The organism is Cytobacillus luteolus, assembly GCF_017873715.1.
GTDB lineage: Bacteria > Bacillota > Bacilli > Bacillales > Bacillaceae_L > Bacillus_BV > Bacillus_BV luteola.
The window spans coordinates 1-115,343 of the sequence record NZ_JAGGKM010000004.1 but is presented as its reverse complement, the minus strand read 5'-3'; the positions used below and the strand labels follow the sequence as shown (position 1 = coordinate 115,343).

The following is a 115,343-nucleotide window of genomic DNA, read 5'->3' as shown; positions in this document are numbered from 1 at the left end:
CTAATCGTTGTCTCTATTATCTTAATCGTTACCCTAAGTGTAGTAGATTTGAATGAAAAGCTGCTTAACCCCTACGGTAAAATTACGTATATAGATATTGGACAAGGAGATAGTATTCTAATTGAACTACCCTTTAATAAGGGTACTTATTTAATTGATACTGGTCCCAAAACACTGCACTTTGAGACTGAAGAATGGAAAAAAAAACGCAGGACGTTTGATACAGGAAAAGATATTCTACTCCCCTATTTAAAATCGGTTGGGATTAGAAAGATAGACAAACTAATTATTACACACGGTGACTTAGATCATATTGGTAATGCAGAACTGCTTATTCAAGAAATACCCGTGGAGGAGTTAATTTTTGGAGCTGGGCCTATTGAAAAAGAATTTGAGCAGCAATTAGTCAAGAAAGCTTATGAAATGGGTATACCGATATCAGAGGTTGCAACAGGAGACTTTTGGAAAAGCGGTGACTATACTTTTTATGTGTTAGCTCCGTATGGTGATGAACAAACATCAAATGACCGTTCAATCGTTATTTATTCAGAAATGGGAGGGCTTAAATGGCTATTTACAGGAGATTTAGGGAAAGTTGGAGAGAATAAGCTTATTGCTACCTTCCGCTCACTTCCAGTTGATGTGCTCAAAGTCGGACATCACGGTAGCAATTCATCAACCAGTGAGGAGTTCTTAGAGCATATTAAACCTAAAATATCAATTATTTCAGCAGGTGTGAACAATAGGTATAATCATCCAAATATTGATGTGTTGAATCGGTTGCTAGAAAAGGAAAGTATAATTCTAAGAACTGATCAACACGGAGCGATTCAATATAAATTTAGAGGCAGGAGCGGAACCTTTAGGTGGGTTCTTCCATACAATAAAACTATACTTAAACCAAACTGAAAAAGAGACTGCAGTTGCAGTCTCTGGTAGTGACAGTATGTACCTGTCGACTTAAGAACCGATAAGCTTAATTGCTGTTGCGATAATGAATAATGTTGCGAAAAATCCAAAAGAAACAATAAACCCAATACCTGAATCAATTAAGTCATTACGTTTACTTTGAACTTCTTTTTCGAATTGGTTCACTTTGTACCCCTCCTATTTCACCATATAGTATACGTTAAAATAATAAAAAAATCTACATCCTCTTTATTTGATTTCCTTACCTGACAACACTTGACACAAATAGTTCAATTTTTTAAGGAGAAGATAAAAACAAGATATTCTCGTTAACTTCTAAGTAACCTAGGGCTTGGATGTTAGCGTTCAACATAGATATAGGGGATTGTCATAATGGCAAATCCCCTTACTTATTTTTTAGAATGCTTGATAAAACATATTTTTCCCATTACGATAAGAGTAACTATATGTTAGGAAGTTGTATGGGAGAGCGATTATGACTGAAGTAATAAGGAAAAAAATAAAAAATAAGCAAATCAGTTCAATGTATTTATTTTATGGAACTGAAACGTTTTTAATAAACGAATTGAAAGAAATGCTAACAAGTGAATTATTGGAAGAACATGAAAAAGATTTCAACTATGCCATCTATGACTTAGAAGAAACCCCAATTGAAGTAGCGTTAGAAGATGCCGAAACCTTACCCTTTATGGGAGAAAAAAGAATGATTGTGTTAAAAAAACCCTACTTTTTAACTGCTGAAAAGGGCAAAGAAAAAGTTGAACATTCTCTTGAAAGATTAGAAAAATATATACTTCAACCTGCACCATATTCAGTTATTGTTTTTATAGCACCTTATGAAAAACTTGATGAGCGGAAAAAGATAACAAAGTTACTAAAACAACATGCAGAGGTTTTAGAGGTTAATGCATTAGAGGAAAAAGATCTAATAAAATGGATTGGTAACCGAGCAGCAATGTTTCAAGTTACATTTGAAGACCATGCTGCAAAACTACTCATGCAATTGACAGGCCCGAATTTAATGCTAATTTCAAAAGAAATAGATAAACTTTCTTTGTATGTAGGCCCAGAGGGTGATATTACACAAGAAACAGTGAACCTCCTCGTGGCAAGGACGCTTGAACAAAATATATTTGAATTGATAGATAAAGCAGTACATAGGAAATTAGAAGAGGCATTTCGGATTTTTTATGATTTACTAAAAAATAATGAGGAACCTATTAAAATTCTTTCTTTGTTGGCAACTCAATTCCGGATGATTTATCAGGTTAAAGAGTTGGTACGACAGGGTTATGGTCAGCAGCAAATTGCTGGCATGCTTAAAGTTCATCCTTATAGAGTGAAGTTAGCAGCAGGACAATCAAACCTTTTTAGCAATGAACATCTCATGGGTTTGGTTAATCATTTGGCAGAAATGGATTACGAAATAAAAAATGGAAAAATAGACAAGAAACTTGCAGTTGAATTATTCCTCATGAAATTAAACAATTAAAAAAGCGGCATTGCCGCTTTTTTTGTTTTGTAAAAAATAAAAGGTATCCGTTCAAGAGACCTCAAACAAATACCTTAAAGTAATTAAGCAGTAACTTCATTCAATTTTTTTGCTAAGCGTGATTTTTGGCGGCTAGCAACGTTTTTATGAATAAGTCCTTTACGAGCTGCTTTATCAAGTTTTTTAGCTGCTTCTAAGTAAGCTGCTTTTGCATTTTCAGCATCGTTGTTAGTAACAGTTGCTTCGAAGCTCTTAACAGCAGTACGCATTGCAGATTTGATTGTAGCGTTGTGAGCGCGACGCTCTTCACTAGTTTTTGCACGTTTAATCGCAGATTTAATGTTTGCCATGTACTTTCACCTCCTAGACGTATCGAGGTTATATGATCTCGATCTTTCAGTTACAATCATACTCATTTTTAGGGTCAAAATTCCACAAAGAAATTCTGATTGAACAAATGATATTCTATCAAACCATAGTAAAGATTGCAATACAATTCTTAGGATTTGACTTTTCACCTATTCATGAATGAATGACACTGCAAAAGGTAATGATAATAAATAAGTGGATAATAATAGGGAAAATATGCATGTTATATCAAAACTTACCATCAAACTATCATTTGTTTTTATTTAGGAGGTAATGGAAGTGGGAGAATCATTAGATCTTAGTATGTATTCGGTTCGTACCGATTTGGCAGTAGAAGCTCGTGAAATGGCGGTTGAAGAAAGAAACAAATCTAAAGAAGCTTCTAAACAAACCGTTTCTACAGATATTGAGGGTGTAATCATCAAAGAACGAGAAGATAATGGCATTAAAATTTCCTCTGTAGAAATAACTGAAGATGGCGCAAAATCAATAGGTAAGAAAAAAGGTAACTACTTAACTTTAGAGGTACAGGGTATTCGTCAACAGGATACAGAGTTACAAGAGAAAGTTCAAAAGGTCTTTGCCAAAGAGTTTAGTCAGTTTATGAAAAACTTATCTATTAAAGAAGACGCAAGTTGTCTTGTTGTGGGATTAGGTAACTGGAATGTAACACCGGATGCGCTTGGACCAATTGCAGTTGAAAATTTACTAGTTACAAGGCACTTATTCAGTCTTCAACCAGAAAATGTACAAGAAGGTTTTAGGTCTGTTAGTGCAATTGCCCCTGGAGTAATGGGACTAACCGGAATTGAAACAAGTGACATTATTCACGGAGTTATAGAGAAATCCAAGCCTGATTTTGTTATTGCTATTGATGCACTTGCTTCAAGGTCGATTGAACGTGTCAATTCTACCATTCAGATTTCTGATACGGGCATACATCCGGGTTCTGGTGTTGGTAATAAGAGAAAAGAACTTAGTCAAGAAACATTAGGCATTCCTGTAATTGCAATTGGAATCCCTACTGTAGTCGATGCTGTTAGTATTACTAGCGACACTATTGATTTTATCTTAAAGCATTTTGGTAGAGAAATGAGAGAAGGTGGAAGACCTTCAAGGGCGTTAACTCCTGCTGGACTGTCTTTTGGTGAAAAAAGGACCTTAACAGATGAGGACCTCCCGGCTGAAGAGGATCGAAAAACCTTTATGGGTATCATTGGTGGTTTAGAAGATGATGAAAAAAGAAGACTCATCCATGAAGTTCTTTCACCATTAGGTCATAACCTCATGGTAACCCCTAAAGAAGTAGATGTGTTCATAGAAGATATGGCCAATGTCATAGCGGGTGGCCTAAACGAAGCTCTCCACAACCAAGTAAACGATGACAACTACGGAGCTTACACCCATTAGTTTTGAGCTATGTAAAGAGCAGTGTTGATTGTCCTGTAACGAAAATTAACAACATAGTTTAGGGAGTCTAGTTTTTAAAATGTTGTTCTATTAATCCAAACTCTATCATACCCTCCTAGTAGACAAGCTATGGAGGGAAGATACGATGAGAAATACTAGAGCACACGGATTAATGGTAACAGTTCATGGGACAAGCATCAAAAAAGGAATTGTACTACTAATTATAGGATTAATGATGATGTTTTTACTTTCAGGTATTTTGACATCATTAAAACCACAATACCGCATAGCATCTTCTTCTATTAATGGAATTGCAACACATATATCTGGCGAATCGTTAATACATTTATTGGGCTACGAGAATCGCTATTTTACACAAGGGTTACCAGAGAATAGTGTCCAGCCTAACTATTCCTCGGTCCTGTTCCAGGCAACAACAAGCATTGACACAAATGATCCGAGAAGTCTCCTAGGGAGAGAACTTCCTGGTTTCTCCTTCTTCGACGGTGAAATTCTTGTTGCTGGCGAGGGAACAAATTATACAAACATGCCGATTGAGTCAGCTCCTCCATTAGAGGTTTTACTTGCTGAACGTGAGGCGGCTACTCAGAATTTAGGACAATTGGACAAGCCAACCCAAGAAAAGCCGGTTCCTCCACCTACATTAACGACAGGGGATAAAAAGGTAGCATTTATCTATCATACTCACTCTTATGAATCCTATTTTCCGCACTTAAAAGGTGTTGATACAAATAATGCCAATAATGCAACTCACTCTAAGGTAAATGTAACAAAAGTTGGAGAAATGCTGGGTGAAGAGTTAAAAACATTAGGAATAGGTTCAGAAGTAAACACAACGAATATGCCTGTATACCTAAAGGAAAATGGTTTTAAGTGGAGCCAATCCTATAAAGCATCAGGTCAAATTGTTAAGAGTGCTATGGCTAGTAATAGTCATTTAAACTACTTTATTGATATTCATCGTGATGCGAATCGTAGAGAAGATACGACGGTTACAATAAATGGTAACAATTATGCGAAAATTGCTTTTGTCATTGGTGATGATAATGCTAACTTTGAAAAGAACTTAAAGCTAGCAACAGAATTGCATAATCAATTAAAAAGCAAGTATCCAGGTTTAAGTCGAGGGATTTTAAAACAAGGTGGAAGTGGCTTTAACGGACGTTACAATCAAGAACTATCAGCGAATGCAATGTTAGTAGAATTTGGCGGAGTCGATAATAACTTTGATGAACTTAGAAGAACGGCAAAAGCATTTGCAGAGGTACTGGCAGAACACTATTGGCAGGCTGAAAAAGTCAATGCTTCAACAGACGAAGCGAAGAATAAACAATAGTAATAAACCTAACCTGAGGGGTAATTTCAATGATTAAATTCATGATGAAGTGTTTTTTTATTACAACAATTCTTTTATTCGGAGTCTTACTAGGAATGCAACAGGCTAATGATGGTATGAAGAAAATGAGGGGTCATAATGACCCTTCTCTTCAGGGAGCATTTCACTTTTCTGATGATGAGACAGGGGCGGTTGAAGCCTCGGTGTTGGGTAGAAAGGTAACAAGTCATGATATTGATGAAAAGCAGAGAAAATTAGAACAATCAGGAGCCTTTAACTTCTTTTCCACTTTAGGAAAGAAGTTAGCAGAAGGTGTAGGGTTAGTTTTCGAGAAAATTTTCCTTATTCTGTCTAGTGTTATAAGTGGAGTTCTAGAAAAAATATAATAGAGTAGAGAGCCTAGAGAATGAATGAGGTTCTCTTTTTTTTCTTGTAATTGAATAATAGGGTATCTATTGATATAATTTATGTCATGATATTTTAGGTTTTTTTCTAAGATAGCTCGCCTTAGAATAGTAGGAGTGAATAGAATGAACAGAGAAGATAGACTAAAACGACAAACTAAGATAAGAAACTTTTCAATTATTGCCCACATAGATCATGGAAAGTCTACACTGGCAGATCGGATATTAGAAAAAACATCCGCTCTTACTCAACGTGAGATGAAAGATCAGTTGTTAGATTCAATGGACCTTGAACGTGAAAGAGGAATCACCATTAAGCTAAATGCTGTTCAGCTGAAGTATAAAGCTAAGGACGGAGAAGAGTATATATTCCATTTAATCGATACACCAGGCCACGTAGACTTCACATATGAGGTTTCAAGAAGTCTTGCAGCATGTGAAGGGGCAGTCCTTGTTGTTGATGCTGCACAAGGAATTGAGGCACAGACGTTAGCAAACGTTTATTTGGCATTAGATAATGACTTAGAAATTTTACCAATCATTAATAAAATTGACTTACCAAGTGCTGATCCGGAACGTGTAAGACAAGAAATTGAGGATGTAATTGGGTTAGATGCGTCAGAAGCAGTCTTAACTTCTGCAAAAGCGGGGATCGGAATTGAAGAAATTCTAGAGCAGGTTGTCCAAAAAGTTCCTGCCCCACAAGGGGATCCGGGAGGACCATTAAAGGCGCTAATCTTTGATTCTCTTTACGATGCATATCGTGGGGTTGTTGCCTATATCCGTGTCGTCGAAGGAACTGTAAAGGTCGGCGATAAAATTAGAATGATGGCAACAGGAAAAGAATTCGAAGTGGCAGAGGTCGGTGTATTTACTCCGAAGGCTACAATGTTGAAGGAACTTACTGTTGGAGACGTAGGATTCCTTACTGCATCGATTAAGAATGTTGGAGATACGCGTGTTGGTGATACAATAACAAATGCAAAAAATGGCGCAACAGAAGCACTTCCGGGTTACCGCAAGTTGAATCCAATGGTATTCTGCGGCCTATATCCTATCGACACAGCCAAATATAATGATTTAAGAGAAGCACTTGAAAAACTAGAATTAAATGATGCTGCTCTTCAGTTTGAACCTGAAACATCCCAGGCATTAGGGTTTGGTTTCCGATGTGGCTTCCTAGGTCTACTTCACATGGAAATCATTCAGGAGCGTATTGAACGTGAATTCAAGATTGACTTAATTACAACTGCACCAAGTGTAATATATAATGTATTTTTAACAGATGGTTCGGATTTAAGAGTCGACAATCCTAATAATATGCCTGATCCGCAAAAAATTGATCGTGTTGAAGAACCATATGTAAAAGCAACAATGATGGTACCAAATGATTATGTTGGTGCTGTTATGGAATTGTGTCAAGGGAAACGTGGTAACTTTATTGATATGCAATATCTTGATGAAAACCGAGTGAGAATTGTTTACGAAATTCCATTAGCTGAAATAGTGTACGATTTCTTTGATCAATTAAAATCTAGTACAAAGGGTTATGCTTCCTTTGACTATGAACTAATTGGATATAAGGAGTCAAAACTTGTGAAGATGGATATTTTATTGAATGCTGAAAAAGTGGATGCTTTATCATTCATTGTTCACCGTGATTCTGCATATGAACGTGGGAAAATCATTGTTGAAAAACTCAAAGATTTAATTCCTCGTCAACAATTCGAAGTGCCAATTCAAGCTGCTGTTGGACAAAAGATTATTGCTCGTTCAACCATTAAAGCAATGCGTAAAAACGTATTAGCTAAATGTTATGGTGGAGATATTTCTCGTAAACGTAAACTACTTGATAAGCAAAAAGAAGGTAAAAAACGTATGAAACAAGTAGGTTCAGTAGAAGTACCTCAGGAAGCATTTATGGCGGTACTAAAAATGGACGATTCAAAATAAAAGTTTGTTTAAACAAGTACCGCAGAATTTCTGCGGTATTTGTGTTAATAATGAGTGTTCAAAAAGGGTAATAGAAAGTAGTGATATTGTGGCACAAGCAGCCTATTTACACATTCCATTTTGTGAACAAATTTGTCATTATTGTGATTTTAATAAGGTTTTTCTAAAGGGACAACCTGTCGAAGAGTACCTTCAATCAATGGCAATAGAAATGAAAAATACTCTAGAGACCCATCCTACAACTGGGCTGAATACAATCTTTGTAGGTGGCGGAACACCCACTGTTCTAGATATGAAGCAAATGGAATTATTTTTAAAAAGCATCCATACGCATCTAAAACCTGTAAATGATGCAATTGAATATACATTTGAAGCAAACCCGGGAGACTTATCAAAGGAAAAGCTGCAATTATTAAAAGATTTTGGTGTTAATCGGCTTAGTTTTGGAGTACAAACTTTTGATGATGAACTTCTGAAGAAGATTGGGAGAACTCATCGACATAAAGATGTTCTTCGTTCGATTGAATTAGCTAAAGAGGTTGGGTTTAAAAATATTAGTCTGGATTTAATTTACGCATTGCCTGGGCAAACAATTGAAAGTTTCTATCATACACTCGAAATAGCCTTTGGGTTAGAGGTGAATCATTTTTCTGCTTATTCACTAATTATTGAACCGAAGACCGTATTTTATAACTTGATGCAAAAAGGACGGTTAACACTACCTAGCCAAGAGAATGAGGCTGAAATGTATGAGTTATTAATGGATGAGATGGAAAAACACGGTTACGCTCAATATGAAATTAGTAACTTTTCAAAAAGAGGGTTTGAGAGTCAGCATAATCTTACCTACTGGAATAATGATGAATATTATGGCATTGGTGCTGGTGCCCATAGTTATATAGATGGACAAAGAGTAGCAAACGCAGGACCATTAAAAAAATACATGTCTCTTATAGAGGAATCCGGTTTTCCTTATCTCGAAACCCATCAAGTTAGTGTTAGTGAAAAGATGGAAGAAGAGCTTTTTCTTGGGTTAAGAAAAACAGCAGGGATATCTAAAAACAAGTTTGAAAAGAAATATGGAAAAAGTATCCATTCTATTTTCGGGCATCAAATTTCTGAACAAAAGGATAAGGGTTTACTAGAAGAGACAGAAGAAATGCTACGTTTAACTAGAGTTGGAAAGCTACTCGGAAATGAAGTATTTCAAGCATTTATAGGTGTAATCTAATCGTTGACATCGTGGTATGTATTTGGTAACTTATTATTAGAATTAGCACTCACTTATAAAGAGTGCTAACAGAGGTGATGTTCCTTGTTAACAGATCGTCAGCTATTAATCCTTCAGGTGATAATAGATGATTTTATACAATCTGCCCAACCAGTAGGTTCAAGATCATTGTCGAAAAAAGACGGGATCTCTTTTAGCTCTGCGACAATTCGTAATGAGATGGCTGACCTAGAAGAGTTAGGATTTATCGAGAAGACTCATAGTTCATCTGGAAGGGTACCTTCAGAGAAGGGTTACCGTTATTATGTAGATCATCTATTGTCACCGCAAAGTGTATCGAAACAAGATAAAGAAGAAATAAAATCGATTTTTGCTGAACGAATTTATGAGTTGGAAAAAGTGGTACAGAAGTCTGCTCAAATTTTATCAGACTTAACAAGCTATACTTCGATTGTTCTTGGCCCAGAAGTGAATGAGAATCGAGTGAAAAAACTGCAAATCATTCCTATTAATCGAGATACCGCAGTGGCAATCATCGTTACAGATACAGGTCATGTAGAAAATCGTACCATCACATTCCCAGGTTCAATTAATCCTAGTGAAATAGAAAAAATGGTGAACATTCTAAATGAGCGTCTTACTGGTGTTCCTCTCATTGAGTTAAACGATAAAATTTACAAAGAGGTAGCAACCATACTCAAATCTCATATTAATAACTATGACAGCTTATTGAATGTGTTGACAGGTACATTTAATCTACAAACATCTGAGAGAGTTTATTTTGGTGGCAAGACAAATATGTTAAGTCAGCCTGAATTCAACGACATTAAAAAGATACGTTCTTTATTAACGATGATTGAACAGGAAAAAGAGTTTTATGAGCTATTACGAACAAATCAAACAGGTATAAGTATAAAAATCGGCAGAGAAAATAGAGTTAGTGCAATGGAGAACTGTAGTTTAATTACTGCAACCTATACTGTCGGAACTGAACAATTAGGTTCAATTGCCATACTCGGCCCAACACGAATGGAATATTCACGTGTTGTAAGTTTGCTAAGCCTCTTGAGTACTGATTTGTCAAATGTCTTAACAAAACTGTATCAAAATGAATAACAGTGGCTATATTTGTAAGGGAGTAGGGGACTCTCCCTCACAACTACATAATCTACTAATTTGGACATCACTATAATACCTATTAAAACTTTTAAGGGAGGTGAAATAATTGGCTAACGAAAATACAATTAAAGAAGAAGTAACAAACCAAGAAGAAATGAATACAACCCAGGATACTACAATGGAATCAACTGAAACCTCAAATGAAACTATTGTAAATAATGAAGAACAAGATGAGCTTACGAAAGCCAATGAAAAAATCGCTGACCTTGAACAAAAAGTTCAAGAGTATGAAAATAAATTATATCGAGTGCAGGCTGATTTTGAGAATTATAAGCGTCGAGTTCGCTTAGATCAAGAGGCAGCTCAGAAATATCGTGCACAAAGCCTAATCTCAGATATGTTATCTTCAATTGATAACTTCGAAAGAGCAATGAAAATAGATGCTGAAGATGAAAAAACGAAAACCCTTCTGCAAGGTATGGATATGGTTTACCGTGGCTTAATCGAAGCCTTGAAGAATGAAGGTGTTGAAATCATTGATGCTGTTGGACAGCAATTTGATCCGCAATTACACCAGGCTGTAATGCAAGTTGAGGATTCAGAATATGAATCTGGAGTAGTTATTGAACAATTCCAAAAGGGCTATAAATTGAAGGATCGAGTGATTCGTCCATCAATGGTCAAGGTTAATCAATAATAGGTTTACATAACGTATTAAACTTTTTTCTTAAATAGGAGGTAATCAATAATGAGTAAAATTATTGGTATAGACTTAGGTACAACAAATTCATGTGTTGCCGTTATGGAAGGCGGAGAAGCAAAAGTTATTCCAAACCCTGAGGGGAATCGTACAACACCTTCCGTTATCGCATTTAAAAACGGTGAGCGTCAAGTTGGGGAAGTAGCAAAGCGCCAAGCGATTACAAACCCAAATACAATCATCTCGATCAAACGTCATATGGGTACAGATTACAAAGTAACTGTGGAAGATAAAGAATATACTCCACAAGAAATGTCAGCTGCGATTCTACAATACTTAAAATCATATGCTGAAGACTATTTAGGGGAAAAGGTTACAAAAGCTGTAATCACGGTACCTGCTTATTTTAACGATGCAGAGCGTCAAGCGACTAAGGACGCAGGTCGTATTGCAGGACTTGAAGTTGAGCGTATTATTAATGAGCCTACTGCTGCTGCGTTAGCATACGGATTAGATAAAACTGAAGAAGATCAAACAATCTTAGTTTATGACCTTGGTGGTGGTACGTTTGACGTATCTATCCTTGAACTAGGGGACGGCGTATTTGAAGTAAAAGCAACAGCTGGAGACAACCGCCTTGGTGGAGATGACTTTGACCAAGTAATCATCAATTATTTAGTTGAACAATTTAAGAAAGAAAATGGCATTGATCTTTCTAAAGATAAAATGGCAATGCAACGTCTAAAAGATGCTGCTGAGAAAGCAAAGAAAGATCTTTCAGGAGTAACTTCTACACAAATTTCATTACCATTCATCACTGCAGGAGAAGCAGGTCCACTTCACTTAGAAGTAAACATGACTCGTGCGAAGTTTGATGAGTTATCTGCTGGATTAGTTGAAAGAACAATGGGTCCTACTCGCCAAGCAATCAAAGATTCCGGTCTTTCAGCAAGTGAAATTGATAAAATTATTTTAGTTGGTGGTTCAACTCGTATTCCTGCAGTACAAGAAGCAATCAAAAAGGAAACAGGAAAAGAGCCACACAAAGGTGTAAATCCAGATGAGGTAGTAGCATTAGGTGCTGCGATTCAAGGTGGAGTTTTAACTGGAGACGTTAAAGACGTTGTATTACTTGACGTTACACCTTTATCATTAGGGATTGAAACAATGGGTGGAGTATTTACGAAGTTAATCGAACGTAATACGACAATCCCTACAAGTAAATCACAAGTGTTCTCAACTGCAGCTGACAACCAAACAGCAGTAGATATTCACGTGTTACAAGGTGAGCGTCCAATGGCAGCTGACAATAAGACATTAGGTCGCTTCCAATTATCAGACATTCCTCCAGCACCACGTGGAATCCCTCAAGTCGAGGTAAGTTTCGATATCGATAAAAATGGTATCGTAAATGTACGTGCAAAAGATTTAGGCACAAATAAAGAACAGGCAATCACAATCAAATCTTCAACAGGATTATCTGATGAGGAAGTTGAAAAAATGGTACGCGAAGCAGAAGAAAATGCTGAAGCGGACAAAAAACGTAAAGAAGAAGTTGAGCTTCGCAATGAGGCTGATCAGTTAGTCTTTACAACAGAAAAGACACTAAAAGACCTTGAGGGTAAGGTTGACGAAGCAGAAGTAACGAAAGCAAATGAAGCAAAAGATGCTTTAAAAGCTGCAATCGAAAAGAACGACCTTGAAGAAATGCGTACGAAGAAGGATGCACTCCAAGAAATCGTTCAACAGCTTTCTGTAAAGCTATACGAAGAAGCTGCTAAAGCTGCACAAGGTGCCGATGGTGCTGAAGGTGAAGCAACTGGTAAAAAAGCAGATGATATCGTAGATGCAGAATATGAAGAAGTAAAAGACGATAAATAAACTTTCCTAAATACATGAAGAAAAAAGTCGAAGTCAGGCATGCCTTGGCTTTGACTTTTTTCAGGTAGACTAGTATTACGCATAATAGTAAGTTGGCCAGTGTGCAATGTTCAGTTATTCGCTAGAATCCACGAGACTCCTGCGGGAGTAGCATGTCAACGGGAGACCCCACAGGCGCTTAGCGCCGAGGAGGCTCCCGGACTGCCCGCGGAAAGCGAGTGGATTCTAGCGAATAACATCCTATGTAGTTTTACAAACTTTTTTAGGGTAGAAATATTTGAATCTGAATGTCTAAAAGTCAAGGAACCATACAAAATATTGCCTTTTACTTTTGAGAAATGATAGAATAATCTTTATGTGAAAGGAAGCGGGAGTGGGTTTTAAATGAGTAAACGAGATTACTACGAAGTACTCGGGGTTAGCAAAAGTGCTTCAAAAGACGAGATAAAAAAAGCTTATAGAAAACTATCAAAACAATACCATCCTGATATTAACAAAGCTGAAGATGCTGCTGAGAAATTTAAGGAAGTCAAAGAGGCTTATGAGGTCTTAAGTGATGACCAAAAGCGTTCTCACTATGATCAATTTGGTCATACTGATCCGAACCAAGGGTTTGGCGGCTTTGGTGGCGGCGGAGATTTCGGTGGTGGCTTTGGCTTCGAAGATATCTTTAGCTCAATCTTTGGTGGCGGAGGTAGACGCCGTGATCCAAACGCACCAAGACAGGGTGCTGACTTACAATATACAATGACACTTAAATTCGAGGATGCGGTATTTGGTAAAGAAACCGACATCGAAATCCCAAGAGAAGAAACATGTGATACGTGTGACGGTTCAGGTGCAAAACCTGGTACAAAGGCAAGTACATGCTCACATTGTAATGGATCGGGTCAACTAAATGTAGAACAAAATACACCATTTGGTCGAATTGTAAATAGACGTGTATGTAATCACTGTAACGGTACTGGCAAATCAATACCGCATAAATGTTCAACTTGTAGCGGCACAGGTAAAGTGAAAAAGCGTAAGAAGATACACGTTAAGATACCTGCAGGAGTTGACGATGGTCAACAATTGCGTGTAGCAGGTCAAGGGGAGCCAGGGGTAAATGGTGGACCTCCAGGTGACCTTTACGTTGTCTTCCAGGTAAGAGGACATGAATTCTTCGAAAGAGACGGCGATGATATTTACTGTGAAATGCCATTAACCTTTGCACAAGCTGCTTTAGGGGATGAGGTTGAGGTACCAACTCTTCATGGGAAGGTAAAGCTTAAAATTCCTGCTGGAACACAAACTGGCACTAAATTCCGTTTGCGTGGTAAAGGTGTACAAAATGTAAGAGGATATGGCCAAGGAGATCAACATATTCAAATACGTGTTATTACACCTACTAAATTAACCGAAAAACAAAAACAATTATTACGTGAGTTTTCAGACCTCAGTGGTCATGAGGCACCTGACGAGCAGCATGATAGCTTCTTCGCAAAAGTTAAAAGAGCTTTTAAAGGTGAATAAATCTTAAATTAAAATTGGAGTTGGTAGACATGAAATGGTCGGAAATTAGTATTCATACTACACAGGAGGCTGTTGAACCTATTTCGAATATTTTACATGAAGCGGGAGCTAGTGGAGTAGTAATTGAAGATCCTTTCGAATTAACCAAAGAACGCGAACAAGTTTTTGGTGAAATCTACCAACTCAATCCTGATGATTACCCTGAAGAAGGTGTTGTTGTTAAGGCCTATTTACCTGTAAATAGCTTTTTATCAGAAACCGTTGAAGAAATAAAGGAAGCCATTAATGGTTTATTATTGTTTGGTATCGATATCGGACATAATAAAATTTCTTTAATTGAAGTCAATGAAGAAGAATGGGCGACTGCTTGGAAAAAGTATTACCACCCTGTAAAAATCTCTGAAAGATTTACGATCGTACCAACATGGGAAGACTATGAGCCTGTAAGTACGGACGAATTAATTATTGAACTAGACCCAGGAATGGCGTTTGGAACAGGAACTCATCCGACAACTGTACTATGTATACAAGCATTGGAAAGAACAGTGCAAACAGGAGATTCAGTAATCGATGTTGGAACAGGTTCAGGCGTACTAAGTATTGCAGCAGCAATGCTGGGTGCAAAAGAAATCAAAGCACTTGATTTGGATTCAGTTGCGGTGGAAAGTGCACTTGAAAATGTAAAGCTTAATAAGGTAGAGGATATCGTATCCGTTTCTCAAAATAATCTGTTAAACAATATTGAGGGTCCAGTCGATGTTGTCGTAGCCAATATTTTAGCTGAAATCATTTTATTATTTACAGAGGATGCAAATAAGATCTTGAAAAAAGGTGGTCTCTTTATCACCTCAGGAATTATTACAGCTAAAAAAGAAGAGGTAAAAGAAGGCTTATTGGCAGCAGGCTTTGCAATTGAAGAAACAGTTGTAATGGAAGACTGGGTTGCATTTATTGCTAGAAAAAATTAAGGCTACTAAATGTTGACTAAATAACCTTTATGTAAAGAATGGATGGTGTCACTCCGTGCAACGTTATTTTGTAGAAAAAATGGACGATAATCAATCGACAATTCTAGGGGAAGATGTTCACCATATTACAAGGGTCATGAGAATGAGCATTGGCGATCAGCTAATATGCTGCAATCCTAGTGGAAAAGCGGCAAGATGTACTATTACTGAAATTACCAATGAATCTGTCTTAGCCAATGTTGTAGAATGGATTGTGGACACTGTAGAATTACCGATAAATGTAATCATTGTGAGTGGGTTGCCTAAAGGGGACAAACTTGAATACGTTATACAAAAAGGGACCGAACTAGGGGCAAGTGAGTTTGTCCCTTTTATTGCGACTCGTTCAATTGTAAAATGGGATGAGAAAAAAAGCGGTAAAAAAGTTGAGAGATGGGAAAAGATTGCAAAAGAAGCAGCAGAACAGTCTCATCGTACAAAAATCCCAACTGTACAAGCCCCTCTAACACTTAAACAATTACTTTCATTAGGTGAAAGTTATCAATATAAATTAATTGCTTATGAGGAAGACGCTAAAAGTGGCGAAAAATCTAAGTTAGCCTCAACCTTAGAACAAATGAAACCAGGAGATTCTCTTCTAGTCGTGGTTGGTCCAGAAGGTGGCTTAGCCGATAAGGAAGTTGCCTCGTTAAGAGACGCTGGTTTTGTTTCATGCAGTTTTGGACCAAGAATTTTGCGGGCAGAAACAGCACCGTTATACTTGTTATCTGCTGTTTCGTATTATTTTGAATTAGCGAGGTGAAAAGGATGCCATCAGTAGCATTTCATACATTAGGTTGTAAAGTAAATCATTATGAAACAGAAGCAATTTGGCAACTTTTTAAAGAACAAGGCTATGACCGTACGGAGTTTGAAGGAATGGCCGATGTTTACGTGATAAATACGTGTACGGTAACAAATACTGGCGATAAGAAAAGTCGACAAGTAATACGACGTGCGATTCGGAAAAATCCTGACGGGGTTATTTGTGTAACAGGTTGTTATGCTCAAACCTCACCTGCGGAAATTATGGCGATTCCAGGAGTAGACATCGTAGTCGGTACACAGGATCGTGTTAAGATGTTGGACTATATTGACCAATATAAAAATGAAAGACAACCAATTAATGGTGTTGGTAATATTATGAAAGCGCGTGTTTATGAGGAGTTAGATGTTCCATCATTCACAGACCGAACACGTGCATCTTTAAAAATACAAGAAGGCTGTAATAATTTCTGTACCTTCTGTATCATTCCTTGGGCACGTGGACTCATGCGCTCTAGAGACCCAAAAGAGGTTATTACTCAGGCTCAAGCACTTGTAAATGCTGGTTATAAGGAAATTGTTCTTACTGGGATTCATACGGGTGGTTATGGTGAGGACATGAAAGACTATAACCTTGCGAAGCTTCTACAAGATTTAGATGATAAAGTAGTAGGATTAAAACGTATCCGTATTTCATCTATCGAGGCTAGTCAAATCACGGACGAAGTTATTGACGTACTAGATAAATCTGATAAAATTGTCCGTCATTTACACATTCCACTACAGTCAGGCTCTGACACTGTTCTAAAAAGAATGAGACGTAAGTATACAATGGAACACTTCGCAGACCGTTTAACTAGGCTAAAGGAAGCTTTACCAGGCTTAGCAATTACTTCTGATGTAATTGTTGGTTTTCCCGGTGAAACGGAAGAGGAGTTTATGGAGACCTACAATTTTATAAACGAGCATAAATTCTCAGAGTTGCACGTTTTCCCATACTCTAAACGTACTGGAACGCCTGCTGCACGGATGGACGATCAAGTTGATGAAGAAATTAAGAATGAAAGAGTACATCGCTTAATTTCATTATCTGACCAGCTTGCTAAAGAATACGCTTCACAGTTTGAAAATGAAGTATTAGAGGTTATCCCAGAAGAAGAGTTTAAAGAAGAAGGAAGCACAGGTCTTTATATGGGGTATACAGACAATTACCTAAAAGTAAAATTCCCTGCTTCTGAAGACATGATCGGCAAACTAGTAAAAGTTAAGATTACAAAAGCAGGTTACCCATATAACGAAGGACAATTTGTAAAAGTAGTCGACGATGAACTAGTAAAAACACTCGAATCCGTAAAATTGAGTTCTTAACCCAGTGAATTAGCTGGGTTTTGTTTTTTTTTTAGGGAGAAACCAGTATCTCAGTCGCTAAAAATTTTTCGAACAGCCTTTGGCGGACTCGGTCCGCTTAAATGCCGATGTTACACAAAAATACTCAGATTCCCTAATCTTTTTAAAAAGAATATTAGTTGAAAATGTTTTTATTGTTCATACTAAGATTATTCTCGTGTTTTTTAATCGGTAATGCTATTATAAATAAAGGTACGTACAACTAAGTTGTGAAGGAGTAATGATACATATGAATAACATTGCAAAACTGATTGATCATACTGCACTTAAGGCTGATACAACAAAGGAGCAAATCCTAAAATTATGTTCAGAAGCAAAGGAATATGTTTTTGCCTCTGTTTGTGTTAACCCAACTTGGGTCAAAACAGCTGCTGAACAACTAGCTGGAACTGAAGTGAAGGTTTGTACGGTTATTGGATTTCCATTAGGTGCAAACACACTAGAAACAAAGGCATTTGAAACGAAAAATGCAATTGAAAATGGTGCAACTGAAGTAGACATGGTTATAAATATTGGTGCCTTAAAAGACAAAAATGATGACCTAGTTGAACGTGATATCCGTGCAGTAGTTGAAGCAGCTAAGGGGAAAGCCCTTACTAAAGTAATCATTGAGACGAGTCTTTTAACAGAGGAAGAGAAAGTAAGAGCTTGTCAATTAGCTGTCAAAGCTGGTACTGACTTTGTTAAAACTTCAACTGGCTTCTCAACTGGAGGGGCTACAGTGGAGGATATTGCTTTGATGAGAAAAACAGTGGGACCAGATATTGGGGTAAAAGCATCTGGTGGTGTTCGTGATTTAAAAGGTGTTCAAGATATGGTTGAAGCAGGCGCAACACGTATTGGTGCCAGTGCAGGAGTAGAAATTGTTAAAGGTTTAACTAGTACTTCAGAATATTAATATACGACCAAGCCGCTATCAGGCTTGGTCTTTTTTTCGAGATTTATGCCCTTTTATGCATCCACAGAATGAATCCAGACAATAGTCCGACTAAAGGGAGGGCCACTATTGAGGTAAGAATATTAAAAATAACACTTACGTGTGCTAATTGCATATCGGGAAGTGCAGTCAAAGTGGATGCTAATGATCCAAGATAATTTATAAATGGGAAAAATAAAAGCACACCAAAAATGTTTAACCATATATGAGCATATGCAGTTAATTTAGCTTCATGACTTGCTCCGACACTTGCTAGAAAAGCAGTTATACAAGTACCTATATTTGCTCCAAGTACAATAGCAATTCCTGCATGAAGAGTAAGTAGCTCTTCATTAAGGAACCCCATTACGATCCCCGTTGTTGCAGTGCTTGATTGAATAATTGCAGTAAGTATTGTCCCTAATCCAATCCCTAACAACCCATTTTCATTTGTGTGTTCAAAGAATGCATGTACACCAGGTAATAGAGAAATTGGTCGTGATAAATGACCAAATCCTTGCATAGCAACAAATAAACAACCTAGACCAAATAGTATAGCTCCAATGCTAAACAGCTGCCTTTTACTTGAAAGTAAACATAAAAAGCCTATAATTAATAGGGGAACGACAGCATCATATATTTGAATTGATATAAGTTCGGTTGTAATAGTTGTACCAATATTAGTACCGAGGATTATTCCTAAAGATTGCTTAAAAGTCATATATCCTGCTGCAACTAAACCAACTACAATTACCATTACAGCAGAACTACTTTGGATAATCGCTGTAATGACAGTACCCACTAGTAATCCTTTGAAGGGGTTACCTGTAAAAGTAACTAGAAATTCAGTCATTTTATCGCCAGATAAATTATATAAACCAGTTCTCATAACAGTCATGCCAAAAAGGAATATGGCAATAAAAACTGCAAACAAAGATAGCAATTCAATCATAACCTTGTCTCACCTCTTAGAAACATTGTATGGACAAGGTAGAGTATAAATGACTTCTTTCTAAAAACAATTTTAAAGAGGAGGTTCAAAACGTCCGGGAAAAAAAGCTGTCGAATTTCTTCGTCACTCTGACTCTCTGGTCCTTGAGTCATTCGTTTCTCGAACTTCTCGGCTCTTTTTGTCCTCCTTTATGAACAAACTATTATAATGGCAGGTGTTATTAAATGTTAAAAGCAATGAATCAAACAGTAATGCATAGCTACCCAGGTATGGTAGCCCTAGTGACAGCGAAATACAACGACAAACAAAATATTATGGCTGCAGGGTGGCACAGTTACATTTCATATGAGCCTCCAATCTATGGAGTTTCGATTGCAAAGGAACGTTACACATATGACTTAATTGCGAATTCTAAGGAATTTGCTATTAATTTTGTCAGCGCAGAACATGTACATTACATCCAGCACTGTGGGATAACGAGTGGGAGAGATACCGACAAGTTTTCTGAGCTGGGAATTAAGATTCAGACTGGTAAGACCATCTCTGCGCCTATTTTAAGTGAAGCTTATGTAGCATACGAATGTCGTGTAACTAATATTATTCCTCTAGGCGATCATGATTGGATTGTAGGTAATATTACACAATTTTATAAAGATGAGAATAAATTTGCATCAAATGGGTTACCTGATTTCAGCGAAATTTCCATCCCTTTATATCTTGGTAGGTCTAAATACAAGCTTTTAAATAAACAAGATGACACTATTGATTTATATACTAAGGATTAATTAGGTAAAACCCTGTTTCGTAGAATACAGTTGACCTAATTTTAGGGATATATTATAATTGCAAAGTACATGTTTATCTTTTGTCTATTGGAGTATGCTATTTAAATTGTAAAGCAGAAACAAATGACGTAATTTTAACTTTAATTCTAAACATGTGAACATAATGTTTAGCTGTTGTTTTCGGAGGGAGGGATTTAGAATGTCAAAAACGGTCGTTCGTAAAAACGAATCGCTTGAAGATGCTCTTCGCCGCTTTAAACGTACTGTATCAAAATCAGGTACGATTCAAGAAGCAAGAAAGCGCGAATTCTATGAAAAGCCTAGCGTAAGACGTAAGAAAAAGTCTGAAGCTGCAAGAAAGCGCAAATTCTAAAAGAGGGTGTAGTTTATGAGTCTTCTCGAGCGTTTAAATGATGATATAAAACAAGCGATGAAGAATAGAGAAAAAGACAAAGTTACGACTCTAAGGATGATTAAATCCTCACTGCAAAATGAGGCTATTAAGCTTGGTACAGGCGAGTTATCTGAGGAGATTGAACTGACAGTCCTATCTCGAGAATTAAAACAACGTAAAGACTCCCTCCATGAATTTGAGAGCGCAGGTCGCGTTGACCTTGTTGATAAAATTCAATCTGAGATAAAGATTGTTGAAGTTTACATGCCTAAACAATTAGATGAAGAAGAAGTCACTGCTATTGTTAAACAAACAATCGAAGAAGTGAACGCTACTTCAAAAGCTGATATGGGTAAAGTAATGGGTGCCTTAATGCCAAAGGTTAAAGGTAAGGCTGACGGCTCACTCGTTAATAAAATTGTACAACAACAACTTTCATAAGGTTAAAAGCCTTTCAGAATAAAAAGATGGCATCTTACTTTAAGGTAAGATGCCATTTTTTTTATGAGTTAATTGAGATAATTCATACTTAAGGCAATACTATCAATATCATGGTGATTGAATATATGGGTTTCATTTTCCAAGTACACTTTGAGTCTATTTTAAAAAGTAGTGTTATTCGCTAGAATCCACGAGATTCCTGCTGGAGTAGCACGTCAACGGGAGACCCCGCAGAAGCGTAGCGACGAGGAGGCTCCCGGACTGCCCGCGGAAAGCGAGTGGATTCTAGCGAATAACACCTAAATATAAATTAATGATAAAATTCAGAGTGAAAATGAAACCTTCACCCATCTTATTCGTATTACTTTACATAAGTAGAAGAAAATACTATATATAGGGTAAGATGTTCAAATCAGAAAGGAGGGAGTACATGAAGAAATTCCGTTTACTGCTTTACGTAAGCTTAGTTGCATTAGCGATCGTCTTATCTATAAACCCAGCTAATATAAAGAGTAGTCCTGACGGTATAGTATATGTTATACCAGTTGAAGCTACAGTTGAAAAAGGATTATCTGCATTTATTAATCGATCAATAACTGAAGCTGAAGAATCTAGCGCTGACCTTATTGTTTTAGACATTTATACTCCTGGTGGTGTAGTAGCTGCTGCTGGAGATATTGCCAAAAGAATTGTAGCAACTGATATTCCTATAGTGGCTTTTATAAACAATCAGGCTTTATCTGCAGGGGCATATATTGCTCTCAATGCAGATAATATCTACATGACACCGGATGGAAAAATGGGCTCTGCAGGAATTATTACTCAGGATGGTAATGCAGCGGATTTGAAATCACAATCTGCTTGGTATGCCAATATGAAATCAGCAGCTGAACAAAATGGGAGAGATCCATTATATGCTTTAGCGATGGCTGACCCTGATATTGATCTACCAGAGTATGGTGCGGGTAAAGGTGAGTTTCTAACCTTAACAGCATCTCAAGCTGTAGAAGTAAAGTACTCAGAGGGTACTTTTGCAACCTTAAACGAATTATTACATCATCTTGGTTATAAGGATGCCCTGGTTGAGCGAGTAGAAGTTACCTTTGCTGAAAAACTTGCTAGGTTCATTACTGATCCCATCGTGGTCCCAATCTTACTTTCCATAGGAAGCTTAGGATTAGTTCTTGAACTTTATTCACCAGGATTTGGTATTCCAGGAATTATGGGAGCCTCAGCATTATTATTATTCTTTTACGGACATCTTGTAGCAGGCTTAGCAGGATTCGAGTCAATTATCCTCTTCATAATAGGTATTGTGCTAATACTTTTAGAGTTTGTTGTTCCAGGTGGTATTATAGGCCTAATTGGCTTTGGGGCAATTCTAACAAGTTTGTTCATTGCAACAGACGATGTCACACATATGGCAATATCATTATTAATCGCGATTGGGGTAACGACATTGACATCTATTATTCTATTTAAGGTGTTTGGTAAAAAAATGAATATATTTAAAAAGATTATTTTGAAAGACTCAACGAATACTGAAAGTGGTTATGTCTCTAATGTGAACCGAAAAGAATTAATCGGTTTGGAAGGAGTTGCTTTAACTTCGCTAAGACCTTCAGGAACTGCTATTATAAATAATGAAAGACTTGATGTAGTGACAGAGGGTGCCTATATTTTACAAGGCAAAAAAGTAGTAGTTGTAAAAACTGAAGGACATCGCATTGTTGTCCGGGAACAAGAAGAAAAATCAAATGAATAATTAGGAGGAAACAATGATGGAACCAGGTTCTCTTTTAGTATTACTCGCAATAGCTGTTGGAATTATCTTCTTAGCAATCCTTTTTACATTTGTTCCAGTTATGCTCTGGATTTCTGCATTAGCAGCGGGTGTTAGAGTAGGGATTTTCACTTTAATTGGAATGAGGTTACGACGTGTTATCCCAAGTCGTGTTATCAATCCACTTATTAAGGCAGTAAAAGCAGGACTAGATGTAAATACAAATCAGTTAGAGAGTCACTATTTAGCAGGTGGTAATGTAGACCGAGTGATCAATTCACTAATCGCTGCACAACGTGCAAATATTGAGTTAACCTTTGAACGCTCGGCTGCTATTGATTTAGCTGGCCGTGACGTACTAGAAGCAGTACAGATGAGTGTTAATCCCAAAGTTATTGAAACACCTTTTATCGCGGGTGTAGCGATGGATGGGATTGAAGTTAAAGCAAAAGCTAGAATTACAGTACGTGCTAACATTGAACGCTTAGTCGGTGGTGCTGGTGAAGAAACGATTATTGCTCGTGTAGGTGAAGGGATTGTAAGTACAATCGGTTCACAACATGATCACAAAAGAGTTCTTGAAAACCCAGATATGATATCACAAACAGTACTTTCAAAAGGCCTAGACGCAGGTACTGCATTTGAAATCCTCTCGATTGATATTGCGGATATTGATATCGGTAAAAACATTGGTGCTGCACTACAAATTGATCAAGCTGAAGCTGACAAAAATATTGCACAAGCTAAGGCAGAAGAACGTAGAGCAATGGCAGTTGCTCATGAACAAGAAATGCGTGCTCGTGTTGAGGAAATGCGTGCGAAGGTTGTTGAAGCAGAGGCTACTGTCCCATTAGCAATGGCTGAGGCTTTAAAAAGTGGTAAATTAGGTGTAATGGATTATATGAATATTCAAAATATCTCAGCTGATACAGATATGAGAGACTCTATCGGTAAGCTTTCAGATGAGGATGACACTAAAAAATAACGCCTACTTGGCAAAGAATAAGGAGGCAATCTCCTAATGGATATAATGATTCAACAACTAATGGGCGCTATCATTGAAAATATTATTCCTCTTATCTTCATCATTGGAATAATTGTAAATATCTTTAAACGCTTTAAAGAAGGTGGATCAGGCCAAAATCAGCCTCAACAACGTAAGCCGGTGGAACATGAAACGACTTATGAGGAAAATAATGATAGAAGGACTGAGAGAAACCCCTTCGAAACCATGTTCGAAGAACTGGATCGTAAAGGAAGAGAAATCTTTGAACAAATGGACAGAAAACAAGAGGAGCCAAAACCTGAAGTATCCAACCGATTGAATGAGGCTCTATCAAGAATTAACAATCAAGAAGCTTCAGCTCCACAAAGGACTGAAATAAAAAAGGTGGAAACGATTGTTCCGCCTAAACAGAAGAAATCCTCGTCAGGAGCTTTACAGGGGATTTCTAGAAAAAGAGCAGTGGAAGGTGTGATATGGGCAGAAATCCTAGGTCCGCCTAGGTCAAAACGTCCTCACTCTACCTATAGTAGATTAAATAGCAGAAAACAAATATAAATCCTTTACTTTTAGTAATTTGACCTCAGGTCACTTTACAAGTTCTAACCCCTTTTCATTTCTCATAAACATGAGATGAAAGGGGGTTCTTTTTTATGGGCAAAAAATGGCAAAACCGCATGAGAAATTGGATTACATCAAAGATGGAACTACCCCAAGATGTAATGATGGATCTTCCGAGAATTACGATGATTGGTCAAATACATATTTATATTGAAAATCATAGAGGACTTTTAACTTTTTCTGATAAAGAATTACGATTACTACTTAAGCAAGGACAATTGCTAATTAAAGGACAATCTTTTGTAATTAAGACGATACTTCCTGAAGAGATATTACTTGAAGGAAAGATTGACGAGGTTCTCTATATAGACAATTAGACTCTGAGGGGGAGCGAAATGAAGAATCAATGGATGAACTTTTTTTCTGGTAGTGTAAAAATTAAAGTGACAGGTAAAGGTATCGAGCGTTTTCTAAATGATTGTGTAAGAAATGGAATCCCAATATGGGATGTAAAGAAACCATATACTGATTCTTGCACTTGTCATATAAATCTAAGGGACATTTCTAAAATTCGTCCCTTAGTGAGGAAGAGTGACTGCAGGCTTCGTTTTATTGGCAAGAAAGGCTTGCCATTTTTATTTAGGAGAACATTACTAAACAGTGGTTTCTTAATTGGTGCGATATTATTTTTTTCGATTATTACCTTTTTATCTAATATGATCTGGGGGATACAGATTGAAGGGGCAAAACCTGAAACTGAACACCTTTTGCGTAAAGAATTAACAGAAATCGGTGTTCAGAAAGGGAAATTGCAATTCTTAGTAGCGGATGTTGAGTCAATTCAGCGTCAACTTTCAGATAACATTGACGCGATTACTTGGGTTGGTGTGGAGTTAAAGGGGACGACCTATCACTTTCAGGTGGTCGAGAAAAATCAACCTGAGAAGCCTGAATTTATTAGCCCGCGCCACCTAACAGCTAAGAAGAAAGCTGTTATAACAGATATGTTTGTTGAGGAAGGTATGCCTTTAGTTACGGTGAATGACCATGTAACGGAGGGGCAGGTCTTAGTATCGGGGATTATCGGAAAAGAGGGCCAAACGAAGATTGTACCTGCTCGCGCTAAAATTTTTGGCGAAACATGGTACAAGTCAGAGGTAATGGTAGAACTTACAACGAAATTTTATGTGTTTACTGGTAATTATAAAACTAAACATTATTTAAAGTTTTGGAATTGGTCTTTACCAATTTGGGGTTTCGGTAAGAATGAATTTAAAAGCTTTGAAACGGAAACACATGAGAAACCAATACGTTTTATTAAGTGGAACTTACCTATTGCTTATACTAAAATTACCAGCAGAGAAAACGAAGAAGTTGAAAGAACGTATACTGTGGAACAAGCAAAAGAAGTGGCAAAACAGTATGCAAAAAACAAATTAGAGGAAGAGTTAGATGAGGATGCAAAAATAAAAGGTGAAAAAGTTTTGCACCAATCTCATGAGAATGGTAAAGTAAGGTTATCAATACATTATCAGGTAATCGAAAATATTGTCACTTCAATACCATTAGTTCAAGGAGACTAAAGGATGTCAGAAGACTTAATCACAATAAATCAATTAGAGAACCCAAATGAAGCAATTGCTCTTTTTGGAACCAATGATGTAAACTTAAAGCGTATCGAGGAAGAGTTAGAAGTAACCATTGTAACAAGAGGTGAAGCTGTTAGCGTCTCTGGTGACTCTGACAAAACAAAGCTCGTCGAAGAGATCCTTAACTGCTTATTAGCGGTTATTCGTAAGGGCATTTCAATCACTGAACGTGATGTCTTATATGCCATTCAAATGGCTCAGGCTGAAAAGCTAGATTATTTCCAAGAACTATACCAAGAAGAAATAACTAAAAATGTTAAAGGTAAATCTATTCGTGTAAAAACCTTAGGTCAAAGACAATATGTTGGAGCTATTAAAAATAATGATCTAGTGTTTGGAATTGGTCCTGCAGGTACAGGTAAAACATACTTAGCAGTAGTCATGGCGGTTGCTGCATTAAAAAACAGCAACGTCAAAAAAATCATTTTAACTCGACCAGCTGTTGAAGCCGGTGAGAGTCTTGGATTCCTTCCTGGGGATTTAAAGGAAAAAGTAGATCCTTATTTAAGACCTTTATATGATGCTTTGCATGATGTATTAGGACAAGAGCATACACTTCGTCTACTTGAAAGAGGAACTATTGAAATTGCTCCACTTGCCTATATGAGAGGTAGGACACTCGATGATTCATTTGTTATATTAGATGAAGCGCAAAATACAACATCAGCACAAATGAAAATGTTTTTAACAAGACTTGGTTTTGGTTCAAAAATGGTGATCACTGGTGACATTTCTCAGGTTGACCTCCCTAAAGGAGTTAAATCTGGGCTAACGATAGCTAAGGATGTACTAAAAGGTGTAAATGGTGCTTCGTTTATCTTTCTAGAACAAACGGATGTTGTTCGTCATCCATTAGTTGCAAAAATTATTGACGCATATGATAAAGCTGAGAATTGACCGCTCGAGACCCATCTTCATGTATGGGTCTTTTTTTCCATAATGGATGAATATACATAGACGCTAGCTATAAGGAGGTATAAGAGAATGAGTAGTAAATACTTTAGCCATGTTCATCGAATAATAGATATACTTAAAAGATTTCGTTTCCTCCATATCGTCATATACTCTATACTTGCAACTGTCATGTACATTGCCATGTTTAGTAATGTAAAGCCCGAACAGCTAAATCTAGACCTGTTTACTGTTTCTGAAAATACAATACGTTCTCCTATTACGATTGAAGACAAAGTAAGCACTGAAAAGAAACAGAAAAAAGCTGCAGATGAAGTTGAGGATGTCTATACTTTAAAAAGGGAATATGCCCAAAATCGGATTGATTTAGTAAGATCGATCTTTTCATCTGTAGATGAAGTAAATGAGGAAATCATAGAAGAATATGAGCTGAAAAACAGTGAATTAGAAAAAGCTCAAGCTGGAGAAGAGGGTGGGCAAAATGATGTTAAGCCATTAGTTCCTACAACTTCTGAAAAGCTAGTTAGATTGAAATCAATACTCCCCTCAGATCTATCTAAGGATTTATCGGATGAGTTATTAATTACACTTTTAAATGCGAAACCAGAACATCTCGTTCGTGCAAAGGATGCTACAGTTACAGCTGTAAATAATATAATGAACAAATCAATACCTGCTAGCGGGGTTGAAAAAGCTAAAAATAGTGTAGAAACTGAATTACAATATACTAGTTTAGATAGTTCCCTAAAGAATTCGATGGTTGAGTTAGCAAAGTATGCTGTGATTCAAAATGTGTACTATGACCCTGTTGCAACTGAGGAAAAACGACAACAAGCCATTGATAGTATTGAGCCAGTTAAAATACTACAAGGCCAAATACTTGTAGAAGAAGGTCAATTGATTAGTAGAGAGATTTATAAACAACTTGAATTTGTAGGTTTAATTGATACAGAGAACTCGGTTCAACCTTTTTTAGGATTAGGACTTATAGTCACCCTTCTTATAGCGCTTATTATTTATTACTTTTTAGAAGGAATACCTAAAAATAGAAATAGAAATACTTATTTATTAATTTATGGTTTAATTTTTACACTGACAATCCTATTCATGAAGATGATAAGCTTATTTCAGCAAATCGAATATTCTGAGATAGGATATATTGTTCCCGTTGCAATGGGGCCATTGCTAGTAAAATTATTAATTAATGAGAGACTTGCTATTGTAACTAGCATTATTTTCGCAATATGTGGAAGTATTATTTTTAATGAAGGTATTACTGGTTCTTTAAATTTTTCAATTGGCTTATATTACTTATTCGCCGGACTTGCAGGCGTATTATTTTTGAGTCAGCATAATCGTAGGTCAAAGATATTACAAGCTGGTCTATTTATTTCACTTATTAACTTTGCTATATTGTCTGCAATTCTTCTAATGAAAAATAGTCATTATTCAAGTATGGAGGTAGGCTCATATATCGTAATGGCTATTGTTTCTGGTATTGTAGCTGCAGTTTTAACAATTGGGTTACTACCATTCTTTGAGGCCGGTTTTGGGATTCTTTCTACGATGAGATTAATTGAATTGTCAAATCCGAACCATCCGTTATTAAGGAAAATTTTAACTGAGGCACCTGGGACTTATCACCACAGTGTAATGGTTGCAAATTTAGCTGAAGCAGCTTGTGAAGCAATTGGGGCTAATGGCTTATTAGCTAGGGTAGCTTCGTATTATCATGATATTGGGAAAACGAGAAGACCTCATTTTTTCATTGAAAACCAGTTAAACATTGATAACCCTCATGATAAAATCGCACCACACTTGAGTAAAAGTATCATTATTGCTCATGCGACGGATGGTGCAGAGTATCTTAGGAATAATAAGATGCCAAAGGAATTTGTAGATATAGCATTGGAGCATCATGGAACTACGCTCTTAAAGTATTTTTATCATCAAGCAAAGCAAAAAGAAGAAGAAGTTCATGAGGAAGATTTTAGATATCCTGGACCTAAGGCTCAAACGAAAGAATCAGCTATTATTGGAATTGCTGATAGTGTAGAAGCTGCAGTTCGCTCATTATCAAATCCAACGTCAGAAAAAATTGAGTCATTGGCTAGAAGCATTATTACAGATAGACTTCAAGATGGACAACTAAATGAATGTGATTTAACACTAAAGGAATTAGATTTAGTATTACATTCTTTCTGTGAAACATTAAAGGGAATATTTCACTCAAGAATAGAATACCCAGAAGCTACGAATCAGAAGGTGAAGAAAGCATGAGATTAGAGATCGACTTTATTGATGAAACACAAGAAGTATCAGAAGAACATATTAATACCCTAACTGGATTATTGAATTCTGCAGCCGCAATTGAAGGGGTGGAAGAGGGTTCAGAGCTATCTATTACATTTGTGGATAACGAAAAAATTCAAGAAATCAATCGTGATTACAGAGATAAAGATCGTCCAACTGACGTGATTTCCTTTGCTCTTGAGGAATTGGGTGAAGGAGAGATTGAAATTGTCGGAGCAGATATGCCAAGAATACTTGGTGATATTATTATTTCGATACCAAAAACGAAAGAGCAAGCCGAGGAATATGGACATTCTTTCTTAAGAGAATTAGGTTTTTTAGCTGTCCATGGCTTTTTACACTTAGTTGGATATGATCATGAAGAGCAAGAAGAAGAGGAAATTATGTTTTCAAGACAAAGGGAAATTCTAGATGCCTATGGACTCAAAAGATAAACAAAAACCAGAATTTCATCGATTTGTGAAAAGCTTTTCTTTTGCAACAGAAGGTTTAATTCATGCAATTAAGAGGGAGAGAAACCTTCAAATCCATCTAGTTATATCTGTTTTTGTAGTTGGTTTGAGTTTTTACTTGAATATTACTAAAATGGAATGGAGCATTATTATTATTCTAATTGGTGGAATGCTCAGCTTGGAATTAATGAATACAGCGATGGAGCGGGTTGTGGATTTAGTGACAAAGGAGTACCACCCTTTAGCAAAAGCAGCAAAGGATGTTGCGGCGGCGGCTGTCTTAGTTTTTGCGCTTATATCAGTTGTTGTGGGGATCATTATATTTTCAGGCTATATTACAAGTTTGTAATAAAGTAGAAAAGAGTTAACTTTTAAATTACACTTCCTGCGATATAATGTAATCCTAGCTAGATGTGTGTAAAATAAAACGTACACCTCTCTTATATTATGAGAGGGAAAGGAAGTTGTACCATGGATAAAAATCAATTAATTCAAGAAGCAAAAGCTGCTATGGAAATGGCATATGTTCCTTATTCGAAGTTTCAGGTTGGTGCTGCCCTTTTAACAAAGGATGGTAAAGTATATAAAGGCTGTAACATTGAGAATGCAGCATACAGCATGACAAATTGTGCTGAGAGAACAGCGTTATTTAAGGCTGTTTCAGAAGGGGATAAAGAGTTTGCTGCTATCGCTGTTATTGCGGATACAAATCGACCAGTTCCACCCTGTGGAGCATGCAGACAGGTTATTTCCGAGCTTTGCGACCCAGAAATGAAAGTTTATTTAACAAACCTACAGGGGCAGGTTCAAGAGTTAACAGTTAAAGAATTATTACCAGGAGCTTTTTCACCGGAGGATTTACATGACAAATAATAACTTTAAGTCGGGTTTTGTATCTATTATCGGTAGACCAAATGTGGGCAAATCAACATTTCTAAACCACGTAATAGGGCAAAAGATAGCCATTATGAGTGATAAACCTCAAACGACCCGAAATAAAATACAAGGTGTATACACAGAGAATAATGCACAGGTAGTTTTCATTGATACACCAGGTATTCATAAACCAAAGCATAAGCTTGGTGACTTCATGATGAAAGTTGCCCAAAATACGTTAAAAGAAGTAGATATTGTATTATTTATGATTAATGCAGAGGAAGGATATGGTCGTGGAGATGAGTTTATCATCGAACGTTTACAGACTACCAACACACCAGTTTTCCTAGTCATAAATAAAATAGATCAAATTCACCCTGACCAACTTTTCTTACTAATCGACCAATATAAAAATCTATATGATTTTAAAGAAATTGTTCCAATCTCGGCCTTACAAGGAAATAATGTGGAAACGTTGCTTAAACAGATTAAAGCGTACTTGCCAGAAGGTCCACAATATTACCCTGCAGATCAGGTGACTGACCATCCTGAACGTTTTATCGTAACCGAATTAATTAGGGAAAAAGCACTGCACTTAACTAGAGAGGAAATTCCTCATTCAATTGCAGTTGTAATGGACTCTATGGAAAAACGAGGGGATGGCAATACAGTCTATATTGGAGCAACAATCATTGTAGAACGAGACTCTCAAAAAGGGATTATTATTGGGAAAAAAGGAAGTATGCTTAAAGAAATTGGTCAACGAGCAAGAGGTGACATTGAAGCGCTATTAGGATCAAAAGTATTTTTAGAACTGTGGGTTAAAGTTCAAAAAGACTGGAGAAACAGAATGACACAACTACGTGATTTTGGCTTTAATGAGGATGAATATTAAACATTCTACAAGTCCATAACAGGTCTAGTAAAAAAAATATCTGCCCAAAACCCTTTTTTAATGGGAAGTTACACATTTTAGCAAAATTTGTGTAACATGATTTATAAAGAAAAGGTCATGATAATGTTAAGGAATTGGATAGATATTGCTACTGTTAAATAACAGAAAGGTGGGGTTTTTATGTTAGATTTTACCTGGAAGGTGTTTAGCAATACAGGTAACATTGATACGTATCTTCTTTTTAAACAACTAGAACAGGAGAAGGAAGAAAGACCCGATATACAGGATGATGAACTAGCAGAAGCTGATTTTCCAATTTCGTGACTACATGCCTTTAAGAATAAAAACAAGCTATTAGAGCTTGTTGGATGGTGACTAGTTTGTTCCAAAAATGTGAAGGCATTGTCATTCGAACAACCGATTATGGTGAAAATAACAAAATTGTGACATTATATACCCGTGAATGGGGTAAGGTTGGTGTTATGGCTAGAGGAGCGAAAAAGCCGAGTAGCCGGCTCGCTTCTATTACCCAGCCTTTTACATACGGTTATTACTTAGTTCAAAGAAGTAATGGACTTGGTGGTTTGCAGCAAGGTGAAATTATTAAAACAATGAGAGGAATTCGAGAAGATATTTTTCTCACTGCACACGCCTCTTACATTGTTGAATTAACCGATAAAGCGACCGAAGATAAAAAGCCTAATCCCTACTTGTTTGAGCTGTTGTACCAAACATTACATTTTATGAACGAAGGTCTTGATTTAGACATACTTACCTTTATTTATGAAATGAAAATGCTGCAAGTCCTAGGATTACATCCTGTTTTAGACAGATGCTCAGCATGTGGAAGCACAGATGGCCAATTCTCTTTTTCAATCCGAGAAGGTGGCTTCCTCTGCCACAGATGCCTTCAAATTGACGCACACCATCTAAAAATATCCCAATCTACAGTAAAATTACTAAGAATCTTTTATTACTTTGACCTAAACAGACTGGGAAAAATAGATGTAAAAGAAGAAACAAAATCAGAAATAAAAAAAATTATTAGCACCTACTACGACGAATACTCTGGATTATCTCTAAAATCTAAACGATTCCTAAACCAAATGGACCATCTTCGTAATTCATTTTAAGTAAAAGCTTTTTTACTGAAGAGTGTTGTACCTATGTATTTACGGAGAGTGGATTGGAGCGGAAGGCATTGACTCCTGCGGGAGATAGAGGAAAGGTCGAGGAGGCTCGACTTCCTCCCCGATGGGAATTCGCTCTTGAAAAAGCCAGCAGTTGGGCTTTTTCATAATTCCCCGCGGAAAGCAAGTGCCTGCAGCGCAAAGAAACGGTGTAAGTTAAAAGTTTAGACATTTTTCAAGAAAAAGTTGACAACATACTCAAAAATGTTTTAAGCTATTTAAAAAATAAAACACGTAGAAGGAAAGTAGTACTTATTGCCGTCTATAAAAGCGAACCTAGGATAGTGTAAGCTAGGGTATAGACAAATAACGAAGGCGTTCTGGAGTGTTTACTCTTATAAAAGAGGCTTACCTTTTTAGGTGGCAAATAGGGTGGAACCGCGGGTAACTCTCGTCCCTATGTCTATTGCAGGCATAGAGCGAGAGTTTTTTATTTGTACATAAAAAGAATTTAAACTAGTTAACTACACTCGGAGGTGTACTGAAATGAATATTCAAGATATGATACTAACTCTTCAAAAGCACTGGTCAGATCAAGGTTGTATTCTAATGCAGGCATATGATGTGGAAAAAGGTGCGGGTACAATGAGTCCCTATACGTTTTTAAGAAGTCTAGGACCAGAGCCATGGAATGTAGCGTATGTAGAACCTTCTCGTCGACCAGCTGATGGCAGATATGGTGAAAATCCAAATCGTCTGTATCAGCATCACCAATTTCAAGTTATTATGAAACCGTCTCCTGATAATATTCAAGAACTATATCTTGATTCCCTAAAGGCTTTAGGTATTGATCCACTTCAACACGATATTCGATTTGTTGAAGATAACTGGGAAAACCCTTCATTAGGCTGTGCAGGTTTAGGTTGGGAAGTATGGTTAGACGGAATGGAGGTTACACAGTTTACCTATTTCCAACAAGTAGGAGGAATTGAATGTAAGCCAGTTTCAGTTGAAATTACGTATGGAGTAGAGAGGTTAGCTTCCTATATCCAAGATAAAGAGAATGTATTTGATTTAGAATGGACAAATGGTTTCACAGTTCGTGACATTTTCCTTCAACCGGAACACGAGCATTCGAAATATACGTTTGAGACATCTGATACTGAGATGCTTTTTAACTTATTTACGATTTACGAAAAAGAAGCACACCGTCAGATGGACGAAGGTCTTGTCCACCCTGCATATGATTATGTACTAAAATGTTCTCACACCTTTAACCAACTGGATGCCAAAGGTGCGATTTCAGTTACGGAGCGAACAGGATATATAGGTAGAGTAAGAAATTTAGCAAGAAAGGTTGCTCAAACCTTCTATCAAGAACGTGAAAAGCTTGGATTCCCAATGTTAAAAAACGAGGAGGGGAACACAAATGAATAACCGTGATTTGCTTTTAGAAATAGGATTAGAGGAAATGCCTGCTAGGTTTGTAACAGATGCAATGAATCAATTATCCTCTAAGTTAACAAATTGGTTTATGGAAAAGAATATTTCTTTTGACCAGGTGCATAGCTTTTCAACACCTAGAAGACTGGCAGTACTTGTAACTGGTGTTGCTGAAAAACAACAAGATGTTGATACTGAGGCAAAAGGACCGGCAAAAAAGATTGCTTTGGATGACAATGGAGAGTGGACAAAAGCTGCAATTGGATTTGCAAGGGGGCAAGGTGCTTCTGTTGAGGATATCTACTTTAAAGAAATAAATGGAGTAGAGTATGTGCATGTCAGAAAATTTGTTAAGGGTCTAGATACAAAAGATACGTTAAACGAGTTAGCTCAGCTTATTAGAGAGATGAGTTTCCCAAAGAATATGCGTTGGGGAAATGAAGATCTTAAGTTTGTAAGACCTATCAAATGGGTGGTAACTCTATTTGGTAATGAAATTATACCTTTGACAATTTCGACTGTTACAAGTGACCGTAAAACATGGGGACACCGATTCCTTGGTGAACAAATTGAGCTTCAGAACTCATCAGACTATGAAAAAGCGATGCTTTCACAGTATGTTATTGTAGATTCATTGGAAAGAAAAGAAGCAATTGTTAATCAAATTAAGAGCTTAGAGTTTGATAATAACTGGATTGTTCCAATTGATGAAGATTTACTTGAAGAGGTAAATAATTTAGTTGAATATCCAACAGCTTTATTTGGTAAATTTGAGGAGGAATTCTTAGGTTTGCCAGAAGAAGTGCTAATTACTTCAATGAAAGAACATCAACGTTATTTTCCAGTAAAAGATCAAAATGGTAAATTATTGCCGTATTTTATAACCATTCGAAACGGTGACCATAAGCACATTGAAACAGTTGCAAAGGGAAATGAAAAAGTTTTACGAGCAAGACTTTCTGATGCTGACTTCTTCTATAAAGAAGATCAAAAGTTAAAAATTGATGTTTTAGTTAAAAAGCTTGACTCAATTGTTTATCATGTGGAATTAGGCTCAATAGGTGATAAGGTACGTCGTGTAAAGGAGCTTTCAGTGACACTCTCTTCACTAGTAGGACTAAGTGATGATGAATTAAGTAAGGTAGAGAGAGCAGCTGAAATTTGTAAGTTTGACTTAGTTACTCATATGGTTTATGAATTTCCTGAGCTACAAGGCTTTATGGGAGAGAGATATGCAAAACTAAGTGGTGAAAATGATGAAGTAGCACTAGCTATTAACGAGCATTATATGCCACGTCACTCAGAAGATACAGTGCCGACTTCTCATACGGGTGCAATTGTAAGCATAGCAGATAAGTTAGATACGATTATTGGTTGCTTCTCCATCGGCTTAATTCCTACAGGCTCCCAGGATCCTTATGCACTTCGCAGACAGGCAGCTGGAATTGTTCAAATTCTGTTAGATAAGAATTGGGATATATCATTAGAAGTTCTATTACAAACAGCATTAGAACAATTTAATCAACAGCAAAAAGGCAAACGTGAAACAAATGAAGTCTATGAAGAGTTACTTCAATTCTTTAAGATGAGACTCAAAAATATTCTATCTGATAATATGATACGCTATGATATTACAGAGGCTGTTTTAGGAACAAACCTTGGAAACATCAGCTACTTTGTAAATAGAGCGAAGGTGTTAGAAAAAGAAAAAGAAACACCTTCATTTAAAGGGGCCATTGAGTCACTCAGTAGGGTCATAAATATCTCTAAGAAAGGCACTAAGCTAGAGATTAACCCTTCTCTATTTGCTTCAGAGCAAGAAAAAGAGTTATATGAGAAGTATAATCAAATTGCGAGCCAAGTTGAAACTGCTACGATTAAGAGAGATGCCAATGAGGCATTCGAACTTCTATGTTCACTACAACCTTATATTGATAATTACTTTGATCATACAATGGTAATGGCTGAAGATGAAGTTGTTAAAAATAACCGATTAGCACAAATGGTACATCTTGCTGATATCATTAAATTATTTGCAGATACAAATGCAATTCTTGTAAAATAAAATGAACAATAATGGAGCCTGCTATCAGGCTCCATTTATTTTTTTTGCAATTCAATGTATTCTTAAAAAAGTAATTAGTATATAATATTTATATATAGTATAGCCTTTTTAATGGAATTGAGCGGTACATATTAATTGTTATTGATCGGTGGTGATTACAATCGAACTAAATAAAAGGCAAGAGAAAATTTTACAGATAGTAAAGGATGATGGCCCTATTACGGGGGAACATATTGCCGATAGACTTAATTTAACGAGGGCCACCCTAAGACCGGATTTAGCTATCTTAACAATGGCCGGTTATTTAGATGCCAGACCGCGGGTAGGGTATTTTTATACAGGAAAAACAGGAGCTCAATTATTCTCAGATAAAATAAAAAAAATGGTTGTTAAGGATTATCAATCGATCCCTGTTGTTGTCAATGAGAGTGTATCAGTTTACGATGCTATTGTAACAATGTTTTTAGAGGATGTAGGAACGTTATTTGTAGTAGATGAAAATTCTGTTCTAGTGGGTGTTCTCTCTAGAAAGGATTTGTTACGTGCTAGTATAGGTAAGCAGGAGCTTTCATCCATTCCTGTAAACATCATCATGACAAGAATGCCAAATATTACAATGTGTGACCGAGAGGACCTTTTGGTAGATGTAGCTGAGAAATTAATCGAGAAACAAATAGATGCACTTCCAGTTATAAGAGAAACTGAGCATGGCTTTATGGTAGTAGGACGTATAACGAAAACGAATATTACAAAAGCATTCGTATCCTTAGCAGGAGAAGAAATAATATAACGATCTAAACTGCAAATGGGGGGATATCATGAATAGAATTATTTATGTTGTATCAGATTCAGTAGGAGAAACTGCCGAACTAGTTGTAAAGGCAGCAATTAGTCAATTTAATAATTCAGCCACTGAGATAAAAAGAGTACCGTATGTCGAAGATAAAGGGACGATCTCAGAAGTCATTTCGTTAGCTAAGATGAACAGCGCTATAATCGCTTTTACTCTCGTAGTCCCAGAGCTTCGTAACTTTTTAATCCAAGAAGCGAAGATAGCGGGAGTAACAGTATTTGACATAATTGGACCTTTAATTGACAATATGCAAGGTTTATATGGGTTAACTCCTAGGCATGAACCTGGATTGGTTAGAAAGCTTGACGAAGATTACTTTAAAAAAATTGAAGCTATTGAATTTGCAGTAAAATATGATGATGGACGAGACCCTCGAGGGATTTTACGAGCGGATATTATTTTAGTAGGAGTTTCTAGAACATCAAAAACACCTTTATCTCAATATTTAGCACATAAGCGATTAAAAGTAGCAAATGTTCCACTTGTTCCTGAGGTAGATCCTCCCGAAGAACTGTTTCTAGTTCCACCACATAAATGTATCGGATTGAAAATTAGCCCAGAGAAATTAAATGATATTAGAAGAGAACGCCTAAAGTCCCTAGGTTTGGATGATCAGGCAATCTATGCAAACATTGACCGGATTAAAGAAGAGTTAGACCACTTTGAGAGAGTCATAAATAAAATTGGCTGTGATGTCATTGATGTAACGAAAAAGGCCGTTGAAGAAACCGCCAATATTATTCTGCAACAGATAAATAAGAAAAATAGATAAGCACATATCCCCAGGATATGTGTTTTCTTTTATTAAAAAATGGGTAAAAAAATATAGTAGAAAACGATAGCGGTTTAGAGAAATATATATTATAATAAAAAATTGTGATTAAATGTATAATTTTAGGTTTAGACTAGGCATGTATCGAATAAACTATATATTGAAAGTTGTCAAGTGTTAAGGCTGAAAAAATATATTATATTAATATCTTTGTCTAAATCTGAAGGGGTTATATAGGATAATCCCTCAATTTCATGTTGTCGTTTGAATGGAGGTTAAATTCATAATAATTCTTTTACATGAAAAGAGGGAAACGCTGGAGTGATGTAGAATAGAGAATTATGACGAAAAAAAGCACAGTTTTTTGTCGATGCTGATGCATGTCCAGTAAAAACAGAGATACTTACGATTGCAAATACATATCAAATGGAAGTTATAATCTCATAAAGGTTCCTATGAAATTGGAGGAACATGTGTTTATGTAGTTGCAATAAAGGAAACTGTTGACTTATATATATTGAATCATGCTAAACACAAGACATTGAATTAAGGATATGGGTATGATCCTACATCTAAGATATTTGTCTGCTATGGAACGACGGACCGGAAACCATTTAAAGGTCCTAAGACATTTTCAGAAGATGATAGAAATCAGTTTATCATATCATTCGAAAAAAAAATGTCGAAATGTGCAGGAAATCAAGAATTAAAAAGAGAATACTTATTACGGAGATGTTTAATATGGGATATCGAATTCCTGAAGAAACTATCGAAAAAATTCGCCATTCTGTAGACATTGTTGACGTAATCAGTGAATATGTTCAATTGAAGAAACAAGGAAGAAACTATTTCGGTCTTTGTCCGTTTCATGGAGAAAGTACGCCGTCTTTCTCTGTCTCTCCAGATAAACAAATTTATCACTGTTTTGGCTGTGGAGCAGGAGGCAATGCATTATCTTTCATAATGGACATTGATGGGATAACTTTTACCGAAGCAGCCAAGCGCTTAGCTGACAGGGTAAATATAGAATTACCTAATCTAGAAACTGATCCTATTCATCCACAGAAACAACAGGACTCTACCATGATGATAGAGGCTCATGAACTTCTAAAGAAATTCTACCATCATTTATTGGTAAATACAAAAGAGGGTGAGCACGCACTTGATTACCTGCTTAATCGAGGATTTTCGATGGAGGAAATCGAAAAGTTCGAAATCGGTTTTGCATTAGACTCTTGGGACTTTGCATCTAAATTTCTTGTTCAAAGAGGTTTTAAGCAGGAGATGATGGAAAAGGCAGGATTAATTATTAAAAAAGAGTCAGACGGCTCTTACTTTGATCGTTTTCGAAATAGGATCATGTTTCCTATATGGGATCATCAAGGAAAAACAATTGCTTTTTCAGGTCGTGTCCTAGAAACAAATACAAGAGAACCTAAGTATTTAAACAGTCCTGAAACAATCATCTTTAATAAAAGTAAAACATTGTATAACTTTCATAATGCTAGGCCGTTTATGAGAAAGAATGAACAGGTTGTTCTTTTTGAAGGTTTTATGGATGTTATATCTGCTAATAGAGCTGATATACCATATTCAATTGCAACAATGGGTACTTCTTTAACAGAAGAGCAGGCCAAGATGATTCGAAGGAATGTTGAATCTGTAACGATTTGTTATGACGGTGACTCAGCCGGAATTGAAGCCACTGTTAGAGCAGCTGCCATTTTAAAAGATATAGGTTGTTATGTGAAAGTTGCTTCAATGCCTGAAGGATTAGACCCTGATGACTACGTCAAGAAGTATGGACCAGAGCACTTTAAAGGTGATGTAATAGGGGCAAGCCTAACTCTTATGGCATTCAAGATGAGATATTTTCGAAAAGGTAAGAACCTTCAAGATGAAGGAGAAAAAATTAAATATATCCAATTGGTCCTAAATGAAATTGGAAAACTTGACAATGCGGTTGAAAAAGACCACTACCTTAGAACACTATCGAATGAATTCTCAATCTCACTTGATGCTCTAAAAGAGCAACACGAACAAATTAATAAATCTTTGCAAAATAAAAAGGATAATGATGATAGGAACAGAAATAATATACCTAGAAAACCATTATTAGCGAAAAAGCTTTTACCTGCTTATCATAATGCAGAAAGATTATTAATTGCCCATATGTTAAGAGATAAAGACATTACTTATAAGGTTCATGATGCACTTCAAGGTGACTTCAATATTGAAGAGCACCGAGCAATTGTATTATACCTTTACGCATATTATGAAGAAGGTAATGATCCCGATATTGGAACATTTATTCAAAGATTGAATAATGAAAAGCTTAAGAGTGTAGTAACTGAAATTGCGATGCAATCTATTAATGAAGAAGTTTCTGAGCTAGAATTGACAGATTATATAAAACAGGTGTTGAAACATCAGAAATTGTCAATGATAAAAGAAAAAGAAGTTGCTCAACAAGAAGCCGAACGTCAGAGCGATTTCAAAAGAGCAGCAACTATTGCAATGGAAATTTTACAATTAAGAAGAACCATCAATAGCAGATGATTAAAGACCTCTATAAGCATATTAGTTTGGAAGGAGGGGAACTTATGGCTGAAAAATCAGCACGTTCAAAAGAAATGGATACTGAATATACAATTGAGCAAGTAAAAGACCAATTAACTGAGTTAGGTAAAAAACGTGGTGTATTAACATACGAAGAAATAGCTGAAAAAATGTCTGGGTTTGAAGTGGAATCAGATCAACTAGACGAATATTATGAGTTCCTAGGAGAACAGGGTGTTGAATTGTTAGGTGAAGGAACTGATGATGAGGATGAGGATGATCCAAAAATTCAGGATTTAGCAAAAGAGGAAGAATTTGACCTTAATGACCTAAGTGTTCCTCCTGGAGTGAAAATAAATGACCCTGTACGTATGTACCTAAAAGAGATTGGTCGTGTTGATTTATTATCAGGTGAGGAAGAAATTGTACTTGCTGAGCGAATTGAAAAAGGTGACGAGGAAGCTAAGCGACGTCTAGCTGAGGCCAACCTACGACTTGTAGTAAGTATTGCAAAACGCTATGTAGGTAGAGGTATGCTATTCCTAGACTTAATCCAAGAAGGTAACATGGGCTTAATTAAAGCAGTTGAAAAGTTCGATTATCGCAAGGGCTTTAAATTTAGTACCTATGCTACATGGTGGATTCGTCAGGCAATTACTCGTGCTATCGCTGACCAAGCAAGAACAATCCGTATCCCGGTTCATATGGTAGAAACCATTAATAAACTGATTCGTGTACAAAGACAGCTTCTTCAGGATTTAGGCCGTGAACCTTCTCCAGAAGAAATAGCTGAAGATATGGACTTAACTCCAGAAAAAGTAAGAGAAATTCTTAAGATTGCTCAGGAGCCTGTATCATTAGAAACACCAATTGGTGAAGAAGATGACTCTCATTTAGGTGACTTTATTGAAGACCAAGATGCAACTTCTCCTTCTGAACATGCTGCTTACGAGTTATTAAAAGAGCAATTAGAAGATGTACTTGATACGTTAACAGACCGTGAAGAAAATGTCCTTCGTTTACGCTTTGGGTTAGATGACGGCAGAACACGAACTCTTGAAGAAGTAGGAAAAGTATTCGGAGTTACAAGAGAACGTATACGACAAATTGAAGCTAAAGCACTTCGTAAACTACGTCATCCAAGTCGAAGCAAAAGACTTAAAGACTTTTTAGAATAATCCTAAAAAATTAATTTACAATTTAAAGTTTACTTCATACAATTGAGGTAAACTTTTTTGTCTTTTGAGGAGAAAACATGGACCATAATCGAAAAGAAATAATTGTAAAAGAAATCAAGCTCTGGAAACAAAGTAAGTTATTACCCGAACACTACTGTGATTTCTTATTAACTTTATATACTGAAGGTGAGGAAGAAATTAAGAAGAGTAAGGTCACTACAAATTTTAAGGATATACTCATGGCCCTTTTACTCATCTCTTTATTACCTGTAACACTTCTTGTCATTTATTTTACTGAAATGTATTTCGTTTTGCAAATGCCTATTTTCATTATTTTTATAATAATCTGTCTAATTAGTGCTTTTTTCTTAAAAAATAACTTTTTAAAACAACTATCTTACATAATCTTTGCATTACTTTTTTTAATAACAACGATTGAAATAGGTGGATATTACTTTAAAGAAAACGTAGTTGTGTTAAGTATCATCATCGTTTTCAATTGCCTTTTATGGTTGTTAACAGGACTTAAAATGAAACAAAAGTACTTTATAATTGCAGGAGTAATTGGTTTGATTTTACTAATTGTAGCATTTTTCATATAAAAATGCATTTTTAAAATGTTGTGAATATTGTTCAATTAACGATATAATAGATATTGTAAACGGATACATATCGTTAGGGGGATTAAAATGAACTTTGATTTAACAACAGAACAAAAGCTAATTTTGCGCACAATTCGTGAGTTTGCTGATGCAGAAGTTGCTCCTGAAGCAGAGTCACGTGATAGAGAAAAAAGGTTTCCTAAGGAAATATTCACCCAATTATCTGAGTTAGGAATGATGGGATTACCGTTTCCAGAGGAATATGGTGGAGCGGGTGCAGATACAGTCAGCTTTGCAATTGTTGTTGAGGAGCTAAGCAGAGCTTGTGGATCCACAGGTATCACCTATTCAGCACATATTTCACTAGGTGGAGCACCTATTCATATGTTTGGTACAGAAGAACAAAAGCAAAAGTATTTAACTCCAATTTGTACGGGTGAATCTTTTGGTGCTTTTGGACTTACTGAACCCAATGCTGGGTCTGACGCTGGTGGCACACAAACAGAAGCAATAGAAGATGGAACTGATTTTGTGATAAACGGTAATAAATGTTTTATTACAAACGCAAGTTATGCAAATCATTTAGCATTGACAGCGATCACTGGTCGTGATGGTGATAAAAAAGAAATTAGTGCGATTATTGTTCCAACCGATGCTAAAGGTTTTTCAATCATCGATAATTATGAAAAGATGGGACTCCACTCCTCCAATACAACTGAACTTGTTTTAGAGGATGTAAGAGTTCCACAAGAGAACCTTTTAGGTGCTCGAGGAGAAGGATTTAAACAGTTCCTTAAAACTCTCGATGGAGGAAGAATAGGTATCGGTGCAATGGGTGTGGGTATTGCTCAGGCAGCGTATGAAAAAGCACTAGCCTATGCAAAAGAAAGAAGACAATTTGGTCGTTCTCTTTCAAATTTCCAAGCGATTCAATTTAAATTAGCAGATATGGCAATGAAAATTGAGCTAGCTCGTACTATGGTTTATAAAGCTGCATGGTTAAAGGACCAAGGCAGACCATTCGGTAAAGAAGCTGCAATGTGTAAGCTATATGCGTCTGAAATTTGTATGGAGGTTACAAGTCAAGCTATACAAATTCATGGTGGATACGGCTACATGAGAGAATATCAAGTTGAGAGATTTATGCGTGATGCAAAACTTCTTGAAATAGGAGAAGGCACGTCCGAAGTTCAACGAATGGTAATCGCTCGTTCCCTAGGCTGCTAGACTATCCTTAGCAAGATATGGTTATAATAAAATAGAAAAGAGTAAAAAGCTTCTTCTTCTTTGGACGAAGCTTTTTCTTATTTATGCTAAAACATATTATTAATATTGTATTACTGTATTGATTTCAGCGGAAGGCACGAGACTCCTGCGGGATATCCGGAGCGTCAAAGTGAGACCCCACAGGCGCAAAGCGCCGAGGAGGCTCACGGACCGCCCGCGGAAAGCGAGTGCTTTCCGCTGAAATCAACAGGTGTATTTAGAAACTGTTTTTGACGAAAATGTGAATTATTTATAAATAAAGAAGATTGAAACTTTTATTTTACGTATAACTTGTACATTTAGGTCTAGCACTTCTTACAGTTTTGGAGTAAAATAGTTATTGTTTGGATTAAATAATTAACGATATATCTACAAGCATTTTTACATAAGGGAGGTTATTTATTATGAATCGTAATCCATTAATTCCTTTCGCGTTAATTGGAATTTTAGGTCTTGGACTTATGTTTGTTCTATCTTTTGTTGGATTAAATAACATGGACGAAATTGCAAGTGATGGTGAAGAGGCTCCTCAATCCGAAACAGCTGCAGCATCTCCTGAAGAAATTTACCAACAGCAATGCTTAGCATGTCATGGTGCCGATTTTAATGGTGGAGTTGGTCCTGCACTTTTAGGTGTTGGTGATAGACTATCTAGCGAAGAAATTCAAGATATCATAAAAAATGGTAAAGGAATCATGCAAGGTGGTTTAGTACCAAATGATAAGCTTGAAGAATTTACTGCTTGGTTAATGGAAGTAAAATAATAACTGATAGAGTCCTTTGCCTATGTAAAGGACTCTTTTTTTTGCCCATATAAATTTGCATATACTATAATTGTTTGTAATGATATGTAGTAGAAGATTATGGAGAGAAGTGGTGTTTCAATGAATGAATTAAGATTATCAAAAAGGCTGGAGACAGTAGCTAACTATATTCCTAAAAATTCAATTTTGGCTGATATAGGTTCAGACCATGCATACTTGCCTTGTTTTGCCTCTCTGAGAGGCTCTATTAAAAAGGGAATAGCTGGAGAAATCACCGAAGGTCCACTACAATCTGCAAAAGAGCAAGTAGCTAAGTCTGGTCTCTCAGAAATGATTGATGTTAGAAAAGGAGACGGCCTAGAGGTTATTGAACCAAATGAAGTAACTTGTATAACGATTGCAGGAATGGGAGGAACCTTAATTAGAAGTATTCTCGAAAAAGGGAAAGCAAAGTTAACGGGTGTCGAAAGGCTTATCCTTCAGCCAAATATTGGTGCACACAGAATAAGAGAATGGCTTTTAGATAATGGCTGGGAACTAACGGCAGAAGAAATTCTAGAAGAAGATGGAAAGATCTATGAAATTTTAGTCTCAGATAAAGGGAATCCGAAAACACCTTATGATTCAATAGAAGCAGGAGTTCTTCTAGGGCCATTTTTGATGAAAGAAAAAAATGAAGTATTTATTAAAAAATGGATAAACGAATTAAATCACTGGGAAAAAATTATCTCCCAGTTAGAACATGCTGAAAAAACTGAAGAAAATAACAAAAGAAAAGAAGAGTTAATACATAACAGTAACATCGTAAGGGAGGTATTAAAGTGAGTAAAATACCTAATGGATTTGAAATCATTCAGTTGTTTGAGAAGTATTCACCTAAGGCATATGCAGTAGAAGGAGATAAAATTGGCCTGCAAATTGGGACATTAAATAAACCTATTCGTAATATCATGATTGCTTTAGATGTACTAGAGAATGTGATTGATGAAGCAATTGAAAAGAATGTAGATCTCATCATTGCACATCATCCACCTATTTTTCGTCCTTTAAAGTCAGTGATCACTGACCAACCAGCAGGAAAAATTGTTGAAATGTGCATAAAACATGATATCGCTGTGTATGCTGCACATACAAATCTAGATGTAGCGAATGGTGGAGTCAATGATATGTTGGCAGAAGCACTAAATTTACAAGATGTTGAAGTGTTATCTCCAACCTATGAGGACTCATTAAAGAAGTTAGTTGTGTATGTTCCAGAAACTGATGCTGATACGGTTCGAGAAGCTATTGGTAATGCTGGTGCAGGGGCTATCGGTAATTATAGCTATTGTACTTTTAATACATCCGGAACAGGAACTTTTTTACCTAATGGATCTGCGAATCCAGTTATTGGCCAAATCGGTAAATTAGAACAAGTAAACGAGGTTAAAATCGAAACGATTATTCCTGCTTCCCTTCAAAGAAAAGTAATTTCTGCCATGATAAAGGCCCATCCTTACGAGGAAGTGGCATATGATATTTACCCTCTTGATAATAAGGGCGTTGAATTAGGCTTAGGTCGAGTGGGGAAAATCAAACAGGAACAAACCATCGCAGAGTTTGCAGACTTTGTAAAAGAAGCATTAGATGTTGATGGTGTTCGCATAGTAGGGAACTTGGATGCAAAGGTAAAAAAGGTAGCAGTCCTTGGCGGAGATGGTAATAAATACATAACGAGTGCGAAGTTCAAAGGTGCCGATGTATATGTGACTGGTGATATCTACTACCATGTCGCCCATGACGCAATGGCCATGGGATTAAACATCATCGATGCAGGACATTATATCGAAAAGATTATGAAGCAAGGGGTAACAAAGGTCTTAGGAACTCTTTGTGATGAAAATAAATACAAAGTTAACATTTTCCCTTCTGCAGCGGATACGAACCCTTTTACATTTAGGTAAAAAGTGTCGGCTACAGTACATCTTGATTTATGCTGTAGGCACCCGCTTTCCGCGGGGAATCATGAAAAAGCCCAATTTCCGGCTTATTCAACATCGGATTCTCATCGGGCGGTCCATGAGCTCGCATTCGCTCCTGAGGGATCTCACATTGACGTGTATTTTCAAAAGTTACATAAACAAAAATCAGTTTATGTGCCCTCAAGCAAGCAAAATAGCCAAAGAGAGGTCACTTAAATTAGTATATGAGCCCTCAAGCGAGCAAAAAAGCCAAAGAGAGGTCTCATTAATTAGTATATGAGCCCTCAAGCGAGCAAAAAAGCCAAAGAGAGGTCTCATTAATTAGTATATGAGCCCTCAAACGAGCAAAAAAGCCAAAGAGAGGTCACATAAACCAGTTTATGTGACCTTGAGCGAGCAAAAAAGCCAAAGAGAGGTCACATAAACCAGTTTATGAGCCCTTAAGCAAGCAAAAAAGCCAAAGAGAGGTCACATAAATCAGTTTATGAGCCCTCGAGCGAGCAAAATAACCAAGAGAGGTCACATAAACCAGTTTATGAGCCCTCAAGTAAGTAAAAAAGCCAAATAGAGGTCACATAAATCAGTTTATGAGCCCTCAAGCAAGCAATTAAAAAAGAGCATTTCCCATAGAAGAGGTGAATGCTCTTTTGAAATTTATTGTGTTTACGACTTTACTTTAGGCAAAATCTTATGAAGCGGAACCTTTCTCTCAAGTTCCCATTCCTTTTCATCACTTGGATCATATTGCTCTAAAAACGTAATAACCTCTTTTGTTATCGGGGTAGGCGTAGAAGCACCTGCAGTAACAGCTACTGTTTTTGCCCCTTTTAACCACTCAAGCTTTAGCTCACTTAAATCTGCAATACGATAAGCTTTCGTTCCAGCAATCTCTTCAGAAACTTGGGCCAATCGATTTGAGTTATTACTCTTAGGATCCCCAACTACAATTGTTACATCTGCTTCACCAGCTTGCTCTGCTACTGCTTCTTGTCGCACCTGTGTAGCCATACAGATTTCACGATGCACTTCAGTTTGTGGATACTTCTCTTTTACCTTTTGCATTACATCTGCAACATCCCATTGGCTCATAGTCGTTTGGTTAGTAACGACAATTTTGTCACTATCTAACGATAATTGATTAACGTCTTCTTCCGTTTCAACAAGATGAACATGGGTCGGAGCAACTCCGACAGCACCCTCTGGCTCAGGATGTCCCTTCTTGCCAATATAAATAATTTGGAAGCCCTCAGCAACCTTTTCTTTAATTAAGTCATGTGTGCGAGTAACATCTGGACACGTTGCATCAATCGTAACCAAACCTTTATCTCTCGCTAGTTTCTTTACTTCTGGAGACACACCGTGCGCTGTAAAGATAACTGTACCTTCCGTAACCTGGTCCAGAATTTCTAATCGGTTTGCACCATCTAATGTGATAATACCTTCATCTATAAATGCATCAGTAACATGCTTATTGTGAACAATCATTCCTAATATATAAATGGGCCTAGGCAAATTTTTATCTAAAGCAGCATTTTTTGCAATAACCATTGCATCTACAACACCATAACAATAACCTCGTGGTGCGATTTTAATGACATCCATGTATTCTCCTCCTTTAGACTAATGGTAAAGGAACGATTAACTTTTGTTCGACCCGTTCTTTCGCCAAAATAATCTTCTAATCTCTTATTATTATATCGGAGTAAGGAGAATAATACAAAGCATGATATACTATTGTTATGACAACTTAAACATAGAGCTTAGGTAACGAAGCTTTCTGTTCAGTTGATTTTCTTTTAGTGGTTGTGGCTTCCTTCTCTTTAGGAACTTCCCTTTCCTTAACTTCTTTTTTTCTAATTGAAGCTTCTACATCTTTGCCTTCTTCAGCATTAACAGTTTCTGAATCATTATTATTAAGTTCCTTATAAATCTTATACATTGCGGGAATATTTCTAACTAAAGGACCGTACTGCTGTACCATTGGTCCAACCGTTTCAGCCATTTTTAAAGCCTTTTGAACGTTACCTAACATACCACTAAGGTTTGCAGGATTTGCAAGACCTTGAATAGTCGAGGGATTAAACATTCCTTGAGCAGCTGAAGGGTTCGCTACTCCTTGCATAGGTGAAGAAGAAGCACCTGAAAATAGTCTTTTTAACAGACCACCTGCACCACGACTAGCCATTTGCTGTGGTTGAAAGCCACCGCCGAATGGGTTTTGCATAGGAAATCCTTGCATTGGAGGTATTTGTCTTCCTGGAAACATATTTTTCCTCCTTTCATTGTTAATGACATAAGTAAAAAGTATCAAAATAATTACAGATACCCTCTTAGTTACAATATGCTAATGTGTAGTAGAATGTTTAAAATCAGGAAATATTAGGCTCGGTTTATGGTTTTTTGGAAAAAAATCATTTATAATGAGAAATTAGGTTTAATTGTTCGTATATGTCGAAAAATAACTAATAATAAATAATTGATAAATGAGGTTACTACTATTATGGAAAATAATCAATTTGAGCGTTTTGAATTTCAACCTTTTATTATGGAGGCACTGGCGGAACTAAAATTTACAAAACCAACAGATATACAGGAGCGTCTTATTCCTTCTATTCAACGTGGTGAAAGTGCAATTGGTCAATCGCAAACAGGTACTGGTAAAACTCACGCATACCTTCTGCCTTTGCTAAACAAAATTAATCCTTCTTTACAAGAAGTACAAGCAGTGATTACAGCTCCGACTAGAGAATTAGCTACCCAAATCTATCAGGAAGTTCTTAAGGTTATTAAAAATTGCTCACCAGATGAACAGATCACAGCGAAAAATTTTGTTGGTGGAACGGATAAACAAAGGGCGATTGATAAATTAAAAACACAGCCACACATTGTTGTTGGAACTCCAGGAAGAATCAACGATCTTACTAAAGAAAATGCATTGTTAGTACATACAGCAACAACGATTGTAATTGACGAGGCTGATTTAATGCTCGATATGGGCTTTATAGAGGATGTAGACCAAGTTGCAGCAAAAATGCCTGAGAAGATTCAAATTCTTGTTTTCTCAGCAACAATTCCAGAAAAACTTAAGCCTTTCTTAAAAAAGTACCTTGATAATCCTAAATATACACACGTGGCACCAAAGCAAGCGACAGCAGCAAAAGTGGAGCATGTGTTAGTTCCATTAAGACACCGTAACAAACTTAAACTTTTACATGATATGCTCAAAGCATATAACCCTTATTTAGCAATTGTTTTTACAAATACAAAAAAAATGGCTGATGAAGTGGCAGATGGTTTACTTGAAAAAGGTCTTAAAGTAGGGAGAATTCATGGAGGATTGTCTCCGCGTGACCGTAAGAAAGTAATGAAGCAAATAAGTGATTTAGAGTTTCAATATGTTGTAGCTACAGACCTTGCGGCAAGGGGAATTGACATTGAAGGTGTAAGTCACGTAATCAACTATGAGTTACCTTCTGATTTAGATTTTTATATCCATCGAGTAGGTCGAACTGCAAGAGCGGGTTATTCTGGTATAGCTGCCACGATATATGAACTATCAGATGAGGATGCCTTAAATAAACTAGAAAAATTAGGAATCACATTTACAAATCTTGACCTAGAGAAAAATGAATGGGTCAAACTTGGTGAAAGAAATAAACGTAAAAATAGACAAAAACAAGATGATGAAGTAGAAAGACAAGCAAGAAGTGCTGTTAGAAGACCGAGTAAAGTAAAACCTGGTTATAAGAAAAAAATGACGAGGGAAATGGAACAATTTAAAAAGCGCCAAAGAAGAGTGAAAAGAAAATAGAACGTTGATGGGATTGGAGTGTTTCGAATGATAAAGCTTGGCTCACATGTATCAATGAGTGGGAAAGATATGCTATTGGCAGCAAGTACTGAGGCTGTTTCATATGGAGCAAATACCTTTATGATTTATACAGGTGCACCTCAAAATACTAGAAGAAAAAAAATAGAAGACCTTAACATAGATGCTGGATTAGCACACATGAAGGAAAATGGAATTGACGAGATTATCGTTCATGCTCCTTATATTATTAATATTGGAAACTCAACTAATCCTTCAACTTTTGAGCTTGGAGTAAACTTTCTGCGTTCGGAAATAGAGCGTACATACGCGCTAGGTGCTAGACAAATTGTACTTCATCCTGGTGCTCACGTAGGTGCAGGTGCTGAATGTGGGATTCAGAAAATCATTGAGGGATTAAATGAAGTTGTTACTTCAGATCAAGAAGTACAAATTGCTTTAGAGACGATGGCGGGGAAAGGGTCTGAATGTGGAAGTTCATTTGAGGAAATTGCCAAAATTATTGATGGTGTGAAACATAATGAAAAAATCTCGGTATGTTTTGATACGTGTCACACACACGATGCAGGCTATGACATTGTGGAAGATTTTGACGGTGTATTAAATGAGTTTGATAAGTTGATTGGAATAGATCGACTTAAGGTTCTACACATTAATGATAGCAAAAATGAACGTGGGGCAAGAAAAGATAGACATGAAAACATCGGTTTCGGTAACATTGGCTTTTCTGCACTTAGCTACATCGTTCATCATCCACAGTTAACGAGTGTTCCCAAAATTTTAGAAACTCCATTTGTTGGGGAAGACAAAAACAATAAAAAAGCACCATACAAATTTGAAATTGAGATGTTAAAGGGAAAAGAATTTGACTCTGAACTTTTAACAAAAATCAGTAACTCATAAAAGTATAATGTAATTGAACAATAAAAACTGTCAAGTTAAATATCTTGACAGTTTTTGTTTCATTTCATATGGATTACAATAATTGATTGAATAAAGTATTCAACTGTCTTGCTACCTCAGGACTAGTAATTCGGGCAACCTGCTTTAGGAGCCTATGTCGTTCGTTATCATCAAATAGATTTATGTTTTTTCCGCGGATCAATTTAACAATTTCTTTTGCCTGATTTCGATTTATAGCGACTTGATATTGCTGACTATAAGATAAAAGTTCGTCTACAGTAATAGAATTCATTTTTTTATTAATAATGTTTTTAAATAAACTCATCCCTTATTCTCACCTCTATGTTTACATTATGAGATAGTCTTAAAATATGTGAGAAAAAATTAGAGAAGAGTTTGTAATTATCCTCAAAGGAAAAGGTATTGTATAATATATGTTAATGAAATAGGAACGAGTAGGGGGATTTATGGCGCACAAACAACATAAAAAAGAAGGATTAGTTAGTATTGTATATAGAATTATCATGATTATTTTTGGTGCTGGTCTAGCTGCAGTATCAATTGAATTATTTTTAGTACCTAACAAGATCATTGATGGCGGAGTAATCGGAATTTCTCTTATCTTAGACTATTTAACACCTTCATACATAAGCTTCGCACTATTAATTATCGTACTAAATTTACCCTTTATGTATTACGGTTATAAATTCATCGGAAAAACCTTTATGTGGTCTTCCTTATTAGCAATTGGCGCTTTGGCAATAATCGAAACAATCTTACACCATGTAGAACCATTTACGAATGAGCCCATTTTAGCTACCGTTTTTGGGGGCTTAATCCTTGGAGTGGGAGTAGGCTTAGTCATTCGACACGGTGGGGCAATGGACGGTACCGAAATACTAGGGATTTTATTGACTAAAAAGCTACCATTCTCCGTCGGTGAGTTTATTATGTTTATTAATATTTTTATCTTTTTATGGGCAGCCTTCGTATTTGGTCCAGAACAAGCGATGTACTCTGTTATGACCTACTACATTGCCTTTAAAACTATCGATACAGTAATTCAGGGATTAGATGAAACGAAGGCAGCATTTATTGTTTCTGATGAGTATGATGAGATATCTGATGCAATACTAGACCGACTAGGGAGAGGGACAACAAAGTTGAAAGGTAAAGGTGGCTTTACTGACAAGGACAAGGATGTAATTTATGTTGTTATCACTCGTTTAGAGGTAACTAAACTTAAATCACTAATTCATGAGGTCGATCCAAATGCCTTTATCACAATAATGGACACCCATGAAGTAAAGGGTGGAAAATTTAAATCAGCTATTCATTAACAACTAGCCCCTTTCTTTACAAAAGGTTGAGTGTCATGTATACTTGTAAATCGGAATGATTCTTAAAAACTGAAAAGGTGATTTCATGCAAGACCATAACCTAATATTAGAAATCGATCATCTGTATTATCGATATGAAAAGCAAAATGTGCTTGAAGATATACATTTAACTGTACCAAAAGGTGCTTTTTTAGGTTTAGTAGGACCAAATGGTTCTGGAAAATCAACGTTGTTAAAGTGCTTACTAGGACTTTTAAAGCCACAAAAAGGCACGATAAAGCTATTTGGTACAGATATTCACTCGTTTAAGAACTGGCACAAAATTGGATTTGTCTCACAAAAAGCAAATAGTTTTAACTCAGGCTTTCCTGCTACAGTTTTCGAAGTTGTAGCTAGTGGTTTAACATCAAAACTTGGATTATTTAAATTCTTAGGTAAAGAAAATAAGCAATTGGTGACAGAGGCAATTGCTTCTGTAGGTATGACTGAGTTCGTTCATAGAAACATTGGCGAATTATCAGGAGGACAACAGCAAAGAGTGTTTATAGCAAGAGCACTTGTAAGTCAACCAGAGTTATTGATTCTTGATGAACCAACAGTTGGAATTGATGCGCAAACAGTGCAAAATTTCTATAATATGCTAGATGATTTAAACAAACGATTAGGAATTACATTAATCTTAGTTACGCATGACGTTGGTACAATTACCGATAAAGTTACTCACGTTGCTTGTTTAAATAAGCATTTACATTTTCACGGGAGTGCAAAGGATTTCGATGAATTACAAGAAAAAGATTTTTCACAGTTTTATGGCCATCACCTTCATGTATTAACACATGATCATAGTCATAATCATGGAGGACACAACCATGCTTGAAGGACTCTTACAGTATGAATTTTTACAAAATGCCTTTATTGCAGGGGTATTGATAGGCTTTATAGCACCATTACTTGGAGTGTTTGTAGTTGTTAGACGTTTATCCTTGATTGCTGATGCGCTTAGTCACGTTACTCTTGCTGGAATAGCAGCTAGTTTGTTTATAGAGAAACGCTTTGGCCTTGTAGGGATTAACCCTCTTTATATGGGAATGGCTTTCTCCGTTACAGGTTCCTTATTTATCGAAAAATTAAGAGGTATCTATAAACATTATCAGGAGCTTGCAATACCTATCATTTTATCCGGAGGAATCGGATTAAGTGTTATATTTATTTCTCTTGCCGATGGATTTAATACGGACTTATTTAATTACTTATTCGGAAGTGTTAGTGCAGTAAGTAGAAGTGATATGTGGGCTGTTGTAGGAATCTCAGGTTTTGTTGTAGTTATTATTATTTTATTTTATAAAGAATTATTTCTTTTATCGTTCGATGAAGAACATGCGATTGCATCTGGAATAAATTCTAAGTTAATACACTTCATTTTTATCATAACAGTTGCTCTTGTAATTGCTGCCTCGATGAGAATTGTAGGGATTTTATTAGTTTCCTCGTTAATGACAATTCCAGTCGCAGCAAGTATCCGAATAGCCAATGGTTTTAAACAAACCATCTTTTTCTCAGTGTTATTTGGGGAAATCTCTGTAATTGTCGGATTAATTTTATCCTATCATTTAGACTTAGCTCCTGGTGGAACAATTGTTGTGCTAGCAGTTTTCATCTTGATTAGTGCAATCAGTTGGAAAAAGTGGCGGAGAGGAAGATCGTTTAAAAATGAAAGTAACTGAAGCGTTAGAATTAATGAAAGAAAAAGGGTTTAAACATACGGGTAAAAGAGAAGATATGCTGGAGTTATTTTCAAAATCCAATAAATATCTAACAGCTAAGGATGTATTAGATCATATGAAAGATGATTACCCAGGCTTAAGTTTTGATACAATATATCGCAATCTTTCTACCTTTGTAGAGTTAGGTATTTTAGAAACCACTGAGTTATCTGGGGAAAAGCATTTCCGATTTACTTGCAGTACAAAGCACCATCACCATCATTTTATTTGCATGGAATGTGGAAAGACAAAAGAGATTGACCTATGTCCAATGGAAGTATTATCTGACAATCTCAAGGGGTATGAGGTTACTGGTCATAAATTCGAAATTTACGGTACATGTCCTGAGTGTTAAATTAAACCAAACTTGGATGAAAAGGTAAAAGGTGTCCCCTTACTAATAAATGGGGACACCTTTACTTATTTTAGGTTTGTTCTTTAATATACTTGTCCACCCAATTTCGTGCCTCTACCCAATCATTTACCCTAATTACGTTTTGGGGGATAGGATCTTGATTGTATGGTGTATTAAAAAGGATTACAGGAATCTTACATTCTTCACTGATATCACATGCATTGTCATGTTTATCTTCAAAGAACAAGTCAATTTTATGCCTCTTTACAGCCTCTAATTTGTCATGACTTCCAACTAAATCAATTTTATGATAGTGCATTTGATTATCCTTAAACCATTCATGAGTAACAGGTACGTATTGATCTCTTCTAGCACTAATATAAATTAATTCATGGTGATCTTTCCAAATATCCAAGACAGACTTTGCATCTTTTGCCAAAGGTGCATTTTTATAGATGGTTGGTTCTACTTTGTTCATCCATTCCCAAAACTGTTCGTCATTAACTTTTAATAATGGACGCAAATCGTATTCAGTCATATCGTTAAGCGTTATATTCATATGAAATGATTCATTAATATAAGGAACAAATGTTGTTGGACATGTTATCGTTCCATCAATATCGATACCAAGTTTCTTATTCATTTTTTACAGCATCTCCTTGAATAACATTAATAGCATGATTTACAGAATAGTTATAGTTTAACATACTATACTTCTTTCCATTAGAAGAAAACATTAACAACATAATTAGACGTCATTGGTTCAATAATATAAATGCTCCTTACTCTTAAGGAAAGCGAGGGATTAAGCAATGGCAGAAGATCAAAACAATAACCGTGAACGAGGAATTGCTCATGATTATGATGAGAATCATTTTGTCGATCCAAACCTAGGTTCAAATATCTATTCGGACTATTCCGAGGAGACTGCAGCTGAGGTTGCACCTCCACTAGGTACAAATTACAACAGGGAAACTGTAGAGGAAACAAATAATGATACAGTTACAGGTGGAACTGGTATGGGATGGTTGGCATTAGCGTTATCAATCATTTCATTATTTGTAATGCCAGTACTTATGGGAGCTGCTGGGATTATTATTGGCTTTATCGCACGCAGAAGAGGTGCTACAGGATTAGGAGCATGGGCAATAGGGATTGGTGCCATTTCAATTATCGTAGGCATATTTATCCTCCCATTTTTTTAAGGTAGCGTAGTGTAGAACGATAATAAAGCTCGGTACATTTCTGTACCGAGCTTTAATTTAAGCTAAGGTAAGGGTGTTTTGAATGGATCAAAAAAACAATTCTGACAATGCAAATTTAAAAATTAATCAATACTTAGACGACATGCCGAGTCAAAGTACATTAGCTAGTGAAAATGTAAGTAAAACAGAAGAAGCCAATCTGAAAATTAACAATCAATTTTATAAGGATCACGATCGTGAGGTCCACCCAAATGACCTTCCGCCAACCTATATCTATAATAATACACCTGCAATCCAAATTAATAATGATGATGACTAAAAAGGCTGAAGAATACCCTCAGCCTTTTTAACAATTAATTTATACTTGCTCCTGAGCCTTTTTTGCGAAATACTCCTCAGCAATTGCATCAATTTCTTTTTTTAATTCTTCTACCATTGTTTCTTCTGGTACTTTACGGACAATTTTACCGTGTCTAAATAATAACCCCTCACCACGAGCACCGGCAATACCGATATCAGCTTCTCTCGCTTCACCAGGACCGTTTACAGCACATCCTAATACTGCAACTTTTATTGGTGCTTTAATCGTTGAGATATAATCTTCAACTTCATTTGCAATGCTAATTAAGTCAATTTCAATTCGGCCACAAGTAGGGCATGAAATGAGTGTAGCTGCATTAGACGATAACCCGAATGCTTTTAATAACTCTCTTGCTACTTTCACTTCTTCAACAGGATCCGCACTCAATGAAATTCTTACTGTATTACCAATTCCTTTACTTAAAATCGCACCTAATCCAGCTGCACTCTTTACAGTTCCTGAAAAAAGTGTACCTGATTCAGTAATTCCTAAGTGGAGCGGGTAATCAAAGGCTTTTGCAGCTTTCTCATATGCCTCAATCGCTAAATTTACATCAGATGCTTTCATTGAAACGATAATATTATAAAACTCAAGGTCTTCTAGTATTTTAATATGATGTAAAGCACTTTCAACCATACCATCTGCTGTAGGGTACCCATACTTATCGATAATTCGTTTTTCAAGTGAACCAGCATTTACCCCGATTCGAATAGGAATACCTTTTTCCTTTGCTGCCTTTACAACAGCTTCAACCTTTTCTCTGCGGCCAATGTTTCCAGGGTTGATCCGAATTTTATCTGCTCCACCTTCTATGGCTTTAAGAGCTAATTTATAGTCAAAGTGAATGTCGACAACAAGTGGGATATTGATTCTTTTCTTGATCTCAGAGATTGCATTAGCAGCACGTTCATCAGGACACGCAACACGAACAACCTGACATCCTGCTTCTTCAAGTCTTTTTATTTCAGCAACAGTTGCTTCAACATCATGTGTTTTGGTAGTCGTCATACTTTGAATGACAACTTCATTATTTCCACCTATCGTTAAGTTACCAACTTTAATAGGACGGGTTTTCGTACGATGGATTATTTCAGTCAAGAAAAATCGCTCCTTCGAATAGTTACTTTAACTTATATTGAATTGTTATTATTTCACTTTTTTATTGTACCAGTGGTTTATGAGCATTGACAAGAAAGAATCATTCTCCCTCTGAATAAACAGGGATTTTATATTCTTTTCCAATAATAATCGAGTTTGCAGTCGCTTTTGGGTTTAGTTCTTCAAAATCAGAAATAATCTTTTCTATGGAGACATTACCGGTAGATAATGATTCAGTAAGAGAGAGCACTGTATCTCCTGCTTTAATTTTTACAATTTGAAAAGGGATTGTAGTATTTTCGATAGGCTTTGATACTTGCTCTGCAGCTGCAGCTGCAACTGGCTGCTCTTTCATTGATGGTAAGGTTCCTTGTGTTACATCATGATACACAATATATAATAAAAATAATGCAAGTAGTACGCCAATAAACTTTTTCATAAAAAAACCTCCAATGGACAAGCTTATTTATCCATATGCTTGTCCATCGGAAGAAATGACTAAAAAATCACTTATTTGCTTATGATTTAATTTTTTTGTTAAGGATTTCTTTCATTGCAAGGTAAAGAACAATAACTGCAACAAACCAGTTTAAGAAAGCTCCCATTATGACTTGTATTCGTAAGGCTTCCATTATTGTAAAGAAAACAGTAGGGATGGTAACACTATAAGCAGCCATTACCCAGGTATGTCGGAAGCGTAAATTAAGCTTTACGATATTGTTCAAAATTAACCCAATAAGTGCAATGAAAGTGACTTCGATAAATTTCAAACCACTTACCATAATAAAAAAGATAAGCAAAATAACAGGAATGATAATAGGTAATGCAGTTTTAAATGTATTAAAAAAGCTAACAAGTTCTTTACTTGTAATTGGCATACCTTCAACAAGGGAGTAATCAAAGGTTTGAACATTAATATCAGTTACTAGTAATGCTTTATTTTTCAATAATACAAGGCTATCCTTGAAACTTTCGACATCTTCTTCGGTTAATTCACCACTACTGTCTAAGATAAAGGTAAAGTTATTGTTTTCAATAATATACGGTTCTCTATACTCAGACTCTAGTACACCATTTTCAATTTTAAAATCGGGGAGATCTTCTGAAAGCAGTTCCTCGAAATTACCGACAGTAGTTGAAATGTCAGTTGAAATAAGATAGCCAGTTGGAAGAAGCGAAATAAGAGATAAAACAAAAACAAACAAAATGGTTTTTCCAATTCCTTGAAAACGGAAAGAAGCAATGTCCTTTGGTGAATATAAGCTTTTATAAAACTGTTTGAAAATTGACATATATACACATCCTTAAAGTACTCTCAACAATATTTTAACGAGGAGACCCTAATTTAACAATAAAAGAATCAATTTTATATAGTTTGTGTAAAATGTATAAAGTATAGATAATAAATTCTTTACAATAAATTTACTTTACGTTACATTTGAAAAGGTTTGTATTTTCTTGTCGAAAACTTATACATAGGGGTTGAAAAGTGTTGGAACTAGATGTTCAAAAGATGATATTTGAATTTATTGGTGGACTCGGTATTTTTCTATTCGGAATAAAATACATGGGTGACGGGCTACAAAAATCAGCTGGTGACAAACTAAGGGATATTTTAGATCGATATACAACTAACCCATTTATGGGTGTACTTGCAGGTATATTAGTAACTGTGCTCCTGCAAACCAGTAGTGGAACAACAGTAATAACTGTAGGTCTCGTAAGTGCAGGATTTATGAACTTGAGACAAGCTATTGGAGTAATTATGGGTGCTAATATCGGTACAACGATAACAGCATTTATCATAGGAATTAAAATAACAGACTATGCTCTACCTATCATAGCCCTAGGTGCACTTTTGCTATTCTTTTTCAAAAGTAAAAGAATTCATCATCTTGGACAAATTGTATTTGGATTCGGTGCTTTATTCTTAGGACTTCAAATGATGGGCGATGGTATGAAACCATTACGAGCATTCGAGGCTTTTCATGATTTAACAGTTAGTATGAGTTCGAACCCAATTTTAGGGGTTGTTATTGGTACAGTCTTTACAGTCATTGTTCAAAGTTCAAGTGCTACAATTGGTATTCTTCAGGGATTATACGGTGAAGGCTTAGTTACCCTCACTGCTGCGTTACCTGTTCTGTTTGGGGATAACATTGGTACAACGATTACTGCAATTTTAGCCGCAATAGGAGCTTCAGTAGCTGCGAAGCGAGCTGCTTTAACTCATGTTATCTTTAACTTGTTAGGAACTGCAATCTTCCTATTAGTCTTACCGTTATTCACAAAGTTAATTGTTTGGTTCCAAACAATATTCAATTTGAACCCTGAAATGACAATCGCTTTCGCTCATGGAACATTTAACTTAACAAACGTAATAATTCAATTTCCATTTATTGCTTTCTTAGCCTTTTTAGTTACAAAGATTATTCCAGGTGAAGATTCAATAGTTGAATATAAAGCAAAGCATTTAGATCCTATATTTATTGAACAATCTCCTTCCATTGCGATCGGCCAAGCAAGAGAAGAAGTTGTTCGAATGGGGAAATTTGCTGTAACAGGCCTTGAAGAATCACATAACTTTTTAAAGACACAACAGCAGAAACACGCTGATGTTGCATTACAACTTGAAGATGCGATAAATAATTTAGATCGAAAGATCACCGATTATCTAATTCAACTTTCATCTAGCTCAATGTCTGAATCAGAATCAACACTACATTCTGCATTGGTAGACACGGTACGTGATATTGAACGAGTTGGAGACCATTTTGAGAACATTATTGAGCTTGTAGATTATCAAGTCTCGAATAAAGTTAAGCTTACTGATGGTGCTATTGAAGATTTAGATGAAATGTTTGCATTAACAATTTCTACTTTAAATGAAGCTTTCAAAGCATTAGAAGATCATGATACACACGCTGCTATTGAAGTGGTGAAGAAAGAAGAACAAATTGATAGTATGGAACGCTCTTTACGTAAAAAACATATCCTTCGTCTAACTGAAGGGAAATGTTCTGCACAAGCTGGTATTGTGTTTGTTGATATTATTAGTAACCTCGAAAGAATTGGAGATCATGCTGTTAATATAGCAGAAGCTGTTCTTGGTGAACGTCATTTATAATGTGTAAAAAGAAATATTTTCCTATATAATAGAGTGCAAGGGGATTATAACCCTTGCACTTTTTTTAGTTAAGGAGAGAGCTATGGATATTTTATATTGGATCTTAATCATTGCGTGCTTTATCATCTCATTTATAGGACTCGTTTATCCAATCATTCCAAGTGTTGTATTTATTGCACTCGGAATAGCTATATATGGCTTTGCATATGGATTTGACCATTTTTCAATTCTCTTCTGGAGTATTCAAATACTGTTCTTTATATTACTACTAGCTGCGGATTATCTAACAAACTTACTCGGAGTAAAAAAGTTCGGAGGAAGCAAAGCTGCCATATGGGGAAGTACTATTGGCTTGTTAGTTGGACCTTTTGTCATACCTGTGGCAGGAATCATTATCGGCCCATTCGCAGGAGCAATAATTGGAGAACTAATCGTACATAAAACTGAGTTCAAAAAAGCTGTCAAAATAGGAATTGGATCATTACTAGGCTTCCTAAGCGGAGTCATTACAAAAGGAATCATACAAGCGATTATGATAGGTTATTTTCTAGTGGTTGTTTTGTAACTGTCTATTATACAGACGCATAGTGGATTGGAGCGGAAGGTACTTGACTCCTGCGGGAGTTGAGGAAAGGTCGAGACCCCGCAGACGGAACGTCGAGGAGGCTCGACTTCCTCCCCGCGGAAAGCAAGTGCCTGTAGCGAAAAGAAACGGACTGGATATAAACTAGAATCAACATTTGAAGAGGCTGTATGTATAAATGTAAAAGCATAGGCTATTATAGTTATGTTGAGAGCTAATTAATTGATATTTAATGGCAGTTTTGGTAATGTAAGAATTAACAAACATATGAAACATGTATATGTGTTTCATGATGTTTACAAAAAAATTATCTATATCCAAGGAGGAAATTATTATGGCATACGAATTACCACAATTACCATATGCATATGATGCATTAGAACCACACATTGACAAAGAAACCATGAATATTCACCACACAAAACACCACAATACATACATTACAAACGTGAACGCAGCATTAGAAGGTAACGAAGAGTTACTAAGCAAGAGTGTTGAAGATCTAATCTCAAACCTTGATGCAGTTCCTGAAGCAGCACGTACAGCTGTACGTAACAATGGTGGAGGACACGCTAACCACAGCCTTTTCTGGACAATTCTTTCTCCAAACGGTGGCGGTGAACCTACTGGTGAATTAGCAGACGCAATCAACAGCAAATTCGGAAGCTTTGCTTCATTTAAAGAAGAATTCGCAAAAGCTGCTGCAACTCGTTTTGGTTCAGGTTGGGCTTGGCTAGTAGTTAACAATGGTGAATTAGAAGTAACTAGCACACCAAACCAAGACTCTCCATTAATGGAAGGTAAAACACCTGTACTTGGTGTTGACGTTTGGGAGCATGCTTACTACTTAAATTATCAAAACCGTCGTCCTGATTATGTTGCAGCATTCTTCAATGTTGTAAACTGGGATGAAGTAACTAAGCGTTACAACGCAGCAAAATAATCTCACAAATTAAAAAAGCTAATGTGGAAACAACCACATTAGCTTTTTTGTTTTTGCTTAATTCCTCTATTTCCGAATATCTGTAAAAGCTTTTTGGCAAACTACAGATTAGACAGAGAAGGGGAGTCAGCTATGTTTGGTTTGAGAAAACTATCAGGAAATAACGAAATTAATAAAGATTTAATATTGCTTTTATTAATTGGTGGATTGTATTCGTTAAGCATCTCACTTTCAAACACCTTTGTAAATGTTTACTTGTGGAAACAATCAGGGAAGTTTTTTGACATAGGGTTATATAACTTATCCATTGTTGTTTTACAACCTCTCGCCTTTATGTTAGCGGGAAGGTTTGCAAAAAAAATAGACAGAGTCATTGTACTTAGGCTAGGTGTCACCTTTTTAGCCATTTTTTTTATAACTGTCCTCATCATTGGTGAAAACGCCTCTGAATATTTAGTATTACTTGGAGCCTCACTCGGAATTGGATATGGTTTTTATTGGCTAGCTTTTAATGTACTTACTTTTGAAATAACTGAGCCAGAAACCCGAGACTTTTTTAATGGCTTTTTAGGGATATTAGGATCATCTGCTGGTATGATTGGACCAATTGTTGCCGGATACATTATATCAACAATGGAAAAATTTACAGGATATACAGTAATTTTTACTATTTCACTCGCACTCTTTACAGGAGCTGTTGTTCTTAGTTTCTTTATTAAAAGGAGAAAGGCTGAGGGCGATTTCTTATTTAGAAGAATTCTTCAAGAAAGAAAAAACAATAAAAACTGGAAGCTTGTAACAAATGCTCATTTTTTTCAGGGACTAAGAGAAGGGACTTTCATATTTGTTATTTCAGTATTGGTCTTTATTACAACCAATAGTGAACTAGCACTTGGTAAATTTGGCTTAGTAAATGCTGCAGTCTCGTTTGTCTCTTATTTCATCGTTACACGTTTAATTAAGAAAAAGTATCGAAAAAAAGCAATTCTCATCGGTGGTTTACTATTATATGCCGCAATTTATATTATTTTGTTTGATGTAACATATGCTCGATTATTAATTTACGCGGTAGTTATTGCTATTGCTTACCCTACTCTTTTGGTTCCTTACATTTCGTTAACCTACGATGTGATAGGTAAAGGCTGGAATGCAGCAAAAATGAGAATCGAATATATTGTGGTTCGAGAACTATTTCTGAATTCTGGTAGGATTGTATCTATTCTTTTATTTCTAATTGCTGTTTCTTTCTTTGACGAAAAGAAAAGTATTCCTATCTTACTTGCAACCATTGGAGCTGGTCATGCGATTATCTATTTTTTCATTAGAAAAGTAACAATCCATGATCCAGAGGAAGCAAATGAAGAAACAGGGTTAGAATCACCATCCAACCGAAAGTTGGTTGAAGGGGAAGGTGGAGCAACAAGCTAAACAAACAATTCCCATAAAATGATTCTATCTTCATAGTGGTAAAACGAAAGGATTTCTTATAGAATAAATAATAAGCAAGGCACCGCCTTAAGGTGCCTTTTTCTGTTCTTAAATGAAAAAAAAGGTTGTTGGTACTATGAAAAAGAAGAAAAAGTCACATGTTCCTTTTCGTTTAAATATGTTATTTTTCCTTGTATTTATCCTGTTTTCTGCGTTGATACTCCGCTTAGGTGTTGTGCAAATTGTCCATGGTGAAAACTATCAAAAGCAGGTAGACCGTACCGAGAATAGTACAGTAAGTACACCAGTACCACGCGGTAAAATCTACGACCGTTATGGGCGAGTGATTGTGGACAATAACCCACTTCATGCGATTACCTATACACGTGCGCAAGGGACAAAAGCAATAGAAATGGTTGAAGTTGCTGAAAAACTTGCAACTTTTATCGAAAAGGACACTAGTAAGCTAACAGAACGTGATATAAAGGATTATTGGATTATTACACGACATGAAGAAGCAAAGGCTTTAATTACAGAGGAAGAATTGGAGCTTTTGGATGAAAAAGAATTAACTAATAGTGACCTGTACCAAAGGCAACTAGAACGAATTACTGAATCTGATCTTGCTAAAATATCCGAGGCTGAGTTAGAAGTCGTAGCCATCTTTAGGGAATTGAATAAAGGTTATTCACTAACACCTCAAATTGTAAAAAATCAAGATGTTTCGAACAAAGAATATGCTGTAGTAAGTGAACACTTAGAAGAACTTCCTGGTATTGATACCACAACTGACTGGGAAAGAGAGTACTCTTATGGTTCGATGCTTAGATCCATACTTGGCACCACTTCAACTGCTGAAGAGGGACTACCTCGGGAAAAACTAGATTATTTTCTTGCTCGTGGCTATAACAGGAATGATAGAGTTGGGAAAAGTTATCTAGAAGAGCAATATGAAGAGGTTCTTCATGGTCAAAAAGGAAAGATTGAAAATATCACTAAAGGTAACAATCTTCTTGATACAAAAGTAATCTCAGAAGGTGAACGCGGCAAAGATTTAGTATTATCTATTGATATGGACTTACAGCAAGAAGTTGAGAAGATCATTGAAGAAGAGCTGTTAATTGCTAAGAAAAAGCCGGGTACACATTTTCTTGACAGTGCTTTTGTTGTTATGATGGACCCAAAGACCGGTGAGCTTTTAACGATGGCTGGTAAGAAGTATGTTGTAAGAGACGGAAAGCCTGAGTTAGATGATTACGCGTTAGGTAATATGAATGCTGCCTACACAATGGGATCGGCTATTAAAGGTGCTACTGTGTTAACAGGTTATCAAACAGGAGTTTTACAGATTGGAACAAGACTACGGGACGAAACAATCTATATAAAAGGGAGTCCCCCGAAGAAATCAGTTTCGACTATGGGATTAATTGATGATTTGACAGCTCTACGTAAATCCTCAAATGTCTATATGTTTAAGACCGGTATCGCTATTGCAAATGCAACCTATCGACCTAATAAGGCACTACCATTTGACCAAGAAGTTTTTCCAACAATGCGTAATTACTTTAGCCAATTTGGGTTAGGTGTTAAGACCGGAATTGACTTGCCGGGTGAATCAACTGGATTCACTGGAAGAAACACTAGTTTACCAGGATTTTTATTAGACTTAACCATAGGGCAATATGATACGTATACTCCTTTACAAATGGCACAGTACGTATCAACAATTGCAAATGGCGGCTATAGGATGCAACCCAAAATTGTTCGAGAGATACGTCAACCAATAATGGAACACGAACAATTAGGTCCAGTTGTTAAACCATTTGAACCTTCTATCCTAAATAGGATTGACATGACACCTGAACAAATAGATCGTGTTCAAGAAGGGTTTAGACAGGTAATGCAAGAAAGTGGCGGTACAGCCTATGGTCATTTTGGAAATGCACCTTATAAGCCCGCAGGCAAAACAGGAACGGCTGAATCCTTCTACTATGATGGGGAAGGGAAATTCGGGGAGAAAAAGAAACTATACTCTGCCTATAATGTTACATTAGTTGGCTATGCTCCTTACGATAACCCTGAAGTTGCTTTTTCAGTGGTGGTTCCATTTGCGTATGCTGATTATAGTGATAGACATTCAATTAATAATTTTATTGGCAAAAGGATTTTAGATAAGTACTTTGAGTTGAAAGGAAAAGATCGAATGACAAGCAATACCTCTGAAGAATCTACTCAGACTGAAGTCGAGCCAGAAGAAAACAATTCTGTTGAGAACGAATAATTAAAATTTATAAATTAATACTATTAGCACATAGCTTTCTAGCTATCGTGCTATTTTTTTTTTGATATATTTGCCCATAAATAAAAAATGATACACATTTCTACACGAATTTACAAAACCTTTACAAATGGTTAAAACTGAATTAATACTAATCCTTTATATTAATTCTTGTAGGACAAATCAAACACAACTCTTAGGGGGAAATAAGGAATGAAAAACTTTAAAAACCTACTTCTTATGTTGACTTTAGCATTATTCGCAGTTTTTGCTACTGCATGTGGTACTGAAAACACAGAAGAAAATAATGAACAAACAGGAAACGAAGCTGCAAAAGGTGATGCTGCTGAAACAGCTGAATTAGAAGGTAGCGTTGTAGTTGATGGGTCTGGAACTGTATACCCATTTATGGCAAAGTCGGCTGAAGATTATATGACTGAAGCACAAGAAAATGTATCTGTAGAAGTAAGCCGTGCTGGAACAAGTGCTGGATTTAAAAAATTCTTAGTTGAAGATGGAACTGATTTCAACAATGCATCTCGTAAAATTAAAGATGAAGAAGCTGCTACAGCACAAGATTTAGGAATAGAAGTAAAAGAACTTAAAGTTGCTCTTGATGGTTTAACGATTGTTATTAATCCAGAAAACGACTGGGCTACTGAATTAACTCAACAAGAAATTATCGATATTTTCCTTGCAAGTGCGGGTAAAAAGAACTGGTCTGATGTTCGCGCGGATTTCCCAAATGAACCAATTAAAACATACGGTCCTAACGAAAACCACGGAACTTATGAATTCTTCTTCGAGAAAATCCTAGATGAGCAAGATTTAGTTGGAGATATTAACTTACAACAAGAATATTCAACTCTAGTTGATCTAGTATCAAAAGATAAAAATGCAATTGGATTCTTTGGATATGGATACTATGTAAATAACAAAGATAAATTGACTGCAGTGAAAATAAATTTTGGAAATGGTGCGGTTGAACCAACTCTTGATACGATTAAAGAAGATGGTTCTTATGCTCCATTTACACGCCCTGTATTTACTTACCTAAATGTAAATATGGCTAAAGCAAAACCACAAGTATTAGATTTTGCAATCTATACAATGCAAAATGCTCAAACTGTAGCTGCTGAAACTGGATTTGCACCTTTAACAGACGCAGAAATTCAAACTGTAGTAGAAGAGCTAGAAGCTTTAAAATAATATTATTCGAAGATGGGAGTGCTCTTAGATAGCACCTCATCTTCTTATGCTATTTAATGAGATTTTACACTTGTCCTTACATATAAGTTGTGAAGGATGAAAGGGGTATTTTAAAAACATGGCTAAAACCTTGGATAACGCCAGTAAACAAAATATTAGAGAAATGATAAAAGAGAAAAAGAATGCAAAAAACATTTCTAATTATTTTGAGAAATTAATTCCTACTATTTTATTATTAATTGCAGTCATTTCAATTTTGACAACAATCGGTATATTATTCACATTACTTAGGGAAACAATCGCTTTTTTCAGAGAGGTTCCTTTTCTAGAGTTTTTTACAGGAACTGAACTAAAACCATTAGGAGAAAATGCAAAGTTCGGTGTGTTACCGCTTTTAACTGGTACATTACTTTCATCCGTAATAGCGATGTTTGTTGCTATACCGATTGGACTAATGTCTGCAATCTATTTAAGTGAATATGCTAGTGATAAAATTAGAAGAATTCTAAAGCCTATCTTAGAAGTACTTGCAGGTATTCCAACTATTGTTTATGGATTCTTTGCATTTACGTTTGTTACTCCTCTATTAAGAACATTTATCCCTGGTCTAGAATCGACCAATATCCTCAGTCCAGGAATTGTAATGGGGATTATGATTATACCTATGGTAGCGTCACTTTCAGAGGATGCGATGAGCTCTGTACCAAATGCAATGAGAGAAGGTGCATTAGCTCTAGGTGCAACTAAATTAGAAGTGACTTGGAAAGTAGTTATCCCTGCTGCAATTTCTGGTATTGCCGCCTCATTTGTACTTGGAATTTCACGTGCAATCGGGGAAACGATGATTGTTACTATTGCTAGTGGAAGTTCTAAAAATTTCACGTTTGATATCACTCAATCAATGCAAACAATGACAGCTTATATTGTTGAAGTATCTGGGGGAGAAGCAGCTGCTGGAACAACCCTGTATTTTAGTCTTTATGCTGTTGCAATGACATTGTTTGTATTTACACTGATTATGAATTTAGTGGCTCAGTATATCTCTCGTAAGTTTAGGGAGGAATATTAAAATGAAATATGTAGATTCTACTCAAGTACAAAAACGAATGAATTCTCGCATATTTAACAATAATTTTGCAAAACTACTATTTTTAATTGCGACATTATTTGGATTACTTGTGTTAATTATTTTATTTTACCGTGTTATTTCACAGAGTTTGGGATGGATTGATTTACAATTCATTACGAATAAACTTTCAACCAATGCTGAAAAAGCGGGGATTATGGGTGCGATACTTGGAACCCTTTGGTTAATGCTTGTTGTAGCGCCTATAACAATGTTATTGGGTGTGGGTACAGCCATATACATGGAGGAATATGCAAAAAAAGGAAAACTCCAATCATTCATTCAAACAAATATCTCAAACCTGGCTGGTGTTCCTTCAATCGTATTTGGACTATTAGGTTTGACTATTTTTGTAAGAGGTGCTGATTTGGGTAATATCGTTTTAGCTGGTGGTTTAACGATGTCACTTCTTGTTCTGCCGATTGTGGTTGTAGCAAGCCAGGAGGCTATTCGTGCAGTACCTAATTTCTTGAAGGAAGCCTCATATGGAATGGGTGCAACTAAATGGCAAACAATCAGAACAGTTGTGTTACCTGCTTCCTTACCTGGCATTTTAACGGGGGCTATCTTAGCTTTATCAAGAGCAATTGGTGAAACGGCACCACTAGTAGTAATTGGTATTCCTGCATTATTAATTCCTTTACCAGATAGCATTTTTGATAAGTTCACAATTTTACCAATGCAGATTTACTACTGGACAATTGACTCAGCATTAGTTGCTGAATACGCAAATCTTGCTGCAGCTACAATTGTTGTTTTACTTTTTGTGTTATTGGTTATGAATTCAATTGCGGTTATTATCCGTAACAAGTTTCAGAAGAGATATTAATTGGGGGGCATTCTTTTATGGTGGTTATTGCCGATCGTGAAAATAAAGAGAAGATAGAAAGTACAACAAACAAGAAAGTAGTTTATGACACTAGAGATTTAAATTTATGGTACGGTGAAGATCAAGCATTAAAAAATATAAACCTTGCTATAAATGAAAATGAAGTTACCGCGATTATTGGACCTTCAGGTTGTGGTAAGTCTACTTATATAAAAACATTGAACCGTATGGTTGAGTTAGTTCCAACTGTACGTGTTTCTGGTGAAATTTTGTATAGAGAGAAAAATATATTTGATAAATCATATAAGGTTGAAGACCTTAGAACGAATGTAGGAATGGTATTCCAAAAACCAAATCCATTTCCAAAGTCGATTTATGATAATATCGCATACGGACCAAGAATTCATGGTATCAAAAACAAAAAGATTCTAGATGAAATTGTCGAAAAGAGCTTACGTGGTGCAGCAATTTGGAATGAAGTAAAAGATCGTTTAACTGAAAATGCATATGGGTTATCAGGAGGACAACAACAACGTCTATGTATAGCAAGATGTTTAGCAATTGAGCCTGATGTAATCTTAATGGATGAGCCAACCTCTGCTCTTGACCCAATTTCAACGTTAAAAGTAGAAGAACTTGTGCAGGAATTAAAGCAGAACTATAGTATTATTATAGTTACACATAATATGCAGCAAGCAGCACGTATCTCAGATAAAACAGCCTTTTTCTTAAGTGGTGAGGTTGTTGAATTTGATGAAACAGATAAAATTTTCTCAAACCCTGAGGATAAACGCACCGAAGATTATATTACAGGAAGATTTGGATGATTTATAAAAGAATTTCATGTCCGAGAGGTTAGACTTACCATCTAAAGAAGAGGTGTATTTATACTATGGCTATTAGAAGTTCTTTTGACAAAGATTTAACAAAGCTTAAAGACAGTTTACTTGAAATGGCATCGCTCGCTCGAACATCTGTTGAAGATTCAATTAAAGCATTGGCTGAATTAGATTTTGAAAAAGCAAAGCAAATTATTGAAGACGATGCAAAAATTAATCAATTAGATGAAAAAATTAATAACCTTGTTGTTCAATTAATTGCACAACAACAACCAGTTGCAACTGATTTACGTAAAATTATTGCTGCTTTAAAATTTTCCAATGATGTTGAGAGAATTGGTGATTTAGCAGTAAATATTTCTAAATCTATTCTACACATTGGTAACGGACCATTAATTAAACCAATTGTTGAGATTCCAAAAATGGCTGATATGGCTTTAGATATGCTATCAAAGGTTGTTGAAGCCTACATCAATGAGGATCCAGTTTTAGCAAGAGAAACTGCAGCTTCTGATGATGCAGTTGACGCATTATATGGTAAGTTAACTCAAGAGCTATTAGAACTGATGACAAAGAATCCACAGTCTATCAACCAAATTACACAGCTAGCCTTTGTTTGTCGCTATATCGAACGTATTGCTGATCATACAACCAATATGTCAGAACACATTATCTTCATGGTTAGAGCGAAACAGTACGACTTAAATACGTAAATAAAAAATCTCAAGCCTTCCTAAGCTTGAGATTTTTTTATTTGGTGATTATATCTGCAATCGTTTGAAAGCTCATGTCACTACTTAAGTCATATGTTCCTATTTGAATTAATGTATTTAATTCATTTTCAGTCAGATAAATATCAAACTCTTTTCCACTAGAAATAATCTGATTATCTTCTAATAAGTTTGCAATTTCGAGACTATTCATTCCAGAAACGATGATTAATGTAAAGTGTTTTAGAGATTCATCTTCTTTATCCTTTACAACTTCTTCTTTTTTCTCTGATTCAGGTTTAACAGAATCGTTCTTATTAGCATTAGTATCTTGCGTTTGAAGATCCTCGTACTCTTGTTGAGGTATTGCCACTAAGTCCTGGTTAGCGAGATAAAGCTCTAGGTCTTCTTTAGTTAACTTATTACCCTGTTGAGGTGTTAAGAAATGGACAGCGGATAATAGACAGGTCGCTATAATCATTCCCATTGCAATGCCACGTAGCATACTATTTGTCATAAGCCATTACTCTGCCTTTTTGCTCGTTCTGCTAACAAACGGACCTCTTCTGTAGGAAGGCCTGATTCCTTTGCAATCTGATCAAATGCCATCCCCTTTTCGATTTGAGTGAGTATGTACTCATTCTCATCTCGAATAGGTGATATAGGTTTGGGAATCTCCTGCTCATTAATCAACAGTTCCTCCTCGAGAATCTTCATCTTCTTTTTCAATTGATAAGTTTCGTGCATGAGTGTTAAAGAAAGCTGATCTACCTGCTCCTCAATTTCGTTTAGTTTATCTTTTCTAAAGAATGATACTAGTAAAAGCAGCACCGCAAATAGTAGTAATCCTATAATCATATATTCCATCATTTCACCTCAATCAAATATCTAAGTACATTTATACCATATTTAGCTAAATATCGACAATTTCTGAATGTTGAAACATTACTTTAAAAGGGTATACTTGAAAATAGACAGTAACGTTCGGATGAGGGGGTGAGAAGTTGAAAAAACAAAATAATACCTGGCAAGAGAACTTTAGTACATATACTTCTTATTCTTGTGAAGATCGCTTAACTGATGAAGAAGTAAAATCCCTTCGTTCCTTTAATCTTAATTTACCAGAAATAAACACAAACCAACTTCCATTAAAAGAAAAAGATGCACTAGCAATTTTAATGCTAAGCTGGGAGTTTCCCCCACATGTTGTTGGTGGTCTAGCACGTCACGTATATGACCTTTCAAGACACTTAGTCCATAAAGGACTTACCATTCATGTATTAACAACAACGCTAGATGGCGCACCTCTGTATGAGGTCATCGACGGTGTCCATGTACACCGTGTTTCTATAGGTGATTTTAATTCCATCCATTTCCTTAAGTGGGTTCGTGAATTAAATATTAAGTTGGCTGTTAAGGCTCTTGAGGTAATGGATCAATTTTCTATTCATTTGATTCATGCACATGACTGGCTTGTTGGTGAGGCTGCATTAACCCTTCAAACCATTCGAAGGAAGCCTCTTATGGTAACTATTCATGCAACTGAGTGGGGAAGAAATAATGGACTTTTTACGCAAACAAATCATTTAATACATGAAAAAGAACAAAGACTTGTTGATGAAGCAGATCATGTTATTGTTTGTAGTGACTACATGAAAAATGAGGTAGAATCAATCTTTTCGCTTACTCAACATGAGATTGATGTAATTCCAAATGGGGTTGACCCAAACCAATTTAAAGAGACGGATAATACCGAACTACTGACAGATAGTATTGGCAGACCGTATAGTCACCTTATTTTTTCTATCGGAAGAATTGTCAATGAAAAAGGATTTGAAATGATCATTGATGCTGCTCCTCAGATTATACAGCGTTACCCGTTATCCTTATTTTTAATTGCTGGGGAAGGTCCACTCTTAAAACGTTATCAAACCATTATTAACGAACGGGGTCTTGATCATCATATAAACTTTATCGGTTTTATTAATGATCAAGAACGAAATGCCCTATTTAAAAAATGTAATATTGCATTATTTCCGAGTACATACGAACCCTTTGGTATTGTTGCCTTAGAAGGAATGATCAATGGAAAACCAACTATCGTGTCTGATACAGGTGGATTGACAAGTATCATTGAAGACCATGTTACGGGCATAAAAATAAAACCAGGAGATGTAAATGACTTAACCGAAAAGATTCTTTATCTATTAGATAATGATGAAATTGCACACAGATTAGGGCTTAATGCGAAAGAAAAAGTTAAATCGAAGTACAACTGGCATAAAATTGCTGATGACACAAGTAGACTATATAAGGAATTACTTTTATCATCAACAATTAGGGGGTAAAGATACATGAAGGGTGTCATTATCGCCGGTGGGAAAGGTAAAAGATTACGACCTCTAACAGATAATCTACCAAAGCCCATGGTGCCTCTTTTAAATAAGCCTGTGATGGAATACAGCATTGATTTATTGAAACAACATGGAATAACTAGCATAGCCATAACAACCCACTATTTAAGTAAAAACATAAAAGATTACTTTGGTGATGGAAGTAGGCTCGGTGTATCATTATCTTATTTTCATGAAAACCAGCCAATGGGGACAGCTGGTGGTATACAAAATGCTAAAGATTTCTTAAACGAACCGTTTATTGTAGTTAGTGGTGATATCCTAACAGACATTAATTTAACTGAAGCGATTCAGTATCATTTAGAGAAAGGTGCACTTTTAACAATCTTATTAAAAGAGGTAGAAAACCCCTTGCAGTATGGTTTAGTACAGACAGATGACAAAGGAATAGTGTGTCGATTTTTAGAGAAGCCACTTGAATGGGAAGATGTTTTTACTAACACAGTTAATACTGGGATTTATATTGTAAGCCCTAATATATTCTCTTATTGGGGTAGTGAAACATTTTATGATTTTAGTCACGATCTATTTCCGAAGTTAATCGAGAATAAAGAGGGACTATACGGCTTTCTCTGTAATGGATATTGGTCTGATATAGGATGTTATGAACGCTATAGGCAAACTGAGCTTGATTTACTAGAGAGTAAGGTAAAAGTTAAAGTTGTAGGAAAACCACCTACATATGGGTTTATAAGAAGAAGGATGACTCAAAAAAAATATAAAGTTCGTATAAATAAGTCCATGTTTACGGCATTACGTATGAGTCATAAAAAATAAATACAAGGTAATTATAATGTAGAAAAAAATAAACTGGCATTTCGACAAGAAAAATGATATGATAATTAAGTCTGATTGAAGCTTTCGATTGTCCGAGCTTTCAGTATGGTCTTTTTACCTAAGATTATACTGTATTCGGAGGGTAGATAAGTTCAAATCCAATCTAAAAAATCATCTTTATAGATGAGTTCAATTTACATGTGTTTGGAGGGATATAACGATGCGTGTTAAAATCACTTTAGCTTGCACAGAAACTGGTGATCGTAACTATATTACAACTAAAAATAAGCGTAATAACCCAGATCGTCTTGAGATGAAAAAATACAGCCCAAGATTGAAAAAGGTAACTCTTCACCGTGAAACAAAGTAAGCAGTAGGAATTTAATTCCTACTGTTTTTTTTATTGTTCGATAGTTGGTGTTTTGAGTAACGAATCCGTATTGAGAGGTTATTTGGATAGGTTCAGGTAGGGTTTGTCAAACGTATAGACAGGTTCTTCTGACGCATTAAAGTGAGGTGCTCATCTCTCATTTTGATTGCTGAAACCATATAGAAAATTAAGTGGAGATTTTCCGGCTAAATACAGAATGGAACTCGTTTCGAGGTAAATAAGTGGAGATTTTCCGTTTATTCAAGGCAAACTACCACAATTTCACGTTTTTTGAGTCAATAAGCGGAATTTCTCCGTCTATTTGAGCTATTTATATTAAAATTACTAAATTAAGCGGAATTCTTCCATCTATTAATCAAACCGGGTCATTAACCTGCCTCCCTAATCGATAAGAGCGAATCCTCATTGTTCCAGATGCAGGAACTAGCATCTTTTTTTCGACTAGTTGAGTAAGTACTTTTTTTACCGTCTTGTCACTTAGCTTTAAATACTTCTCGACTTCTGTTGGGGTTATGTCTTTTCCTTTTCGAATCACAAGCCTAAGTACTTCCTTTTCAAGTAAGGACAGAGATGTCTGGTCCAGCTCATCACCTAGCCATCGACCCTATCACTTGCTGAACAACCTGTTGGCATCTACGGGGGTTCTCTTTTACTTGGTCAAAAGAAAAGCGGATCACGGTCCATTTATCAATCACCAGTTGGTTTTGTCGGTCTAGGTTGTCGGAAAATTGCCATCTGCTGATGTTTTTTAGGTGAAAACCATATCCGTCGACGTCTAAGCAAATCCGGATACCAGGACGAATATAAGCAAAATCCAAATACCTCTTGCCATCCTTGAAATCATCAACTTCATATTCAGGATGAAGATACTTAAATTTGTAAATGGCCACCACACTTGCTTCAAAAACAACATTTCGGCCTGTTGGTGACCTTCTTGTAGGCGCCGCAACCGTTCACCGGTTCTTGCCTGTAAGTGAGTATTTAAAAAGGCCAGATATTCTTCTTCAAATCCCATACACCCCTCTCCTATCTAATAGAACATTCACAACATAGACATTTAATAATTCCAATGAATCATCTCATCTAGCCTTTTCCATCCTTAAGGAGTGGTTTTTGGTCAAAATCTATTTTATTTTTGATAAGGTTTAGTTTAACCTAATCCAAACATGTCCGAATCAAGAGGTGACACGGACAGGTTCAAAACAGTTGAGCAAACGAGTTCGATACCACAAATTATAAAATTTCCCAAACTTCATGTCCTTCATATTTAGCTAATTATGATAAAATTATTTTAGATAAGTCAGGGGGTGTAGTTGGTGAAAACGAAAAAACAGCTACGTGCGGAGATTAAAGATGAGATTTTATCACTATCTGAACAGTCTCGTTTAATGTTATCAGCTGATATTACAGAGAATGTAGTGAAAATGGATGAGTGGATTCAGTCTGATACCATTGGAATAACAATCTCAGGGGAAATCGAACCAAATACTTTAGAGCTTATTAAAGAAGCATGGAATTCTAATAAGAGAGTTGTCGTCCCGAAGTGCCATCCAGCTACTAAGACAATGACATTTCACGAAATAACCTCCTTTGATCAATTAGAGGTTGTCTACTTTGGATTAAAGGAACCTATTGAGGCTTTGACAAAAGAAGTGAATCAAGATGAAATCCAACTTCTATTTGTACCTGGGTTATACTTTACAGCTAAAGGTTATCGACTAGGACATGGTGGGGGTTATTATGATCGGTACTTGGAAGCATATAAAGGGACTACGGTAGCCCTGGCTTTCCCAATTCAGTTTATAGATGAACTTCCAATTGAATCTTTTGATTTGCCTGTAAATAAGATTGTTACCACCACACAGGTAATAAACTGCCATGAGTGAGCTCATTCTACCTTCTATTCTTAGCGTAATTGTTGCGGTTATTGGATATAAATTAAAATCCTTAACTAAATTAGGTGGTTTTGCAACGACACTTGTAGGAATTTCTGTTGCAATCGGTTTTGGGTATGGTGGATTGATGCTATTAGGGGCTTTTTTTGCAAGCTCAAGTCTGTGGAGTAAATATAAAAGTGATTATAAAGAAAAACATATTTCCGGAAAGATTGAAAAAGGAGAGCAGCGGGATGGTGTTCAAGTGATGGCTAATGGCGGTGTACCTGCCATTCTAGGAATAGCAATGGCTGTTTTTCCTTCACCGATGTTGTTTTCTGCATTTATTGCATCAATCGCTGCAGCTAACGCTGATACTTGGGCATCTGAAATAGGTTCATTAAGTAAAAAAAGACCATTTTTGATTACTAGCCTTAAGCAAGTGGATCCTGGTACATCTGGTGCTGTATCCAGTTTAGGGACAATTGCTGCCTTGTTTGGGTCTATATTTATTTGTCTTTTGTCTTACTTGTACTGGGACGTAACGATCTACATAACCGTACTATTAGTTTTTGTTGGTTTTGCCGGTAATATCATGGATACACTTTTAGGGGCAACAGTCCAGGTAAGTTTCAAGTGTAACGTTTGTAATGTTGAAACAGAAAAGACCATTCACTGTGATTGTAGAACTGTTCAACATAAAGGGTACCCGGCTATAAATAATGATTTAGTTAATTTCCTATCTATTTTATTTTCAGCCATCATTGCGGGTCTTATCTCGTTCTTATTTTTAATGTAAGTTTAACTCCCTCCATTTCTTAAAGTTTTGCCAGCCTTCGTTCAGTATAAAAAAAGGTGAAACTTCAAAAAATAAGATGAGGAGGGATATACGATGTTAAATGGTATTACAAGACTCTTTGTTATACTCGGAGGAGTATACGCTTTTTACCGTTACCGTTATAAGATAATGAATGGCTTACTTGGTAACCCATCCATACGAAGATATTTTGTCTCGATTGCAATGAATATTCCTTTCTTACGAGATCGCTTTATGAGACAGGCATTTCGTTACTAAAAAACTCCAACAAAGGCTTTCGACTAAAGACGAACTTACAACTCTTTAATCGAAAGCCCAATTTTTTTATAAATAGATCAGTTAAAGCTTAGGATTTATTGTAATACTGCTGGAAAATGACCTATGTCCAGAGTTATGTTATTCTACCGAATAACACCTTTGTATATTACTTAACCTTTAATTGAAGGGAAAAGGTAGAAATGAAATGGGAAATCATTTGCTTTGACCTTGATAATACAATCATTAATTATGAAAAAACATTTGAAAGAACAATGACATACTGCCTTGCTTTGTTATTAGCCGAAAATAAAAGCCAGCAAGAGATTTCTATTACACAGTGGTTTACAATCTTTAAAAAATATTGTGATTTATACTGGCCTGCATATTCACAAAAAGCAATGAGTAGACAAGAATACAGAAGAGCAAGATTTATTTCATCCATGGAAGAACTGGGAATTCGAACTACTATTCATCAAGCCGACCGGCTGCAAGAATTGTTTCATAAACATGTTGCCCAATTTGTAGTCCCCTTCAAAGGTATAGAGACCATGTTAGAGTGGCTTAAATTGAGTGGTAAGAAACTAGGAATCATAACTAATGGTAATAGCGAAATACAATATAACAAGCTTAAGAAGGCGGGACTATATCCTTTTTTTGAAAGTATTATCATTTCAGACGCAGTTAAAGTAGCGAAGCCATCTGCTCAAATCTTTGATATTGCAAAAGAAAGACTTGGTACAAAAAATGATCGGTGTGTGTATGTAGGTGATTCCTGGGAACTCGATGTTGAAGGTGCGACCAACGCAAAGTGGGATGCTATATATTTTAATACAAGGAATGAAAAACCTGTTATGCAAAAAGGGACCAGCATAGAGGTTAGAAGTGTTTCTGAATTATCCAATCTATTGTTAAAATAGAAAGGGGGGAACTAATGGTTTTTAGACAAGATTATACCTTTTGGAAGCTGACTAGAACGTTGGTTCTTGAAAAGGAATACCGAGTATTGCAGATATCAACAACAAGTCAGGAAATATGGCTAGAATCATCTGAACGGGATTTACCTAAGTTAGTTCGCATACTACGTTATGATTTAGACTGGGGAAATTGGATGCAACGAGACATGGAGAATACCCTTCAAAAAGTTAGAAGTGTTAGTAAGCAACTTGGTCTTAAAAAGATAGACGTAGCTAATATATATGTGTCCACCTACCCACCTGTTGATGATTATCAAAATAGACTTGAAGAACCTTTACATATCAAAGATAATCGAACAAAAATAAATATGAAAACCTTCCTTCTTCACGCGGATTCAGCAAAAGAAGATAGTCGACCACAACTTTTAGCAGATTTCTCAATTGAAGACTTCAAAAATACCCCTGGTCCTCTAATTGATACTAGCGGCATTGAGGCATTGAAAAGGGAAGTGCTACAGGAAACACAAAGAAGGATTAAAAGTGAACAACGTATTTTCCAATATAGTAAACCATTTTTCACCTATTTTTTTATCACAATACAGCTCATTATGTATGTACTTCTTGAACTACGCGGAGGAAGTACAAACATAGATACACTATTAGCGTTTGGTGCAAAAGAAAATAACTTAATATTAAATGGAGAATGGTGGCGATTTTTCACACCTATTGTATTACATATAGGAATCTTCCATTTATTAATGAACACACTTGCTCTCTATTTTCTTGGAAGTGCAGTTGAACGTATTTTTGGTAGGACTCGTTTTTTAATTTTGTATATTTTTGCCGGATTTGCTGGAAGTTTGGGGAGTTTTATATTTAGTTCATCTATTTCAGCCGGTGCCTCTGGGGCAATATTTGGATTATTTGGAGCCTTATTATTTTTTGGAATGTCCTATCCAAAACTGTTCTTCAGGACTATGGGCAACAATATCATTACTATAATAATCATCAATTTAGCATTTGGATTTATCGTACCCGGCATTGATAATGCAGGACATATTGGGGGATTAATAGGTGGTTTTCTAGCTTCAGGGATTGTTTCATTACCAGAGAAAAAGTTATATAAAAATAGCGTTTTTTATTTTATTTTAACTGTGTTACTAACGGTTTCATTTCTCATTATAGGATTTGGAATTTAGAGTGGATGTGTTATTATTGCTTATTTTAAAATGAGTAATAATTTTCACACCACTTTTTTTATTGTGTTCTAGGAAGTGGAAATTGCCCAAGAAATAATAGTAGTATAGTTATTTTCTTGTTGGTTAATTAATATTATGCAATCTTTACCATTTCATGTATGTATTCCCATAAATAAGTCAAAGATGGACGTGAAGGAACTACGTACAATTGTTTAGCGTGAGAAAGGTGCGCCTCTTTCTTTCGATTTGATAGGAGTGGTAAAATTGACAACTGAGCAACCAAAACATCCAGTGACATCAAACTTACAAGATAATGTTTCCTATTTAAAAGATAGGCTTGGTGTCGACAAAAGCTTTGATGTGATTCAGTTAGATTTGAAATATGCTGGTAAAGACATGTCAATGTTTTTAATCGATGGATTTGCTAAGGATGATATCCTTCATCTAATTATGAAGTTTCTAGCCAACCTAGATGAGCAGAGTCTAAAAGGAGATACACTTGATAAATTACTAAAGACATATATTCCTTATGTTGAAGTTGAAAAAGTTGATGATTTAGATAATGTTGTAGACTCTGTCTTAGCTGGCCCAACTGTCTTACTTGTTGATGGGTTAGATCAAGCGATCATAATAGATGCTAGAACTTATCCAGTTAGGGGACCACAAGAACCTGATACAGAAAGAGTGGTTCGCGGCTCTAGAGATGGATTTGTAGAAACGATTGTATTTAATACTGCTTTAACAAGAAGGAGAATTAGAGATCGTTCTCTACGAATGGAATATTTGCAAGTCGGAAGACGTTCAAAAACAGACATAGTCGTTTGCTACATAGAGGATATTGCAGATCCAGAGCACGTAAATGAGGTTAAAAAGTCGATTGATAAAATTGATACAGATGGATTACCAATGGCAGAGAAAACAATAGAGGAATTTATTTCCGGAAGACATTGGAACCCATATCCGGTTGTACGTTATACAGAAAGACCCGACACGGCAGCTGCACACCTATATGAAGGACACGTTATCATCTTTGTTGATGGTTCACCAAGTGTTCTCATCACGCCTACCACCTTTTGGCATCATTTACAGCACGCAGAAGAATATCGAAACAAACCAGTGGTAGGAGCCTATTTACGTATGGTTCGTTATGTGGCAGTTTGGGCTTCACTATTTCTGCTGCCAATCTGGTACTTATTATCTGTAAACCCAGAGCTTTTACCAGAGAATTTAAGCTTCATTGGTCCGAATGAAATGGGAAATATCCCTTTATTTGTCCAATTTATATTAATTGAGATAGGGCTCGATATGCTCCGGATGGCAGCTGTACATACACCTACCTCTCTTGCAACAGCACTAGGGTTAGTGGCAGCCTTATTGATTGGACAAGTAGCAGTAGAAGTTGGACTATTCACGAATGAAGTAGTACTATACTTTGCAGTTGTAGCAATTGGGACTTTTGCTACCCCTAGTTATGAATTAAGCCTTGCCAATCGAATAGTTAGGATTTTCTTCCTGATTGCAGCGGCTGCATTTAATGTTGTTGGATTTGTTATTGCAGTTACTCTCTGGATTATTCTTCTATCTAGAATGAAATCCTTCAATGTTCCATATTTTTGGCCGTTTATTCCATTTTCCTATCGTGCATTTCGCTCTGTTTTATTCAGAGCGCCAATCCCTTTGAAAAATAAGAGACCACCTGTATTACATCCTGAAGATCCTGATCGTTAAAGAGTGTCTAATCGGCACTCTTTATTTTTTTCTGTCTGCTCTTGCACATCGTTCCGTTTTTTAATACTCTAAATGGGAAGAGTATTAATAGTAGCTGATTTTTAAATTCTCTGAATAATACATATTAATAGGAAGAAACTCGACTTAAGAGGGGAAAATATGAATAGCATATTTGATGTTAGACAGTTACTAAAGACCTATGGAACTTATATTTACCTAGGAGACAGACTAGCTGACTTAGAATTAATGGAAGAAGAGGTAAGGGAACTTTATCAATCAAACATGATTGATATAAAACAGTTTCAAAAGGCGATTCTTTTGCTTCGTCAAGAAATGGCAAAGGAATCAAAAAAGCTAAATTAATAATAGTGTCATTAAAAGCTAAAAATTTTAAATAAAGGATGATTAGAGATGAAAGACCAGTGGTTAGTAGGGGTAGACCTAGGAGGAACAACAATTAAAATGGCCTTCGTTAGTTACTACGGAGAAATCATTGAAAAATGGGAAATTCCAACGAATAAAGCACAAATCACAACAGATGTAGCAAAGGCGATTGATTCAAAGCTTGAAGAATTAAATCAACCTAAGAGTAAACTACTAGGAATCGGGATGGGAGCACCTGGTCCAGTGAATATGGATACAGGTGTTGTTTATGAAGCTGTAAATTTAGGGTGGAAGGACTTTCCGTTAAAGGATCAGTTAGAGGTTGAAACAGGACTGTCTGCTATTATCGATAATGATGCGAACATAGCTGCTATAGGTGAAATGTGGAAGGGTGCGGGTGAAGGGTCTAAGGATCTAATCTGTGTAACTCTTGGAACAGGAGTAGGTGGTGGCATTATTGCGAATGGAAATATCGTTCACGGTGTAAATGGTGCTGCTGGTGAAATTGGGCATATAACCTCCATTACAGATGGTGGTGCTCCTTGTAACTGTGGCAAATCAGGCTGCCTTGAAACAATAGCCTCAGCAACTGGAGTGGTTCGTATCACAATTGAGAAGTTAAATGAACATTCTAGACCTAGCGTTTTACGTGAAGAATTTGAACGTAATGGAACCATTACTTCTAAACACGTATTTGATGCTGCGAGTGTCGGGGATGAATTAGCCAAGGAAGTTCTTGATTACATTAGCTTCCATTTAGGTTTTGCTCTTGCTAACTTGGCGAATGGACTAAATCCGGAGAAGATTGTATTAGGTGGTGGCGTATCTAAGGCTGGAGATATTTTAGTTCAGTCTGTTTCTGAACATTTTCATCGATATGTATTTCCTCGTGTAGGACTTGGGGCAAAAATCTCAATTGCAACATTAGGAAATGATGCAGGTGTGATTGGAGGAGCTTGGCTAGCTAAGACTAACTTACTATAAAATTATTTTTGAAGACTATATAGGTCAAATGGAGTAGAAGCTTCAACTTTTTTGGAATTCCAATTAAGTTGAAGCTTCTTTAAATTTTTTGAAAATATAAACTTTTGGTTCTACCGAAACTTTTTTACTTTTCATTCGTCTAAGTACTATAGACTTTGAATAAAAATTGCGTATCTATTAATGTTACTAGCCTTCCATTAATTAATTATTGCTTTTTTGTAAAATTCATATTAAGATTATTTTCATCGTGCTTCAAAACTAATAAATGGAAATTGTGACCTACAATCCATTTTTGAGCGACACAAGGAGGTAAAACCATGCGAAAGTTTTCGTTCTCTAAAATTAAATTTTTAGCTCTAACAACCGTATTGTTATGGATAAAAACCTATATAGTCTATAAAACTAGCTTCGATATAAAAATAGAGTCTCCTATGCAGGAGTTTATACTTTTTATAAATCCATTAAGCTTTTTACTATTGGTATTTGGTCTAGCATTCTTTATTAAAGAGAAAAGAAGAAATGCATATATTCTAACAGTAAGTATTATTACATCATTTATCTTATTTGCGAATGTTGTATTTTACCGTTTCTTTAACGACTTTATTACCATTCCAGTCTTGTTCCAAACGAGCAATATGGGGGATTTAGGTAGCAGCTTCACAGAACTATTTAAATTCACAGATTTACTTCTATTTGTAGATGTTGCGGTAATCCTTGCTATTGTTTTATTAAAACCTAACTTTGCAAGTATTGAGTCATTCACGAAGAAAGAACGTAGAACGTATTTTATTACTGTTGCTGCAGTGTTCTTCTTTAACCTTGGTTTAGCAGAAGCAGAAAGACCACAATTGTTAACTCGTACGTTTGATAGAGAAATGCTAGTAAAGAACATTGGTACGTATAACTATCACATTTATGATATTGTGCTACAATCCAAATCTTCGGCACAACGTGCAATGGCTGATAGTAGTTCATTTATTGAAATTGAGAACTATTTAAAAGCAAACCAAAAGAAACCTAATGAAGAATTATTTGGATTGGCACAAGGTAAGAACGTGATTGTCATTTCTTTGGAGTCTACTCAAAGCTTTGTAATTAATGAAAAGATTGACGGACAAGAAATCACTCCATTTTTAAATGATTTTATTAAAGATAGCTACTATTTTGATAACTTTTACCACCAAACTGGGCAAGGTAAAACATCAGATTCAGAGTTTTTATTAGACAATTCCCTATATCCAATTGGAAGAGGGGCAGTTTTCTTCACACATAGTGGTAATGAATTTACAGCTACTCCAGAGATTATTAAAGATTATGGTTATTACTCTTCAGTTCTTCATGCTAACGATAAGAGTTTCTGGAACCGTGACATTATGTATGGAGCATTAGGTTATGATCGTTTCTTTGAAATTAATGATTATGTTGTAAATGAAGAAAATTCTGTGGGCTGGGGATTGAAGGACTTGGATTTCTTTGAACAATCCATTGCACATCTAAAATCTCAACCACAACCGTTTTATTCAAAGTTTATTACGTTAACAAATCATTTTCCGTTTGAACTAGACCCAGAAGATAAAATGGTAAATGAATTCACATCAAATAGCCGAACATTGAATCGCTACTTTCCAACTGTTCGTTACCAAGATGAGGCTGTTAAACACTTCATTACTCGTTTAAAAGAAGAAGGTTTGTATGATAATTCGATTATTATTATGTATGGTGACCATTACGGTATTTCTGAAAACCATAACGTAGCAATGGAACAATTCTTAGGTCGTGAAGTTACACCATTTGAATCAGTGCAACTTCAACGTGTGCCATTTATTATTCATATCCCTGGTGTAACAGATAAGGATCCACAAACTTATTCTAAGGTTTCTGGCCAGATCGATTTAAAACCAACTATCCTTCATTTATTGGGTATTGATACGAAAGAGGATGTTCACTTTGGTTCTGATGTTTTCTCTAAACAAAAATTATCATTTGCTGTTTTAAGAGATGGAAGTTTCATCACTGAAAACTATGTTTACACAAAAAATACGTGTTATGATAAATCAACTGGAGAACCAACTAAAGAAGCATACTGTGAGCCATTCATGAAAAAGGCTAAGCAAGAATTAGAATACTCTGATCAAATCGTTTACGGAGATCTACTTCGTTTCTATAATGGAAAGTCTTATCAAGATCAATCACAAAATTTAAAGCAATAAAAAAAGCTCTGGCCGGTGGGTCAGAGCTTTTTAACTACTGCATAGTATTTATATCTTTAAGAATGATTGTAAAATCTTATACATACAGTTTAATAGAACCTTAAAGGGAGGGTCATTGTTTATGCGAATTAGAGTTCGAACAGGGGATTCACTCTGGTACTATAGTCAGCTGTTTGCACTACCATTACAGTTAGTTCTTGATTCAAACCGTAACCTAAATGTGTCAAATGTTCAGGTTGGTCAAGAAATTAATATTCCAGGGTTTCGTAAGCTTTCTTATACAATTAAAAAAGGTGACACCTTTTGGGGAGTTGCCACGAAAAGAAATATTGCAGTTGATGCCATTCAATTGTTAAATCCAGACAAGGATCCAAATACACTCCAAGTTGGTGAAGAAATATTTGTCCCATCTAGGGTCACAGAACCTATTGTGAATTCAAATAGAGAGTACGACTCAACTTTAATGAGTAAAGACCTTAATAATATGTCAGATATATATCCATTTGTAAGATATCAGTCTATTGGTAAATCTGTCTTGGGGAAAGACATTCAAGAAATACAAATTGGAAACGGACCCAAGCGCGTTCACATTAACGGGTCATTTCATGCAAACGAATGGATTACTACAGCTATTATCATGAAATTTGTTAACCAGTTTTTACTTTCCCTAACGAACATGTCTTCATTACGGGGATTTACGACAAATCCATTTTATCAGGAGGTTACCCTTTCTATAGTCCCGATGGTAAACCCTGATGGTGTTGATTTGGTTTTAAATGGCCCTCCTAATATAGAACCCTATAAAAGCGATGTGGTCGAAATAAATAATGGAAGCCTTGATTTTTCTAATTGGAAGGCCAATATACGTGGTGTAGATTTAAATAATCAATACCCTGCAGAATGGGAAATTGAAAAAGAGCGTAAAGAGCCTAAAGCTCTAGCTCCCCGTGACTATCCTGGCGATGCTCCACTAACAGAGCCCGAAGCTATTGCGATAGCAGAATTAACGAGGCAAGGAGATTATTCTAGAGTGTTAGCGTTTCATACCCAAGGGGAAGAATTCTATTGGGGCTACGAAGATTTGGAGCCTCCATACGCAGAAGTGATTGCGAATGAATTTGAAAGAGTTAGTGGATATAAGTCTGTCCGCTTTATTGATAGCCATGCTGGATACAAGGATTGGTTCATTCAAGAATGGCGACGTCCGGGCTTTACTATTGAATTAGGAGAAGGAGTCAATCCGTTACCTTTAACACAATTTGACGAAATATACGAAGAAAGCCTAGGTATATTTTTAGCGTCCATGTATATGTAGGTAATTTCCAAATTTCACATTTTATACGAATGAAATTTTGCTATCAGTGAACGATAAATACCAATAGACCTATAAAAAAAAGCCGTGAAATTCGGCTTTTTTCTCTTGAATTGAAACTTTCTAGGCATCATAATCGTAATAGACTATATATGAGAGGTGAAGGAAATTGGTGAGAGTGTTACTTGCTTTACTGTTTACTGTCATTTTCATTTCAGGTTGTCAATCCTCTCATCAATTGTATGAAGTAAGTGATATGCCATATAAAGAAGAAAAGGACGTACTGAAAGGACAAGTACCCGTCCCCTTTTTTAGTACCAGTCAACAGATTATATCTCTTGATATGAATGGAGAAGCATTTAATACAGTTGGTGAGTGGTTTGATGATGAGAGTATTTTATACATCGTGGATAAGGATGGAGGGTCAGATCTATATTACTACCATCTATTCTCAGGAGAGAAAAAGTTGTTTTACCATACAGATTCACCGATTGTCACAATGAAAGCGAATGAAGATCATAGTCTATTTCTAATCCATTCCTCAAGTGAAAGGAATGAGGCAGAGTTTCTTGTTGTCAACAAAGAAGGAGAGAAAGTATATGATTGGAAAATAAACTCCTTTGATTTGCAATTTGTATGGAACCCTAATGTCTTAGATGAGGTATTTGTTACTGCCTTTTTAGAGGATTGGTCTTTTTCAACATTTGTTATAAAGATAGGTGAAGAAACAGTAACTCCATATACTGTTAATGAGCCATTCGTGCAATGGTTTGATAAACAGAGTATTGCTTTTATGAAATGGAATCAGGAAGAACCAGTGTTCAGTGCACCTTTATATACGTTTAATTTTGAAACAAACAAAGAAAGTCTATTGATGGAAGACGTAATCTCATTTACAACCTTTAAGGACGTTCTTTTCACGGTTAGTAATGATAAAGTCCAAACAACTAAAGGGATTTACAGATTATATGATACTGGGACAATGAATAAAAAGAAAGAAATAATGGTCCCCTTGTTGACAACCTATTCTAGATGGTATGTACCTTACCATGATTATGTCACGAATCAAAAGAAATTCTATACACTTTTACCAGATGAAAGTGCAAGTTATGATACATATACCGGAAAATTTGAACTAATCGCTTTTTCACTTGATGCAGAGGAAAGTGAAACAATTCTTTCCAATGTAGATAGCCTACCGATTAACTTTTCACCTAATGGTTATTACTGCTTATATGGTTATCAATTTGAAAATGTGATTGATGTAAAGGAAAAGGAAGTAAAAGAACTGATACAATTATAAGGAGAGATTTCATTTGGCTATTGTAGATGTAACCGTTATCCCTATAGGGACAGATTCACCAAGTGTGAGTAAGTATGTGGCTGAAATACAAAAAATCCTTGAGAGTTACAAGGAGAAGGGTACTATAAACTTTCAGTTAACTCCAATGAGCACACTAATTGAGGGAGAGTTACCTTCTCTCTTTGAAGTTATTCAAGCGATTCACGAGGCACCTTTTAATCAAGGTATACAGCGAGTGGCAACGAATATTCGAATTGATGATAGACGTGATAAAAAAGTTAAGATGAATGATAAACTCGAAAGTGTTCGGAGTAAAATGTAAATAAAAAGCCATCAAGGATAGTGTTCCTTGATGGCTTTGTTCATTTTGACTTAGTGTGCTACAGGGAAACCATGGTTTAGTACTGTCATGATTGTGAACCAACCAAAAACAGCTACAGTTCCTAGTGAAAACATAATCCCAAGTAGGTTTTTAGTGCGAATCGAGTGTAATGCACCAAAAACAGAAAAAATAGTTACTAATGCAAAAATAATTACTAGACCCATTTATTTTGCCCCCTTACTACTATTGTATAAAGTGTTGTTGTGTATGTCAGATCTATTTTATAACCTATAGTGTCTGACGCTAGAGAAGATAAACCTTCTCATATTATTTCCATAATTTTAATGATCTACTATACTTTCTATATGTAGATTTACGGACTTGTACGTTACCTATTTTAATCTTTTTCACTTAATTTGTCGAGGTCAAAAAATGAAACTTCTATGTCATATGCTTGTGCAATTTTATTTACTAGTTCAATAAAGTTACGATCTACATAATAATACTTCTTTGATTCTAAAGTATCGATACAAATAAGGTGCTCCTCAAATTGGTACAAAGACATCTCGATTTGTTCTTTTGTGCCACTTTCGATGGTAAATACCGAGACCATTTCAAGAAATAAATAATCCTTTTCTTGAAGAGAGTGGATTCCATAATCGTAAAATGTTTCTTTCGTCTCAGGGTTATGAAGCTCAATTAGCAGGAAAAAGTCTTCAAAGAGATTTTTTGTTATAAGATAATCTTGTAATTCTAACGCTTCTTTGGCAGTAGCTACAAGTAGAAGCTGCTCATCACGGTCAATTATAGTTGCGATGCTGGCTACTTCTTTGATTAGTGTGGCTGTGTAGCCCGGCAATTTTTCTTTTACAATACTCATCTCAAGCCCAAATCTTAATAACATGATTTAAGCCTCCTTATATGTATTCATTTTTCGATAGTTTAATTATAGTGTAAAATAGAAAGATAATAACTGCAATGGAGGTACATAGTATGAAATGGCAAAGAGTTCCGCTTGGTCCGTTATCGACCAATGCCTATATTTTATCTAATCAACAGAAAGAATGTGTAATATTTGATCCAGGTGGGGACGATCAAAAATTAATTTCGACCCTTAACCGCCAAGGATTGAAGCCTGTAGCAATATTATTAACACATGCTCATTTCGACCATATAGGGGCAGTGGATGAAGTAAGAAATCAATATGGAATCAAAGTATACATACATGAAAGTGAGAAAAAATGGCTTGGTGATTCTTCGTTAAATGGTTCTAGATTCTTTATGGGGAATGAAGTCCGAATAAACGACGCAGATGTCCATCTTAAGGAAGAAGGAAAGTTAACAGTAGGTTCATTTACGTTTGAGCTATTCCATACACCAGGGCATTCACCAGGTAGTGTTTCTTTCTACCATGAGGAAGCGGAAGTTGTCTTTTCAGGTGACGCTCTATTTGCTGGAAGTATCGGGCGTACAGACCTTCCTGGCGGGAATTCTGAGCTACTTCTTTCAAGCATCCATAAGAAGCTTCTTTCTTTACCAGAAGAAACAATCGTTTTATCTGGACATGGACCTGAGACAACTATTCAGGCTGAGATGGACGATAATCCGTTTTTGCATGGGTTTTAGGGGTTTGGGTGTTGAGGGCTGATCGAAACGTAGCGAAGCGGACTCAAATACCCTTATTTGACTCAAAAAGGTGTTTTTGAGGTCGCTTCCGGACTCACAGGCCGTTATTGCTTCAAAATAGAGGTGTTTAAGTGAGATTTTTAGGTAATAACGGAATTTGAGTCCGATAGCAGTATCACAATGGCTTCTTTTAAGCAAATAGCTGCTTCTCAGTCCGCAAAAAGTAAAAATCCCTTCTCATACGACGAGAAGGGACCTCTAGGGATACTCTATTAAAATAATGGTGGGAGGGGATATTGTAAGCTACTACTCTAAAGATATAACAAAGTATTTACAGTGTCAATAGTGCAAACATACGAGAAGGTGACATTATGATAGATTATTTAAAACATGTAATTTCCGAGTCTAAAACAGGTCAAATACCTTATGATGACTATATGAATATCGTATTATACCATCCTGATTTCGGATATTACATGAAGCAAAAAGAAAAAATCGGTAAGGGTGGAGACTTTATAACAACTAGCAACATTTCTAATGTGTTTGGCATTCTTTTTGCAGACGTATTTCTTAAGTTGTTTTCAAAAGTGGAGTTAAAGCCACACCTATGTGAGATTGGTGGAGGAAATGGTCGATTCGCAAAAGCAATTTTAGATCAAGTACATAGTAAAGATCCAGACCTTTATGATCGCCTAACTTATACATTAATCGAAAGTAGTCCTTACCATCAATCACTTCAACAAAGCATACTAGAAACTCATCGTGGCATTGAGCAATTCCAAAGTGTAGAGGATATGCAAAAGACATATCCAGAGTTTAACGGAATCATTTTCTCAAATGAACTTTATGATGCCTTTCCAGTAAGCGTGATTGAAAAGCATAATAATGAGCTGTATGAAGTCATGGTTGCTCTAGATAATGAAGGTAAATTAGTTGAAAGGTACATCCCATTGTCTAATAAAGCAATCCTTACGTACCTTGAAGAACAAAACATCTCTTTAAAAGAAAAGCAGAGATTTGAAGTTCCACTAGCAATGCAAGAGCATATTGAAAAGCTTGGAATATGGCTCAACAAGGGCATAGTCATCACAGTAGATTACGGCTACACAAATGAAGAATGGAAGCTGCCAGAGCATAGCAAAGGTAGTCTAAGAGGATATTATAAGCATCAACTAGTTGAGAGTGCTCTAGAGCATCCGGGAGAGATGGATTTAACAACGCATATTCATTTTGATTCATTGGTGACAGCAGGGGAAAAGAGTGGACTAAATTATGTTACAAAATTAAGGCAAGATCGTTTTTTATTAGCTGCAGGTATTCTCGATTACCTACAAGAACACCATGATACAAACCCTTTTTCGGAAAAAAGTAAACAAAACCGTGCACTTCGTTCATTAATTATGGAAGGTAGCATGAGTGCGGCGTTTCACGTAGTAATCCAAGAGAAAAATATCTCAATAGCATGGGATGAAATCTTAACATCATGGTAAAGAAAAAAAAGCGATGTAATCATCGCTTTTTTAATGGGTTGCCCCAGGAACCATCATAAATGTTGTCCAGTAGGTAAATCCAGCAAAGAAAATTGCTAAATATGCGCCGAAAACATAAATATACATACGTTCAGACAATTTTAAATAACTTAAAAGAATAAAGAATCCAGTTTGAGCAAAGAAAAGTAATGCAGTTTGCTCCATGTGGCCAAGGTAAAACATTACTGCGAATATACCTGTCCAAAATCCTAATACGCGGAACATACGATCCATATGTATCCCTCCTTTATACCTCTATCCATCACTTAACTATTATAATGTAAGTTAAAGTGAATTGTAAATATTACTTTACGATAAACTTCTCCCAGTGAAGTTTTCACTACGCTCCACTGAGATATAGCTTTCCTCATATTGGTACTGTTAATTCGAAATAAGTGCTTGATAGCTGCAAGATTCACAATTTAACATCATATTTTCTTCTTCAATTAACTCAACATCATTAAATAAAACAGAAAACATTCCATTTATAAAGGCAAAATGCATCCTACAGATGGTTTCATGATTCGTTTTTGCAACTTCCTTGAAAGGACAATTATAGATTTTGAAAAAGATTTTTGTTTTATCTAGATTATGATGAAATTCAGGATAGAACCCAGCTGTATCAGAAGCGTCCTTTAAAATCTCTAATTTCTGTTCAAAAGATAAATCTAATGGTGAGCCACTATTTGCTGACAAATGGCCAGAAACTAGCTCTTGACCAAACACTCTTCCAGTTTCATATAATGCATCTTTACCAGCCTCACCGAGCGACATCATTGAACGTATAGCAATCTTTGCAAGAAGCTTATAATCACGAGCAGGGAAGTGCAACTGTATTACATCATCTGATAGTCGATAAAGCCTACTAGGTCTTCCACCTTTACCTGTCTTTTTAGTCTCTGAAATTAACATGTTCACATCTTCTAATTTAGTTAAGTGTAGTCTAGCTACATTGGGATGAATATTGAATTCATCAGCAATCTCTTGAACGGTTACTTCCCCATGTCTTTTAATTACAAAATGATAAATATAATAACGTGTTGGATCAGACAGTACGTTTGTAATCTTTAATGTTTGTTCCATCCTTCTCACTCCTACCCCTACAGACTAATTTCATTTTATTTTATATCTTCAAAATGTTAGACGGCATTTAATGTATAGGGATAGTATATACGATGAACATAGTAGTAACGCTATGATTTATATCACAGTACTATGGTTATTTCACAAAAAAAGAGAAAAATTCAATAAAATGTCAAAAAGAGCTTAACTCCTAAGAGTAAGCTCTTTTTAAGATAGCTGGGCTAGCTGGATTTGAACCAACGCATGACGGAGTCAAAGTCCGTTGCCTTACCGCTTGGCTATAGCCCATTGAAAAAACATCAAGCGATACATCCTCGAATATTCGTCATGAATCCGCACCGCAAGAGGATATTTTGGGATATTTCAGAAGGAAATATCACGAAATATCGTCGACAGCAAAATACTTTTCAAGACGAAATAAACCATCAAGACAAAATACTTTAGCTATAAGGTACCATTGATACCCCAATTCGAAGTCCCGCACCGCAAGAGGATATTTTGGGATATTTCAGAAGGAAATATCACGAAATATCGTCGACAACAAAATACTTTTCAAGACGAAATAAACCATCAAGACAAAATACTTAAACTAAAAGGTACAATTGAAATCTCAATTTAAAATAATTTCTTGCTGGTACATCAATTATGGTAACCGATATCAAGGATAATATACGAAAAAAATGAAAAAACTTTAAAAGTGTATAGGGAGAGCATATTTTCAGGAACAATAACAAACAGAATACTATCTTTTAAAGGAGCTTTTATAAATGGATTTTAGTTGGGTATGGAAGGCAGTACTGATAATAGTAGCGGGTACTTTTTTACTAAGATTTGCAGGAAGAAAGTCAATTTCTCAAATGACGTTAGCACAAACAGTCATCATGATCGGTATTGGATCATTACTTGTACAACCAGTTGCCGGCCGAAATATTTGGGTAACAATTGGTGTAGGTGCTGTTTTAATACTAACTTTAATTGCAATGGAATATGGCCAAATTAAATCGGATAAACTAGAAAACTTTATCACAGGTAAGTCTAAGATGGTAATTGAAAATGGAGAAGTTAATGTAAAGAACTTAAAAAAGATGAGATTGACAGTTGACCAGCTTGAAATGAAGCTCCGACAAGGGAATGTGGCAAGGATTAATGACATAAAGTGGGCTACACTAGAACCAAATGGGCAAATTGGATTTCTACTAAAAGATCAATTACAACCTGCCACAAAGCAGGATGTGGAACAAATACAAAAGGATATTCAGGAATTAAAAATGCTGTTTAATCAGCGTTTACCTAAAGTGAAATTAATTACTAAGTTTAATGAGCCAGCTGTTGAACCTACACCACCCGCATCACAAAAGCAAGAAAATGATCAGCCTGATATTTTTTCAGAAGTAAACTATAAGTCACATGAAACACCACCTCCGAAGTACCTACAATAAAACAAAGAGCGCAGCCATGTTTAACCATGTTTGCGCTCTTTGTTTTTTATAATTTAAACCTCTTAGAAAGTTGTGATAGAGATTTGGATAGTTGACTTAACTTCAATCCTGCCTCATGTGTGCTTTCCATTTGTACTATTTGATTTTCACTTGTCGCTAACATTTCCTCGGTGCTTGCTAATGTTTCCTGAGAAACCGAGGCAAAGCGGATTGTTGCTTCTTCAAGTTGAGGGATTCCTTCTTTTAGCTCATATAATTCAGTTTTCATATCTTCTAACTTAATTGTTAAACTAGAAATTACGTTCATAAGATGGTCAAAGGACTCTTTGGAATCATGTGCACTTGAAAGGTTCATTTTTATCTTATGTAGCATTTGGTCAAACTCTTCGGTAGCAACAAAGGTTACTTTTTCCATTTCCGAAATTGAACTAGAAATTTCTTTACTAGCTTTTGATGATTCTTCTGCTAGTTTACCTACTTCCTGCGCAACTACAGCGAATCCCTTGCCAGCTTCACCTGCCCTAGCAGCCTCGATAGAAGCATTCAGTGACAACAACTTTGTTTGCTCGGCAATGTTTTTTATTAACCCTACTAAATTCGAGATAGCAGTTGAATGGTGCTGAACATGCTTTACCGTAGAAGTCATATGTTCAAAATCTTTCTCAAAAGATATGGTTTTTTCGATTAATACAGAATTATTTTGCTCTCCACGAATAGCTGATTGATTCATGTCTTCTGAACTTTCAAAGACTGTATTCATATTATGTAATAATTTATCTACATTCTCTTTCATGGCATGATAACTCGCTACATTACTTTCAGAGCTAATTGCAGTCTGTTCTGCGCCTTCTTTTACTACAATAATGGCCTTTATTAATTGACGGCTATATTCTAATGCATCTTCTGATGTACAACTAAGATTTCCACCCGTTGTTTCCAATTGATTTGTTGTTTCATTAATTTCTTTAATAATCATGCGCATTTGAGTAAGCATGGTATGAAAGCTTTTATCTAGAGAACGAATCTCTGGTATCTTTGTTTGTAAAGAATCAGATAACTCCACTAAATTACCGTCACGTACTTCTCTCATAATAGATGTCAATCTCATCAGAGGTTTGGTTAAGCTTTTAACAAATAAAGTAAGAATTATAGAAGAAATAATAATACTTATTACTACAGTTATAATTGTAGTGATGGCCATGTTTGTTACGGATCCTAAGTATGATTTAGTTGGAACGACTAAAAGATAATGTCCATTAACCTCATCCATCTTTAAAACTGAAATGGTGTAATCTTCACCATTTAGTTTTTCTTGAAAGACAGCTTTATCAGATTCGGTTACTTTATTTACAAACGTATTAGAGAAAGACAGTGAAGAGTCCTTACTACTCTTAAAAGGTGTTACAATCTTATTTGAAATAGTATAGATACTTGAAACAATTCCATCTTTCTCTAGTTGTTTTTGTTGATCGCGAACACTAACCTCAAGTTGTTGTTTAAAATATGTATCATCACTTACATATAGAAATTTTAGATTTTTAGCAACATACCCCATCATTTCGGCTTCTCTTTCTAACCTACTTTCGATTGTTTGTATCGTTGCATTTTTTGCTTGAAAATAAGAGCTTACCCCTACTGTAGTCAGCGATGTTATAAGTAATATAACAAAAAGAAATGACAATCTACTTCGTAGACTAAGTCTACTAAACTTAAATTTACTAAAGGGAGTTACAAAGTTTGGTTTCAATCTCTTGCTTAGTATGGTTTTCTTAAAATTTTGGATATACTTTTTCATACTTTTGCCCCCATCATCATCCTATTACGACAAATTATAACAATGAAATATTAAGCCAGTATTAAGATTTAGTAGATTAGACCTACCTAATTCACTACTATTTAAAGGTGATAAGCGGGCAAAAATTCAGGTGGGATAAGGAATGTGGCCAATTTGTGAACTGTTTACATAAAATTTACAAAGGTATAAAAAAATTTGAAGGTAAATGTCATATTATGTTGAAATAAGTAAAGGCAAATAAACTTTATGACATGAGGTGATTTTTATTGAATCCAATTGAACAATTGGGGGACAGGATTTTACAGGATGCCTATATTAATCGTGTATCGGATATCCATTTTGTTCCTCGAAGAAATGATGCAATTATCCAGTTTAGGCTAGACCACGAACTAGTTACAAAGGAAATTATCGAAAAACAAAAATTTGATCGCTTAATCTCACATTTTAAGTTCCTCGCAGAAATGGATATTGGAGAAAGACGCCGTCCGCAAAATGGAGCGCTCTCTACAGTCATACATGACACCTTAATCAGTTTACGTCTATCAACATTACCTACCGCTTATGAAGAAAGTTTAGTTATCCGATTACTTCCACAGGACACAACCTACCCATTGTCTCAGCTTTCACTATTTCCAAACACGACGAAAAAATTAATCTCACTTTTAAAACATTCACATGGCTTAATTTTGTTTACTGGTCCTACTGGCTCTGGTAAAACCACTACTCTTTACTCCTTGTTAGGAGCTACAAAAAAACTATTCAACCGGAATATCATTACCCTAGAAGATCCAATTGAGCGTAAGAATGAGGATGTTCTTCAAGTACAAGTAAACGAAAAAGCAGGAATCACCTATGCAACTGGCCTTAAAGCCATATTAAGGCATGACCCTGATATCATCATGGTCGGAGAGATTCGTGATGCTGAAACGGCTCAAATTGCTGTTCGTGCGGCACTTACAGGTCATTTAGTACTTTCTACTATGCATACGAGAGATACAAAAGGTGCGATTTATCGTCTACTCGAATTTGATGTATCCCTTCAAGAAATCGAGCAAACATTAATTGCAATTGCAGCTCAAAGGCTTGTAACTATTAAATGCCCATTTTGTGAGGGACAATGCTCATCCTATTGTAAAAAAATGAGGAAAACTAGGCGAGCTAGTGTTTATGAACTACTAAGTGGACGAGCTCTAGAAGAGGTAATGAAAGAGGCTAAGGGTGAGAAAGGTAGTGGGAACTACCTAAAACTGCGTGATGTGATCAAGAAGGGGATAGCACTAGGGTACTTGGATAATAGTGAGATGGAACGATGGGTTATTAAAAATGAACAGGAATAAATGGAAACCTGACGAACAAGTGGTCTTTTTAAAAAGATTAGGAGAACTACTGGATCATGGTTATTCCCTTACACAAGGAATTGAATTTCTTCAGTTCCAAATGAGAGAAAAATGTAAGAGTGATTTACAAAATGGATTGCAAAAACTAAAAGAGGGTGAGAGTTTTTATAGCATACTGACAGAATTAAAGTTCCATAAAGATGTTCTATCTTATTTGTTTTTTTCCCAAAAACAAGGCGATATATCGTTTGCACTACGAGAAGGCAGTTCTATTTTGTCTAGAAGAATTGAGCATACCGCAAAGCTTAGAAAAATGATTAGTTATCCACTTTTCCTTATGTTCTTCGTGTGTTGCATTGTCATTGTTATGATGAAAGTTCTTTTACCACAGTTTCTTGGACTTTATGATTCTATGAACCTAGATACTTCATTCTTCATAATCCTCCTACAAAACTTTACGAACATTGGTAAATTCGTTTTATATGTTGTCCTAGCCTTCATTGTTACTAGCATCCTATTTTTCTTCCTATACTTTAAGCGAGTATCAGCAATTATACAGATGAAGTTTATTGTAAAAATACCTTTTATAAACAAATGGATCCGGTTGCTAAATTCTCATTTTTTCTCAGTGCAGCTAAGCAATCTATTAAAAGGTGGACTATCAATTTATGAAGCAATTAAATCCTTTGAAGAACAGCAGCATTCTCAATTTTTTAAAGAAGAAGCCACTCTAATGAAAGCTTCACTAACATCAGGTGAAAGACTAGATATGATTATCCATTCACGAACCTATTTTGATAAAGAGTTAGCACAAATCATTAAACACGGTCAATCCCACGGAAATCTTGACCAAGAGCTATACCATTATAGCCACTATACATTAGAGCAACTAGATAGCAAGATAGCTAGTTTCTTAAAAATAAGTCAACCACTCTTATTTGGGAGCATTGGACTTATAATCGTATCAATGTACATGGCAATCATGCTACCTATGTTTAAGTTAATTAATTCTATCTAAAAGGAGATAAAAAACAATGAATGAAAAAGGCTTTACACTAATTGAAATGATCATAGTTTTGTTTGTCATTTCTATTTTACTTCTAATTACCATTCCAAACATTACCTCACACAATGCTGTCATAAAAGATAAGGGGTGTGATGCACTGATTAAGATGGTTCAAGCACAAGTTCAGGTATATGAAATAGAAAAAGAGACCATTCCTACACTGGCTGAACTTAAGACGGGTAATTATATTACTACAGATAGATGTCCAGGTGGGAATTCACTTGTTATCGATTCAATAACTGGGAAGGTTTCTGAAAGTGCAACCCCCTAAAAATAACCAAAGTGGTTTCACTCTTATTGAAATTCTTCTGGTCTTAACAATCATGTCTACATTAACTTCCATTACACTACTTCAGCTTAAACCTGCCTTGGAAGCAAAACAACTCCAATCTTTTTTTCGAACATTAGAGACAGATTTACTATATGCCCAAAACTATGCAATGAGCCATAGCGAGCCAGTATACGTTTATTTTGTCGACCAGCAATTTCATTATAAGATGTTGGTCGGTTCTAGTAGGCTTGAGGTTCTAAGACGTAACTACTCAAAAAATATAAAAATTCCTTACAACAATTTAATTCCAGGTATTGTTTATCTCTCCAACGGAAATTTATCAAAATCAGGTGCAATTATTTTTGATTACAAAGGGGATCTGTATAAGACTACATTTTTGCTTGGGAGAGGGCGCTTTTATGTTACGAAAATGTGAGCGAGGCTTTTCACTTTTGGAGGTATTGGTTTCCTTTTCGGTTTGGTTATTACTCTTCACTACTTTGATACCGTCCTTCGTTTTAGTTAAACAAGAAAGAGCCAATATTCTTTTTGTTAACACTGCAAATCAACTCATTTTTGAAGAGTTAATGGCCATTAAAAATAACTCAGGAGTAAAAGAAAATAAAACTGTCTCAAGAAATGGTATTTCTTATACTTTGGAGTGGAGTGCTGTTGATGAAACAAAAGTTTGTGTTCGTTGGGAAGATAAACGCAAACGTCCAGAAGAAAGGTGTGGATATACAAATCAATGAACAATGAAAGAGGTTTTACATTCCTAGAAATGCTAGTTTCACTGTCTATTCTAATGCTCATACTCACATTTGTAGTTGGATTATTAGCTATTATAAAAGAGCCTAAATCAGGTGGAATCAACAAACTCGAATGGGAAGTCTTTATCCAACAAGCAAAACAGGAAATATACCAATCAACTCATGTTACAAAGAATATTACAACCCTTAGGTTTTCAAAAAACAATGGCGAGACAGTAACTTATGAAACCTATGGTACAAGCATTCGAAGAAGAGTGAATGGAGCAGGGCATGAGATACTCCTTCAAAATGTTAATGGGGTTAAGTATGAAATGCTAATAAATGGAGTCGTCATTGAAGCAATAGATAAACATAACAACGTTTTTAAGTCACAACTATTCTCTGTTTTTCCATTGGGGTGATGTATGAAAAATGAAAAAGGCTTTATTTTACCAACAACCATTGCTATCTCTTTACTGTTTTTTGCAGTCTTTACACATCAATTAGACCTGTATATTACTGAGAAGCGGTTTTATAAGGAAGTAGAAGAGCAATACCATTTAGAAATAATTATTAGTATGGCAGTAGATGACATCATTGAGGAGATAGAACGTAGAAAAGTTGAGGGGAGCCTCACTAGTTCCTATTCCGAATGGTTGTATTATCCTAATGGACAAGTAAGATATCAAGTTGCTGAACAAACCTTAGATAGATTTGCAATTACTATGTACTGCGATACATCAAATGGGAGGAAGTACAACGCGAAGTTTTTATATAACTATACAGAAAAGAAACCAGGTCAATGGATTAGGTTTTAAAAATGGTTTAGTTATTGTAAAATGACAACAAATCGTATTTTAGGAGAGAAAAATGAAAGCAATCTATTTAACAGGGTTTATGGGAGCGGGAAAATCAACAATTGGTCGGGAACTTGGTAAGGCATTATATCTGCCAGTTATTGATACAGATGATTACATCGAAAAAAATAAGGATAAAAAAGTTAGAGACATCTTTGAAACTGAGGGAGAAACCACATTTAGAACGTATGAGCGAGAAGCTTTGAAGGAGCTACCAACTGAGGATGTGATTATTACAACTGGTGGGGGAATGGTGACTCAACAAGAAAATCGTGAGTGGTTGTTATCTCGTGGTACAATTATTTACTTGCACTGTGATTTTGACATTATTGTAGAGCGCTTAAAGTATGATAGCTCTAGACCGTTATTTGATCATGAGCAATTATCTAGAACAGAAAAACTTTTCCATGACCGATTACCTCTCTATCAAGAAGCACATTATACAATTAATACCTCAAATAAAGAAGTGAACGATATTGTAAATGAGATTATGTTGGAGATTAAAAAGTAATAAACTTGGGCAAAATAACACTAAAAGAGTAAGTAGGTGTTATATATGTCTCCAAATGATTATGTGAAATTTATGACTCAGCAAATTGTTAGCTATATAGATAAACCAAAAAATATTCGTAAGGAAACCAGACAACTACGTAAGAGTGAGCGTTCACCTTTCATGGATCAATGGTTTGGGGTTATTCCTTTTGCATTTAAGTTATTGTTAAAGAAACGAAAATAACACGAGAGTGACATATCTTCAATGTCACTCTTTTTTAGATTTTAGTGAGCAACCTCCATTATTTGTATCTCTTTTACTTCTTCTGACTTTACATCATAACTAATCGTCACATACACTCCAAATTCTTTTCCAAAGTGTCGTAATAAAAACTTAAAACGCTTAATTCCAGTGCCATCCTTCTTTTCTTCATGCCAAATATATTGATATTCCTTAATCAGCACACCATCATACTTTTTCTGAACTTCTTCAATAGCTAGTTCTCCCCATTTTTCGCCTTCTTTTAATTGCCCAGATTCAGCTGAAACTTTTTCAGTAGGTAATACGTAAGAGTAACCAGAGGAAATAAACATAGCTATAAATAGACTAAATACACATTTTTTATAAATAATAATCACCTCATTTTATAGCATTTACACAACGATTATAACTATACATTAGGTGGGATAATATGATGAAAAATTTTAGTAAGTGGCTAATCGGTTTTAGTGTTCTTTTCCTATTTGGTTGTACGCAGGAAAAGCCTTCGGAAAATACGTTAGCAAAGGTAAAAACCTCAGATCTAAGTGAAGTCAATATGAGCCTTGTTGAATCATTAGGCGTTGAAAAAGTAGCTGTTTACGATATTGAACTTTACAAACCAGATGAAGTTAAGTACATCGAATTTTGGGTAGAACATTATAAGAATGGCGAAAAACAACAAGGAAATCTAACAGGTGCTGCCATGGGTCTAGGACCTGAGGTTGAAGAAAAAGAGACTACCTTTACAGTAGCATTTGCGAAAACTTCCTTTGATGTAGATGAGGACAAATACGATCGTTGGAATTCTTCCTTATCACAAGGTGGAACAACCGCTTCTTCTCAATCGGGAGCAATTAAAGTTGAAGATACCAACTTAAGTGAGGCATTTTCGAGTTTTGGTCATGATATCAATATCGAGGGTATAAAAAAGCCGGTTACACTAGCCGTTACCATAAGAAATGACGGAAACTCAATGACGATGAGAACTATTAACTTTGAAGACGAAGAAGAGCTTGAGAAGTTTGTTATGAAATACAAAGAAGTTTTCTTGTATCGAATTATGTTATTAGATCAAGAACCTTTTCAATAAAAAAAATACAACCCTTCTCTTAATTGAAGAATGATTTGAAGCCCTTCCGTACATATTAATGCTATATGAAACAGGCATTATTATTGGGAGGATGTTATGAAAAAATTATTCTTTATACTAATATGCGCGATGACTTTAGTTGGCTGTGGCGGCGGTAAAGACAAAGCCAAGGAAGAAAAAAAAGAAGCCAAGACAGCAGAAACAGAAGGAACCACAGTAAATGATGCAGGAATTGCACGTATCCAAGCACAAACTGAATTAGGTACACTAGGTTTTACACCTGAAGAATTAAAAGAAAACTGGAACGTAGCACAAGCTGAAATGAAAGAAGACGAAGCCTATCAAATCAAAGACCTTACTGTATCAAATGGAGAATTTAAAACTGATGTAGGAGAAGGTTTAATTCTAGAAGGAATTGTAAACGAAGATACAAACGAAGTCTCAAAGCTATCCATTATCCGAAAAGAAGTGGAAGCTGAAAAGCTAGAGCAATCCCTTGATCAGTTTGAAGATACACTTGCTTCGTTCTTCTTACTTGTGTCTGTTACGAATAAGGATAAAAAAGTAAGTGAAGCTCAAATTAACTCTATGGTTCATGACTTAGTTATTTTGGAAAAGGATAAGGATCAGCTTGATTCTTCAGCTACCTTGAATAATGTAAATTATAAAGTTGTTGAGAATGAGCGTGGGCTTGTTTTAACGGCAACTGAGAATAAAGACTAAAAAAAGCGGCCTAGTTGGTCGCTTTCTTTGGTGTTGCATAAATAATATAACGTTCAGGTGCACTTCCTACATATGAAAAAGGATAACATGTGCTTAACACAAGTATTTCATTTGGAGCAGTAGACTTAATAATTGTTGTATCATCGGCATCTACAACCTCCGTTCTTTCAATTGTGTAGGTGAAACTACCATAAGGTAAAGTCACAACTAACTCGTCTCCAATTTTTAATTCTCCCATTCTTCGAAAAACAGTATCCCGATGTCCCGATAAAACAATTTGGTCTTTATCACCAGGATAGGCTGTCCCCTTATAATGGCCAACTCCTCTTGCCAGCTCATCCTCATCTGTTCCTTCTATAATAGGTAACTCTGAATTTAAGCGAGGAATTGATAATATACCGACTGCATCCCCTTGTTTAGGAGAAAATTCTATTTCTTCTTTTTGAACAGTTTGCTCAACCTCTGTACTGGAATGCTTAACAGTTCCTTTCTTCAACACCTTATATGCTTCAGAAAGACTACTTTTTTGTGCATTTTCCGTTTGTGCATACTGATAAGTACCAGCCACTACTAATAAAAAACCGCCAACAATGATAAACATAGAGATGTATTTCAGCATACCTAATTCATTTCCTCATCTCTCGTAGTAAGATTTAAAAAAGAACGAATTGTTTCGGTAGTTATACCCAATTCTTTTGCTTCAAGTAATAGTTCAACCCAATCTATATCTAAGACATGGCTGCTTTTTGAGCTATTAATGAACTTATTCATTGATTCCTCCATCATTCAGAAACATTTCGCTCCTGTCTAGTATTCTTCCAATTTCGAAAATTAATAAAATCACGATACTCCCGAAAATCTTCCTTACTCATTCCATCATCAATTGCTTTCTTCAATAGAACGGCCCATTCATTATCTAGAATCTCCCTTGTTACTTTTGCACTAGACCCAGTACCTAATAGATACTCAATATCTGTATCTAGTGTTTCAGCTAGCTTTGAGAGAAACTGTAATGAAGGATTTGTTTGGAGATCTCGTTCTATATAACTTAAATAGGACTTAGAAACCCCTGCCTGTTTAGAAAGCTCTGACATAGAGATCCCTTTCTTTTGACGCAATTTACGAATGCGTTTCCCAATCATCTTCCTACTCCTCGTATTTGAATTGTTGTCACTTCTTTTATTTCATATAAGGTGTCGTTATGTTCATTATAAGAAACAATTTGTTCTTTATAAAATAACAAAATAGTAAGAAAACAAGAGATAAATCGAGATAACGCACGATAAATGTTCTTTATTAAGAAAATTTGGCTAATTTTGAGATTTTTCAAATTCCAACTATTGGCATATACTCAACTTATAAGTTCGCTAAAGAGAACGGTGAACGAACGAAAAAGTAATTAAAAAGTAGGAAGTGATTTAATGAAAAAAGTAGTAAAAATTACCTCAACAGTATTACTTGTATTTTTAGCAATTATGGCAGGAACAGTTGTATATTTTGTTTTCCAGGCTAAAGGAGATATAGAAAAGGTTCCTAGTATATTCGGATATAAACCTTTGACAATCCTATCAAACAGTATGCAGCCTGCCTTTAACGCAGGAGACATAATACTTATTAACACTGAAATTGAACCACAAGTGAACGACGTAATAACCTATAAGCACCCAGACGGTATGTTGATTACTCATAGAGCGATCGACACTGTAGAGGAAAATGGTAAGACATTATTTGTGGCTCAGGGTGATAACAACAATGTTAAAGACGATGTATTAATACCAAGGGAAGATATCCTTGGAATACAAAAGGCAATCGTTCCAGGAGCTGGTTATATTGCAAAGTTTGTCTCTGGCCCTATTGGATTCTTCTTACTAGTAGCAGTTCCATTACTAATCGTACTTATAATAGAAATCTTCCAAAGGTTAGGTATTATAGGGAATCGAAAAGAAGAACAAATTCAAGGGTAAAAAAAAGTATTTTAGACTTCAATGAAGAAAGCTATAACGCTTTTGGAGAAGTTTGCAGGGTTAATCTTTTCTTGATAGTACTAGGAAATATCCTATTATTATATAAAAAACAATCTCTAGGAGGAGAAACAAATGAAAAATGTAAAAAAAGCATTAATTGGCACAGCATTAACAGGAGCATTAGTGGTAGGCGCAGGATTTGGTACATACTCTTGGTTTACTTCAGAACAAGTGTTGTCAGGTTCTATTGAAAATGCAATTATTGATATCTCTGCTGCAGAAAACATTAATGGCTCAGGGACTGCAAACCTAATGAACTTAACAGGGAAATTTGCACCATCTCGCTCAGCATACAGTGATCCTGTTGTATTTAAAAATGGTTCAAATGAAAGTGCACACTTAAGTGTAAAATACACTTCAACTCTTACTGGAGCAGATGCAGGTGCTGACCTAAGTATGTATCGTAGTGCAGCTGTTTATCGTATAGCTAGCAATAATTTAAATATTGCTAAAGGTGCTCAAGCGAAAGACAAAGATATTATTGCTGCATTTCTTGCTACTGGTGATGTGAATTCTGATGAGGTAAAGGCTGCTTTAGCTGCAACTAGTTATGAGGAGCTTGTGGTTTTAGATAATACAACTTTACCTGATGCGGCTACTGAAACTATTAATGCAGCATTAGAAGCAGGAGAAGAGGTACTTGTTTTTGATACTACAGATCCTAAATTTGAAAAGGTTGTATTAAACCGAGTATTAACAACAGATAAGAGTTTTGTATTACAATACGGAGTTAAATTGCTTGAAGAAGCGGGGAATGAGTATCAAGGCGCTACTTTCTCTGCTAGATTTGATGTGAAACTTGATCAAGTAGACAATCCGAATAAAGGATTCTAAATACCAGCTTCCTTGTTAATTATAAATCGAGAGACTTGAGTCTCTCGATTTAATATTAACTGATTCTTTTCAATGGCTAATTAGAATATACATCATTTGAGGAGAGTGATTATATGTGAAAAAACTCCAGACTATTAAAACATGTTTTTTGGGTATTGCAGTTGGGGGGCTAATTATGATAGGTCCGAGCTTTGGTTCATATTCTTGGTTTTTTGATTCTGAAGGAATTTTAGGGCATATAAGAAATTCTACACTTTCCATTTCTAGTAATAAAAATATATTTATGTTTTCTGAAGAGAAGTTATCACCAGGTATTACTGTGAGTGATGATTTTATTGTTATGAACACGGGGGAAGAGCCGGTGGTTTTAGATGCTTATATAAAATTTTTACTAGAAAATAATAATACTTCTAATGATGATCTATTAGAGAATTATTTGGTTACGGTTAAAATTCAAGATAAACTAATCCTCTCGGAAGTCTCTGCTAGTTCAATATCCACGATCAACTTATTTAATGACAATGATATTAGATATCTAGGAACAAATCAGAGCACACACCTTACAATTACTCTAAGTCTTAAAAATGATAGTAAACCTAACCTTAACAATGTGGTGATCAAGCCATTTCTTGAAATTTATGCAGTTCAAGATTGTTGTAATTCCTATTGAAGGTGTTAAAAGATATACAGAAAATAATTAGTTTAATAATAATATCACTTTTCCATTTTAGATAAAGGTATAAAGGAGACTTTTTTCATGAGCAGAAAGAGCAGGCATGAAGATCTTAAACGCAAAAAGAAAAAAAATCTATATTTTTTCAGTACTTCTCTCTTTGTTACCCTTTTATTTTTAGCAGGTATAAAGCTATTTACATTGGATTCATATTCTTTATTTACAGATGAATTGGTGATAGGTGGAGATGGAATTGTTACGGAAATACCCCAGGAAAAAAAATGTCCAGATCCTGCAATAGAAAATGGAAAAGGAAAGTCCAATGAAAATAACGAAAATGGGATGAAGTGTGGTCAAGAGGGAAAGAATCATAAGTCAGAAAAAAACACTGAGGAATCTACAATTGAAGATGGTCAGAATGATGAAGAGGTTGAGGAAGATCAGAATAGCGAAGGTACTTCAAATGAGAACCAAGAGAAACAAAGTAGTGAAGGAAAATCAGAAGAGAACGAAGAAGGTCAAGGTAGTAATGAAGAGCATTCAGAAGATCAAACAGATTCAGAGGAAGAAAAAGTTGAGGAACAACAACCATGAAGATGAGTTCTATGAAATTTAACTTTACTATTATTCTTCACATATTAATAGTTGTAGCTTTTATTCCTGGTACTGTTTTAGCGGATTCAAAAGAAATTGAACTGGAATTACCACCAGATTCTAAAGTATTTACTATTTCAAATATGGCCCCAGGGCGTACTGCATCTAAGGTGCTGACAATTCAAAACAGAGGAAGTAAAGACTTTAGATATGATACAAAAATACACTTTAAAAGTGGTAGTGAAACACTATTCAAAGAATATAAACTTACAATTTCTGATTCTAAAGAAATATTGTATGATGGGTTGCTTCATGAGTTCAATGAAATCAGTGGAAGATATTTAAAGTCTACTTATCAAGAGGATTTGAAATTTACATTTATGTTTCCTTCCCATCTTGGAAATGAGTTTCAGGGCTTGGGGTTTAAATTTGAAGTTAAGTTCACTGGTAAAGCAAAAATAGAACAGAATCCAGAGGACCCCGAAGATCCTGTTGATCCAGAAGATCCAACCGATCCAGAGGACCCGACTAATCCAGTGGACCCAACCGATCCAGAGGATCCGACTGATTCAAAAAATCCAACAGACCCTGAGAATCCAGTTAATCACACAGATCCTGTTGAACCAGAAGTTCCAGGTGATTCTGGTGAGGTTTCGTTAGAGGAAGAAGTGAAACCAGCACGACCGATTACTGAGGAGGAGTTGGTATCTGCGCCAGTTGATGGACAAATTCTTCCAGATACATCTACCAATATCTATAACTATCTATTCGGTGGCTTAGCATTGATGGTGTCAGGTACTAGTTTACTATTATTGCCTAGAAAAAGAAAACTGGATACTAAGCGCAACTAACTGACCTTGAATGAGAGAACAGATTCAGAATCAAGGTCTTTTTTATTTAAATAATTGGGGTGATTAGATGCTTTTACTATTCCACACCTTAGCACTATTAAATTTACTCGACGGAATTCTAACTTTTATTGGGCTACAATTTTCAATTATCAGTGAAAGCAATCCAATCATGAACCTAATGTATCAACACGATCCTGGTTTGTTTTTAACACTTAAAATAGTTCTTTCATTATTACTCTATATATTGATATTCACAAAAAAAATGCCACTCTCAAGCTTGATCAAAAGACTTACCCAAGGCGCGACAGTTTGCTACGTACTTGTCATAATGGTGCACTGTTATTGGTTCTTACCTTTTATTTACTAGCATATTCATAGAGTAAAACAAAAACGGAGGGATATACGATGTATAAGAAAGTGTGTAATCGATGTTTTAAGCCATCTTTTAGCAGCTGTAATACAGGAGAATGGTTATGTCCGATCTGTCAAAAGGACATAACACATATAAAAGCCAGGCAGTCAATGGAACCTAAACCTATTCTAAGTGTTGTTAAAATGCAAAAGGATAATTATACTGAACAACCGACATTTTCTAAATACATATAATGTCAAAATAAAAAGCGTTCCTGATGACTCCGGGTCACCGAAACGCTATTTTATTTGTTATTCATTTTCCATCTATTAAATTCAAGAAATTCTTTAAAATCCTTTTTCGAAACACCGGATTGCATTGCTTCTCTTACTAATTTCGCCCACTCAGAATCAAGTTCCTGTTGATTTTGTTCATCAGCTTCACCTAGTAGTGTATTTACTGAAACTCCTAGAACAGCAGATATTTTTTCCAGAAATTGAATGGAAGGATTTGATTGGAGATTGCGTTCAATCGAGCTTAAGTACGACTTTGCAACACCTGCATTTTCTGCTAAAACAGATAAAGACATTTGTTTCTGTAAACGATATTCCTTTATACGTTGACCAATCATAATAGATTCCACCCTCCTTCATGATATTATAACATATAACGAAGGAAATGTTTCATATGAAGAACGTATAAAATCAAAAAATGTGAAAATTTCGTATCATCAGCCTACCTGTTGTTGTCCTTCAAGAAATAATTTGATATCCTGGACATTTAGACCTAATTCCATTGCCTCTAAAATTAAGTCTACCCAATCTTGATCCAATCCTACAGTTTCACTTGAAATATCCTTCACCTATTATTCCTCCCAAAATACTTTTTAGTATTCCAGGCAGTCCAGCCATCATCATTGAGTGAACAACCTTAGATCTGTGACTTTGCGTCCCTATCTTTCAATAGGTTTGCCTTTATCTGATAGTGATAATTACGAGTTCATATGTTAGTTATATTTATGTACGACTTTAGTATTAATAATATGTAGTATAATCGGAAGTATTCTTCAATGTTGTTGAAGTGTGTCGATATCAAAAAATTTAGAAAACTAGAAAAGAAATAGGTTTTAAACCTAAAATAATGTCGTTAAATGTTTAATTATAGCGAATGTGTAAGACGATATACCTATATTCAATAGTTGTAACTAATCTAGACTTCAGAAAGATAATTATTGTTAGGAGATTTCTTGTAGTTTTTCCAAATAAATACAAATGATTTGTCGATATTTTGGGAACGAAAGTTTGTAACACTACCCACAAAAAAGGGAGACAAGCAAAAAAGAGCATCTCCCGAAAGAAATACTCTTCTAATTCCTAAACATATCCTGATGCAAATAAAACAACCCACCATTAATTATCTCTACTTTTACCTTAGGCTCATACTGTTCTTTCAAAGCCTCTTTTTCAGTCTCATAGCTCTCTGGCATTTCATCCAAGCCTTCATAAAAATGATTAAGGAGAGCTAAATCCTCATCCCATCGATTTCTAGCTCTATCAGCCCATGTATGATCATCTGCTTCTACCATGTTTGTAATATACTGCTTTATTCTATTCAAGCCACTTTGTGGTTTTATCAACGGTGACATCGTAAAGCAATAGTCTGGAATTTTGGCTTTTAGTGAGATACTACCCATTGTCTCTTGAAAGTTTTCAATAATTGACCCACTAATTAAATGCAATCCGAGTGACAGAAGTAAATCCTTCTTCTTATCACATTGATAGGACACTTTAACGTTTAAACCTAACCAGGGGTGAAGCGGGACATTACCCGGAGTTTGCACCGAAACATCCTGGTATAAGCGGATGTATCCTCCAAGTGACCTAGTCGATTCAAAAATTTGATGAAGTCTCGGAGCCCCGAAGTGAACGACATCACCCTTCAAGTCATCAGGTGCACGCTTTTGATCTGTAATTACGGTTAACTGCATTGGATTAGGAACTCCGTTTGTTTTTTCAAGGTAATGCCAGTAAAAAGGGCGGTTCATTAGTTGCTTATCAAGTTCAACTGTTAGTTGCACATTCATAAAAGCTTCATGTCGTTCAAGAATTTCACATTCGTTTGCGGTAAAATACCGTTCTAAAAACTTATGAATTTCCTGTTGCTGCACGCTGCTCATCTCCTTCTGACATTTGTTCTTCATAACTAATAATAGAAGTGAGATTTTCCATCTTAATCTTTATTTCACCCTCGCTCTTCGAATGGAGCAGGATATCTTTAATATGGTCTTCGATATTGCCAATCTCTAATTTTGTTAAGATTTCATCTAGCTGACCTATGACGCGCTCGAATAAGTTGATTTTTTCATATAATAGCTTCAAGATATGTTCTTCAACTGTATTCTTTGTCGCAAAGTTATAAATGTGAACATCTTTCTCCTGGCCAAGTCTGTGAATTCTACCAATACGCTGTTCAAGGCGCATTGGATTCCAAGGTAGATCATAATTGATAATATGGTTACAGAATTGGAGGTTAATTCCCTCACCACCAGCTTCAGTTGCAATTAACACTTGAATTTTGTTTTGGAATAATTGCTTCATCCAATCCTTTTTCCCGCGTTTAAATCCACCACGAAATGGAACGGAGGAAATTCCGTTTTGCTGGAGATACCATTGTAAATAAAGCTGTGTTGCTCGGTATTCGGTGAAGATAATAACTTTGTCATCCACTTTCTTAATCAATTCTAGTGCTTTTTCAGCTTTTGAATTCTTATTAACCTGCTCCACTTTCTTCATTAAATCAGTAATGATGTGAACAGGAGCCTGTCTACCTTCTTCATCTGAGTTCTCGAGCATTTTTTTCAATGTAAAGAATACAGCCTCACGACTACTACATGCCTCTCGTTGGAGTGTCATGATTGAGAACATACTATTCATAAATGGACTTCCACTTGAACGGTACTGACTAATGGCATCATATAAATCTCGTTCTGTTTCGGAAAACTCAATCGGAACTGTTTCAACATGACGCTTCGTCCACTCAATACCTGTATCATCACGACGATTTCGGATCATTACTTTATTAACTAACTCTTTTAGATGTTTATCTCCATCTAGAGAACGTTCTTTTGCATTATAGGATTCTTCAAAATAAGATTGGTTTCCTAGGTGACCGGGCTTTAATAGTGAAACTAAATTAAAAATTTCTTCTATTCTATTTTGGATAGGAGTGGCAGTTAATAGTAAGCAAAACTTCTTTTTAAGATTTTGAACAAATTCATAGTTTTTCGTTTTATTGTTTTTTAGCTTATGTGCCTCATCGATAATAATAAGGTCATAATCTTGTTCATACACAATTTCACGATGAGGACTTCTTTTTGCTGTATCTATAGAAGAAACGACAACATCGCATTGTTCCCACACGTAGCTTTTCTTTTGCTGCACGGCAGGTATGTAAAATTTCTGGTTTAACTCTGCTGCCCACTGAGAAACTAAAGATGCAGGTACTAGAATAAGAACTTTCTTTACTAGTCCACGAATCATGTATTCTTTTAAAATAAGACCGGCTTCAATTGTTTTGCCTAGTCCAACCTCATCAGCTAAAATCGCTTTCCCGTGCATTTTTTCCACAACCTGTTTTGCAACCTCTAATTGGTGAGGAAGTGGTGTTAATTGCGGTAGATGTTTCGGTGCTTGTAGGCCTTCAAATTCAGGAATGGCTGTATGCTGTTCGACTTCATAGGCGAGTTTATAAAGCTCCCAATTAGCCCAAGGACCGTCATCTTCTATTCTTTTCAAAAAGTCATCCTGCCAAGAGTGATCAAACTCTATGTCGACTTTCATCATACCAATCCTTTCTATAAATAATAGTGTGTTTCTGTTTTTGGAATAAAAAACAAAAAGGGAATGTAATTAGACTGGATTTGCATTGTAATTACGAACATTTCAAACTGAAAAAAAGTCTTTGTTAAGGAAATATAATTATTGCCGAAAAAGGCTTCAAATGGTAGGATGATAATAGCTTTAAAAAGTTTAAAAACATTACTCTATTAGGGTAGTATAACCAAGTATGGTAAAAATTATATATTGGCGAATGAGAACAAGGGGAGAGACTACCGGCCATGGTGGCGCCGAAGGAGCAAACAGCCTATAAACTGTGAATCTCTCAGGCAAAAAGACTCTTGTTTGACGCAACTCTGGAGAGAGCCCAAGATTTAAATCTTTGAGGCCACCAAAGGGGAAATGGCTTTTTTTAGTATGTGTAAAAAGAGGTTATTCTAATGTCTTTTGAACATTCTAATTAAAGGTAAAACTTTCAGGTGCCAGGACAGAGAACTACACGTTTTGTGGTGGTACTCTGTCCTTTTTTTGATGCTCTGAGGAAAGCGTTTTCTACGATTACATATGTTAAGGGAGGAATTATGATTGACTGAATTACTACGTACACCTTTATATGAAGTTTATTCACAATATGGTGCAAAAACAATCGACTTTGGTGGTTGGGATCTGCCTGTGCAGTTTTCTAGCATTAAAGAAGAGCATGAAGCTGTCCGCACAAAAGCAGGCTTGTTCGATGTTTCTCACATGGGAGAAATCGATGTAAAAGGTCCAGATAGTCTTACATATTTACAAAAAATGATGACAAATGATGTATCCGTGCTTAAAGATGGCGGTGCTCAATATACAGCGATGTGCTATGAAGATGGTGGAACAGTAGACGATCTTTTAGTTTATAAAAAATCAGATGATCACTATCTACTAGTTGTAAATGCTTCAAACATTGAGAAGGATTTTGACTGGTTATCAAGTCATGTTTCTGGAGATGTAACAGTTACAAATATCTCGAGTGATGTAGCACAATTAGCATTACAAGGACCTTTAGCTGAAACGGTTCTTCAAAAGTTAACAAACACAGACTTAAGTGAAATCAAATTTTTCAAGTTCCAAGATGATGTAGAAGTGAATGGTGTGAAAACATTAGTATCTCGTACTGGTTATACAGGAGAAGATGGTTTTGAAATTTACTGCAATACACAAGACGCTACAATGCTTTGGAACAAAATCCTAGAAGTAGGAAAAGAAGATGGCGTTTTACCGATTGGACTAGGAGCGAGAGACACACTTCGTTTCGAAGCAAACTTAGCACTTTACGGTCAAGAATTAACAAAAGACATTTCTCCATTAGAGGCTGGTATCGGCTTTGCGGTGAAAGTAAATAAAGAAGCTGATTTTATTGGTAAAGAAGCACTGAAAAAGCAAAAGGAAGACGGTTTACCTCGTAAACTAGTTGGAATCGAAATGATTGATAAAGGAATTCCACGTCATGGCTATGAAGTGTTTGTAAATGGTGAGGAAGTAGGGACTGTTACAACAGGAACGCAATCTCCTACACTTAAGAAAAACATTGGACTTGCTTTACTCAAAGCTGAGTTTGCTGAGCTTGGTACGAAAGTCGAAGTTCAAATCCGTAACAAACGTTTACAAGCAGAAGTTGTTGCTACACCTTTTTACAAGCGTCCTAAAAAATAAAATCACACTCTAGATATAACCGAAAGGGGTTAAACCATGAAACATCGTTATTTACCAATGACGGAACAAGATAAAAAAGAAATGCTTCAAGCAATCGGAGTTTCTTCAGTTGATGAGCTTTTTAATGATATCCCTGAAAGTGTACGCTTTAAAGGGGAGTACAACATTAAACAAGCAAAATCAGAAACTGAGCTTTTCAAAGAATTATCAGCACTTGCTGCTCAAAATAAGGATTTAAGAGCGAACGCTTCATTCTTAGGAGCAGGAGTATATGATCACTACATGCCAATTATTGTTGACCATGTTATCTCTCGTTCTGAGTTTTACACAGCTTACACTCCATACCAACCAGAGATCTCTCAAGGTGAGCTTCAAGCAATCTTTGAATTCCAATCTATGATTTGTGAATTAACTGGAATGGATGTAGCGAACTCTTCAATGTACGACGGTGGTACTGCTCTTGCGGAAGCTGCAATGCTATGTACAGGTCATACGAAAAACAAAAAGGTTTTAGTATCAGGTGCAGTTAACCCTGAATCACGTGAAGTATTAAAAACATATGCAAAAGGTCAATATATCGAAGTTGTTGAAGTACCAGCTGTAAACGGATTAACAGACCTTGAAGCATTAAAATCAGCAATGGATGATTCTGTTGCATGTGTTGTTGTTCAATATCCTAACTTCTTCGGTCAAATTGAACCATTAAAAGAAATCGAAGAAATTGCTCATACAGGTAAAAGTATGTTTGTTGTTTCAAGTAACCCATTAGCACTTGGGGCTTTAACACCTCCTGGTAAATTCGGTGCTGATATCGTTGCTGGAGACGCACAAGTATTTGGTATTCCAACTGGCTTTGGTGGACCACACTGTGGATATTTCGCAGTAACAACAAAATTAATGCGTAAAGTTCCAGGAAGACTTGTTGGTCAAACAGTAGATGAAGATGGTAAACGTGGATTTGTTTTAACGCTTCAAGCTCGTGAACAACATATCCGTCGTGACAAAGCGACATCTAACATTTGTTCAAACCAAGCACTTAATGCTTTAGCGGCATCAGTTGCGATGACTGCTTTAGGTAAAAAAGGTGTTAAAGAAATGGCTACACAAAATATCCAAAAAGCACATTATGCTAAAAATACATTCAAACAACATGGCTTTGAAGTACCTTATGAAGGACCTTTCTTCAATGAGTTCGTAGTAAAACTTAACAAACCAGTTAAGGAAGTAAATGCGAAGTTAATCGAAAAAGGAATCATTGGTGGTTATGATTTAGGAATTGACTACCCTGAGCTAAAAAATCACATGCTTGTTGCAGTAACTGAATTACGTACAAAAGAAGAAATCGATACATTTGTAAAAGAATTGGGGGATGGCAATGAATAATCATCAAGATCAACCATTAATTTTTGAATTAACTAGACCAGGCCGCGTTGGTTATAGCTTACCGGAAATGGATGTTCCTGAGCTAAACCTAGATGATGTCATTCCTGCTGACTATATCCGTACTGAAGAACCAGAATTACCAGAAGTATCTGAGTTAGACATCATGCGTCACTACACAGCTTTATCAAGACGTAACCATGGTGTAGACTCTGGGTTCTATCCATTAGGTTCTTGTACAATGAAATACAACCCTAAAATTAACGAAAACGTAGCTCGTATTCCTGGCTTTGCACACATTCATCCATTACAAGATGAGTCTACTGTTCAAGGTGCACTAGGTTTAATGTATGATCTTCAAGAACATTTAAAAGAAATTACAGGTATGGATGAAGTAACTCTTCAACCTGCTGCTGGTGCTCATGGTGAGTGGACTGGATTAATGATGATTCGTGCATTCCATGAATCAAATAATGACACAGCTCGTACAAAAGTAATCGTTCCTGACTCAGCACACGGAACAAACCCTGCATCTGCAACAGTTGCTGGTTTTGAAACAATTACTGTTAAATCAGATGAAAACGGATTAGTTGATCTAGAAGACTTAAGAAGTGTAGTAGGTCCTGATACTGCAGCCCTTATGTTAACTAACCCAAATACATTAGGATTATTTGAAGCTCATATTTTAGAAATGGCTAAAATTGTCCATGATGCGGGTGGGAAGCTATACTATGATGGAGCAAACTTAAATGCTGTATTAAGTAAAGCTAGACCAGGGGATATGGGATTTGACGTAGTTCACCTTAATCTTCATAAAACATTTACTGGTCCACACGGTGGTGGAGGCCCAGGTTCAGGTCCGGTAGGGGTTAAAGCTGATTTAATTCCTTATCTACCAAAACCTGTACTTGTAAAACGTGAAGATGGCTACCGTTTCGAATACGATCGTCCACAAGCAATTGGACGTGTAAAACCTTTCTATGGAAACTTTGGAATTAACGTACGTGCTTATACGTACATTCGAACAATGGGTCCAGATGGCTTAAAAGCGGTAACAGAGTATGCTGTTCTTAATGCAAACTACATGATGCGTCAACTTGCACCACACTTTGACCTACCATTTAATCAACATTGTAAACATGAGTTTGTATTATCAGGTAAACGTCAAAAGAAACTTGGTGTTCGTACATTAGATATCGCAAAACGTCTATTAGACTTTGGATATCATCCACCAACAATCTACTTCCCACTTAATGTTGAGGAATGTATCATGATTGAGCCAACAGAAACTGAATCTAAAGAAACATTAGATGAGTTTATCGCGGCAATGATTCAAATTGCAAAAGAAGCTGAGGAGAATCCAGAAATCGTTCAAGAAGCTCCTCACAGCACTGTGATTAAGCGTCTAGACGAAACGTTGGCTGCGCGTAAACCAGTACTTCGCTTTCAAAAGCAATAACATATATATATATATATATATAGAAGAAAGAGATTCATCCGAACTTTTCGGGTGAATCTTTTTTTATTGGAATATATTACCGCGTATTGAAGGGTTGTCTTTTACTAAACTTCAGTGTAATATAAGAACAAGTCACCACGACAAAACAACAACTCACCAAACAATAACAAATCGAAAAAACTTGATTTGTTTTTTAAAACTCTAACCACTTCGTAGAAGTTGACAAAGAGTTAATTCGATGGTAAGATAGTTTTTGTCGCTAAAAGAAAGTGACTTAATAAAGAAAGTGATTGACAAGAGATTATAATTTTGATAAATTATGATTCTGTCACAAAAAAAGTTCTTTGAAAACTGAACACAACACAAGCGTCAATGTTTGTTTTAAAAATTGTTTTAGCATGAGCTAATCAACTCTATTGGAGAGTTTGATCCTGGCTCAGGACGAACGCTGGCG

Annotated in this window: 125 protein-coding genes, 1 tRNA gene and 2 riboswitches (1 of these 128 running past the window's edge); of the genes, 98 read left to right on the top strand and 28 right to left on the bottom strand. The window is 35.9% G+C overall.

What is annotated here, in order from left to right; all coding sequences use genetic code 11:
* Window positions 1-909, top strand: the final stretch of a protein-coding gene (locus J2Z26_RS12620) for a DNA internalization-related competence protein ComEC/Rec2 (RefSeq protein ID WP_193535512.1). The gene continues 1,431 nt to the left of window position 1, outside the view; only the last 909 of its 2,340 coding nucleotides appear in the window; its start codon lies off the left edge, out of view; its stop codon occupies window positions 907-909.
* 51 nt (window positions 910-960) lie between these two features.
* Here J2Z26_RS12620 and J2Z26_RS12615 read toward each other — a convergent pair whose 3' ends face one another.
* A complete protein-coding gene (locus J2Z26_RS12615) occupies window positions 961-1,095 on the bottom strand; it encodes a YqzM family protein (protein ID WP_193469768.1) in 135 nt (44 codons plus the stop codon).
* Between the two features lie 310 nt (window positions 1,096-1,405).
* Here J2Z26_RS12615 and holA point away from each other — a divergent pair, with 310 nt between their 5' ends.
* The gene (holA, locus tag J2Z26_RS12610) at window positions 1,406-2,422 is read left to right on the top strand and encodes a DNA polymerase III subunit delta (protein ID WP_193535511.1); all 1,017 of its coding nucleotides are present in this window, start codon (window positions 1,406-1,408) and stop codon (window positions 2,420-2,422) included.
* Between the two features lie 83 nt (window positions 2,423-2,505).
* On the opposite strand, the gene rpsT is transcribed toward holA, so the two are convergent.
* Complete coding sequence (gene rpsT / locus J2Z26_RS12605; protein WP_193535510.1) at window positions 2,506-2,772, bottom strand: 30S ribosomal protein S20; 267 nt, start codon at window positions 2,770-2,772, stop codon at window positions 2,506-2,508.
* A gap of 298 nt (window positions 2,773-3,070) precedes the next feature.
* Here rpsT and gpr point away from each other — a divergent pair, with 298 nt between their 5' ends.
* The 13 genes from gpr (at window position 3,071) to deoC (ending at window position 18,438) form a co-directional block, all read left to right on the top strand.
* Window positions 3,071-4,201 carry a GPR endopeptidase gene (gene gpr, locus J2Z26_RS12600; RefSeq protein ID WP_193535509.1) on the top strand — a complete coding sequence of 377 codons (1,131 nt, stop codon included), beginning with the start codon at window positions 3,071-3,073 and terminating at the stop codon, window positions 4,199-4,201.
* A 145-nt stretch (window positions 4,202-4,346) separates the two neighbouring features.
* Window positions 4,347-5,558 carry a stage II sporulation protein P gene (gene spoIIP, locus J2Z26_RS12595; RefSeq protein ID WP_193535508.1) on the top strand — a complete coding sequence of 404 codons (1,212 nt, stop codon included), beginning with the start codon at window positions 4,347-4,349 and terminating at the stop codon, window positions 5,556-5,558.
* A 29-nt stretch (window positions 5,559-5,587) separates the two neighbouring features.
* Window positions 5,588-5,944: a YqxA family protein gene (locus tag J2Z26_RS12590; protein ID WP_193535507.1), complete on the top strand. Its 357-nt coding sequence runs from the start codon at window positions 5,588-5,590 to the stop codon at window positions 5,942-5,944.
* Between the two features lie 144 nt (window positions 5,945-6,088).
* Complete coding sequence (gene lepA / locus J2Z26_RS12585; RefSeq protein ID WP_193535506.1) at window positions 6,089-7,915, top strand: translation elongation factor 4; 1,827 nt, start codon at window positions 6,089-6,091, stop codon at window positions 7,913-7,915.
* Window positions 7,916-8,003: 88 nt separating this feature from the next.
* Complete coding sequence (gene hemW, locus J2Z26_RS12580; RefSeq protein WP_193536079.1) at window positions 8,004-9,146, top strand: radical SAM family heme chaperone HemW; 1,143 nt, start codon at window positions 8,004-8,006, stop codon at window positions 9,144-9,146.
* Between the two features lie 84 nt (window positions 9,147-9,230).
* Window positions 9,231-10,262: a heat-inducible transcriptional repressor HrcA gene (gene hrcA / locus J2Z26_RS12575; protein ID WP_193535505.1), complete on the top strand. Its 1,032-nt coding sequence runs from the start codon at window positions 9,231-9,233 to the stop codon at window positions 10,260-10,262.
* A 109-nt stretch (window positions 10,263-10,371) separates the two neighbouring features.
* Window positions 10,372-10,962 carry a nucleotide exchange factor GrpE gene (grpE, locus tag J2Z26_RS12570; protein WP_193535504.1) on the top strand — a complete coding sequence of 197 codons (591 nt, stop codon included), beginning with the start codon at window positions 10,372-10,374 and terminating at the stop codon, window positions 10,960-10,962.
* Window positions 10,963-11,013: 51 nt separating this feature from the next.
* Window positions 11,014-12,846 carry a molecular chaperone DnaK gene (gene dnaK / locus J2Z26_RS12565; protein ID WP_193535503.1) on the top strand — a complete coding sequence of 611 codons (1,833 nt, stop codon included), beginning with the start codon at window positions 11,014-11,016 and terminating at the stop codon, window positions 12,844-12,846.
* A gap of 384 nt (window positions 12,847-13,230) precedes the next feature.
* Window positions 13,231-14,361: a molecular chaperone DnaJ gene (gene dnaJ, locus J2Z26_RS12560; RefSeq protein WP_193535502.1), complete on the top strand. Its 1,131-nt coding sequence runs from the start codon at window positions 13,231-13,233 to the stop codon at window positions 14,359-14,361.
* A gap of 29 nt (window positions 14,362-14,390) precedes the next feature.
* Window positions 14,391-15,329 (top strand): 50S ribosomal protein L11 methyltransferase, encoded by a 939-nt coding sequence (gene prmA / locus J2Z26_RS12555; RefSeq protein ID WP_193535501.1) that lies wholly within the window; start codon window positions 14,391-14,393, stop codon window positions 15,327-15,329.
* Window positions 15,330-15,384: 55 nt separating this feature from the next.
* On the top strand, window positions 15,385-16,131 hold the full coding sequence (locus J2Z26_RS12550; RefSeq protein ID WP_193535500.1) for a 16S rRNA (uracil(1498)-N(3))-methyltransferase: 747 nt from the start codon (window positions 15,385-15,387) through the stop codon (window positions 16,129-16,131).
* Window positions 16,132-16,136: 5 nt separating this feature from the next.
* Entirely contained in the window at window positions 16,137-17,501 is a 1,365-nt protein-coding gene (gene mtaB, locus J2Z26_RS12545; protein WP_193535499.1) for a tRNA (N(6)-L-threonylcarbamoyladenosine(37)-C(2))-methylthiotransferase MtaB, read from the top strand.
* Between the two features lie 268 nt (window positions 17,502-17,769).
* Window positions 17,770-18,438, top strand: coding sequence for a deoxyribose-phosphate aldolase (gene deoC / locus J2Z26_RS12540; protein ID WP_193535498.1), 669 nt, complete (start codon window positions 17,770-17,772; stop codon window positions 18,436-18,438).
* Between the two features lie 43 nt (window positions 18,439-18,481).
* Here the strand turns inward: deoC and J2Z26_RS12535 are convergent, their stop codons facing one another.
* On the bottom strand, window positions 18,482-19,408 hold the full coding sequence (locus J2Z26_RS12535; RefSeq protein WP_193535497.1) for a Na/Pi symporter: 927 nt from the start codon (window positions 19,406-19,408) through the stop codon (window positions 18,482-18,484).
* Between the two features lie 224 nt (window positions 19,409-19,632).
* On the opposite strand from J2Z26_RS12535, the gene J2Z26_RS12530 reads away from it, so the two are divergent.
* The 27 genes from J2Z26_RS12530 (at window position 19,633) to J2Z26_RS12400 (ending at window position 46,047) form a co-directional block, all read left to right on the top strand.
* A complete protein-coding gene (locus J2Z26_RS12530; protein WP_193535496.1) occupies window positions 19,633-20,193 on the top strand; it encodes a flavin reductase family protein in 561 nt (186 codons plus the stop codon).
* A gap of 199 nt (window positions 20,194-20,392) precedes the next feature.
* Window positions 20,393-20,566: a 30S ribosomal protein S21 gene (gene rpsU / locus J2Z26_RS12525; protein WP_193469724.1), complete on the top strand. Its 174-nt coding sequence runs from the start codon at window positions 20,393-20,395 to the stop codon at window positions 20,564-20,566.
* Window positions 20,567-20,581: 15 nt separating this feature from the next.
* Window positions 20,582-21,028, top strand: a complete 447-nt coding sequence (locus J2Z26_RS12520; RefSeq protein WP_193535495.1) for a GatB/YqeY domain-containing protein — start codon at window positions 20,582-20,584, stop codon at window positions 21,026-21,028.
* Between the two features lie 430 nt (window positions 21,029-21,458).
* Window positions 21,459-22,793 carry an NfeD family protein gene (locus J2Z26_RS12515; RefSeq protein ID WP_193535494.1) on the top strand — a complete coding sequence of 445 codons (1,335 nt, stop codon included), beginning with the start codon at window positions 21,459-21,461 and terminating at the stop codon, window positions 22,791-22,793.
* 16 nt (window positions 22,794-22,809) lie between these two features.
* Window positions 22,810-23,796 (top strand): flotillin-like protein FloA, encoded by a 987-nt coding sequence (floA, locus tag J2Z26_RS12510; protein ID WP_193535493.1) that lies wholly within the window; start codon window positions 22,810-22,812, stop codon window positions 23,794-23,796.
* 36 nt (window positions 23,797-23,832) lie between these two features.
* Window positions 23,833-24,372, top strand: a complete 540-nt coding sequence (locus tag J2Z26_RS12505; protein WP_193535492.1) for a hypothetical protein — start codon at window positions 23,833-23,835, stop codon at window positions 24,370-24,372.
* Between the two features lie 95 nt (window positions 24,373-24,467).
* Window positions 24,468-24,752, top strand: coding sequence for a sporulation protein YqfC (gene yqfC, locus J2Z26_RS12500; RefSeq protein ID WP_193535491.1), 285 nt, complete (start codon window positions 24,468-24,470; stop codon window positions 24,750-24,752).
* 18 nt (window positions 24,753-24,770) lie between these two features.
* Complete coding sequence (gene yqfD, locus J2Z26_RS12495; RefSeq protein ID WP_193535490.1) at window positions 24,771-25,958, top strand: sporulation protein YqfD; 1,188 nt, start codon at window positions 24,771-24,773, stop codon at window positions 25,956-25,958.
* Window positions 25,959-25,961: 3 nt separating this feature from the next.
* A complete protein-coding gene (locus J2Z26_RS12490) occupies window positions 25,962-26,921 on the top strand; it encodes a PhoH family protein (protein WP_193535489.1) in 960 nt (319 codons plus the stop codon).
* An 87-nt stretch (window positions 26,922-27,008) separates the two neighbouring features.
* Entirely contained in the window at window positions 27,009-29,216 is a 2,208-nt protein-coding gene (locus J2Z26_RS12485) for an HD family phosphohydrolase (RefSeq protein WP_193535488.1), read from the top strand.
* Window positions 29,213-29,683: an rRNA maturation RNase YbeY gene (gene ybeY / locus J2Z26_RS12480; protein WP_193535487.1), complete on the top strand. Its 471-nt coding sequence runs from the start codon at window positions 29,213-29,215 to the stop codon at window positions 29,681-29,683. The genes J2Z26_RS12485 and ybeY overlap by 4 nt, the downstream gene beginning before the upstream one ends.
* A complete protein-coding gene (locus tag J2Z26_RS12475; RefSeq protein WP_193535486.1) occupies window positions 29,661-30,050 on the top strand; it encodes a diacylglycerol kinase family protein in 390 nt (129 codons plus the stop codon). Before ybeY ends, J2Z26_RS12475 begins: the two co-directional genes overlap by 23 nt.
* A gap of 122 nt (window positions 30,051-30,172) precedes the next feature.
* Complete coding sequence (locus J2Z26_RS12470) at window positions 30,173-30,574, top strand: cytidine deaminase (RefSeq protein ID WP_193535485.1); 402 nt, start codon at window positions 30,173-30,175, stop codon at window positions 30,572-30,574.
* Window positions 30,564-31,472: a GTPase Era gene (gene era / locus J2Z26_RS12465; protein ID WP_193535484.1), complete on the top strand. Its 909-nt coding sequence runs from the start codon at window positions 30,564-30,566 to the stop codon at window positions 31,470-31,472. The genes J2Z26_RS12470 and era overlap by 11 nt, the downstream gene beginning before the upstream one ends.
* A gap of 180 nt (window positions 31,473-31,652) precedes the next feature.
* The gene (locus J2Z26_RS12460) at window positions 31,653-31,796 is read left to right on the top strand and encodes a YqzL family protein (RefSeq protein ID WP_193535483.1); all 144 of its coding nucleotides are present in this window, start codon (window positions 31,653-31,655) and stop codon (window positions 31,794-31,796) included.
* Between the two features lie 56 nt (window positions 31,797-31,852).
* Window positions 31,853-32,605 carry a DNA repair protein RecO gene (recO, locus tag J2Z26_RS12455; protein ID WP_193535482.1) on the top strand — a complete coding sequence of 251 codons (753 nt, stop codon included), beginning with the start codon at window positions 31,853-31,855 and terminating at the stop codon, window positions 32,603-32,605.
* Between the two features lie 543 nt (window positions 32,606-33,148).
* On the top strand, window positions 33,149-34,039 hold the full coding sequence (glyQ, locus tag J2Z26_RS12450) for a glycine--tRNA ligase subunit alpha (protein ID WP_193535481.1): 891 nt from the start codon (window positions 33,149-33,151) through the stop codon (window positions 34,037-34,039).
* Window positions 34,032-36,110 carry a glycine--tRNA ligase subunit beta gene (glyS, locus tag J2Z26_RS12445; RefSeq protein ID WP_193535480.1) on the top strand — a complete coding sequence of 693 codons (2,079 nt, stop codon included), beginning with the start codon at window positions 34,032-34,034 and terminating at the stop codon, window positions 36,108-36,110. Before glyQ ends, glyS begins: the two co-directional genes overlap by 8 nt.
* 148 nt (window positions 36,111-36,258) lie before the next feature.
* Window positions 36,259-36,900 (top strand): transcriptional regulator CcpN, encoded by a 642-nt coding sequence (locus tag J2Z26_RS12440; protein ID WP_319638036.1) that lies wholly within the window; start codon window positions 36,259-36,261, stop codon window positions 36,898-36,900.
* Between the two features lie 28 nt (window positions 36,901-36,928).
* Window positions 36,929-37,735, top strand: a complete 807-nt coding sequence (locus J2Z26_RS12435; RefSeq protein WP_227413674.1) for a pyruvate, water dikinase regulatory protein — start codon at window positions 36,929-36,931, stop codon at window positions 37,733-37,735.
* A 741-nt stretch (window positions 37,736-38,476) separates the two neighbouring features.
* Window positions 38,477-40,294: a DNA primase gene (gene dnaG / locus J2Z26_RS12430; protein WP_193535478.1), complete on the top strand. Its 1,818-nt coding sequence runs from the start codon at window positions 38,477-38,479 to the stop codon at window positions 40,292-40,294.
* A gap of 44 nt (window positions 40,295-40,338) precedes the next feature.
* A complete protein-coding gene (rpoD, locus tag J2Z26_RS12425) occupies window positions 40,339-41,472 on the top strand; it encodes an RNA polymerase sigma factor RpoD (protein ID WP_193535477.1) in 1,134 nt (377 codons plus the stop codon).
* Between the two features lie 77 nt (window positions 41,473-41,549).
* Window positions 41,550-42,074: a hypothetical protein gene (locus J2Z26_RS12420; protein ID WP_193535476.1), complete on the top strand. Its 525-nt coding sequence runs from the start codon at window positions 41,550-41,552 to the stop codon at window positions 42,072-42,074.
* An 87-nt stretch (window positions 42,075-42,161) separates the two neighbouring features.
* Window positions 42,162-43,301: an acyl-CoA dehydrogenase gene (locus J2Z26_RS12415; protein ID WP_193535475.1), complete on the top strand. Its 1,140-nt coding sequence runs from the start codon at window positions 42,162-42,164 to the stop codon at window positions 43,299-43,301.
* Between the two features lie 443 nt (window positions 43,302-43,744).
* Window positions 43,745-44,104: a cytochrome c550 gene (gene cccA / locus J2Z26_RS12410; RefSeq protein WP_193535474.1), complete on the top strand. Its 360-nt coding sequence runs from the start codon at window positions 43,745-43,747 to the stop codon at window positions 44,102-44,104.
* Window positions 44,105-44,224: 120 nt separating this feature from the next.
* Window positions 44,225-44,929: a tRNA (adenine(22)-N(1))-methyltransferase gene (locus J2Z26_RS12405; RefSeq protein ID WP_193535473.1), complete on the top strand. Its 705-nt coding sequence runs from the start codon at window positions 44,225-44,227 to the stop codon at window positions 44,927-44,929.
* Window positions 44,926-46,047 (top strand): Nif3-like dinuclear metal center hexameric protein, encoded by a 1,122-nt coding sequence (locus tag J2Z26_RS12400; protein WP_193535472.1) that lies wholly within the window; start codon window positions 44,926-44,928, stop codon window positions 46,045-46,047. The genes J2Z26_RS12405 and J2Z26_RS12400 overlap by 4 nt, the downstream gene beginning before the upstream one ends.
* Before the next feature lie 681 nt (window positions 46,048-46,728).
* Here the strand turns inward: J2Z26_RS12400 and J2Z26_RS12395 are convergent.
* Complete coding sequence (locus J2Z26_RS12395) at window positions 46,729-47,667, bottom strand: 4-hydroxy-3-methylbut-2-enyl diphosphate reductase (protein ID WP_193535471.1); 939 nt, start codon at window positions 47,665-47,667, stop codon at window positions 46,729-46,731.
* A gap of 145 nt (window positions 47,668-47,812) precedes the next feature.
* Window positions 47,813-48,331: a VrrA/YqfQ family protein gene (gene vrrA, locus J2Z26_RS12390; protein WP_193535470.1), complete on the bottom strand. Its 519-nt coding sequence runs from the start codon at window positions 48,329-48,331 to the stop codon at window positions 47,813-47,815.
* Between the two features lie 234 nt (window positions 48,332-48,565).
* On the opposite strand from vrrA, the gene J2Z26_RS12385 reads away from it, so the two are divergent.
* On the top strand, window positions 48,566-49,876 hold the full coding sequence (locus tag J2Z26_RS12385; RefSeq protein ID WP_193535469.1) for a DEAD/DEAH box helicase: 1,311 nt from the start codon (window positions 48,566-48,568) through the stop codon (window positions 49,874-49,876).
* 27 nt (window positions 49,877-49,903) lie between these two features.
* Window positions 49,904-50,797 carry a deoxyribonuclease IV gene (locus tag J2Z26_RS12380; RefSeq protein WP_193535468.1) on the top strand — a complete coding sequence of 298 codons (894 nt, stop codon included), beginning with the start codon at window positions 49,904-49,906 and terminating at the stop codon, window positions 50,795-50,797.
* 73 nt (window positions 50,798-50,870) lie between these two features.
* On the opposite strand, the gene J2Z26_RS12375 is transcribed toward J2Z26_RS12380, so the two are convergent.
* Window positions 50,871-51,122 carry a DUF2624 domain-containing protein gene (locus tag J2Z26_RS12375; protein ID WP_193535467.1) on the bottom strand — a complete coding sequence of 84 codons (252 nt, stop codon included), beginning with the start codon at window positions 51,120-51,122 and terminating at the stop codon, window positions 50,871-50,873.
* Between the two features lie 142 nt (window positions 51,123-51,264).
* Between J2Z26_RS12375 and J2Z26_RS12370 the strand changes: the two genes are divergently transcribed.
* The 4 genes from J2Z26_RS12370 (at window position 51,265) to J2Z26_RS12355 (ending at window position 54,255) form a co-directional block, all read left to right on the top strand.
* Window positions 51,265-52,137, top strand: coding sequence for a YitT family protein (locus J2Z26_RS12370; RefSeq protein WP_193535466.1), 873 nt, complete (start codon window positions 51,265-51,267; stop codon window positions 52,135-52,137).
* A gap of 85 nt (window positions 52,138-52,222) precedes the next feature.
* Window positions 52,223-53,014 carry a metal ABC transporter ATP-binding protein gene (locus J2Z26_RS12365; RefSeq protein ID WP_193535465.1) on the top strand — a complete coding sequence of 264 codons (792 nt, stop codon included), beginning with the start codon at window positions 52,223-52,225 and terminating at the stop codon, window positions 53,012-53,014.
* Window positions 53,007-53,861: a metal ABC transporter permease gene (locus tag J2Z26_RS12360; protein WP_193535464.1), complete on the top strand. Its 855-nt coding sequence runs from the start codon at window positions 53,007-53,009 to the stop codon at window positions 53,859-53,861. The genes J2Z26_RS12365 and J2Z26_RS12360 overlap by 8 nt, the downstream gene beginning before the upstream one ends.
* Window positions 53,848-54,255, top strand: a complete 408-nt coding sequence (locus J2Z26_RS12355; protein WP_193535463.1) for a zinc uptake transcriptional repressor Zur — start codon at window positions 53,848-53,850, stop codon at window positions 54,253-54,255. Before J2Z26_RS12360 ends, J2Z26_RS12355 begins: the two co-directional genes overlap by 14 nt.
* 70 nt (window positions 54,256-54,325) lie before the next feature.
* Here the strand turns inward: J2Z26_RS12355 and J2Z26_RS12350 are convergent, their stop codons facing one another.
* A complete protein-coding gene (locus tag J2Z26_RS12350; protein WP_193535462.1) occupies window positions 54,326-54,898 on the bottom strand; it encodes a hypothetical protein in 573 nt (190 codons plus the stop codon).
* A gap of 205 nt (window positions 54,899-55,103) precedes the next feature.
* Here J2Z26_RS12350 and J2Z26_RS12345 point away from each other — a divergent pair, with 205 nt between their 5' ends.
* Window positions 55,104-55,460 (top strand): DUF4190 domain-containing protein, encoded by a 357-nt coding sequence (locus J2Z26_RS12345; protein ID WP_319638042.1) that lies wholly within the window; start codon window positions 55,104-55,106, stop codon window positions 55,458-55,460.
* A gap of 82 nt (window positions 55,461-55,542) precedes the next feature.
* Window positions 55,543-55,779: a hypothetical protein gene (locus J2Z26_RS12340; RefSeq protein ID WP_193535460.1), complete on the top strand. Its 237-nt coding sequence runs from the start codon at window positions 55,543-55,545 to the stop codon at window positions 55,777-55,779.
* Between the two features lie 39 nt (window positions 55,780-55,818).
* On the opposite strand, the gene ispG is transcribed toward J2Z26_RS12340, so the two are convergent.
* The 3 genes from ispG to J2Z26_RS12325 form a co-directional block, all read right to left on the bottom strand.
* Window positions 55,819-56,910: a flavodoxin-dependent (E)-4-hydroxy-3-methylbut-2-enyl-diphosphate synthase gene (gene ispG / locus J2Z26_RS12335; protein ID WP_193536075.1), complete on the bottom strand. Its 1,092-nt coding sequence runs from the start codon at window positions 56,908-56,910 to the stop codon at window positions 55,819-55,821.
* A gap of 109 nt (window positions 56,911-57,019) precedes the next feature.
* Window positions 57,020-57,358, bottom strand: a complete 339-nt coding sequence (locus J2Z26_RS12330; protein ID WP_193535459.1) for a hypothetical protein — start codon at window positions 57,356-57,358, stop codon at window positions 57,020-57,022.
* Between the two features lie 79 nt (window positions 57,359-57,437).
* Window positions 57,438-58,211 (bottom strand): DUF1189 domain-containing protein, encoded by a 774-nt coding sequence (locus tag J2Z26_RS12325; RefSeq protein ID WP_193535458.1) that lies wholly within the window; start codon window positions 58,209-58,211, stop codon window positions 57,438-57,440.
* 200 nt (window positions 58,212-58,411) lie between these two features.
* On the opposite strand from J2Z26_RS12325, the gene J2Z26_RS12320 reads away from it, so the two are divergent.
* From J2Z26_RS12320 to phoU, 10 genes are all read left to right on the top strand, one after another.
* Entirely contained in the window at window positions 58,412-60,046 is a 1,635-nt protein-coding gene (locus tag J2Z26_RS12320) for a Na/Pi cotransporter family protein (RefSeq protein ID WP_193536073.1), read from the top strand.
* 82 nt (window positions 60,047-60,128) lie between these two features.
* A complete protein-coding gene (locus J2Z26_RS12315; protein WP_193535457.1) occupies window positions 60,129-60,611 on the top strand; it encodes a DUF456 domain-containing protein in 483 nt (160 codons plus the stop codon).
* Window positions 60,612-60,963: 352 nt separating this feature from the next.
* Complete coding sequence (locus J2Z26_RS12310; protein WP_193535456.1) at window positions 60,964-61,572, top strand: superoxide dismutase; 609 nt, start codon at window positions 60,964-60,966, stop codon at window positions 61,570-61,572.
* 132 nt (window positions 61,573-61,704) lie between these two features.
* Window positions 61,705-63,000 (top strand): MFS transporter, encoded by a 1,296-nt coding sequence (locus tag J2Z26_RS12305; RefSeq protein WP_193535455.1) that lies wholly within the window; start codon window positions 61,705-61,707, stop codon window positions 62,998-63,000.
* 136 nt (window positions 63,001-63,136) lie between these two features.
* Complete coding sequence (locus J2Z26_RS12300) at window positions 63,137-65,281, top strand: peptidoglycan D,D-transpeptidase FtsI family protein (RefSeq protein WP_193536071.1); 2,145 nt, start codon at window positions 63,137-63,139, stop codon at window positions 65,279-65,281.
* Window positions 65,282-65,491: 210 nt separating this feature from the next.
* Complete coding sequence (locus J2Z26_RS12295; protein ID WP_193535454.1) at window positions 65,492-66,487, top strand: PstS family phosphate ABC transporter substrate-binding protein; 996 nt, start codon at window positions 65,492-65,494, stop codon at window positions 66,485-66,487.
* A gap of 118 nt (window positions 66,488-66,605) precedes the next feature.
* Complete coding sequence (gene pstC, locus J2Z26_RS12290) at window positions 66,606-67,556, top strand: phosphate ABC transporter permease subunit PstC (protein WP_193535453.1); 951 nt, start codon at window positions 66,606-66,608, stop codon at window positions 67,554-67,556.
* Window position 67,557: 1 nt separating this feature from the next.
* Entirely contained in the window at window positions 67,558-68,442 is an 885-nt protein-coding gene (pstA, locus tag J2Z26_RS12285; RefSeq protein ID WP_193535452.1) for a phosphate ABC transporter permease PstA, read from the top strand.
* A 17-nt stretch (window positions 68,443-68,459) separates the two neighbouring features.
* A complete protein-coding gene (gene pstB / locus J2Z26_RS12280) occupies window positions 68,460-69,269 on the top strand; it encodes a phosphate ABC transporter ATP-binding protein PstB (protein ID WP_193535451.1) in 810 nt (269 codons plus the stop codon).
* Between the two features lie 65 nt (window positions 69,270-69,334).
* Window positions 69,335-69,994 carry a phosphate signaling complex protein PhoU gene (phoU, locus tag J2Z26_RS12275; protein ID WP_193535450.1) on the top strand — a complete coding sequence of 220 codons (660 nt, stop codon included), beginning with the start codon at window positions 69,335-69,337 and terminating at the stop codon, window positions 69,992-69,994.
* A gap of 37 nt (window positions 69,995-70,031) precedes the next feature.
* Here the strand turns inward: phoU and J2Z26_RS12270 are convergent, their stop codons facing one another.
* Window positions 70,032-70,508 carry a hypothetical protein gene (locus J2Z26_RS12270; protein ID WP_193535449.1) on the bottom strand — a complete coding sequence of 159 codons (477 nt, stop codon included), beginning with the start codon at window positions 70,506-70,508 and terminating at the stop codon, window positions 70,032-70,034.
* The gene (locus J2Z26_RS12265) at window positions 70,505-70,858 is read right to left on the bottom strand and encodes a hypothetical protein (RefSeq protein WP_193535448.1); all 354 of its coding nucleotides are present in this window, start codon (window positions 70,856-70,858) and stop codon (window positions 70,505-70,507) included. Before J2Z26_RS12265 ends, J2Z26_RS12270 begins: the two co-directional genes overlap by 4 nt.
* A gap of 137 nt (window positions 70,859-70,995) precedes the next feature.
* Between J2Z26_RS12265 and J2Z26_RS12260 the strand changes: the two genes are divergently transcribed.
* The 3 genes from J2Z26_RS12260 (at window position 70,996) to rpmG (ending at window position 73,552) form a co-directional block, all read left to right on the top strand.
* Window positions 70,996-72,339, top strand: coding sequence for a glycosyltransferase family 4 protein (locus J2Z26_RS12260; RefSeq protein ID WP_193535447.1), 1,344 nt, complete (start codon window positions 70,996-70,998; stop codon window positions 72,337-72,339).
* Between the two features lie 6 nt (window positions 72,340-72,345).
* Window positions 72,346-73,182, top strand: coding sequence for a nucleotidyltransferase family protein (locus J2Z26_RS12255; RefSeq protein ID WP_193535446.1), 837 nt, complete (start codon window positions 72,346-72,348; stop codon window positions 73,180-73,182).
* A 220-nt stretch (window positions 73,183-73,402) separates the two neighbouring features.
* Window positions 73,403-73,552, top strand: a complete 150-nt coding sequence (gene rpmG, locus J2Z26_RS12250) for a 50S ribosomal protein L33 (RefSeq protein ID WP_193469633.1) — start codon at window positions 73,403-73,405, stop codon at window positions 73,550-73,552.
* A 376-nt stretch (window positions 73,553-73,928) separates the two neighbouring features.
* Here rpmG and J2Z26_RS22140 read toward each other — a convergent pair whose 3' ends face one another.
* Together J2Z26_RS22140 and J2Z26_RS22135 are read right to left on the bottom strand one after the other, a co-directional pair.
* Window positions 73,929-74,141: a BlaI/MecI/CopY family transcriptional regulator gene (locus J2Z26_RS22140; RefSeq protein WP_227413690.1), complete on the bottom strand. Its 213-nt coding sequence runs from the start codon at window positions 74,139-74,141 to the stop codon at window positions 73,929-73,931.
* Window positions 74,142-74,348: 207 nt separating this feature from the next.
* Window positions 74,349-74,588 carry a hypothetical protein gene (locus tag J2Z26_RS22135; RefSeq protein WP_227413672.1) on the bottom strand — a complete coding sequence of 80 codons (240 nt, stop codon included), beginning with the start codon at window positions 74,586-74,588 and terminating at the stop codon, window positions 74,349-74,351.
* Window positions 74,589-74,889: 301 nt separating this feature from the next.
* Here J2Z26_RS22135 and J2Z26_RS12240 point away from each other — a divergent pair, with 301 nt between their 5' ends.
* The 12 genes from J2Z26_RS12240 (at window position 74,890) to J2Z26_RS12185 (ending at window position 86,878) form a co-directional block, all read left to right on the top strand.
* Window positions 74,890-75,459 carry a 5-formyltetrahydrofolate cyclo-ligase gene (locus tag J2Z26_RS12240; protein WP_406565548.1) on the top strand — a complete coding sequence of 190 codons (570 nt, stop codon included), beginning with the start codon at window positions 74,890-74,892 and terminating at the stop codon, window positions 75,457-75,459.
* The gene (locus tag J2Z26_RS12235; RefSeq protein WP_193535444.1) at window positions 75,452-76,246 is read left to right on the top strand and encodes a DUF92 domain-containing protein; all 795 of its coding nucleotides are present in this window, start codon (window positions 75,452-75,454) and stop codon (window positions 76,244-76,246) included. The genes J2Z26_RS12240 and J2Z26_RS12235 overlap by 8 nt, the downstream gene beginning before the upstream one ends.
* Before the next feature lie 93 nt (window positions 76,247-76,339).
* Window positions 76,340-76,522 (top strand): hypothetical protein, encoded by a 183-nt coding sequence (locus tag J2Z26_RS12230; RefSeq protein WP_193535443.1) that lies wholly within the window; start codon window positions 76,340-76,342, stop codon window positions 76,520-76,522.
* Window positions 76,523-76,722: 200 nt separating this feature from the next.
* Window positions 76,723-77,439 (top strand): HAD family hydrolase, encoded by a 717-nt coding sequence (locus tag J2Z26_RS12225; protein WP_193535442.1) that lies wholly within the window; start codon window positions 76,723-76,725, stop codon window positions 77,437-77,439.
* A 14-nt stretch (window positions 77,440-77,453) separates the two neighbouring features.
* A complete protein-coding gene (locus J2Z26_RS12220) occupies window positions 77,454-78,635 on the top strand; it encodes a rhomboid family intramembrane serine protease (protein ID WP_193535441.1) in 1,182 nt (393 codons plus the stop codon).
* 264 nt (window positions 78,636-78,899) lie between these two features.
* Window positions 78,900-80,363, top strand: a complete 1,464-nt coding sequence (locus J2Z26_RS12215; protein ID WP_193535440.1) for a spore germination protein — start codon at window positions 78,900-78,902, stop codon at window positions 80,361-80,363.
* Between the two features lie 159 nt (window positions 80,364-80,522).
* Window positions 80,523-80,726, top strand: a complete 204-nt coding sequence (locus J2Z26_RS12210) for a YqgQ family protein (protein ID WP_193535439.1) — start codon at window positions 80,523-80,525, stop codon at window positions 80,724-80,726.
* A gap of 48 nt (window positions 80,727-80,774) precedes the next feature.
* Window positions 80,775-81,731, top strand: a complete 957-nt coding sequence (locus tag J2Z26_RS12205; protein WP_193535438.1) for an ROK family glucokinase — start codon at window positions 80,775-80,777, stop codon at window positions 81,729-81,731.
* A gap of 317 nt (window positions 81,732-82,048) precedes the next feature.
* Entirely contained in the window at window positions 82,049-83,941 is a 1,893-nt protein-coding gene (locus tag J2Z26_RS12200; RefSeq protein WP_193535437.1) for an LTA synthase family protein, read from the top strand.
* Window positions 83,942-84,062: 121 nt separating this feature from the next.
* Window positions 84,063-85,256 carry a M14 family metallopeptidase gene (locus J2Z26_RS12195; RefSeq protein WP_193535436.1) on the top strand — a complete coding sequence of 398 codons (1,194 nt, stop codon included), beginning with the start codon at window positions 84,063-84,065 and terminating at the stop codon, window positions 85,254-85,256.
* Between the two features lie 169 nt (window positions 85,257-85,425).
* Entirely contained in the window at window positions 85,426-86,556 is a 1,131-nt protein-coding gene (locus tag J2Z26_RS12190) for a YqgU-like beta propeller domain-containing protein (RefSeq protein WP_193535435.1), read from the top strand.
* A gap of 13 nt (window positions 86,557-86,569) precedes the next feature.
* Complete coding sequence (locus J2Z26_RS12185) at window positions 86,570-86,878, top strand: MTH1187 family thiamine-binding protein (protein ID WP_193535434.1); 309 nt, start codon at window positions 86,570-86,572, stop codon at window positions 86,876-86,878.
* A 50-nt stretch (window positions 86,879-86,928) separates the two neighbouring features.
* Here the strand turns inward: J2Z26_RS12185 and J2Z26_RS12180 are convergent, their stop codons facing one another.
* Window positions 86,929-87,102 (bottom strand): DUF2759 domain-containing protein, encoded by a 174-nt coding sequence (locus J2Z26_RS12180; protein WP_193535433.1) that lies wholly within the window; start codon window positions 87,100-87,102, stop codon window positions 86,929-86,931.
* A 173-nt stretch (window positions 87,103-87,275) separates the two neighbouring features.
* Window positions 87,276-87,782 (bottom strand): hypothetical protein, encoded by a 507-nt coding sequence (locus J2Z26_RS12175; RefSeq protein WP_193535432.1) that lies wholly within the window; start codon window positions 87,780-87,782, stop codon window positions 87,276-87,278.
* Window positions 87,783-87,871: 89 nt separating this feature from the next.
* Between J2Z26_RS12175 and J2Z26_RS12170 the strand changes: the two genes are divergently transcribed.
* Window positions 87,872-88,504, top strand: coding sequence for an MBL fold metallo-hydrolase (locus J2Z26_RS12170; protein ID WP_193535431.1), 633 nt, complete (start codon window positions 87,872-87,874; stop codon window positions 88,502-88,504).
* A 371-nt stretch (window positions 88,505-88,875) separates the two neighbouring features.
* Window positions 88,876-89,994 (top strand): class I SAM-dependent methyltransferase, encoded by a 1,119-nt coding sequence (locus tag J2Z26_RS12165; protein WP_193535430.1) that lies wholly within the window; start codon window positions 88,876-88,878, stop codon window positions 89,992-89,994.
* A 30-nt stretch (window positions 89,995-90,024) separates the two neighbouring features.
* On the opposite strand, the gene J2Z26_RS12160 is transcribed toward J2Z26_RS12165, so the two are convergent.
* From J2Z26_RS12160 to J2Z26_RS12150, 3 genes are all read right to left on the bottom strand, one after another.
* The gene (locus tag J2Z26_RS12160; RefSeq protein WP_193469611.1) at window positions 90,025-90,267 is read right to left on the bottom strand and encodes a DUF2626 domain-containing protein; all 243 of its coding nucleotides are present in this window, start codon (window positions 90,265-90,267) and stop codon (window positions 90,025-90,027) included.
* A 147-nt stretch (window positions 90,268-90,414) separates the two neighbouring features.
* The gene (locus J2Z26_RS12155) at window positions 90,415-91,116 is read right to left on the bottom strand and encodes a helix-turn-helix transcriptional regulator (RefSeq protein WP_193535429.1); all 702 of its coding nucleotides are present in this window, start codon (window positions 91,114-91,116) and stop codon (window positions 90,415-90,417) included.
* 216 nt (window positions 91,117-91,332) lie between these two features.
* A tRNA-Gln gene (locus J2Z26_RS12150) sits at window positions 91,333-91,404 on the bottom strand.
* A 479-nt stretch (window positions 91,405-91,883) separates the two neighbouring features.
* Between J2Z26_RS12150 and J2Z26_RS12145 the strand changes: the two genes are divergently transcribed.
* Window positions 91,884-92,555, top strand: a complete 672-nt coding sequence (locus J2Z26_RS12145) for a DUF421 domain-containing protein (RefSeq protein ID WP_193535427.1) — start codon at window positions 91,884-91,886, stop codon at window positions 92,553-92,555.
* 46 nt (window positions 92,556-92,601) lie between these two features.
* Here J2Z26_RS12145 and J2Z26_RS12140 read toward each other — a convergent pair whose 3' ends face one another.
* Window positions 92,602-94,350 carry a methyl-accepting chemotaxis protein gene (locus tag J2Z26_RS12140; protein WP_193535426.1) on the bottom strand — a complete coding sequence of 583 codons (1,749 nt, stop codon included), beginning with the start codon at window positions 94,348-94,350 and terminating at the stop codon, window positions 92,602-92,604.
* Window positions 94,351-94,616: 266 nt separating this feature from the next.
* Here J2Z26_RS12140 and comGA point away from each other — a divergent pair, with 266 nt between their 5' ends.
* Genes comGA through J2Z26_RS12095 form a run of 9 tightly spaced genes read left to right on the top strand, consistent with a single transcriptional unit; the run spans window position 94,617 to window position 99,366 of the window.
* Window positions 94,617-95,687 carry a competence type IV pilus ATPase ComGA gene (gene comGA, locus J2Z26_RS12135; RefSeq protein ID WP_193535425.1) on the top strand — a complete coding sequence of 357 codons (1,071 nt, stop codon included), beginning with the start codon at window positions 94,617-94,619 and terminating at the stop codon, window positions 95,685-95,687.
* The gene (comGB, locus tag J2Z26_RS12130) at window positions 95,674-96,705 is read left to right on the top strand and encodes a competence type IV pilus assembly protein ComGB (RefSeq protein WP_193535424.1); all 1,032 of its coding nucleotides are present in this window, start codon (window positions 95,674-95,676) and stop codon (window positions 96,703-96,705) included. The genes comGA and comGB overlap by 14 nt, the downstream gene beginning before the upstream one ends.
* A 16-nt stretch (window positions 96,706-96,721) precedes the next feature.
* Window positions 96,722-97,024 carry a competence type IV pilus major pilin ComGC gene (gene comGC / locus J2Z26_RS12125; protein WP_193535423.1) on the top strand — a complete coding sequence of 101 codons (303 nt, stop codon included), beginning with the start codon at window positions 96,722-96,724 and terminating at the stop codon, window positions 97,022-97,024.
* Window positions 97,011-97,460: a competence type IV pilus minor pilin ComGD gene (gene comGD / locus J2Z26_RS12120; protein ID WP_193535422.1), complete on the top strand. Its 450-nt coding sequence runs from the start codon at window positions 97,011-97,013 to the stop codon at window positions 97,458-97,460. The genes comGC and comGD overlap by 14 nt, the downstream gene beginning before the upstream one ends.
* Complete coding sequence (locus J2Z26_RS12115) at window positions 97,444-97,776, top strand: type II secretion system protein (RefSeq protein ID WP_193535421.1); 333 nt, start codon at window positions 97,444-97,446, stop codon at window positions 97,774-97,776. The genes comGD and J2Z26_RS12115 overlap by 17 nt, the downstream gene beginning before the upstream one ends.
* Window positions 97,773-98,195 carry a competence type IV pilus minor pilin ComGF gene (gene comGF, locus J2Z26_RS12110; protein WP_193536070.1) on the top strand — a complete coding sequence of 141 codons (423 nt, stop codon included), beginning with the start codon at window positions 97,773-97,775 and terminating at the stop codon, window positions 98,193-98,195. The genes J2Z26_RS12115 and comGF overlap by 4 nt, the downstream gene beginning before the upstream one ends.
* Before the next feature lie 3 nt (window positions 98,196-98,198).
* A complete protein-coding gene (comGG, locus tag J2Z26_RS12105; RefSeq protein WP_193535420.1) occupies window positions 98,199-98,591 on the top strand; it encodes a competence type IV pilus minor pilin ComGG in 393 nt (130 codons plus the stop codon).
* Between the two features lie 52 nt (window positions 98,592-98,643).
* On the top strand, window positions 98,644-99,141 hold the full coding sequence (locus J2Z26_RS12100; RefSeq protein ID WP_193535419.1) for a shikimate kinase: 498 nt from the start codon (window positions 98,644-98,646) through the stop codon (window positions 99,139-99,141).
* A gap of 45 nt (window positions 99,142-99,186) precedes the next feature.
* On the top strand, window positions 99,187-99,366 hold the full coding sequence (locus tag J2Z26_RS12095; RefSeq protein WP_193535418.1) for a YqzE family protein: 180 nt from the start codon (window positions 99,187-99,189) through the stop codon (window positions 99,364-99,366).
* Window positions 99,367-99,407: 41 nt separating this feature from the next.
* Here J2Z26_RS12095 and J2Z26_RS12090 read toward each other — a convergent pair whose 3' ends face one another.
* Window positions 99,408-99,761, bottom strand: coding sequence for a DUF3889 domain-containing protein (locus J2Z26_RS12090; RefSeq protein WP_209794354.1), 354 nt, complete (start codon window positions 99,759-99,761; stop codon window positions 99,408-99,410).
* Between the two features lie 53 nt (window positions 99,762-99,814).
* On the opposite strand from J2Z26_RS12090, the gene J2Z26_RS12085 reads away from it, so the two are divergent.
* Together J2Z26_RS12085 and J2Z26_RS12080 are read left to right on the top strand one after the other, a co-directional pair.
* Window positions 99,815-100,474, top strand: coding sequence for a hypothetical protein (locus tag J2Z26_RS12085; RefSeq protein ID WP_209794352.1), 660 nt, complete (start codon window positions 99,815-99,817; stop codon window positions 100,472-100,474).
* A 96-nt stretch (window positions 100,475-100,570) separates the two neighbouring features.
* A complete protein-coding gene (locus tag J2Z26_RS12080; RefSeq protein ID WP_193535415.1) occupies window positions 100,571-101,197 on the top strand; it encodes a hypothetical protein in 627 nt (208 codons plus the stop codon).
* Window positions 101,198-101,207: 10 nt separating this feature from the next.
* Here the strand turns inward: J2Z26_RS12080 and J2Z26_RS12075 are convergent, their stop codons facing one another.
* The 3 genes from J2Z26_RS12075 to J2Z26_RS12065 are packed head-to-tail and all read right to left on the bottom strand — an operon-like array spanning window position 101,208 to window position 102,339.
* The gene (locus J2Z26_RS12075; RefSeq protein WP_193535414.1) at window positions 101,208-101,816 is read right to left on the bottom strand and encodes a class D sortase; all 609 of its coding nucleotides are present in this window, start codon (window positions 101,814-101,816) and stop codon (window positions 101,208-101,210) included.
* Between the two features lie 2 nt (window positions 101,817-101,818).
* Complete coding sequence (locus J2Z26_RS12070) at window positions 101,819-101,968, bottom strand: anti-repressor SinI family protein (protein ID WP_193535413.1); 150 nt, start codon at window positions 101,966-101,968, stop codon at window positions 101,819-101,821.
* Between the two features lie 11 nt (window positions 101,969-101,979).
* Window positions 101,980-102,339 carry a helix-turn-helix domain-containing protein gene (locus J2Z26_RS12065; protein ID WP_193535412.1) on the bottom strand — a complete coding sequence of 120 codons (360 nt, stop codon included), beginning with the start codon at window positions 102,337-102,339 and terminating at the stop codon, window positions 101,980-101,982.
* A gap of 279 nt (window positions 102,340-102,618) precedes the next feature.
* Here J2Z26_RS12065 and J2Z26_RS12060 point away from each other — a divergent pair, with 279 nt between their 5' ends.
* From J2Z26_RS12060 to J2Z26_RS22495, 6 genes are all read left to right on the top strand, one after another.
* The gene (locus tag J2Z26_RS12060; protein ID WP_193535411.1) at window positions 102,619-103,161 is read left to right on the top strand and encodes a signal peptidase I; all 543 of its coding nucleotides are present in this window, start codon (window positions 102,619-102,621) and stop codon (window positions 103,159-103,161) included.
* Between the two features lie 132 nt (window positions 103,162-103,293).
* A complete protein-coding gene (locus tag J2Z26_RS12055) occupies window positions 103,294-104,055 on the top strand; it encodes a hypothetical protein (RefSeq protein ID WP_193535410.1) in 762 nt (253 codons plus the stop codon).
* A 175-nt stretch (window positions 104,056-104,230) separates the two neighbouring features.
* Window positions 104,231-104,725, top strand: coding sequence for a hypothetical protein (locus J2Z26_RS12050; RefSeq protein WP_193535409.1), 495 nt, complete (start codon window positions 104,231-104,233; stop codon window positions 104,723-104,725).
* 87 nt (window positions 104,726-104,812) lie between these two features.
* Window positions 104,813-105,322, top strand: coding sequence for a hypothetical protein (locus J2Z26_RS12045; protein ID WP_193535408.1), 510 nt, complete (start codon window positions 104,813-104,815; stop codon window positions 105,320-105,322).
* 11 nt (window positions 105,323-105,333) lie between these two features.
* On the top strand, window positions 105,334-106,173 hold the full coding sequence (locus J2Z26_RS12040) for an LPXTG cell wall anchor domain-containing protein (protein ID WP_193535407.1): 840 nt from the start codon (window positions 105,334-105,336) through the stop codon (window positions 106,171-106,173).
* A gap of 67 nt (window positions 106,174-106,240) precedes the next feature.
* On the top strand, window positions 106,241-106,540 hold the full coding sequence (locus J2Z26_RS22495; protein WP_227413671.1) for a DUF5658 family protein: 300 nt from the start codon (window positions 106,241-106,243) through the stop codon (window positions 106,538-106,540).
* A 289-nt stretch (window positions 106,541-106,829) separates the two neighbouring features.
* Here J2Z26_RS22495 and J2Z26_RS12035 read toward each other — a convergent pair whose 3' ends face one another.
* The 4 genes from J2Z26_RS12035 to J2Z26_RS12020 form a co-directional block, all read right to left on the bottom strand.
* Complete coding sequence (locus J2Z26_RS12035; protein ID WP_193535406.1) at window positions 106,830-107,156, bottom strand: helix-turn-helix domain-containing protein; 327 nt, start codon at window positions 107,154-107,156, stop codon at window positions 106,830-106,832.
* Between the two features lie 99 nt (window positions 107,157-107,255).
* On the bottom strand, window positions 107,256-107,378 hold the full coding sequence (locus tag J2Z26_RS12030) for an anti-repressor SinI family protein (RefSeq protein WP_193536068.1): 123 nt from the start codon (window positions 107,376-107,378) through the stop codon (window positions 107,256-107,258).
* Window positions 107,379-107,419: 41 nt separating this feature from the next.
* A riboswitch (cyclic di-GMP riboswitch) is annotated at window positions 107,420-107,508 on the bottom strand.
* Window positions 107,509-107,891: 383 nt separating this feature from the next.
* The gene (locus J2Z26_RS12025) at window positions 107,892-108,692 is read right to left on the bottom strand and encodes a YqhG family protein (protein WP_193535405.1); all 801 of its coding nucleotides are present in this window, start codon (window positions 108,690-108,692) and stop codon (window positions 107,892-107,894) included.
* Window positions 108,670-110,364, bottom strand: coding sequence for a DEAD/DEAH box helicase (locus tag J2Z26_RS12020; RefSeq protein WP_193535404.1), 1,695 nt, complete (start codon window positions 110,362-110,364; stop codon window positions 108,670-108,672). The genes J2Z26_RS12025 and J2Z26_RS12020 overlap by 23 nt, the downstream gene beginning before the upstream one ends.
* Window positions 110,365-110,614: 250 nt before the next feature.
* Window positions 110,615-110,712, top strand: a riboswitch (glycine riboswitch).
* 234 nt (window positions 110,713-110,946) lie between these two features.
* On the opposite strand from J2Z26_RS12020, the gene gcvT reads away from it, so the two are divergent.
* The 3 genes from gcvT to gcvPB are packed head-to-tail and all read left to right on the top strand — an operon-like array spanning window position 110,947 to window position 114,889.
* Window positions 110,947-112,050: a glycine cleavage system aminomethyltransferase GcvT gene (gene gcvT / locus J2Z26_RS12015; RefSeq protein WP_193535403.1), complete on the top strand. Its 1,104-nt coding sequence runs from the start codon at window positions 110,947-110,949 to the stop codon at window positions 112,048-112,050.
* Window positions 112,051-112,086: 36 nt separating this feature from the next.
* Window positions 112,087-113,433 (top strand): aminomethyl-transferring glycine dehydrogenase subunit GcvPA, encoded by a 1,347-nt coding sequence (gcvPA, locus tag J2Z26_RS12010; protein ID WP_193535402.1) that lies wholly within the window; start codon window positions 112,087-112,089, stop codon window positions 113,431-113,433.
* Window positions 113,426-114,889, top strand: coding sequence for an aminomethyl-transferring glycine dehydrogenase subunit GcvPB (gene gcvPB, locus J2Z26_RS12005; RefSeq protein WP_193535401.1), 1,464 nt, complete (start codon window positions 113,426-113,428; stop codon window positions 114,887-114,889). Before gcvPA ends, gcvPB begins: the two co-directional genes overlap by 8 nt.
* The last annotated feature ends 454 nt before the right edge of the window (window positions 114,890-115,343 follow it).

What these genes read in the sequence shown, in the direction of transcription:
- comGG (WP_193535420.1), top strand. Translation starts at nt 98,199, where the DNA reads ATGAAAAATGAAAAAGGCTTTATTTTACCAACAACCATTGCTATCTCT.
- J2Z26_RS12055 (WP_193535410.1), top strand. Translation starts at nt 103,294, where the DNA reads ATGAAAAATGTAAAAAAAGCATTAATTGGCACAGCATTAACAGGAGCA.
- floA (WP_193535493.1), top strand. Translation starts at nt 22,810, where the DNA reads ATGGAACCAGGTTCTCTTTTAGTATTACTCGCAATAGCTGTTGGAATT.
- J2Z26_RS12255 (WP_193535446.1), top strand. Translation starts at nt 72,346, where the DNA reads ATGAAGGGTGTCATTATCGCCGGTGGGAAAGGTAAAAGATTACGACCT.
- J2Z26_RS12365 (WP_193535465.1), top strand. Translation starts at nt 52,223, where the DNA reads ATGCAAGACCATAACCTAATATTAGAAATCGATCATCTGTATTATCGA.
- spoIIP (WP_193535508.1), top strand. Translation starts at nt 4,347, where the DNA reads ATGAGAAATACTAGAGCACACGGATTAATGGTAACAGTTCATGGGACA.
- J2Z26_RS12420 (WP_193535476.1), top strand. Translation starts at nt 41,550, where the DNA reads ATGGACCATAATCGAAAAGAAATAATTGTAAAAGAAATCAAGCTCTGG.
- J2Z26_RS12140 (WP_193535426.1), bottom strand. Translation starts at nt 94,350, where the DNA reads ATGAAAAAGTATATCCAAAATTTTAAGAAAACCATACTAAGCAAGAGA.
- J2Z26_RS12360 (WP_193535464.1), top strand. Translation starts at nt 53,007, where the DNA reads ATGCTTGAAGGACTCTTACAGTATGAATTTTTACAAAATGCCTTTATT.
- yqfD (WP_193535490.1), top strand. Translation starts at nt 24,771, where the DNA reads ATGAAGAATCAATGGATGAACTTTTTTTCTGGTAGTGTAAAAATTAAA.
- cccA (WP_193535474.1), top strand. Translation starts at nt 43,745, where the DNA reads ATGAATCGTAATCCATTAATTCCTTTCGCGTTAATTGGAATTTTAGGT.
- J2Z26_RS12380 (WP_193535468.1), top strand. Translation starts at nt 49,904, where the DNA reads ATGATAAAGCTTGGCTCACATGTATCAATGAGTGGGAAAGATATGCTA.
- J2Z26_RS12040 (WP_193535407.1), top strand. Translation starts at nt 105,334, where the DNA reads ATGAAATTTAACTTTACTATTATTCTTCACATATTAATAGTTGTAGCT.
- deoC (WP_193535498.1), top strand. Translation starts at nt 17,770, where the DNA reads ATGAATAACATTGCAAAACTGATTGATCATACTGCACTTAAGGCTGAT.
- J2Z26_RS12195 (WP_193535436.1), top strand. Translation starts at nt 84,063, where the DNA reads ATGCGAATTAGAGTTCGAACAGGGGATTCACTCTGGTACTATAGTCAG.
- holA (WP_193535511.1), top strand. Translation starts at nt 1,406, where the DNA reads ATGACTGAAGTAATAAGGAAAAAAATAAAAAATAAGCAAATCAGTTCA.
- J2Z26_RS12095 (WP_193535418.1), top strand. Translation starts at nt 99,187, where the DNA reads ATGTCTCCAAATGATTATGTGAAATTTATGACTCAGCAAATTGTTAGC.
- J2Z26_RS12060 (WP_193535411.1), top strand. Translation starts at nt 102,619, where the DNA reads ATGAAAAAAGTAGTAAAAATTACCTCAACAGTATTACTTGTATTTTTA.
- J2Z26_RS12180 (WP_193535433.1), bottom strand. Translation starts at nt 87,102, where the DNA reads ATGGGTCTAGTAATTATTTTTGCATTAGTAACTATTTTTTCTGTTTTT.
- J2Z26_RS12175 (WP_193535432.1), bottom strand. Translation starts at nt 87,782, where the DNA reads ATGTTATTAAGATTTGGGCTTGAGATGAGTATTGTAAAAGAAAAATTG.
- comGC (WP_193535423.1), top strand. Translation starts at nt 96,722, where the DNA reads ATGAATGAAAAAGGCTTTACACTAATTGAAATGATCATAGTTTTGTTT.
- J2Z26_RS12485 (WP_193535488.1), top strand. Translation starts at nt 27,009, where the DNA reads ATGAGTAGTAAATACTTTAGCCATGTTCATCGAATAATAGATATACTT.
- phoU (WP_193535450.1), top strand. Translation starts at nt 69,335, where the DNA reads ATGGCTATTAGAAGTTCTTTTGACAAAGATTTAACAAAGCTTAAAGAC.
- vrrA (WP_193535470.1), bottom strand. Translation starts at nt 48,331, where the DNA reads ATGTTTCCAGGAAGACAAATACCTCCAATGCAAGGATTTCCTATGCAA.
- J2Z26_RS12100 (WP_193535419.1), top strand. Translation starts at nt 98,644, where the DNA reads ATGAAAGCAATCTATTTAACAGGGTTTATGGGAGCGGGAAAATCAACA.
- J2Z26_RS12375 (WP_193535467.1), bottom strand. Translation starts at nt 51,122, where the DNA reads ATGAGTTTATTTAAAAACATTATTAATAAAAAAATGAATTCTATTACT.
- dnaG (WP_193535478.1), top strand. Translation starts at nt 38,477, where the DNA reads ATGGGATATCGAATTCCTGAAGAAACTATCGAAAAAATTCGCCATTCT.
- J2Z26_RS12350 (WP_193535462.1), bottom strand. Translation starts at nt 54,898, where the DNA reads ATGAATAAGAAACTTGGTATCGATATTGATGGAACGATAACATGTCCA.
- J2Z26_RS12205 (WP_193535438.1), top strand. Translation starts at nt 80,775, where the DNA reads ATGAAAGACCAGTGGTTAGTAGGGGTAGACCTAGGAGGAACAACAATT.
- era (WP_193535484.1), top strand. Translation starts at nt 30,564, where the DNA reads ATGACAAATAATAACTTTAAGTCGGGTTTTGTATCTATTATCGGTAGA.
- J2Z26_RS12435 (WP_227413674.1), top strand. Translation starts at nt 36,929, where the DNA reads ATGAATAGAATTATTTATGTTGTATCAGATTCAGTAGGAGAAACTGCC.
- comGF (WP_193536070.1), top strand. Translation starts at nt 97,773, where the DNA reads ATGAACAATGAAAGAGGTTTTACATTCCTAGAAATGCTAGTTTCACTG.
- J2Z26_RS12155 (WP_193535429.1), bottom strand. Translation starts at nt 91,116, where the DNA reads ATGGAACAAACATTAAAGATTACAAACGTACTGTCTGATCCAACACGT.
- J2Z26_RS12590 (WP_193535507.1), top strand. Translation starts at nt 5,588, where the DNA reads ATGATTAAATTCATGATGAAGTGTTTTTTTATTACAACAATTCTTTTA.
- glyQ (WP_193535481.1), top strand. Translation starts at nt 33,149, where the DNA reads ATGAATATTCAAGATATGATACTAACTCTTCAAAAGCACTGGTCAGAT.
- pstB (WP_193535451.1), top strand. Translation starts at nt 68,460, where the DNA reads ATGGTGGTTATTGCCGATCGTGAAAATAAAGAGAAGATAGAAAGTACA.
- J2Z26_RS12295 (WP_193535454.1), top strand. Translation starts at nt 65,492, where the DNA reads ATGAAAAACTTTAAAAACCTACTTCTTATGTTGACTTTAGCATTATTC.
- J2Z26_RS12160 (WP_193469611.1), bottom strand. Translation starts at nt 90,267, where the DNA reads ATGGATCGTATGTTCCGCGTATTAGGATTTTGGACAGGTATATTCGCA.
- J2Z26_RS12415 (WP_193535475.1), top strand. Translation starts at nt 42,162, where the DNA reads ATGAACTTTGATTTAACAACAGAACAAAAGCTAATTTTGCGCACAATT.
- J2Z26_RS12520 (WP_193535495.1), top strand. Translation starts at nt 20,582, where the DNA reads ATGAGTCTTCTCGAGCGTTTAAATGATGATATAAAACAAGCGATGAAG.
- J2Z26_RS12340 (WP_193535460.1), top strand. Translation starts at nt 55,543, where the DNA reads ATGGATCAAAAAAACAATTCTGACAATGCAAATTTAAAAATTAATCAA.
- J2Z26_RS12460 (WP_193535483.1), top strand. Translation starts at nt 31,653, where the DNA reads ATGTTAGATTTTACCTGGAAGGTGTTTAGCAATACAGGTAACATTGAT.
- J2Z26_RS12405 (WP_193535473.1), top strand. Translation starts at nt 44,225, where the DNA reads ATGAATGAATTAAGATTATCAAAAAGGCTGGAGACAGTAGCTAACTAT.
- J2Z26_RS12220 (WP_193535441.1), top strand. Translation starts at nt 77,454, where the DNA reads ATGGTTTTTAGACAAGATTATACCTTTTGGAAGCTGACTAGAACGTTG.
- J2Z26_RS12395 (WP_193535471.1), bottom strand. Translation starts at nt 47,667, where the DNA reads ATGGATGTCATTAAAATCGCACCACGAGGTTATTGTTATGGTGTTGTA.
- J2Z26_RS12020 (WP_193535404.1), bottom strand. Translation starts at nt 110,364, where the DNA reads ATGAAAGTCGACATAGAGTTTGATCACTCTTGGCAGGATGACTTTTTG.
- J2Z26_RS12045 (WP_193535408.1), top strand. Translation starts at nt 104,813, where the DNA reads ATGAGCAGAAAGAGCAGGCATGAAGATCTTAAACGCAAAAAGAAAAAA.
- J2Z26_RS12075 (WP_193535414.1), bottom strand. Translation starts at nt 101,816, where the DNA reads ATGCTGAAATACATCTCTATGTTTATCATTGTTGGCGGTTTTTTATTA.
- J2Z26_RS12535 (WP_193535497.1), bottom strand. Translation starts at nt 19,408, where the DNA reads ATGATTGAATTGCTATCTTTGTTTGCAGTTTTTATTGCCATATTCCTT.
- J2Z26_RS12475 (WP_193535486.1), top strand. Translation starts at nt 29,661, where the DNA reads ATGCCTATGGACTCAAAAGATAAACAAAAACCAGAATTTCATCGATTT.
- gcvPB (WP_193535401.1), top strand. Translation starts at nt 113,426, where the DNA reads ATGAATAATCATCAAGATCAACCATTAATTTTTGAATTAACTAGACCA.
- J2Z26_RS12270 (WP_193535449.1), bottom strand. Translation starts at nt 70,508, where the DNA reads ATGACAAATAGTATGCTACGTGGCATTGCAATGGGAATGATTATAGCG.
- rpoD (WP_193535477.1), top strand. Translation starts at nt 40,339, where the DNA reads ATGGCTGAAAAATCAGCACGTTCAAAAGAAATGGATACTGAATATACA.
- comGB (WP_193535424.1), top strand. Translation starts at nt 95,674, where the DNA reads ATGAACAGGAATAAATGGAAACCTGACGAACAAGTGGTCTTTTTAAAA.
- J2Z26_RS12505 (WP_193535492.1), top strand. Translation starts at nt 23,833, where the DNA reads ATGGATATAATGATTCAACAACTAATGGGCGCTATCATTGAAAATATT.
- J2Z26_RS12200 (WP_193535437.1), top strand. Translation starts at nt 82,049, where the DNA reads ATGCGAAAGTTTTCGTTCTCTAAAATTAAATTTTTAGCTCTAACAACC.
- dnaK (WP_193535503.1), top strand. Translation starts at nt 11,014, where the DNA reads ATGAGTAAAATTATTGGTATAGACTTAGGTACAACAAATTCATGTGTT.
- J2Z26_RS12225 (WP_193535442.1), top strand. Translation starts at nt 76,723, where the DNA reads ATGAAATGGGAAATCATTTGCTTTGACCTTGATAATACAATCATTAAT.
- J2Z26_RS12115 (WP_193535421.1), top strand. Translation starts at nt 97,444, where the DNA reads ATGTTACGAAAATGTGAGCGAGGCTTTTCACTTTTGGAGGTATTGGTT.
- pstC (WP_193535453.1), top strand. Translation starts at nt 66,606, where the DNA reads ATGGCTAAAACCTTGGATAACGCCAGTAAACAAAATATTAGAGAAATG.
- J2Z26_RS22495 (WP_227413671.1), top strand. Translation starts at nt 106,241, where the DNA reads ATGCTTTTACTATTCCACACCTTAGCACTATTAAATTTACTCGACGGA.
- J2Z26_RS12515 (WP_193535494.1), top strand. Translation starts at nt 21,459, where the DNA reads ATGAAGAAATTCCGTTTACTGCTTTACGTAAGCTTAGTTGCATTAGCG.
- J2Z26_RS12530 (WP_193535496.1), top strand. Translation starts at nt 19,633, where the DNA reads ATGTTAAAAGCAATGAATCAAACAGTAATGCATAGCTACCCAGGTATG.
- J2Z26_RS12230 (WP_193535443.1), top strand. Translation starts at nt 76,340, where the DNA reads ATGTTAAATGGTATTACAAGACTCTTTGTTATACTCGGAGGAGTATAC.
- J2Z26_RS12265 (WP_193535448.1), bottom strand. Translation starts at nt 70,858, where the DNA reads ATGGAATATATGATTATAGGATTACTACTATTTGCGGTGCTGCTTTTA.
- J2Z26_RS12310 (WP_193535456.1), top strand. Translation starts at nt 60,964, where the DNA reads ATGGCATACGAATTACCACAATTACCATATGCATATGATGCATTAGAA.
- J2Z26_RS12370 (WP_193535466.1), top strand. Translation starts at nt 51,265, where the DNA reads ATGGCGCACAAACAACATAAAAAAGAAGGATTAGTTAGTATTGTATAT.
- dnaJ (WP_193535502.1), top strand. Translation starts at nt 13,231, where the DNA reads ATGAGTAAACGAGATTACTACGAAGTACTCGGGGTTAGCAAAAGTGCT.
- gcvPA (WP_193535402.1), top strand. Translation starts at nt 112,087, where the DNA reads ATGAAACATCGTTATTTACCAATGACGGAACAAGATAAAAAAGAAATG.
- rpsT (WP_193535510.1), bottom strand. Translation starts at nt 2,772, where the DNA reads ATGGCAAACATTAAATCTGCGATTAAACGTGCAAAAACTAGTGAAGAG.
- J2Z26_RS12325 (WP_193535458.1), bottom strand. Translation starts at nt 58,211, where the DNA reads ATGTCAATTTTCAAACAGTTTTATAAAAGCTTATATTCACCAAAGGAC.
- glyS (WP_193535480.1), top strand. Translation starts at nt 34,032, where the DNA reads ATGAATAACCGTGATTTGCTTTTAGAAATAGGATTAGAGGAAATGCCT.
- lepA (WP_193535506.1), top strand. Translation starts at nt 6,089, where the DNA reads ATGAACAGAGAAGATAGACTAAAACGACAAACTAAGATAAGAAACTTT.
- J2Z26_RS12050 (WP_193535409.1), top strand. Translation starts at nt 104,231, where the DNA reads ATGATAGGTCCGAGCTTTGGTTCATATTCTTGGTTTTTTGATTCTGAA.
- J2Z26_RS12065 (WP_193535412.1), bottom strand. Translation starts at nt 102,339, where the DNA reads ATGATTGGGAAACGCATTCGTAAATTGCGTCAAAAGAAAGGGATCTCT.
- J2Z26_RS12235 (WP_193535444.1), top strand. Translation starts at nt 75,452, where the DNA reads ATGAGTGAGCTCATTCTACCTTCTATTCTTAGCGTAATTGTTGCGGTT.
- J2Z26_RS12070 (WP_193535413.1), bottom strand. Translation starts at nt 101,968, where the DNA reads ATGAATAAGTTCATTAATAGCTCAAAAAGCAGCCATGTCTTAGATATA.
- J2Z26_RS12170 (WP_193535431.1), top strand. Translation starts at nt 87,872, where the DNA reads ATGAAATGGCAAAGAGTTCCGCTTGGTCCGTTATCGACCAATGCCTAT.
- J2Z26_RS12085 (WP_209794352.1), top strand. Translation starts at nt 99,815, where the DNA reads ATGATGAAAAATTTTAGTAAGTGGCTAATCGGTTTTAGTGTTCTTTTC.
- J2Z26_RS12490 (WP_193535489.1), top strand. Translation starts at nt 25,962, where the DNA reads ATGTCAGAAGACTTAATCACAATAAATCAATTAGAGAACCCAAATGAA.
- J2Z26_RS12165 (WP_193535430.1), top strand. Translation starts at nt 88,876, where the DNA reads ATGATAGATTATTTAAAACATGTAATTTCCGAGTCTAAAACAGGTCAA.
- rpsU (WP_193469724.1), top strand. Translation starts at nt 20,393, where the DNA reads ATGTCAAAAACGGTCGTTCGTAAAAACGAATCGCTTGAAGATGCTCTT.
- ybeY (WP_193535487.1), top strand. Translation starts at nt 29,213, where the DNA reads ATGAGATTAGAGATCGACTTTATTGATGAAACACAAGAAGTATCAGAA.
- J2Z26_RS12035 (WP_193535406.1), bottom strand. Translation starts at nt 107,156, where the DNA reads ATGATTGGTCAACGTATAAAGGAATATCGTTTACAGAAACAAATGTCT.
- pstA (WP_193535452.1), top strand. Translation starts at nt 67,558, where the DNA reads ATGAAATATGTAGATTCTACTCAAGTACAAAAACGAATGAATTCTCGC.
- J2Z26_RS12305 (WP_193535455.1), top strand. Translation starts at nt 61,705, where the DNA reads ATGTTTGGTTTGAGAAAACTATCAGGAAATAACGAAATTAATAAAGAT.
- J2Z26_RS12300 (WP_193536071.1), top strand. Translation starts at nt 63,137, where the DNA reads ATGAAAAAGAAGAAAAAGTCACATGTTCCTTTTCGTTTAAATATGTTA.
- J2Z26_RS12355 (WP_193535463.1), top strand. Translation starts at nt 53,848, where the DNA reads ATGAAAGTAACTGAAGCGTTAGAATTAATGAAAGAAAAAGGGTTTAAA.
- J2Z26_RS12470 (WP_193535485.1), top strand. Translation starts at nt 30,173, where the DNA reads ATGGATAAAAATCAATTAATTCAAGAAGCAAAAGCTGCTATGGAAATG.
- prmA (WP_193535501.1), top strand. Translation starts at nt 14,391, where the DNA reads ATGAAATGGTCGGAAATTAGTATTCATACTACACAGGAGGCTGTTGAA.
- J2Z26_RS12385 (WP_193535469.1), top strand. Translation starts at nt 48,566, where the DNA reads ATGGAAAATAATCAATTTGAGCGTTTTGAATTTCAACCTTTTATTATG.
- rpmG (WP_193469633.1), top strand. Translation starts at nt 73,403, where the DNA reads ATGCGTGTTAAAATCACTTTAGCTTGCACAGAAACTGGTGATCGTAAC.
- J2Z26_RS22135 (WP_227413672.1), bottom strand. Translation starts at nt 74,588, where the DNA reads ATGGGATTTGAAGAAGAATATCTGGCCTTTTTAAATACTCACTTACAG.
- yqfC (WP_193535491.1), top strand. Translation starts at nt 24,468, where the DNA reads ATGGGCAAAAAATGGCAAAACCGCATGAGAAATTGGATTACATCAAAG.
- J2Z26_RS12315 (WP_193535457.1), top strand. Translation starts at nt 60,129, where the DNA reads ATGGATATTTTATATTGGATCTTAATCATTGCGTGCTTTATCATCTCA.
- J2Z26_RS12330 (WP_193535459.1), bottom strand. Translation starts at nt 57,358, where the DNA reads ATGAAAAAGTTTATTGGCGTACTACTTGCATTATTTTTATTATATATT.
- J2Z26_RS12145 (WP_193535427.1), top strand. Translation starts at nt 91,884, where the DNA reads ATGGATTTTAGTTGGGTATGGAAGGCAGTACTGATAATAGTAGCGGGT.
- J2Z26_RS12080 (WP_193535415.1), top strand. Translation starts at nt 100,571, where the DNA reads ATGAAAAAATTATTCTTTATACTAATATGCGCGATGACTTTAGTTGGC.
- J2Z26_RS12210 (WP_193535439.1), top strand. Translation starts at nt 80,523, where the DNA reads ATGAATAGCATATTTGATGTTAGACAGTTACTAAAGACCTATGGAACT.
- mtaB (WP_193535499.1), top strand. Translation starts at nt 16,137, where the DNA reads ATGCCATCAGTAGCATTTCATACATTAGGTTGTAAAGTAAATCATTAT.